Annotated in this window: 90 protein-coding genes, 3 tRNA genes, 2 pseudogenes and 1 riboswitch; of the genes and pseudogenes, 45 read left to right on the forward strand and 50 right to left on the reverse strand. The window is 64.3% G+C overall.

Features of this window, described 5'->3' with window-relative positions; all coding sequences use genetic code 11:
• Positions 1-275: 275 nt before the first annotated feature.
• From holA to IVB01_RS09670, 4 genes are all read right to left on the reverse strand, one after another.
• A complete protein-coding gene (holA, locus tag IVB01_RS09655) occupies positions 276-1,304 on the reverse strand; it encodes a DNA polymerase III subunit delta (protein WP_247421376.1) in 1,029 nt (342 codons plus the stop codon).
• 106 nt (positions 1,305-1,410) lie between these two features.
• Positions 1,411-1,962, reverse strand: coding sequence for an LPS assembly lipoprotein LptE (gene lptE / locus IVB01_RS09660; protein ID WP_247279959.1), 552 nt, complete (start codon positions 1,960-1,962; stop codon positions 1,411-1,413).
• On the reverse strand, positions 1,949-4,570 hold the full coding sequence (gene leuS / locus IVB01_RS09665; protein WP_247279960.1) for a leucine--tRNA ligase: 2,622 nt from the start codon (positions 4,568-4,570) through the stop codon (positions 1,949-1,951). The genes lptE and leuS overlap by 14 nt, the downstream gene beginning before the upstream one ends.
• A gap of 272 nt (positions 4,571-4,842) precedes the next feature.
• Positions 4,843-6,540: a diguanylate cyclase gene (locus IVB01_RS09670; RefSeq protein WP_247279961.1), complete on the reverse strand. Its 1,698-nt coding sequence runs from the start codon at positions 6,538-6,540 to the stop codon at positions 4,843-4,845.
• Between the two features lie 108 nt (positions 6,541-6,648).
• Between IVB01_RS09670 and IVB01_RS09675 the strand changes: the two genes are divergently transcribed.
• The gene (locus tag IVB01_RS09675) at positions 6,649-7,338 is read left to right on the forward strand and encodes a YggS family pyridoxal phosphate-dependent enzyme (protein ID WP_247279962.1); all 690 of its coding nucleotides are present in this window, start codon (positions 6,649-6,651) and stop codon (positions 7,336-7,338) included.
• Between the two features lie 137 nt (positions 7,339-7,475).
• On the opposite strand, the pseudogene IVB01_RS09680 reads toward IVB01_RS09675, so the two are convergent.
• A pseudogene (locus IVB01_RS09680) lies at positions 7,476-7,592 on the reverse strand (hydratase); the annotation flags it as partial.
• Between the two features lie 26 nt (positions 7,593-7,618).
• Complete coding sequence (locus IVB01_RS09685) at positions 7,619-8,155, reverse strand: L,D-transpeptidase family protein (RefSeq protein WP_247279963.1); 537 nt, start codon at positions 8,153-8,155, stop codon at positions 7,619-7,621.
• A 234-nt stretch (positions 8,156-8,389) separates the two neighbouring features.
• On the opposite strand from IVB01_RS09685, the gene IVB01_RS09690 reads away from it, so the two are divergent.
• Together IVB01_RS09690 and IVB01_RS09695 are read left to right on the forward strand one after the other, a co-directional pair.
• The gene (locus tag IVB01_RS09690; protein ID WP_007598630.1) at positions 8,390-9,076 is read left to right on the forward strand and encodes a response regulator transcription factor; all 687 of its coding nucleotides are present in this window, start codon (positions 8,390-8,392) and stop codon (positions 9,074-9,076) included.
• Positions 9,077-9,132: 56 nt separating this feature from the next.
• On the forward strand, positions 9,133-9,576 hold the full coding sequence (locus IVB01_RS09695) for a cyclic nucleotide-binding domain-containing protein (RefSeq protein WP_247279964.1): 444 nt from the start codon (positions 9,133-9,135) through the stop codon (positions 9,574-9,576).
• 133 nt (positions 9,577-9,709) lie between these two features.
• On the opposite strand, the gene xth is transcribed toward IVB01_RS09695, so the two are convergent.
• The 8 genes from xth to IVB01_RS09735 form a co-directional block, all read right to left on the reverse strand.
• Positions 9,710-10,525, reverse strand: coding sequence for an exodeoxyribonuclease III (gene xth, locus IVB01_RS09700; protein ID WP_247279965.1), 816 nt, complete (start codon positions 10,523-10,525; stop codon positions 9,710-9,712).
• Positions 10,526-10,744: 219 nt separating this feature from the next.
• Positions 10,745-11,497: an outer membrane lipoprotein carrier protein LolA gene (locus IVB01_RS09705; protein WP_247280038.1), complete on the reverse strand. Its 753-nt coding sequence runs from the start codon at positions 11,495-11,497 to the stop codon at positions 10,745-10,747.
• Positions 11,498-11,650: 153 nt separating this feature from the next.
• A complete protein-coding gene (locus tag IVB01_RS09710) occupies positions 11,651-14,125 on the reverse strand; it encodes a DNA translocase FtsK (RefSeq protein WP_247279966.1) in 2,475 nt (824 codons plus the stop codon).
• A 9-nt stretch (positions 14,126-14,134) separates the two neighbouring features.
• A complete protein-coding gene (locus tag IVB01_RS09715) occupies positions 14,135-15,349 on the reverse strand; it encodes an aminotransferase class I/II-fold pyridoxal phosphate-dependent enzyme (RefSeq protein ID WP_247279967.1) in 1,215 nt (404 codons plus the stop codon).
• 436 nt (positions 15,350-15,785) lie between these two features.
• Positions 15,786-17,234 carry an ammonium transporter gene (locus IVB01_RS09720; RefSeq protein ID WP_247279968.1) on the reverse strand — a complete coding sequence of 483 codons (1,449 nt, stop codon included), beginning with the start codon at positions 17,232-17,234 and terminating at the stop codon, positions 15,786-15,788.
• A gap of 38 nt (positions 17,235-17,272) precedes the next feature.
• Positions 17,273-17,611, reverse strand: coding sequence for a P-II family nitrogen regulator (locus IVB01_RS09725; protein WP_247279969.1), 339 nt, complete (start codon positions 17,609-17,611; stop codon positions 17,273-17,275).
• Positions 17,612-17,918: 307 nt separating this feature from the next.
• A complete protein-coding gene (locus IVB01_RS09730; RefSeq protein ID WP_247279970.1) occupies positions 17,919-19,220 on the reverse strand; it encodes an ammonium transporter in 1,302 nt (433 codons plus the stop codon).
• Positions 19,221-19,353: 133 nt separating this feature from the next.
• Positions 19,354-19,692, reverse strand: coding sequence for a P-II family nitrogen regulator (locus IVB01_RS09735; protein WP_028176997.1), 339 nt, complete (start codon positions 19,690-19,692; stop codon positions 19,354-19,356).
• A gap of 234 nt (positions 19,693-19,926) precedes the next feature.
• On the opposite strand from IVB01_RS09735, the gene IVB01_RS09740 reads away from it, so the two are divergent.
• Complete coding sequence (locus IVB01_RS09740) at positions 19,927-20,802, forward strand: DUF4339 domain-containing protein (protein WP_247279971.1); 876 nt, start codon at positions 19,927-19,929, stop codon at positions 20,800-20,802.
• A 4-nt stretch (positions 20,803-20,806) separates the two neighbouring features.
• Here IVB01_RS09740 and tesB read toward each other — a convergent pair whose 3' ends face one another.
• Positions 20,807-21,670: an acyl-CoA thioesterase II gene (gene tesB, locus IVB01_RS09745; protein WP_247279972.1), complete on the reverse strand. Its 864-nt coding sequence runs from the start codon at positions 21,668-21,670 to the stop codon at positions 20,807-20,809.
• Between the two features lie 204 nt (positions 21,671-21,874).
• On the opposite strand from tesB, the gene IVB01_RS09750 reads away from it, so the two are divergent.
• The gene (locus IVB01_RS09750; RefSeq protein WP_247279973.1) at positions 21,875-23,095 is read left to right on the forward strand and encodes a ubiquinone biosynthesis hydroxylase; all 1,221 of its coding nucleotides are present in this window, start codon (positions 21,875-21,877) and stop codon (positions 23,093-23,095) included.
• 246 nt (positions 23,096-23,341) lie between these two features.
• On the opposite strand, the gene IVB01_RS09755 is transcribed toward IVB01_RS09750, so the two are convergent.
• Together IVB01_RS09755 and IVB01_RS09760 are read right to left on the reverse strand one after the other, a co-directional pair.
• Positions 23,342-23,539, reverse strand: coding sequence for a Trm112 family protein (locus IVB01_RS09755; RefSeq protein ID WP_007598651.1), 198 nt, complete (start codon positions 23,537-23,539; stop codon positions 23,342-23,344).
• 59 nt (positions 23,540-23,598) lie between these two features.
• Positions 23,599-24,129, reverse strand: a complete 531-nt coding sequence (locus tag IVB01_RS09760) for a TetR/AcrR family transcriptional regulator (RefSeq protein WP_247279974.1) — start codon at positions 24,127-24,129, stop codon at positions 23,599-23,601.
• A gap of 109 nt (positions 24,130-24,238) precedes the next feature.
• Here IVB01_RS09760 and IVB01_RS09765 point away from each other — a divergent pair, with 109 nt between their 5' ends.
• From IVB01_RS09765 to IVB01_RS09780, 4 genes are all read left to right on the forward strand, one after another.
• Positions 24,239-24,589, forward strand: coding sequence for a hypothetical protein (locus IVB01_RS09765; RefSeq protein ID WP_247279975.1), 351 nt, complete (start codon positions 24,239-24,241; stop codon positions 24,587-24,589).
• 207 nt (positions 24,590-24,796) lie between these two features.
• Complete coding sequence (locus tag IVB01_RS09770) at positions 24,797-25,075, forward strand: PepSY domain-containing protein (protein ID WP_247279976.1); 279 nt, start codon at positions 24,797-24,799, stop codon at positions 25,073-25,075.
• A gap of 63 nt (positions 25,076-25,138) precedes the next feature.
• The gene (locus IVB01_RS09775; protein ID WP_247279977.1) at positions 25,139-25,732 is read left to right on the forward strand and encodes a cytochrome b/b6 domain-containing protein; all 594 of its coding nucleotides are present in this window, start codon (positions 25,139-25,141) and stop codon (positions 25,730-25,732) included.
• A 202-nt stretch (positions 25,733-25,934) separates the two neighbouring features.
• Complete coding sequence (locus IVB01_RS09780) at positions 25,935-28,442, forward strand: EAL domain-containing protein (protein ID WP_247279978.1); 2,508 nt, start codon at positions 25,935-25,937, stop codon at positions 28,440-28,442.
• Positions 28,443-28,448: 6 nt separating this feature from the next.
• Here the strand turns inward: IVB01_RS09780 and IVB01_RS09785 are convergent, their stop codons facing one another.
• Both IVB01_RS09785 and trxA read right to left on the reverse strand, forming a co-directional pair.
• Positions 28,449-29,126 (reverse strand): LON peptidase substrate-binding domain-containing protein, encoded by a 678-nt coding sequence (locus IVB01_RS09785; protein ID WP_247279979.1) that lies wholly within the window; start codon positions 29,124-29,126, stop codon positions 28,449-28,451.
• Between the two features lie 32 nt (positions 29,127-29,158).
• Positions 29,159-30,082, reverse strand: a complete 924-nt coding sequence (gene trxA / locus IVB01_RS09790) for a thioredoxin (protein WP_247494474.1) — start codon at positions 30,080-30,082, stop codon at positions 29,159-29,161.
• 272 nt (positions 30,083-30,354) lie between these two features.
• Between trxA and IVB01_RS09795 the strand changes: the two genes are divergently transcribed.
• The 4 genes and pseudogenes from IVB01_RS09795 (at position 30,355) to IVB01_RS09810 (ending at position 33,475) form a co-directional block, all read left to right on the forward strand.
• Positions 30,355-30,429: transfer RNA gene (locus IVB01_RS09795), tRNA-Gly, on the forward strand.
• 76 nt (positions 30,430-30,505) lie between these two features.
• Positions 30,506-31,026, forward strand: a pseudogene (locus tag IVB01_RS09800) (hypothetical protein).
• 379 nt (positions 31,027-31,405) lie between these two features.
• The gene (locus IVB01_RS09805; RefSeq protein ID WP_247279981.1) at positions 31,406-32,680 is read left to right on the forward strand and encodes a PQQ-dependent sugar dehydrogenase; all 1,275 of its coding nucleotides are present in this window, start codon (positions 31,406-31,408) and stop codon (positions 32,678-32,680) included.
• 201 nt (positions 32,681-32,881) lie between these two features.
• A complete protein-coding gene (locus tag IVB01_RS09810; RefSeq protein ID WP_247279982.1) occupies positions 32,882-33,475 on the forward strand; it encodes a c-type cytochrome in 594 nt (197 codons plus the stop codon).
• A 165-nt stretch (positions 33,476-33,640) separates the two neighbouring features.
• On the opposite strand, the gene panE is transcribed toward IVB01_RS09810, so the two are convergent.
• From panE to IVB01_RS09830, 4 genes are all read right to left on the reverse strand, one after another.
• On the reverse strand, positions 33,641-34,564 hold the full coding sequence (gene panE / locus IVB01_RS09815; RefSeq protein ID WP_247279983.1) for a 2-dehydropantoate 2-reductase: 924 nt from the start codon (positions 34,562-34,564) through the stop codon (positions 33,641-33,643).
• Between the two features lie 110 nt (positions 34,565-34,674).
• A complete protein-coding gene (locus IVB01_RS09820; protein ID WP_247279984.1) occupies positions 34,675-35,283 on the reverse strand; it encodes a 2-hydroxychromene-2-carboxylate isomerase in 609 nt (202 codons plus the stop codon).
• A gap of 93 nt (positions 35,284-35,376) precedes the next feature.
• Positions 35,377-36,726: an MATE family efflux transporter gene (locus IVB01_RS09825; protein ID WP_247279985.1), complete on the reverse strand. Its 1,350-nt coding sequence runs from the start codon at positions 36,724-36,726 to the stop codon at positions 35,377-35,379.
• A gap of 82 nt (positions 36,727-36,808) precedes the next feature.
• On the reverse strand, positions 36,809-37,390 hold the full coding sequence (locus IVB01_RS09830) for a DUF2239 family protein (RefSeq protein WP_247279986.1): 582 nt from the start codon (positions 37,388-37,390) through the stop codon (positions 36,809-36,811).
• Positions 37,391-37,548: 158 nt separating this feature from the next.
• Here IVB01_RS09830 and IVB01_RS09835 point away from each other — a divergent pair, with 158 nt between their 5' ends.
• Positions 37,549-38,214, forward strand: a complete 666-nt coding sequence (locus IVB01_RS09835) for a glutathione S-transferase (protein WP_247279987.1) — start codon at positions 37,549-37,551, stop codon at positions 38,212-38,214.
• Positions 38,215-38,237: 23 nt separating this feature from the next.
• Here the strand turns inward: IVB01_RS09835 and ggt are convergent, their stop codons facing one another.
• Entirely contained in the window at positions 38,238-39,989 is a 1,752-nt protein-coding gene (ggt, locus tag IVB01_RS09840; RefSeq protein ID WP_247279988.1) for a gamma-glutamyltransferase, read from the reverse strand.
• A gap of 101 nt (positions 39,990-40,090) precedes the next feature.
• Between ggt and IVB01_RS09845 the strand changes: the two genes are divergently transcribed.
• Positions 40,091-41,476: an MFS transporter gene (locus IVB01_RS09845; RefSeq protein ID WP_247279989.1), complete on the forward strand. Its 1,386-nt coding sequence runs from the start codon at positions 40,091-40,093 to the stop codon at positions 41,474-41,476.
• 127 nt (positions 41,477-41,603) lie between these two features.
• Here IVB01_RS09845 and purH read toward each other — a convergent pair whose 3' ends face one another.
• The 3 genes from purH to IVB01_RS09860 all read right to left on the reverse strand — a co-directional run bounded on the left by purH (position 41,604) and on the right by IVB01_RS09860 (position 46,586).
• Complete coding sequence (gene purH, locus IVB01_RS09850; protein WP_247279990.1) at positions 41,604-43,196, reverse strand: bifunctional phosphoribosylaminoimidazolecarboxamide formyltransferase/IMP cyclohydrolase; 1,593 nt, start codon at positions 43,194-43,196, stop codon at positions 41,604-41,606.
• Between the two features lie 24 nt (positions 43,197-43,220).
• Positions 43,221-43,302, reverse strand: a riboswitch (ZMP/ZTP riboswitch).
• A 59-nt stretch (positions 43,303-43,361) separates the two neighbouring features.
• Positions 43,362-45,080, reverse strand: a complete 1,719-nt coding sequence (locus tag IVB01_RS09855; RefSeq protein WP_247280039.1) for a heparinase II/III family protein — start codon at positions 45,078-45,080, stop codon at positions 43,362-43,364.
• 159 nt (positions 45,081-45,239) lie between these two features.
• Entirely contained in the window at positions 45,240-46,586 is a 1,347-nt protein-coding gene (locus tag IVB01_RS09860; RefSeq protein WP_247279991.1) for a transcription antitermination factor NusB, read from the reverse strand.
• Positions 46,587-46,775: 189 nt separating this feature from the next.
• On the opposite strand from IVB01_RS09860, the gene IVB01_RS09865 reads away from it, so the two are divergent.
• Positions 46,776-46,973, forward strand: a complete 198-nt coding sequence (locus IVB01_RS09865; RefSeq protein WP_247279992.1) for a DUF1674 domain-containing protein — start codon at positions 46,776-46,778, stop codon at positions 46,971-46,973.
• Positions 46,974-47,457: 484 nt separating this feature from the next.
• Positions 47,458-48,042: a thermonuclease family protein gene (locus IVB01_RS09870; RefSeq protein WP_247279993.1), complete on the forward strand. Its 585-nt coding sequence runs from the start codon at positions 47,458-47,460 to the stop codon at positions 48,040-48,042.
• Between the two features lie 54 nt (positions 48,043-48,096).
• Here the strand turns inward: IVB01_RS09870 and IVB01_RS09875 are convergent, their stop codons facing one another.
• Together IVB01_RS09875 and acs are read right to left on the reverse strand one after the other, a co-directional pair.
• Positions 48,097-48,612 (reverse strand): L,D-transpeptidase, encoded by a 516-nt coding sequence (locus IVB01_RS09875; protein ID WP_247280040.1) that lies wholly within the window; start codon positions 48,610-48,612, stop codon positions 48,097-48,099.
• Between the two features lie 331 nt (positions 48,613-48,943).
• Positions 48,944-50,890, reverse strand: a complete 1,947-nt coding sequence (gene acs / locus IVB01_RS09880) for an acetate--CoA ligase (RefSeq protein WP_247279994.1) — start codon at positions 50,888-50,890, stop codon at positions 48,944-48,946.
• Between the two features lie 385 nt (positions 50,891-51,275).
• On the opposite strand from acs, the gene IVB01_RS09885 reads away from it, so the two are divergent.
• Entirely contained in the window at positions 51,276-52,445 is a 1,170-nt protein-coding gene (locus IVB01_RS09885) for a DNA topoisomerase IB (protein WP_247279995.1), read from the forward strand.
• 12 nt (positions 52,446-52,457) lie between these two features.
• Here IVB01_RS09885 and IVB01_RS09890 read toward each other — a convergent pair whose 3' ends face one another.
• Complete coding sequence (locus IVB01_RS09890; protein WP_247279996.1) at positions 52,458-52,913, reverse strand: SRPBCC family protein; 456 nt, start codon at positions 52,911-52,913, stop codon at positions 52,458-52,460.
• 101 nt (positions 52,914-53,014) lie between these two features.
• On the opposite strand from IVB01_RS09890, the gene IVB01_RS09895 reads away from it, so the two are divergent.
• The gene (locus tag IVB01_RS09895; RefSeq protein ID WP_247279997.1) at positions 53,015-54,094 is read left to right on the forward strand and encodes an adenylate/guanylate cyclase domain-containing protein; all 1,080 of its coding nucleotides are present in this window, start codon (positions 53,015-53,017) and stop codon (positions 54,092-54,094) included.
• A gap of 30 nt (positions 54,095-54,124) precedes the next feature.
• Here IVB01_RS09895 and IVB01_RS09900 read toward each other — a convergent pair whose 3' ends face one another.
• The 3 genes from IVB01_RS09900 to tsaD are packed head-to-tail and all read right to left on the reverse strand — an operon-like array spanning position 54,125 to position 56,603.
• A complete protein-coding gene (locus IVB01_RS09900; protein WP_247279998.1) occupies positions 54,125-54,544 on the reverse strand; it encodes an EVE domain-containing protein in 420 nt (139 codons plus the stop codon).
• Positions 54,545-54,546: 2 nt separating this feature from the next.
• Positions 54,547-55,527 carry an NAD(P)H-dependent glycerol-3-phosphate dehydrogenase gene (locus IVB01_RS09905; protein ID WP_247279999.1) on the reverse strand — a complete coding sequence of 327 codons (981 nt, stop codon included), beginning with the start codon at positions 55,525-55,527 and terminating at the stop codon, positions 54,547-54,549.
• Positions 55,528-55,529: 2 nt separating this feature from the next.
• Positions 55,530-56,603 (reverse strand): tRNA (adenosine(37)-N6)-threonylcarbamoyltransferase complex transferase subunit TsaD, encoded by a 1,074-nt coding sequence (gene tsaD, locus IVB01_RS09910; RefSeq protein ID WP_247280000.1) that lies wholly within the window; start codon positions 56,601-56,603, stop codon positions 55,530-55,532.
• 151 nt (positions 56,604-56,754) lie between these two features.
• On the opposite strand from tsaD, the gene IVB01_RS09915 reads away from it, so the two are divergent.
• From IVB01_RS09915 to IVB01_RS09935, 5 genes are all read left to right on the forward strand, one after another.
• The gene (locus IVB01_RS09915; RefSeq protein WP_247280001.1) at positions 56,755-57,501 is read left to right on the forward strand and encodes a uroporphyrinogen-III synthase; all 747 of its coding nucleotides are present in this window, start codon (positions 56,755-56,757) and stop codon (positions 57,499-57,501) included.
• A gap of 72 nt (positions 57,502-57,573) precedes the next feature.
• The gene (locus tag IVB01_RS09920) at positions 57,574-58,815 is read left to right on the forward strand and encodes a hypothetical protein (RefSeq protein WP_247494475.1); all 1,242 of its coding nucleotides are present in this window, start codon (positions 57,574-57,576) and stop codon (positions 58,813-58,815) included.
• A gap of 36 nt (positions 58,816-58,851) precedes the next feature.
• A complete protein-coding gene (locus IVB01_RS09925; protein WP_247280003.1) occupies positions 58,852-60,639 on the forward strand; it encodes a heme biosynthesis HemY N-terminal domain-containing protein in 1,788 nt (595 codons plus the stop codon).
• Positions 60,640-60,739: 100 nt separating this feature from the next.
• A tRNA-Thr gene (locus tag IVB01_RS09930) sits at positions 60,740-60,815 on the forward strand.
• A gap of 248 nt (positions 60,816-61,063) precedes the next feature.
• Positions 61,064-61,459 (forward strand): hypothetical protein, encoded by a 396-nt coding sequence (locus IVB01_RS09935; RefSeq protein WP_247280004.1) that lies wholly within the window; start codon positions 61,064-61,066, stop codon positions 61,457-61,459.
• 70 nt (positions 61,460-61,529) lie between these two features.
• Here IVB01_RS09935 and IVB01_RS09940 read toward each other — a convergent pair whose 3' ends face one another.
• Positions 61,530-62,573: a polysaccharide deacetylase family protein gene (locus IVB01_RS09940; protein WP_247280005.1), complete on the reverse strand. Its 1,044-nt coding sequence runs from the start codon at positions 62,571-62,573 to the stop codon at positions 61,530-61,532.
• A 253-nt stretch (positions 62,574-62,826) separates the two neighbouring features.
• Between IVB01_RS09940 and IVB01_RS09945 the strand changes: the two genes are divergently transcribed.
• Both IVB01_RS09945 and IVB01_RS09950 read left to right on the forward strand, forming a co-directional pair.
• Positions 62,827-63,120, forward strand: coding sequence for a hypothetical protein (locus IVB01_RS09945; protein WP_247280006.1), 294 nt, complete (start codon positions 62,827-62,829; stop codon positions 63,118-63,120).
• A gap of 165 nt (positions 63,121-63,285) precedes the next feature.
• Positions 63,286-63,501: a cysteine rich repeat-containing protein gene (locus tag IVB01_RS09950; RefSeq protein ID WP_247280007.1), complete on the forward strand. Its 216-nt coding sequence runs from the start codon at positions 63,286-63,288 to the stop codon at positions 63,499-63,501.
• 55 nt (positions 63,502-63,556) lie between these two features.
• On the opposite strand, the gene IVB01_RS09955 is transcribed toward IVB01_RS09950, so the two are convergent.
• Positions 63,557-65,245 (reverse strand): MFS transporter, encoded by a 1,689-nt coding sequence (locus IVB01_RS09955; RefSeq protein ID WP_247280008.1) that lies wholly within the window; start codon positions 65,243-65,245, stop codon positions 63,557-63,559.
• Between the two features lie 134 nt (positions 65,246-65,379).
• Here IVB01_RS09955 and IVB01_RS09960 point away from each other — a divergent pair, with 134 nt between their 5' ends.
• The 7 genes from IVB01_RS09960 (at position 65,380) to IVB01_RS09990 (ending at position 73,156) form a co-directional block, all read left to right on the forward strand.
• Positions 65,380-66,753 carry a hydrolase gene (locus IVB01_RS09960; RefSeq protein WP_247450896.1) on the forward strand — a complete coding sequence of 458 codons (1,374 nt, stop codon included), beginning with the start codon at positions 65,380-65,382 and terminating at the stop codon, positions 66,751-66,753.
• A 34-nt stretch (positions 66,754-66,787) separates the two neighbouring features.
• Positions 66,788-68,155: a cytochrome P450 gene (locus tag IVB01_RS09965; protein ID WP_247280010.1), complete on the forward strand. Its 1,368-nt coding sequence runs from the start codon at positions 66,788-66,790 to the stop codon at positions 68,153-68,155.
• A gap of 50 nt (positions 68,156-68,205) precedes the next feature.
• Positions 68,206-69,615, forward strand: coding sequence for an adenylate/guanylate cyclase domain-containing protein (locus tag IVB01_RS09970; RefSeq protein ID WP_247280011.1), 1,410 nt, complete (start codon positions 68,206-68,208; stop codon positions 69,613-69,615).
• 219 nt (positions 69,616-69,834) lie between these two features.
• A complete protein-coding gene (locus tag IVB01_RS09975; protein WP_247280012.1) occupies positions 69,835-70,341 on the forward strand; it encodes a TerB family tellurite resistance protein in 507 nt (168 codons plus the stop codon).
• A 202-nt stretch (positions 70,342-70,543) separates the two neighbouring features.
• Entirely contained in the window at positions 70,544-71,323 is a 780-nt protein-coding gene (locus IVB01_RS09980; protein WP_247280013.1) for an SDR family oxidoreductase, read from the forward strand.
• Between the two features lie 125 nt (positions 71,324-71,448).
• Positions 71,449-72,249, forward strand: coding sequence for a glutamine amidotransferase (locus tag IVB01_RS09985; RefSeq protein ID WP_247280014.1), 801 nt, complete (start codon positions 71,449-71,451; stop codon positions 72,247-72,249).
• A 94-nt stretch (positions 72,250-72,343) separates the two neighbouring features.
• Complete coding sequence (locus tag IVB01_RS09990) at positions 72,344-73,156, forward strand: enoyl-CoA hydratase (RefSeq protein WP_247280015.1); 813 nt, start codon at positions 72,344-72,346, stop codon at positions 73,154-73,156.
• 111 nt (positions 73,157-73,267) lie between these two features.
• Here IVB01_RS09990 and IVB01_RS09995 read toward each other — a convergent pair.
• Positions 73,268-73,343 (reverse strand) — tRNA-Ala (locus IVB01_RS09995).
• Between the two features lie 187 nt (positions 73,344-73,530).
• Between IVB01_RS09995 and IVB01_RS10000 the strand changes: the two genes are divergently transcribed.
• The 3 genes from IVB01_RS10000 to folD are packed head-to-tail and all read left to right on the forward strand — an operon-like array spanning position 73,531 to position 75,064.
• Positions 73,531-73,821, forward strand: coding sequence for a YggT family protein (locus IVB01_RS10000; RefSeq protein ID WP_008539240.1), 291 nt, complete (start codon positions 73,531-73,533; stop codon positions 73,819-73,821).
• Positions 73,822-73,836: 15 nt separating this feature from the next.
• Positions 73,837-74,178 carry a DUF167 domain-containing protein gene (locus IVB01_RS10005; RefSeq protein WP_247280016.1) on the forward strand — a complete coding sequence of 114 codons (342 nt, stop codon included), beginning with the start codon at positions 73,837-73,839 and terminating at the stop codon, positions 74,176-74,178.
• A gap of 1 nt (position 74,179) precedes the next feature.
• The gene (folD, locus tag IVB01_RS10010; protein ID WP_247280017.1) at positions 74,180-75,064 is read left to right on the forward strand and encodes a bifunctional methylenetetrahydrofolate dehydrogenase/methenyltetrahydrofolate cyclohydrolase FolD; all 885 of its coding nucleotides are present in this window, start codon (positions 74,180-74,182) and stop codon (positions 75,062-75,064) included.
• A gap of 105 nt (positions 75,065-75,169) precedes the next feature.
• Here the strand turns inward: folD and ppa are convergent, their stop codons facing one another.
• The 3 genes from ppa to IVB01_RS10025 all read right to left on the reverse strand — a co-directional run bounded on the left by ppa (position 75,170) and on the right by IVB01_RS10025 (position 76,757).
• Positions 75,170-75,706, reverse strand: coding sequence for an inorganic diphosphatase (gene ppa / locus IVB01_RS10015; RefSeq protein ID WP_158668697.1), 537 nt, complete (start codon positions 75,704-75,706; stop codon positions 75,170-75,172).
• A 177-nt stretch (positions 75,707-75,883) separates the two neighbouring features.
• Positions 75,884-76,393 (reverse strand): GNAT family N-acetyltransferase, encoded by a 510-nt coding sequence (locus IVB01_RS10020; RefSeq protein WP_008136728.1) that lies wholly within the window; start codon positions 76,391-76,393, stop codon positions 75,884-75,886.
• A 49-nt stretch (positions 76,394-76,442) separates the two neighbouring features.
• Positions 76,443-76,757, reverse strand: a complete 315-nt coding sequence (locus IVB01_RS10025) for a hypothetical protein (protein ID WP_247280018.1) — start codon at positions 76,755-76,757, stop codon at positions 76,443-76,445.
• 3 nt (positions 76,758-76,760) lie between these two features.
• Here IVB01_RS10025 and IVB01_RS10030 point away from each other — a divergent pair, with 3 nt between their 5' ends.
• The gene (locus IVB01_RS10030; protein ID WP_247450901.1) at positions 76,761-77,672 is read left to right on the forward strand and encodes an alpha/beta fold hydrolase; all 912 of its coding nucleotides are present in this window, start codon (positions 76,761-76,763) and stop codon (positions 77,670-77,672) included.
• Positions 77,672-78,070, forward strand: coding sequence for a DCC1-like thiol-disulfide oxidoreductase family protein (locus IVB01_RS10035; protein ID WP_247280020.1), 399 nt, complete (start codon positions 77,672-77,674; stop codon positions 78,068-78,070). The genes IVB01_RS10030 and IVB01_RS10035 overlap by 1 nt, the downstream gene beginning before the upstream one ends.
• Positions 78,071-78,179: 109 nt before the next feature.
• On the opposite strand, the gene IVB01_RS10040 is transcribed toward IVB01_RS10035, so the two are convergent.
• From IVB01_RS10040 to IVB01_RS10065, 6 genes are all read right to left on the reverse strand, one after another.
• The gene (locus tag IVB01_RS10040) at positions 78,180-79,427 is read right to left on the reverse strand and encodes an NAD(P)/FAD-dependent oxidoreductase (protein WP_247280021.1); all 1,248 of its coding nucleotides are present in this window, start codon (positions 79,425-79,427) and stop codon (positions 78,180-78,182) included.
• 202 nt (positions 79,428-79,629) lie between these two features.
• Entirely contained in the window at positions 79,630-81,456 is a 1,827-nt protein-coding gene (typA, locus tag IVB01_RS10045; RefSeq protein WP_247494476.1) for a translational GTPase TypA, read from the reverse strand.
• Between the two features lie 255 nt (positions 81,457-81,711).
• The gene (locus IVB01_RS10050) at positions 81,712-81,972 is read right to left on the reverse strand and encodes a hypothetical protein (protein WP_247280023.1); all 261 of its coding nucleotides are present in this window, start codon (positions 81,970-81,972) and stop codon (positions 81,712-81,714) included.
• A complete protein-coding gene (locus tag IVB01_RS10055) occupies positions 81,969-83,399 on the reverse strand; it encodes a radical SAM protein (protein WP_247494477.1) in 1,431 nt (476 codons plus the stop codon). The genes IVB01_RS10050 and IVB01_RS10055 overlap by 4 nt, the downstream gene beginning before the upstream one ends.
• Entirely contained in the window at positions 83,380-84,096 is a 717-nt protein-coding gene (locus IVB01_RS10060) for a prolipoprotein diacylglyceryl transferase family protein (protein WP_247280025.1), read from the reverse strand. The genes IVB01_RS10055 and IVB01_RS10060 overlap by 20 nt, the downstream gene beginning before the upstream one ends.
• 100 nt (positions 84,097-84,196) lie before the next feature.
• The gene (locus IVB01_RS10065; protein ID WP_247280026.1) at positions 84,197-84,961 is read right to left on the reverse strand and encodes a Crp/Fnr family transcriptional regulator; all 765 of its coding nucleotides are present in this window, start codon (positions 84,959-84,961) and stop codon (positions 84,197-84,199) included.
• Between the two features lie 194 nt (positions 84,962-85,155).
• On the opposite strand from IVB01_RS10065, the gene IVB01_RS10070 reads away from it, so the two are divergent.
• The gene (locus IVB01_RS10070) at positions 85,156-85,536 is read left to right on the forward strand and encodes a response regulator (RefSeq protein WP_247280027.1); all 381 of its coding nucleotides are present in this window, start codon (positions 85,156-85,158) and stop codon (positions 85,534-85,536) included.
• Between the two features lie 3 nt (positions 85,537-85,539).
• Here the strand turns inward: IVB01_RS10070 and IVB01_RS10075 are convergent, their stop codons facing one another.
• Both IVB01_RS10075 and IVB01_RS10080 read right to left on the reverse strand, forming a co-directional pair.
• On the reverse strand, positions 85,540-87,081 hold the full coding sequence (locus IVB01_RS10075) for an alkaline phosphatase D family protein (protein WP_247280028.1): 1,542 nt from the start codon (positions 87,079-87,081) through the stop codon (positions 85,540-85,542).
• A 102-nt stretch (positions 87,082-87,183) separates the two neighbouring features.
• A complete protein-coding gene (locus tag IVB01_RS10080; RefSeq protein ID WP_247494478.1) occupies positions 87,184-88,629 on the reverse strand; it encodes a TAXI family TRAP transporter solute-binding subunit in 1,446 nt (481 codons plus the stop codon).
• A 153-nt stretch (positions 88,630-88,782) separates the two neighbouring features.
• Here IVB01_RS10080 and IVB01_RS10085 point away from each other — a divergent pair, with 153 nt between their 5' ends.
• Positions 88,783-89,073 (forward strand): 4a-hydroxytetrahydrobiopterin dehydratase, encoded by a 291-nt coding sequence (locus IVB01_RS10085; RefSeq protein ID WP_247280030.1) that lies wholly within the window; start codon positions 88,783-88,785, stop codon positions 89,071-89,073.
• A 98-nt stretch (positions 89,074-89,171) separates the two neighbouring features.
• Positions 89,172-89,549, forward strand: coding sequence for a YkvA family protein (locus IVB01_RS10090; RefSeq protein WP_247280031.1), 378 nt, complete (start codon positions 89,172-89,174; stop codon positions 89,547-89,549).
• 8 nt (positions 89,550-89,557) lie between these two features.
• Here the strand turns inward: IVB01_RS10090 and IVB01_RS10095 are convergent, their stop codons facing one another.
• From IVB01_RS10095 to IVB01_RS10105, 3 genes are all read right to left on the reverse strand, one after another.
• The gene (locus IVB01_RS10095; protein ID WP_247280032.1) at positions 89,558-90,715 is read right to left on the reverse strand and encodes a TAXI family TRAP transporter solute-binding subunit; all 1,158 of its coding nucleotides are present in this window, start codon (positions 90,713-90,715) and stop codon (positions 89,558-89,560) included.
• Positions 90,716-90,734: 19 nt separating this feature from the next.
• Complete coding sequence (locus tag IVB01_RS10100; RefSeq protein ID WP_247280033.1) at positions 90,735-91,589, reverse strand: hypothetical protein; 855 nt, start codon at positions 91,587-91,589, stop codon at positions 90,735-90,737.
• A gap of 293 nt (positions 91,590-91,882) precedes the next feature.
• On the reverse strand, positions 91,883-92,857 hold the full coding sequence (locus IVB01_RS10105; protein WP_091882886.1) for an NADPH:quinone oxidoreductase family protein: 975 nt from the start codon (positions 92,855-92,857) through the stop codon (positions 91,883-91,885).
• Between the two features lie 261 nt (positions 92,858-93,118).
• Here IVB01_RS10105 and IVB01_RS10110 point away from each other — a divergent pair, with 261 nt between their 5' ends.
• The 4 genes from IVB01_RS10110 (at position 93,119) to IVB01_RS10125 (ending at position 96,765) form a co-directional block, all read left to right on the forward strand.
• A complete protein-coding gene (locus IVB01_RS10110) occupies positions 93,119-93,958 on the forward strand; it encodes an SDR family oxidoreductase (RefSeq protein ID WP_247280034.1) in 840 nt (279 codons plus the stop codon).
• Positions 93,959-94,072: 114 nt separating this feature from the next.
• Positions 94,073-94,720 carry an invasion associated locus B family protein gene (locus tag IVB01_RS10115; protein WP_247280035.1) on the forward strand — a complete coding sequence of 216 codons (648 nt, stop codon included), beginning with the start codon at positions 94,073-94,075 and terminating at the stop codon, positions 94,718-94,720.
• 184 nt (positions 94,721-94,904) lie between these two features.
• Complete coding sequence (gene rlmN / locus IVB01_RS10120) at positions 94,905-96,107, forward strand: 23S rRNA (adenine(2503)-C(2))-methyltransferase RlmN (RefSeq protein ID WP_247280036.1); 1,203 nt, start codon at positions 94,905-94,907, stop codon at positions 96,105-96,107.
• Between the two features lie 163 nt (positions 96,108-96,270).
• A complete protein-coding gene (locus IVB01_RS10125) occupies positions 96,271-96,765 on the forward strand; it encodes a hypothetical protein (protein ID WP_247280037.1) in 495 nt (164 codons plus the stop codon).
• Positions 96,766-97,059 lie beyond the last annotated feature (294 nt).

A 97,059-nucleotide genomic window follows, 5' to 3' on the forward strand; every position in this document is an offset into this window, starting at 1 on the left:
GCTTGGCTGCTCGCCGCCCATCTAAGGCTCCTAATTCGCCGTCTAGCCAGAACCTTGATAGCGTCCACGCGCTTTTTGAGTCAGGCTCTCAGGATGAGGGATTACCGCCATCATTGTGACGCGGGACTCTCTCCACACGTCATTGCGAGGAGCATCAGCGACGAAGCAATCCAGAATCTTTCCGCGGAGGGATTCTGGATTGCTTCGCGGAGCCTGTCATCGGGCCGCGCTTTGCGCGGACCCGTTGGCTCGCAATGACGTGGAGAGAATTCGGCTCAGCCCCGCCGCTTCGCATTCGCGGCGATCGCCATCAGCGTGCGCTGGGCGATGGCGGCGGCGAGGGTGGATTGCTTGCGGGTGTCGAGCGCGGCGGTCGCGAGCTGCTCGATGATGGCGGCGAGCCGGGCCGGGCTGAAATTGCGCAGCGCCGCTTCGACCGCGGGCTTCCGCGAGAAGTGCAGCCGTGGAAAGCCGCCGTCGAGCACGGCTGAGGCCGGCGTCCCGTCGGCAATCGCGAGCGCCGATTTGTGCAGCCACGCGGCCTGGCGCTGCGCGGCGGAGATGATCACGCCGGGATAGGTGCCGGCGATCATGGCCTTGGCGAATTCGGCCTCGACAATGTCGGGCCGGCCGGCAAAGGCGCCATCGACGATGGGATCGAGCTTCAGCTCGGAGGCGTCGGCAACCACGGACATCACGTCATCCAGCGTGACCTCGCCCTTGCCATGGGCATAGAGCGTGAGCTTGCGCAGCTCGTTGCGCGAGGCCTGGCGGTCGCCGCCAAGGAACGACATCAGCGCCGCGCGGGCGTCCTGCGCGATGCGCAGATTGGCGATGCGGAGCTCCTCCTCCATCAGCTTGGCGAGGTCGCGCTCGGTGTCGGGATAGCAGCCGATCGCGACCGCCGTCTTGGCGCGCTCGCACGCCTTGCGCAGCGGCGATTCCGGGCGCAGCTCGCCGGCCTCGATCACGATGCGGCAATCCTTTACGTTCATCTCGGCCAGGGTGTCGATGCCGCTGGCAAAGCTGCGCGAGCCGGCGCGGACGCGGATGGCGCGGCGGCCGCCGAACAGCGGCACCGTCATGGCTTCGTCGACGAGGCGCGACGGCTCGGCGGAGAGCTCGTCGCCGTCGAGCTTGACCAGCGAGAACGGATCGTTGGGATCGTCGACGGCGGATGCGATCAGCGCATCGGCGCGCTCGCGCACGAGGCCCGCGTCGGGACCGTAGAGCAGGATGATCGGGCGGCCCGCATCCGGGCGGGCGAGGAAGGCATCGATCTCTTTTCCGCGCAGCGCGACCATGCCTAGATTGTCATTCCCGGGCGCGCATCGCGCAAAGCCGGAATCCAGAGGTTGGGAATTGAGATTCCGGGTTCACTTCGTGTGCCCCCGGAATGACGGAAATGAACTACGTGCCCGCGGTGAAGAACGAGGCGAGCCGAGTGTTGATGTTCTCCGCGATCTCGTTGGCGGCACGATCCTCGGCGTCGCGCACGGCGCGGTTGCGGGAGAAGCGCTGATAGGAGCCGGGCATGTCGTAGGACACGCGCGAGAAGGTGGTCCCGGTCATCACCGACTTGCCGGTCGCGACGTCGATCAGATTGTATTGCGCATCGATGCCGTAATTTTCGCTGGTCGGCAGTCCCGTCGCGGCGCTCACGATCAGGGACGAGCGGGTGGTGGTGAAGCGGATCTCCAGGCGGTGGGTCGGCGGCATTCCCGTCGCCGTGCCGTAGAGCTTGAAGGCCAGGGCATTGCGGACCTCGACGCCAACGCGCGCCTCGCGGGAGGCGTTCGCTTTGGCGATCGGCGGCAGCTCGACCCCCATCAGCTTCTCGCGCAGGCCAGGGGTACCGTCGTTGCGCTCGGCATACATCGGCTGGAAGCAGCCGGCCGTCAGCGCCGCCAGGGCGGCGACCGCCAGCAAGCGGGCTGCGATGCGGATCCTAGCCGACAACATTCACGATCCTCTTGGGGACGATGATCACCTTGCGGACGGGCTTGCCGTCCAGGGCCAGCTTTACCGCATCGAGGGCCAAAACGGCAGCCTCGATTTCCGGATTCTGGGCCAGTGTTGCAACTGTGACCTCACCCCGCTTCTTGCCGTTGACCTGGACCACCAGGGTCACGCTGTCTTCAACCAGCAAATCGCGTTCGATTTGGGGCCAATTGGCCTCCGAAACCAGCGCGCTCTGGCCCAAAGCCTGCCAGCACTCCTCGGCCAGATGCGGCATCATCGGGGAGAACAGCTGGACCAGGATCTGGCTGGCCTCCCGGATTGCCCAGGCCAGGTCCGCGGCGGGCTGGCCGGGGCGCTGGAGCACCTCGGATAGGGCATTGGCGAATTCGCGGATATGGGCGAGGCAGACGTTGAAGTGCAGTCGCTCGATGCCGGTCGTGACCTTGTCCAGGGCGCCATGGGCGGCCTTGCGCAAGGCGGTGGCATCTGCCCCGAACGAAGCCGGCCGGGCCGCCGGCGCGTCGTTGCCGAGTTCCTTCGCATCGTTCACCAGCCGCCACAGCCGCTGCACGAAGCGCGATGCGCCCTGGACGCGCTCGTCGCTCCAGATCACGTCGCGATCGGGCGGGGAGTCTGACAGCATGAACCAGCGGGCGACGTCGGCGCCGTAGGTCTCGATGATGTCGTCGGGATCGACAGTGTTCTTCTTCGACTTCGACATCTTCTCGATCGGACCGATCTGGATGTCTTCGCCGGTCGCGAGCAGCGTGGCGCGGCGACCATTGCCGCCGACCTCGACCTTGACCTCGGCCGGCTGCACATAGGAGCCGTCGGCCTTTTGGTAGGTCTCGTGCACCACCATGCCCTGTGTGAACATCCCGGCAAACGGCTCGTCGAGCGCGATGTGCCCAGTCGCCTTCATCGCGCGGGTGAAGAAGCGGCTGTAGAGCAGGTGCAGGATCGCGTGCTCGACGCCGCCGATATACTGATCGACCGGCAGCATCCGGTTGGCGACCGCAGGCGTCGTCGGCGCGTTCTCGTTCCAGGGATCGGTGAAGCGCGCAAAGTACCAGGACGAATCCACGAAAGTGTCCATGGTGTCGGTCTCACGCTGCGCCTTAGCCCCGCATTTCGGGCAGGTGACGTGTTTCCAGGTCGGATGATGATCGAGCGCGTTGCCCGGTCGGTCGAAGGTCGCATCATCCGGCAGCTTCACCGGCAAATCCGCATCCGGCACCGGCACCACATCGCATTTCGGACAGTGGATGACGGGAATCGGGCAGCCCCAGTAGCGCTGGCGCGAAATGCCCCAGTCGCGCAGGCGGAAATTGACCTGCCGCTCGCCGACCGGCGCGTTGCCGCGCAGCTCGCCTTCCAGCCGCTTCGCCACCTCTTCCTTGGCCTGATCGATCGTCATGCCGTCGAGGAAGCGGGAATTGATCATGCGGCCGTCACCGTCATAGGCGGTATCGGTGATGACGAACGATTTCGGATCCTGCCCCTCGGGGCACACCACCGGCGTGTTGCCGAGATTGTACTTGTTGACGAAGTCGAGGTCGCGCTGGTCGTGCGCGGGGCAGCCGAAGATCGCGCCGGTGCCGTATTCCATCAACACGAAGTTGGCGACATAGACCGGCAGCTTCCAGGAGGGATCGAACGGGTGCACTGCGCGGATGCCGGTGTCGAAGCCCTGCTTCTCCGCGGTGTCGATGACCTCCTGCGCGGTGCCGATCTTCTTGATCTCGGTGATGAACTCCGCAAGCGCAGGGTTCTTCGCGGCGGCCGCCTGCGCCAGCGGATGATCCGCCGAGATCGCCATGAACTTCGCGCCGAACAGCGTGTCCGGGCGCGTCGTGAAAATCTTCAGCTCGTTTTCGCCGGCCGTCGTCGCCGCATCCAGCGCAAAGCGGATCAACAGGCCTTCCGAGCGGCCGATCCAGTTGCGCTGCATTAGCCGCACCTTGTCGGGCCAGCGGTGGAGCCCGTCCAGCGCCGACAGCAGCTCCTGCGAGTACTTCGTGATCTTGAAGACCCACTGGTTCATCTCGCGCTGCTCGACGACGGCGCCGGAGCGCCAGCCACGGCCATCGATTACCTGCTCGTTCGCGAGCACGGTCATGTCGACGGGGTCCCAGTTCACCTTGCGCTTCTCGCGCTCGGCGAGCCCTTCGCGGAGGAAGTCGAGAAACATCTTCTGCTGGTGCTTGTAGTAGGAAGGATCGCAGGTCGCGATCTCTCTGGACCAGTCCAGCGACAGCCCGATCGAGCGGAGCTGCTTCTTCATCGCGGCGATGTTGTCGTAGGTCCAGGCCTTGGGCGCGACCTTGCGCTCGATCGCGGCGTTCTCGGCCGGCAGGCCGAAGGCGTCCCAGCCCATCGGGTGCAGCACATTGAACCCCTTGGCGCGCATGAACCGGGCCAGGACGTCACCGAGCGTATAGTTGCGGACATGACCGATATGGATGCGCCCGGAGGGGTAGGGGAACATCTCGAGGACGTAATATTTCGGCCGCGGATCGTCGTTTCGGGAGACGAAGATCGCCTGTTCGTCCCAGAGGCGTTGCCAGCGCGGTTCGGCGTCGCGGGCATTGTAGCGTTCGGAGGTCATGGAATCGTTGGGTTTTCGTGGGTTCGGCCGGCTAAAGACGGCGGACTAGGCCATAAAAGCCTGTAAGGGGTCAATGGGTTGCCGAACGCCGATAGATTTCACGTTTTCCGCTTCAAACCTCCGGTTCGCTACCGAGGTAGGTCCAGTTTGAGGTGCAATTAACGAGCTGAGCGCCAGTCTCGAGCGCGGCAACCGCGCGCTCTATCTTGCAAGAGCAGCGGCCGCAATCGCGCCGTTACGGAGAGCGAGTTCGATCGGGAGCGGATGGCCGGCTAGCCTGCCATCGCGATCTCGGTCGCGCCGGTCTCGATCGCCTGCACGCCGTGCTCGACGACGTTGTTGCGGCCGCGGTGTTTTGCGGCGTAGAGCGCGGCGTCGGCGGCTTCGATGAGGTCACCGGGGCGCAGTGTCTCGTTTGGCTTCGTCGCTGCAACGCCGATCGAGACGGTGACGATCATATGCGCGGAGGTGATATGCGGCAGGCAGAGTTTCAACACGGCCGCGCGGACGAGTTCGCCGATTTCGACGGCGCGGGCGACGTCGGTGTTCGGCAGCAGCAGACAGAATTCCTCGCCGCCATAGCGCGCCGCGAAACCCATCGTGTCGGCGGCAATGCCGGACAGCGATTCGCCGAGCCGGGTCAGGCAGGAATCGCCTTCGAGATGGCCATAAGTGTCGTTGAAGAGCTTGAAGTGGTCGACGTCGATCATCAGAAGCGCGAGGTCGCTGCCATATTGCTGGGCGCGCATCCATTCGAAATCGAGCCGGCTCTGGAAGCCGCGACGGTTTGCGAGACCGGACAGCATGTCGATCGATGCCATCACCGTCAGGCGGTCGTTGCTCGCGATCAGCTCGCGCTCGCGCTGACTCAATTGCGCGGCCATCGCATTGAACGCGCGCGCCAGCGGCACGAACTCGGCGGGCAGGCGAGTACGCGCCGCCCGCGCCGACAGATCGCCTTCGCCGAGACGCTTGGCCATGTCGGCCAGCATCTCGATCGGCTTGATCACCAGTTTCTCGGCGGCGATCAGCGCGCCGAGCAGGACGAACACGACGACGAAGGCGAGCTGAAGATAGGCGGTGCGGATGTCGCGGCTCACCGCCGCGGACACCTTGTCCTCGTCGATGCTTGCGATCAGGCGGGCATTGGTGCCGGCGATGCGGATGTAGCTGACCGCGCGGCGGGAGCCGTCGGCAGCTAGAAAGGACAGCGCGCCTTCATCCTGGTCGGACCGCAGCGCCCTGTCGGCGATCGCCGACATCAGCGGCATGTTGTCGAGGGGACGGCCGACCGCGCTGTGCTGGTCGGCGGGCGCGGCCAGTACGGTGCCGGCGCTGTCGACGAGAACCGCCGTGATGCCGGCGCGTCCGCCGAGATTGCTCATAACCTTCGACATCCAGTCGAGGTTGACGGTGGCGAGCACGACGGCATCCGGAACGCCGCTGAAGGCGGACACCGGATAAACCGCCATGACGGTCGGCGTCGGCGCGGGCCGCGACAGGATGAAGTCGCTCAGCACGAAACGGCCGGTTTCCTGTGCCTGCAGGAAGTAGGGCCGGTCACTGAGATCGAGGCCGACATACATGTTGTTGGTGGCGCACTGGATGCGGCCGTCCTGGCCCGCGATTAGAAGCGTGCGGATCCAGGGCAGGCTCGACGGCAGGCTCGCACGCAGCACGTCGCAGCTCTTGCTGATCCCGCCGGCGGACGCCCGAATGAAGGCCTCCGATTTCAGGATGGTCTCGACCGACGAGATCACCTCGCGCTGCGCATCGGCGCTGTGCCTTGCGACGGTGGTGAATTCGGCGGCGGCCTGCGCGATCTGCCGCGCGCGCGTGTCTTCGAGCGAACGGATGCGCTCGAGCATCAAGGGGGCCACCAGAATCACCGCGAGCAACGCGAGCCGCGCCCGGATTCCGAGAACCTGCTTGAGTTTGGCTCGTTTGCGGTTGAGACTGACGCTTGCCATCTTCGCTACCCACCCCACGGGCAAGGTAAAGCGAAGGGTTCAAAAACTCTTTCTTGAACTCGGTAAAATTGGACTTACCTGCGGTTACGACCACAACCGATCGACGTCATGACAGAAGCCAACGCCGCGCCGGCAACCGGCCATTCACCAAACGGGCTCGCCGCAGTCGAGGCCGAAATTGCACGTGCCTGCAAGGATGCGCAGCGCGATCGCGCCTCCGTGACGCTGATCGCAGTGTCCAAGACTTTCGCCGCGGATACGATTACCCCGGTGATCGACGCCGGACAGCGCGTATTCGGCGAAAATCGGGTCCAGGAGGCCAAAGGCAAGTGGCCCGCGTTAATGTCTGTCTACTCGGACATCGCGCTGCATCTGATCGGGCCGCTGCAATCCAACAAGGCGAAGGAGGCGGTCGCGCTGTTCGATGCCATCCATTCGGTCGACCGTCCGAGCATTTGCCAAGCGTTAGCCAAGGAAATCGAATCCCAGAACAAGCACCCGCAGCTGTTCGTCCAGATCAACACCGGCGAGGAGCCGCAGAAGGCCGGCGTCGCGCCCGGCGAGGCCGATGCCTTCCTCGCGAGCTGCCGCGACACCTATGGGCTGACGATTTCCGGCCTGATGTGCATCCCGCCGATCGACGAACCGCCGGCGGCGCACTTTGCTCTCACCGCCAAGATCGCGGCGCGCAATGGCCTGAAGAACCTGTCGATGGGCATGAGCGCGGATTTTGTGACCGCGATCATGCTCGGCGCCACCCATGTCCGCGTGGGAAGCGCGATCTTCGGGCATCGGTGAGAGCCGTAGGCGAAGGGCCGTGGGGCAACGGTCTTGATTTCGTCATTGCGAGCGAAGCGAAGCAATCCAGAGTCTTTCCACGTATGCATTTCGGGATTGCTTCACTTCCCCCGCAATGACGGCGGAAGGGGCCGCACCTACGCAAACCCCACCGACACCTTGCCCAGCACGCCGAAATCCACCGCAAAATGATCGCCGGCCTGGATCGGCAGCGGCGGATGGCCCATGCCCGGGGTCACCACCTCCGCTGCCCGATCTGATCCCTGTCGAGCATGCGTCCTCACCCGATGATGATTTTCGTTCTTGGTCCCAATCGTCGCAGCAATTGCAGCATCGCAGATCTCGTCATGGCGACGCAGCCTGCGGTCGGGCCGAAATTGTCGCGGGCGAGGTGCAAGAACACCGCGCTGCCGCGGCCGGCGATGCGCGGCCTCGTGTTGTGGTCGATCTCGATGATGAAATCATAGAGATGGTCGCTCCGCTTGAGCCGGTCACCGCCCTGCCCTTCGCCGAGCCGGATACCTTGGTTGTAATGACGGTCTTTGGGGTCCTCGCACCAGGCGTCCTCGCCGGTGATGATCCGGGCCGGCAAGAATGTCTGCGGACGGCTGTGCCGATCGCCCCGCCACCACAACCGCCTGGGGCGGAAGCTGCCTTTCGGGGTGCCGCCGTCGCCCTCGCGCTTGTTGGCGAGGATGCCGCCGCGTCCCAGCGCCACCGGTATCGTCAGTGCTCCGGCCGTCAGCCAGCCCCGGCGGGGATTGCCGGCGGCACGCCTAACGCGGATCGCGGACAGCGGCCCGGCACTTCGGTTCATGGTGTAACTAGCTGACGCAGCTTTGTTTTTCATGTGAACGTGCGATGTCGAATTCATTACAGGACATTCATCAAAACGCCCTGCTATTCTGGGTTAGAGTGGTTCTGGCTTGTGAATCGGTAACAGCCCACTACTTCAACACGAACAACAATAACAACGGCGACCCCTAACTTTCCCTCGCGGCTGGGTGCGGCATGGATGCGCGCCGAGCCGGATCCAAAAGGATGACCCCCTATGGCCAATGCCCGCAAGATCCTGATCGTGGATGACGATACCGATCTGCGCGATACGTTGGTGGAGCAATTATCGCTGCACGAAGAATTCGAAGCATCCGCCGTCGATACCGGCGCCAAGGGCGCAAGCGCCGCAAAGGCCAATGCTCCCGATCTCGTTCTGATGGATGTCGGCCTGCCCGACACCGATGGTCGCGAGGTGGTTCGCTCGTTACGCAAGGGCGGCTTCAAGGCCCCGATCATCATGCTGACCGGCCACGACACCGATTCCGACACCATTTTGGGGCTGGAGTCCGGCGCCAACGATTATGTGGCAAAGCCCTTCCGCTTCGCCGTGCTGCTCGCCCGCATCCGCGCCCAGCTTCGCCAGCACGAGGCCAGCGAGGACGCGGTGTTCTCGGTCGGCCCCTACTCTTTCCGCCCCGGCTCGAAGATGCTGACGGCAGCGAACGCGCGCAAGGTCCGCCTCACCGAAAAGGAGACCGCCATCCTCCGCTTCCTCTACCGGGCCGGCCAGATGCCGGTGTCGCGCGAGACGCTGCTCCAGGAGGTCTGGGGTTATAATTCCGGCGTCACCACCCACACGCTGGAAACCCACATCTACCGCCTTCGCCAGAAGATCGAGAAGGACGCCGCCAACCCGGAAATCCTGGTCACGGAAGCCGGTGGCTACAAGCTGGTGCCGTGATACGCTTCAGGGGCCTGCGAATCGTTAGATCGCCTGCCCTTGAGCCTCGGACCTGAATGTCAATCGACGACGATGTAGCGCTTCTCGAGCGTGTCCCGACACTGCGCCTGTTGGGAGACGCCTCGTTGCGCATGCTGGCGATCGGCTCCGAGCAGCGCAACTTCGTCCGCGGCGACGTCCTGTTCAATCTCGGCGACGATGCCGACGCCGGCTTCGTGGTCCAGCGCGGCGCCTTCCGGGTCGATGACGGCGCCGGTGCCGAAATGATCGCCGGTCCCGGCGCCCTGATCGGCGAGCTCGCGCTGGTCGTGCCGATGAAGCGGCCGTCGACCGCGGTCGCGCTGGAGCACGCCTCCGTCATCCGCATCGCGCGCAGCCTGTTCCAGCGCGTGCTCGAAAGCGACCCCGCCGCCGCGGTTCGCCTGCGCGACGAATTCGCAGTCCGCTCCAGCCAGATCGCCAGCGATATTTTGATGGCCGGTGCGAAGCTGACGTCGTGAGTGATCCTCATGGTGAGGAGGCGCGTCAGCGCCGTCTCGAACCATGAAGGCCCGGACATCGCCCGCAGCCCATCCTTCGAGACGCGCGCACGCGCGCTCCTCAGAATGAGGGCGTCAGGCGTGATGGACGGTGCTAAACCTCGAGCGTCACCGTCACCGGGACATGGTCCGACGGCCGCTCCCAGCTCCGCGCATCGCGAAGGATCTTGAAATCCTGAACGGCATCCTTCAGCGCGCGCGAGACCCAGATGTGGTCGAGCCGGCGGCCGCGATCGCCGACGGTCCAGTCGGGGGAGCGATAGCTCCACCACGTATAGACCTTCTCCGACATCGGGATGCGCTCGCGCGCGACATCGATCCATTCGCCGGCAGCCAGCGCCGCCTTCAGCTTCTCGGTTTCGATCGGGGTGTGCGAAACCACCTTCAGAAGCTGCTTGTGCGACCAGACGTCGTTCTCGTGCGGGGCGACGTTGAGGTCGCCGACGAGGATGTGGCGGTCCTGCCCTCGCGGATGCAGCGGCTCGCAGGCTCTCATCTCGTCGAGGAAGCGCAGCTTGTGGTCGAACTTCTCGTTCAGCGCGGGATCGGGAATGTCGCCGCCGGCGGGCACGTAGAAATTATGCACGATCAGCGGCTTTGCGATGTTGGCCGTGCCGCCGAACGACACCGAGATGTGGCGGGAATCCAGCTTGTCGCAGAAGGTTCGGATGTCCTTCGACTCGAACGGAATCTTCGAGACGATGGCGACGCCGTGATAGCCCTTCTGCCCGTTCAGCGCGACGTGCTCATAGCCGAGCCGCTTGAAACGCTTGAGCGGAAAGGCGTCGTCGATGCATTTGGTCTCCTGCAGGCACAGCACGTCCGGCCGCGCGCTCTTGAGGAATTTCGCGACCAGATCGATGCGTAGCCGCACCGAATTGATGTTCCAGGTTGTCAGGGAAAAACGCATGGGACGTGCGTCTTAGCAAGCTCTCGCAGGATGGGCAAAGGCGCAGCGCGACGTGCCCACGTCTTTTCCAGCTTGGAAATGCGAGGTCTCGCAGCACGGGCACAGCAATTTGTCCGGTGCAGCTCGAAGAGCGAAGCGTGCCCACCATGCCTGCCGCGAGGAAAGAGATGGTGGGCACGGCGCAAGGGCACCTTCGCTCACCCTACGGCGATAGAACGTTCAACCTGGCGATGGGCCGTAATTGGTGAAATCGATCTTGAACATGTTGGGATCGAGCTTCTTGCTCGAATCCAGATTGTAGACCGCGATCGTGGTGTCGTAGCCCTGCGGATCGGTGACGGTCCACTGCTTCAACTGACCGTCCTTGGCGCCAAACATCAAGAGGAGACGGCTGGTGCCGACCAGCGCCTGCTTCTCCTCGATGGTAACGCTAATGAAGACGTCGTCAGCCGATACGTTGACGACGTTGGTGTCTCTCATCAGGTCGATGCGATCGGACAGCAGGAAACGCAGCGGCGTCTGCGACAGCGGATACACGTCCTGGGTTGCGAGCTTGCGATCACGCACCACCAGCGACGATCCGTCGGCGACGATGTCGATCGGGCTCGGCGCATCATATTCGAAGCGGACCTTGCCCGGCTTCTGGATGTAGAAATCGCCCTGCGTCTTGCTGCCGTCGGGGCCGACCTGAACGAAATTCCCGACCAGCGTCTGAAGCGAGGACAGATAGGCGCTGACCTTGGCGGCCTGTGCCTTCTGGTTGGCGTCGAAGGTCTGGAAGATGCTGCTCGGCACGTTGCGGCGCGGATCCGGGATGACCGGATTCGGTGGCGTCTGCGTCGCACCGGTGATAGCTGGCCCGCCCGCGGCGCCGCCGTCACGTCCCTTCGGCGCGGGCTTGGGCACAGGCACAGTCTGCGCCAGCGACGCTGCGGTCACCATCGCGGCGGTCACCAGAAGCACGCCGGCCACCCGCGCGCTACGCGCAGCGATGGTGGCAGCGAATCGAATGTCCGTATGTCTGATCAACGCGTCGTCCTAACGTGGCTGGGCGCCTTCTTAGCGTGATTTCGGCCAAAAGCAGATATCGATTCTGCGTGAAATGATGTCTCGAGGTCCCTTGCCTCACATATGGCTGTCTTCTTCCTCGACCAGAATCTCACGCTTGCCGGCATGGTTGGCGGGCCCGACGATGCCTTCCAGTTCCATGCGCTCCATCAGCGATGCAGCGCGGTTATAGCCGATTTGCAGGCGGCGCTGGATGTAGCTGGTCGAGGCCTTGCGGTCACGTTTGACGATGGCAACGGCCTGCGCAAATAAATCGCCGCCGCCGTCGGCACCCATGCCCGTGGCGTCGAACACCGCGCCATCCTCGTCCTCGGTGGGCTCTTCGGCCGTGACCGCTTCGAGATATTCGGGCTGGCCCTGCGTCTTGAGGTGACGCACCACCTTCTCGACCTCCTCGTCGGAGGCAAAAGGTCCGTGCACGCGGCTGATGCGGCCGCCGCCGGCCATGTAGAGCATGTCGCCCTGGCCGAGCAGCTGCTCGGCGCCCATCTCGCCGAGAATGGTGCGGCTGTCGATCTTGGACGTCACCTGGAAAGCGATGCGGGTCGGGAAGTTCGCCTTGATGGTGCCGGTGATGACGTCGACCGACGGACGCTGCGTGGCGAGGATCACGTGCAAGCCGGCGGCGCGCGCCATCTGCGCCAGACGCTGCACCGCGCCTTCGATGTCCTTGCCGGCGACCATCATCAGGTCGGCCATTTCGTCGACGATGATGACGATGTAGGGCAGCGGGTCGAGCGAGAGCTTCTCTTCCTCGTAGATCGCCTTGCCGGTCTCCTTGTCGAAGCCGGTATGCACCGTGCGCGTCGGCTCCTCGCCCTTGGCCTTCAATTCGAGCAGGCGCGTGTTGTAGCCATCGATGTTGCGCACACCGAGCTTGGCCATGTTCTTGTAGCGCTCTTCCATCTCGCGCACGGCCCATTTCAGCGCAACCACCGCCTTCTTCGGATCGGTCACAACCGGCGTGAGCAGATGGGGGATGCCGTCATAGACGGAGAGTTCGAGCATCTTCGGATCGACCATGATCAGCCGGCACTGGTCGGGGCGCAGCCTATAGACCAGGCTGAGGATCATGGTGTTGATGGCGACCGATTTGCCGGAGCCGGTGGTACCGGCGATCAGCATGTGCGGCGTGCGCGCTAGGTCGATGATGACGGGATCGCCGCCGATGGTCTTGCCGAGGCAGAGCGGCAGCTTTGCAACCGTGTCGGTCGCCTCTTTCGCCACCAGCAGTTCGCGCAGATAGACCTTTTCCCGGTGCGCGTTCGGCAGCTCGATGCCGATCGCGTTACGGCCGGGCACGACCGCGACGCGGGCGGATAGCGCGCTCATCGAGCGCGCGATGTCGTCGGCAAGCCCGATCACGCGCGACGACTTGATGCCGGGCGCCGGCTCCAGCTCGTACAGCGTGACGACGGGACCCGGATTGGCCTTCACGATCTCGCCGCGCACGCCGAAATCCTGGAGCACACCTTCGAGGGAGCGGGAATTGGTTTCAAGCTCGGCCTTGCTGAGCGGCTGGCGGTCGCCGGCCTTTGGCGCGGCGAGCATGGAGACGGACGGAAGATCGAACTTGTCGGAGGATTTCTTGGCAGGAGTTTTCGGAGCAGCCTTCTTGCGCGGGGCGCGCGCGGCGGGCTCCTCCTCTTCCTCCTCGTCTTCCTCTTCTTCGTACTCGTCCGCGTGGTCCTCGTCTTCGGACTGCGGTGTGATCGAGGGCGCGCCGCGGCCGCCGCCGAGATTGGGCTCCTGACGACTGAACGCAACGGGCTTGGTCTTCGGCCCGCTCGAGACCAGCGAGCGGTAAGCGGCGCCGAGCAGCCAGATCAGTCGCGCCTTGGTGCTCATCAAGGCGTGGAACAGCCAGCCCAGCGACACCGAGCCGCGATCGCTCTCCTCGTCTGCGTCGAGCGGTTTGTCGTCGTTTTCGATATCCGCGAACTCGTCGTCATGCTCGCGCGCGCCGAGACCACAGGCGATCAGGAAGGTCGCCGTCATCGCGGCGAACAGGATCGTGCCGAGCAAGATGCGGTAGATCGTGCCGGCCGGCCCAAAGATCACTGCGGGTGCGCGCACCAGGGCATCGCCGACCACGCCGCCAAGGCCGGTCGGCAGCGGCCAGGCGCCGCCATGCGGCCAGCAGCTGACGAAGCCCGCCGCGATCACCGTGCAGAGAATCCAGGAGCCGAGCCGCAGCGCTTCGCGGTCGAATGGCCGATGCGTCATCATGCGCCAGCCCCAGACCGCGACGGTCAGGACCAGCATGATCGCGCCGAGCCCGAGGATCTGCATTGCAAGATCGGCGCCGATCGCGCCGGCATAGCCGAGGATGTTGCGGATCGGCCGTGAGGTGGCGTGGCTGAGGCTGGGATCCTGCACCGACCAGGTCATCAGCGCCGCCGACGCGCCGCCGGACAGCGCGACCAGGCCGAGGCCGGTGAGCTCGCGCAGGCGCCGCGCCAACCCCTCGCGGATCGAGGGCGGCAGATGGCCGACCAGTGGAATGACACGTTCGATTGCCGACATGCTCATGGGCCCCGCCTAACCCAGAGTCTCGACCAGGCGGTGCAGCGCCTGCGCCGTGGTCTCGCCATCCTGCACCAGCGCGAGGCGAATGTAGCCTGCGCCGGGATTGAAGCCGTCGGGCTGGAGCCGCGCCAGATAGCTGCCGGGCACCACGCGCACGCCTGCTTCCTTGAAGAGTCTCAGCGTCACGGACACGTCGTCGCCGATCGCGGACGTGTCGAGCCAGACGCAGAAGCCGGCATCGGGCCGGCGGTAGCCGTAACGATTGCCGATGATCTGGTCGGCGAGATCGAACTTGATCCGGTAGAGCCTGCGGTTCTCCTCGACATGCGTTTCGTCGCCGTAAGCAACGGTCGCGACATGCTGGAGCGGCACCGGCACTTGCGGCGCCGCGATGTTGCGCAGCTCCAGGAACATGCCGATGAACTTCTTGTCACCGGCGGCAAAACCGACGCGCAGGCCCGGAAGGTTGGAGCGCTTCGAGAGCGACTGGAACGCGACCACGCGGGTGAAATCGGGGCCGGCGCATTCGAGCGCGCTGCCCGGTGCCTCGCGGGTGTAGATTTCCGAATAGCACTCGTCGCTGAGAATCACGAAGCCGTGGCGATCGGCGAGTTGCTTCAACCGCTTGAAATAATCGGGTGTGGCGACCGAGCCCTGCGGGTTGGCGGGCGAGGCGAGATAGAACGCCACCGTTCGCGCCAGCGTCGCCTCATCGATGGCATCGAGATCGGGCAGGAAGCCGTTGTCGACGGTGGTCGGCAGATAGACCGGCTCGCAAGCTGCTGCGAGGGCGCCGGCGCCATAGACCGGATAGAACGGGTTCGGCATCAGGACGGCGGGCTTGCCCGGGCGCGGGCCGACATAGCGCGCGGCTGCGATCGCGGCGAGGAACAGCCCCTCGCGGCTGCCGTTGAGGACGAGAATCTCGCTCTCGGGGTCGAGCGCCCGGGGCAGGTTGAAACGCGACGACAGCCAGGCGCCGGCGGCTTTGCGGAACGGGTCGGTACCCTTGTTCATGGGGTACCGCCCGAAATCGGCGATGTGCTTGGCCAGCACCGGGCCGACGAAATCAGGCACCGGATGCTGGGGTTCCCCGACCGCAAGCGTGATCAAGGGCTTACCCGGCTGATGCGGGGCCAAGAGCTCGTTCAGCCGGACGAAGGGCGAGCGTTCGGTCTCGGAGCTTCCACCGGTCTGCGGCGCACGGGATGAAGCGGTCATAGCCATTCTGGGCGCCAGCACTCTTGGAACAGCCGGTCGCGCGAAGGCACCGGCGGGAAGCGGTTCAGTTCACCATAGATAGGGCGAGGTTAAGACGCGATTAACCATCGACCGCCGCCTCCGTCCAGAGCGGGAATATTGAGGCGGGATGACGGCGGGATCCATGGCGCTTTTGTCGAGGTCCTCGCTTCTCGTCGCTGGCGGCGCTTGATCGTGCTCTTCCCGGGACGTGGATGTTTCGGCGACGTCTTGGCCGGGACGAGCCCGGCCAAGACGAGCTTCGCGACAGTCGCGCAACGGCAATCCTTTCTTCGGCACCCCGATCGAAAGAAAGGGGCTCCAGCTTGCGCTGGAGCCCCTCAACGGTCAGGGCATTGCCGGGTATGTGCCCGAACCGTAGGTCTGGTCGCGGTCCCCAAGGAGATCGCGACCGGGAGGAGAGTTACATGTTGTAGGCGCGCTCGGTGTGCTCGGTGATGTCGAGGCCTTCACGTTCGCTCTCGACATTGGTGCGGAGACCAACGATCACATCGACGACCTTATAGAGGATCGCCGAACCGATGCCCGACCACACCAGCGTCGTGCCGACACCCCAGAGCTGGGCGATCATCTGCGTTGCGAAGTCATAATCGGCAGCCTTCGGCGGGATCGCGGTATAGTCCATGATGCCGGCACCACCCAACGCGGGGTTGACGAGGATGCCGGTGCCGATCGCGCCGACGATGCCGCCGACGCAGTGCACGCCGAACACGTCGAGCGAGTCGTCATAGCCCAGCGCGTTCTTCACGGCGGTGCAGAAGAACAGGCAGACCACGCCGACCACGAGGCCGAGAACGATCGCACCCATCACGCCGGAGTAACCGGCCGCAGGCGTGACCGCCACGAGGCCCGCGACAGCGCCGGAGATGACGCCGAGCACCGAGGGATGACCCTTGATGATCCACTCCGCGAACATCCACGACAGCGCGGCGGCTGCGGTGGCGACGAAGGAGTTGGTCATGGCGAGCGCGGCGCCGCCGTTGGCTTCGAGATTGGACCCGGCGTTGAAGCCGAACCAGCCGACCCAGAGCAGCGAGGCACCGATCATCGACATGGTCAGCGAGTGCGGAGCCATCAGCTCCTTGCCGTAGCCGACGCGCTTGCCGATCAGCAGAGCGCCGACGAGACCTGCGATGCCGGCGTTGATGTGCACCACGGTGCCGCCCGCGAAGTCGATCGCGCCCTTCTTGAAGATCCAGCCGGCGTCGGCATTGATCTCGTCGAGCTTGGCCTGCGCCGCGGTCTTGGCTGCCGCGTCACCCGCCGCTGCGAGGGCCTTGGCCGCATCCTGAATCATGTCCGGGCCGGGCCAGTACCAGACCATGTGCGCGATCGGGAAGTAGATCAGCGTGACCCAAAGCGGGATGAAGAGCGCGATCGCCGCGAACTTCATGCGCTCGGCGAAGGCGCCGACGATGAGGGCGGGCGTGATCGCCGCGAAGGTCATCTGGAAGCAGACATAGATGAGCTCCGAGATGTTGGCGTCGACCGAGAAGGTTGCGGCCTTGGTATCGGTGGTCACGCCCATCATGAAGGCCTTGGAGAAGCCGCCGATGAAGTCGGAGCCGCCGGTGAAGGTGAGGCTGTAGCCGTAGACGGCCCAGATCACGGTGACGACGCAGACGGTGTAGAACACCTGCATCAGAACCGAGAGCATGTTCTTGGAACGGACGAGGCCGCCGTAGAACAGCGCGAGGCCGGGGATCGTCATCAACAGCACAAGCACTGTCGATGTCAGCATCCAGGCGTTGTCTCCCTTGTTGACCGTTGGCTCGGCATAGGCTGCGGTCGCAGCGAACAGGCCGACTGCGAGAGCCGCCAGTCCCGCGCCATAGGGACGCTTAAACGTCATTTTATTCACTCCTGATTGGATAAAGGTTGAGCGCGAAATCAAAGGGCCGCGGCGTCGGCCTCGCCGGTGCGGATGCGCACCGCATGGTCGAGGTTGATGACGAAGATCTTGCCGTCGCCGATCTGGCCGGTTTTCGCGGCAGACGTGATGGCGTCGACGGTTTTGTCGACCTGGTCGGAGGCGATAGCGACCTCGATCTTGATCTTGGGCAGGAAGCTCACGGCATATTCGGCGCCGCGGTAGATTTCCGTATGGCCCTTCTGGCGGCCATATCCCTTGACTTCCGTCACCGTGAGACCGTGAACGCCGATGGCGGTCAGGGCGTCACGGACTTCTTCCAGCTTGAATGGCTTGATAATCGCCATAACAATTTTCATGGGTCCTATCCCCGCTTTGGCCCGGTCCGGACATGGCCGGGCGTTCTCGACTGGTTCGCCACGAGGGAGAAGTTCACTACGCGGGCACAGCCGGGACCCTAGAATCAAATGCCGTGCCAGATCAGGCGCGTTGCCTAATAGATTATGAAAACGGGTGTTTTCGCGCTTGGCGCGTGCTGCTGCGCAGTGCGCTATTACGTCGCGCTCAAAACGTGGTCACGACTGCCCAAAAGGCGGGCAGGACAGGCTGTCGACACAATGTTGCTCATGCCTCGGGCAACGGGAAGGTAATTTCGTAGCGTAAGGCTTATTGCAGGGCCTCGCCGTGCTGCGAAATGTCCAGGCCTTCGAGTTCGTGCTCATGGGATACGCGCAACGGCACGAACAGGCCGACCAGCTTGAGCAGGATGAAGCTCACGCCTGCCGACCAGACGAAGGTGACGGCGACGCCATAGAACTGGATCAACAATTGCTGGGGATGGCCCTCGATCAGGCCGGCGGCGCCGCCAATGGCGCTGGTTGCGAACACGCCGCCAAGCAGGGTGCCGGTCAGGCCGCCGATGCCATGGACGCCGAACACGTCGAGCGAATCGTCATAGTTGAAGCGGTGCTTCAGCCAGGTGCAGGCCCAATAGCAAACCGCACCGGCGATGATGCCGATGACAATGCCGTGCCAGGGCGCCACGAATCCGGAGGCCGGCGTGATGGTGCCGAGCCCCGCGACCGCGCCGGAGATCATGCCGAGCACCGAAGGCTTGCGCCGCGTCGACCATTCGATCGCGCCCCAGGTCAGGGCGCCGGCGCAGGCGGCGAGATGCGTTGCGATGATCGCCATCACCGCGCGCGAATTGGCCGCGCCCGCCGAGCCGCCGTTGAAGCCGAACCAGCCGACCCACAACAGGCCGGTGCCCATCACCGCGAGCGAGAGATCGAATGGCGAAAGATTCTCGGTGCCATAGCCGTGACGGCGCCCCATTACCATCGCGGCGACGAGGCCGCCGGTGCCGGCCGACAGATGCACCACGAGGCCGCCGGCGAAATCCAACACGCCCATACTGGCGAGGAAGCCGCCGCCCCACACCCAATGCGCCAGCGGAATGTAGACGAACATGAACCAAGCGACGGAGAACAAGAGATAGGCGGAGAACCGCATGCGATCGGCGACCGAGCCCGCGACCAGCGCCACCGTGATGATCGCAAACGTCATCTGGTAGAGCATGAACAGCGATTCCGGGATCGTCTTGGCCGCCGGATTGATGCTGTCCATGGTCATGCCCGCAAGGAACCAGCGGTCGAGCGTGCCCATCCAGGGGCCGTCGCCGACGAAGCACAGCGAGTAGCCGAACGCGACCCAGAGAATCGAGATCAGCGTCACTGCGGCGAGGCTCTGCGCCATGGTGGCAAGCACGTTCTTCTTCCGCACCATGCCGGAGTAGAACAGCGCAAGTCCCGGGATCGTCATCATCAGCACCAGCGCGGTGGCGACGATCATCCAAGCGGTGTCGGCGGTGTTGATCTCGGAGCCCGCGGCGTGCGCCGGCGAGGCAATGATCGACAAAAGTCCGATCGGCACAGCCAAACAAGCTGCGCGGCGCAACAATCCCGCCATGTCGTTCCCCCAGCATGGTGATGACGTCGCACACTGTGGCGTCGTTGCCCGGTGCGATCGACGAAGACATATCAGCGCGTTTTTGAGCGAAGCGGATTCCGGCTCGCCCCAAGACAACGCGTCAAACCAGAATCTAGAGCGCGTCGCTGTCGGTTTCGCCGGTGCGGATACGCAGCGCGTGGTCGATCGGCGTGACGAAGATCTTGCCGTCACCGATCTGGCCGGTGCGCGCGGTCGCGGTGATCACGCTGACCGCCTTGTCGGCCACGTCGGATGCGACCGCGATCTCGATGCGCAGTTTGGGCAGGAAGTTCACGACATATTCGGCGCCGCGATAGATCTCGGTGTGGCCCTTCTGGCGGCCATAGCCCTTCACCTCGGTCACGGTCATGCCGTGCACGCCGATCGCCGTGAGGGCCTGGCGGACCTCATCGAGCTTGAAGGGTTTGATGATCGCGACGACGAGTTTCATGGTCAGGCCTATTCCCCGGGATGCGCCGTATGTCCTCGGCGCTGCGTCAATCTGGCATCTTTCCGGGCAAATGGCACAAAAAAGTTGCAGGTTGAAGCGGAAAAACGTTTGGCCATGTGAACGGCCGCCTCTGTACAGGGCAGCCGTTCATCCTTCACAATGCATTTTTGGCATGGATGCGGTGAACCCAGGCGTCCCGGCCGGTACATAAGTATGTTCGAGGGGGACGGCTACATGGCGAGTTGGTTCTACGCATCCGAGGGCAAGCAGCAGGGGCCCTTTCCGGAGGGGCAATTTCGCGACCTCGTCGCCCAAGGAATCGTGCGCCCAGACACGCTGGTGTGGACCGAGGGCATGGCCGGCTGGCAGAAGGCCGCCGAAATTCCTGGCCTGGTCCGCGGCGGCGCCGCGCCGCCGATGATGCCGGCCGGCGGATATGCTCACGCTGGCGGCTATGATGGCGCAGGTGGAGGATCACTTTCGGTCGATTTCGGCATCCTCGAGTTCACCTGGCGCAGCATCGTCTTGCTGATCGGAATGATCTTCGTCCTGCCAGCGCCGTGGGTGTTCGTCTGGTACACGCAATGGATCGTGTCCTGCGTGAACGTCCCGGGGCGTCCGAACCTCAGCTTCACCGGCAATGCGATGACGCTGGTGCCCTGGTTTTTCGGCTTCATCGTCCTGGCGATCGCCATCTCCTTCATCGGCAGCGAGATCTTGAGCAACCTGCTGTTCATCGTCCAGATCGTTCTCTACTGGCTGCTGATCAAATGGATGGTCGCGAACCTCGCCTCCAACGGGCAGCCGCTGGGCCTGAGCTTCACCGGCTCGATCTGGGCCTATATCGGCTGGAGCCTGCTGTTCGCGGTCTCGATCATCACCATCATCGGCTGGGCCTGGGTCGCCGCGGCGCAGATGCGCTGGTTCTGCCGCAGCGTCGAAGGCACGCGGCGCGAAATCGTCTTCAAGGGCAGCGGCCTTGACATTCTGTGGCGTGGAATCGTGGCCGTGATCCTGTGCAGCTTCATCATCCCGATCCCGTGGGTGTATCGCTGGATCATGAACTGGTTTGCATCGCAGACCGAGCTCGCTCCGCGCGGCTCGCTCTAAGCTATCACGCCCTCCGCTCGCGCACCGAGCCTTCCTGCGCGACGGAGGCCACCAGCGTGCCGTCGGGCTTGAAGATCGAGCCGCGGGTCAGGCCGCGGCCGCCTTGTGCGCTCGGCGAATCCTGAGCGTAGAGCAGCCACTCGTCGGCGCGGAACGGGCGGTGAAACCACATCGCGTGGTCGAGACTCGCTGGCATCATGCGCTTGTCGAACAGCGTGCGGCCATAGCGCGCCATGATCGCATCCAGCAGCGAAAAGTCCGAGGCATAGGCGAGCGCACACATGTGCAGTGCCGGATCGTCGGGCAGTTTCGCAGCCGTCTTGATCCAGACGTGAATGCGGCCATCGTCGATCTTCTGGCCGAAATAACGGCCGAGCTCGACCGGGCGCAACTCGATCGGACGATCGGATTCATAATAGCGGCGGATGAACTCCGGCATCTCCTTGAACATCGGCTGCTTCGCCACCTCCTCCGCCGTGAGCTTTTCCGGCGGCGGGACGTCGGGCATCTTGTCCTGATGATCGAACGCACTCTCCTCCTCGGCGTGGAACGATACCATGATCGAGAAGATCGCGTTGCCGTGCTGGATCGCGGTGACGCGGCGCGTCGAGTAGCTCTTGCCATCGCGCAGGCGCTCGACCTGGTAGATGATCGGGATCTGCGGGTCGCCCGGCAGAATGAAATAGCAATGCAGCGAATGCGGCAGCCGGCCCTCGACGGTGCGGCAGGCCGCCACCATCGCCTGTCCGATCACTTGGCCGCCGAACACCCGCTGCCAGCTCGTTTTTGGGCTGTTGCCGCGGAACAGGTTCACCTCGAGCTGTTCGAGGTCGAGGATTGAAATGAGGTCGATCAGGCCTTTGGACATGCTGCTGCTTTCGAGTGCCTCGTCATTTCGGGCATCGCGACAGCGATGCCCCGGAATCCCGAGCCGATAACCTCCGGATTCCGGGTTCGCGCTCGCGCGCGCTCCGGCTGACGGAACGATTGCCGTTCCGCCCTTGTTTCACCGCACTGTTTCGCCCACCTCAAGTCTGCTAGCAAGTCCAGGAATTGGCCGGGAAAGTCGGGTATGTCGGTACAGGGGAGCATTGTCATTGGCGGCGGCGCGTTTGCAGGGCTGGCGCTGGCGCTGGCGCTGCGCCAGGGGCTCGGGCCCGAGATTCCCGTCATCGTCGCCGATCCCGCGCTCAGCATGCGTCCAAGCCGCGATCCGCGCGCAACTGCGATCGTGGCGGCTTGCCGCCGGCTGTTCGAGGCGATCGGCGCTTGGGACGATGTCAGGGGCGAGGCGCAGCCGATCCTCGACATGGTCGTCACCGATTCCAAGCTGGAGGACGCGACGCGTCCGGTGTTCCTGAATTTCGCCGGCGATGTCGCGCCGGGCGAGCCCTTCGCGCATATGGTCGAAAACCGTCGCCTGATCGATGCACTGGTGGTGCGTGCGGAGGCCGAGGGCATCGATCTGCGTGCCACCATTGTCGCCTCGTACGACGCGCGTTCCGAAGGCATCGACGTGACGCTCGGCGACGGCAGCGTGATCGCCGCAAGCCTGCTGGTCGCCGCGGATGGCGCCAGATCCAAGCTGCGCGAGCGCGCCGGCATCGCTACCCATGGCTGGGAATATGACCAGTCCGGCATCGTCGTCACCGTCGGGCACGAGCGCGATCACGAGGGCCGCGCCGAGGAGCATTTTCTGCCGGCCGGTCCGTTCGCGATTTTGCCCCTATCCGGCAAACGCTCCTCGCTGGTGTGGACCGAGCGCCGCAGCGAAGCCGCACGCATCATCGCGCTGAGCGAGGCGGAATTTCACGGCGAGCTCGAGCAGCGCTTCGGTCTGCATCTCGGCGAGGTCAAGGCACTCGACACGCCGCGTGCGTTCCCGCTGTCCTATTTCGTCGCGCGCTCCTTCATCGCCGAGCGTCTGGCGCTGGTCGGCGACGCCGCTCATGTCATCCATCCGATCGCGGGCCAAGGCCTCAACATGGGACTGAAGGATGTCGCCGCGCTGGCCGAGGTGGTGGTCGATGCCGCGCGTCTCGGCATGGATCTCGGCAGCGTCGATGTGCTCGAACGTTACCAGCGCTGGCGCCGCTTCGACACCATGGCGATGGGCGTCGCCACCAACTCGCTGAACTTCCTGTTCTCCAACCAATCGACGCTCCTGCGCTCGTTGCGCGATATCGGCCTCGGCCTCGTCGACCGCGCCCCGCCGCTTAAGAATCTCTTCATCCGACAGGCCGCCGGCTTGACCGGTGAAGTGCCGCGTTTGTTGAAGGGCGAAGCGTTGTAGGCGGAGGTTTCAAGAGCGCTCGCCCCACCCTCTCTTCATCGTCCGGACAAGCGCGCTCTGAGCGCGCGCAGATCCGGGACTATACGCCGCAGCAATGATTTGCGGGCTTGGAGTTACCAGCTTCGCGCCATAACTCCCTTTGTGGTTATGGATCCTGGCCCCCCGCACGCAATTGCGCGCTAGGCCGGGACGACATCAAGAATGTGGTGAAGCCATCGCGCTCCAGCCGGGATACGTGCCGTGACTTCAATCGATCTTGCGCGCCTCTTCCGGCAGCATGATCGGGATGCCGTCGCGGATCGGGTAAGCGAGCTTGGCGCTGCGCGAGATCAGCTCCTGCTTGGCAGAATCGAACTCCAGCGGGCCCTTGGTCAACGGGCAAACCAGAATCTCCAGCAGCTTCGGATCGACGCTGGCTTCGGGGCGTTCGGTGGGCGCGTTCATGATGGTCTCCGGCAGTCGGATTGCCTCTAGCACAGAAATTCGCATCCGCCCATCGCGGCCTAAGCGGACATCATCCGCAAGAGCTCGTCGAGCAGGGCCTGGAGCCGCGCCTGCGGCACGGGCGTGCCCGATAACGCGAAGCCGAGAAAGCTCCAGTACAGGATCTGCGAGCGCGCCTGCGCCATCGCCGGGTCGAGTCCCCGCTTCTTCAGCAGCGCCTCGATATAATCGAGCCTGCGGCGGTCGATCGCACGGACTGCGCCTTGCGCGGCCGCATCGAACGCCGCCCAGTTGCGCACGGCGCGCTCGAGGTCGAGCCGCGCGCTGAAAGATCTTCGCAACAGCGCCGTCAGCGGTTCGTCACTGCCAGCCTCGACATCGGCGATGATCTGCTCGGCCGCGATCTCGCGCCAGCGCTTCAGCAAGGCCGCGTGGAAGGCGCCGAGATCGGCAAAATGCCAATAAAAGCTGCCGCGCGACACGCCCATGGCCTTGGCGAGCGGATCGGCCTTCAGCGCCGTGAAGCCGCTTCTGGCGAGCGCCTTCAGCCCCTGTTTGATCCAGTCGTCGGCGGCGAGCTGTTCGGTCATGGCGAGTTCCCGATGATCAGGACCATACACGAGTGTATTGACAGGTCACCGTGCGCGGGTCCATACCATACACACCTGTATGGCCACTGGATAGATCGGAGTTTCCGTCATGCGCGATCTCCTGCTGCAATGCTCCGGCGCTGCCGCGATCGTGCTGGCGCTGATCCACGGCATGCTCGGCGAGACCAAGGTGTTCGCTCGTGCCACAATCGAGCCGCCGCGCCTTCGTACGCTGATCCGCTTGGTGTGGCAGGCCGGCACGGTGGCCTGGATCGGCGGCGGCGTGCTGCTGCTCGCGGCACCCTTGATGCAGTCGAACCTCGCCCGGCACTGGATCGTCGTCACACTCGCCGTCGTGTTCGGCTGCGCGGCACTCGCCAACGCCCTCGCGACGCGCGGCCGCCACTTTGGCTGGGTCGGCATGGGCACTGTGGTGGCGCTTGCGGTTGCCGGCTACTAGCGGCGCTCGCGTTTGGCCCGTGAGGCGTAAGGCCGCAGCCGCACTTCAAATGCGCGTTGCATGCGGAGAGCGCTGATCTTTTGGCGACCATTAGAACAAATCTAAGATTGGTCACCCCAAACCGGATTGACTTCACCTTCGCCTTTGCTTCCTTCGGCTGCGCTTCGCGCTGAGCACACAGCGCACACGACAGAGGAGGAGACGTTCGTGAAGGTCATTCGAGTTGTTGCCATTGCACTGACGATCGGGATTGGTACGGGATCGGCGGTCATGGCCGACGGTTTCAAGGACTGCACCAAGCTCGACAAGGCGTCATGGAAGCCGGCCAGCGAGGCCGAAGCCAAGGCGAAGGCGCTGGGCTACGAGGTGCGGCGCTCCAAGATCGAAGGCTCGTGCTACGAGGTGTACGGCGTCAAGGAAGGCAAGCTCTACGAGCTGTTCTACAGCCCCGAAGATCTCAGCCTGAAGCATACGATTGCCAAATGACTTGCGCGAAGTAGTCTGCGCCAAGTGACTCGCGCCAAATGACTTGCGCAAAGTGAAGCGGAATTGATGGCAGAAGCGATGCCACAAGCGCGCGGGGTGTCCAACGGGACCCCCGCGGATCGAACTGCTTCGCGGGCGGTCGCGGTCTGGGACCTCCCGCTGCGGCTCTGGCACTGGCTTCTCGCGACCTCGGTTCTGATCGCGTGGTTCACGCCGACCGTCTATGACGGCCTGCACCGCATCGTGGGCTATACGGTCATCGGCCTACTTGGCTTCCGACTGGTCTGGGGCTTCATAGGAGGCCGTTATTCGCGCTTCCGGATGGTCGGGGTCAGACTTCGCGCGGCGCCCGGCTATCTCTGGAACCTGCGCCGCGGCATCACCGGCCGCTATATCGGACTCAATCCTGCCGGCACCTTGATGCTGGTGGCGCTGCTGGCTTCGCTCGCGGTGTCGACGATCACGGGCGCGATGTCGGTGACCGTCACTTTTTTCGGCGTCTGGTGGGTCGAGGATACCCACCATTATTCATCGGACGCCGTCATCATCCTGGTCGTGCTGCACGTGCTCGGCGTGGTGCTGATGGGGACGCTCCAGCGCGAGAACCTGATCCGCGCGATGTTCACCGGACGCAAGCGCATCCGCAATCGCCTCTAGGGCTTGTTGCCGATCCTTGCAGGTCTCCTTCGCTCTCCTTGGGCGCGATGGCGGTGTGACGCATGCGCAATGCTCGGCAAAATCGAATTGCGCAGGAAGCATTAACGTCACGGTAAGCATGCAATCAGGCGTTGCACAAAATTAACGCGAACGACGTTTAGCCCGTTCACCATCGACACTATTGACGATGGAGCGATATTGGATGTTCCGCGTTTTTTCCTGCCTTACCGTCGAGCATGATTGGCGGTTGGTCCTGCTGGCTGGCCTGGTCTGTTTCGTCGCGAGTATCGTTGCGATCAGTATCTTCCATCGCGCGATCGCTGCGCGCGCGAGATCACGGTTGATCTGGATCGCCATTGCTGGCGCTGCGATCGGATACGGAATCTGGGCAACCCATTTCGTTGCGATGCTCGCCTATGAGCCTGGCGTCCCGACCGGTTATGGAATCGTGCTGACGACGCTCTCACTGGCTACGGCAATGCTGCTGACGTCGGGGGGCTTCAGTGTTGCGCTCGGCGATTCCGGCCGGTGGCGCGCAGCGGCCGGCGGCGTCATCATCGGCGGCGGCATTGCCAGCATGCACTATCTCGGCATGTGGGCCCTTGAAGTGCCGGGTCGCGTCGCCTGGTCGCCGGACCTCGTGCTCGTCTCGATCACTCTCGGCATGTGCCTCGGCTATGCGGCCTTGGCTGTGGCGATCAGGTACCAGAACTACCGCGGCACGCTCGCGGCGGCGGTCCTGCTGACCCTTGCCATCGTATCGCATCACTTCACGGCCATGGGTGCCGTGCAAATCACGCCGGACCCAATGCGTGCGACAGGTGTCCTATCGCTTTCTCCGGCCGTGCTCGCGCTGGCTATCGCCGGTGTAGCACTCTCCGTGCTGGGCATGAGCCTGATCGGCGTGGTGGCCGATCGTCGCCTGGCAAGCAGAACCGTGAAGTTCGAAGGGATCATCAGCCAGCTTTCGGACGCACGGCAGCAGCTCGAAGACTCGCAGCAGGAGCTACAGGAACAGAAGCTGAGGCTGGACACGGCCATCAACCACATGGTCGAAGGCCTTTGCATGTTCGATGCCGAGAAGAGGCTGGTCATCTGCAACGAGCGTTACGCCAATCTGTATCGGCTGCCGCCGGAATTGCTGCGCGCGGGAACCTCGCACCGCGACATCATCAGGCATCGCATCATCAGCGGTACACTCAAAAGCGACGCAAGCGACATTGCCGCCGAGCAACTGATCTCGAAGCTCGATGCTTTGCCAGTCAATGCGGTCTCGAGCCGAATCGACGAATTCGCTGATGGCCGGTTGATTTGCGTGACGAGACAGCCGATGGCTGGTGGCGGATGGGTGGCAACGCATCTCGATGTCACGGAGCAACGCCGGTCCGAAGCCAAGATTACCTATATGGCGCAGCACGACGCGCTGACGGAGTTGCCAAATCGCGTGCTGCTGAGAGCGCGTTTGGAGCAGGCCTTCGCCGAGACGCGCAATGGAGCTCGCCATCTGGCGGTCCTCATGATCGATCTCGACCGCTTCAAGGAGGTCAATGACACGCTCGGACATCCGGCGGGCGACTCGCTGCTGCGTGCGGCCGCGACGCGTTTGCGGGAGTGCAGCCGGGAAACCACCTTGATTGCCCGACTGGGTGGCGATGAGTTCGCCGTCGTGGACTATGTTACAAATCCCGTCGTGGATGCGGCCTCGTTCGCCGAGACGATCAAGGCTGCGCTCTGCGAACCCTTTGACCTTGGCGATCATCAAGTCACCGTGGGCGCCAGCATTGGGATCGCCATCGGGCCCCGCGACGGGGCTGATTCCGACGTCATCCTCAAGAGCGCAGACCTTGCTCTGTACGCGGCAAAGAGTGGCGGACGCGGCGCATTCCGCTTCTTCGAACCGGAGCTGGACCAGCTCATGCATGTCCGCCGCAACCTGGAAAAGGACATGCGCAGAGCGCTTGCGCGGGGCGAATTCGAGCTCCACTACCAGCCATTTGTGAGTGTGGAGACCGGCCAAACCTGCGGCTATGAGGCGTTATTGCGGTGGCACCATCCGGAGCGCGGTCTGGTCTCGCCTGCCGAATTCATTCCGCTTGCGGAGGAAACCGGCTTGATCCTGCCCCTGGGCGAATGGGTCTTGAGAGCTGCCTGCACTGAGGCAGCCAAGTGGCCTTCCGATCTGATGATCGCAATCAATCTCTCTCCCGCTCAGTTCAGGAGCAAGGAGCTCGTCTCCATCATTGTCGGCGCCCTGGCGACCTCGGAGATTGCGCCGCACCGGCTCGAGCTCGAGGTCACCGAAACCGTCATCATGCACGACAGCGACGCGGTGTTCGCAGCGCTTGGGCAGCTGCGCGAGCTCGGCGTGCGAATTGCCCTCGACGATTTCGGCACGGGCTATTCATCGCTGAGCTTTCTGCAGAAATTTCCATTCGACAAGATCAAGATCGACCGCAGCTTCGTCAGCGAGCTGTCCAGCAAAAGCGAAGAGGCGCATCGGATCGCCCGTGCCGTCGTGGCGTTCGCGGTCAGCCTCGGCAAGACGACGACCGCTGAAGGCGTCGAAGCCGCCGAGCAACTGGACATCCTGCGCGAACAAGGCTGTGTCGAGGCGCAGGGCTACTATTTCAGCCCGCCAATGCAGGCCTCGAGGATCCCGGAGGTGGCCCAGCGGAAGGCCGAAGCCGAAGCGGCTGTCCGTGCCGCGTAGGTGTTCTCACTGCAGCGGCGGATCGCCGCTGGTGCGCTTCTTGGCGAGATCCATTTCGGTGACCGCGATCAGGATCTCGGCGCGGGTCTTTAAGTCAGGCGCCTCCAGCATGGCCTGCTTTTCCGCGGGTCCGTAGGGCGACATCATCGCCAGCGCGTTGACCAGCGCCTCGTTGGGCGCGCTCTCGACGCCCTCCCAGTCGACCTTGAGGTTGTTAGCCTTCAGGAAGTCCGCCAGCACCGCCAGCAGGGCTTCGCGATCGACCTGGTCCTCGCCCATACGCGCGGTGAAATCGTCGACGAAGGCGAAGAAATCCACCTTGCATTGCCGGTAGGCGGTCAGCACGTCGAGCTCCTCGACCACCTTGAAGCGCGAGACGCCGGTGAGCTCGAGGATGTAGCGGCCATCACCGGATTCAGCGAGCTGGGTGATGCGGCCGACGCAGCCGACGCGGAACAGCGCCGGCTTGTCGGAATTCTTCGGCGAGTGCGCCACATCAGGCTGGATCATGCCGATCAGGCGATGGCCGTCGCGGAAGGAATCGTCGACCATCGCGAGATAGCGCGGCTCGAAGATGTTGAGCGGCATCTGGCCCCGCGGCAGCAGCAGCGCACCCGGCAGCGGAAATACCGGAATGACCTCCGGAAGGTCGGCGGGCCCGCGATATTCGATGTTGATCGGCATCTGCCCGGTCCCCCTGGCGTTGCCAGCACGCCCTACGAAAACAGGATCGTCGACAAACGCTTGCGTCCCTCGACGGTTGCATCATCCGTGCCGCCCCAGGCCTCGAAGAACTGCACCAGCTGCTTGCGGGCGCCGTCGTCGTTCCATTTGCGGTCGCGCTTGATGATCTCGAGCAACTGCTCGGTGGCGGCCGGGCGATTGCCTTGCGCGTTGAGCGCGGTGGCGAGATCGAATCGGGCCTGATGATCGAGCGGGTTTGCGGCGACTTTCTGTTCCAACTCGGCCACCGGTCCCAGCGCTTCCGCCTGCTCGGCGAGGTCGATCGTGGTCTGCACGGCTTTCACGGCGGGATCGTTGCGCTTGGATTCCGGCACCATGGCCAGCGTCTGCTTGGCCTGTTCCATCGCGCCGGAGACGGCGTAGCACTTTGCAAGGCCCGCAAGCGCCGCGATGTTGGTCGAATCATGCTGGAGCGCCTCGGCATAGATCTGCGCGGCCGCAGCCGTGTCGCCCTCGGCGAGCACGGCCTCGGCCTCCTGCACGATCTCGGCGACGTTGACCTCGCCCGGCGCGGTGACGCCCTTGGTCAGCCGCTCGATGAAGGCATTGAGCTGGCTCTCGGGCACCGCACCCATGAAGCCGTCGGCTGGCTGGCCGTTGACAAAGGCGATCACCGCCGGAATCGACTGGATGCCCATCTGCCCCGGAATCGCCGGGTGCTGGTCGATGTTCATCTTGACCAGCTTGACCTTGCCCTTGGCCGCCTTGACCGCCTTTTCCAGGATCGGGGTGAGCTGCTTGCAGGGGCCACACCACTCCGCCCAGAAATCGATCAGCACCGGCTGGCGCTTCGATTCCTCGATGACGTCCTTCACGAAAGTCTGGGTGGTGGTGTCCTTGATCAGATCGGCGGCAGCCGGGCCCGCCCCTCCGTTACCCTGGTCGATGATCGTCACGGGATCCCCTCGTCATGTCTGGAATGGCGGCTCTTTAACACGCCGCCGATGCATATGCTTGGTGTCGGCTCCTAAATTGGGCCGAATGGGCCGAATTTCAATCCAGGTGCCTTGATTCGCCGGTTCCGGGGCGCTTTCGGGCGATTTGGTCGCATTCAGCGTCCATATGGGGCCTCCGACTGCGAATCTATGCCGCCTGTAGCTGTTGCATTCCCCTTCCGCTTTTGGCATACGACAGCCGTTGCCGGCGCGTCACGCGACCGACACAGGATGCGGGTGTAGCTCAGTGGTAGAGCACGACCTTGCCAAGGTCGGGGTCGAGGGTTCGAGCCCCTTCGCCCGCTCCAATTTTTCCCAGAGCATCCAGCCGAACCGGGCCGGGCCGTGGTTTTCCACGCCGCCGGCGACTGCATTGGGTCTCACATGACGATTCTGGTCACCGGCAGCGCGGGCCACCTTGGGGAGGCCATTCTCCGGACGCTGCGGGGGCGCGGATTGCCTGCGCGCGGGGTCGATCTGAAGCCATCTTCCTTCACCGACGCGGTCGGATCGATCGCCGACCCAGGCTTCGTGCGGCGCCAGATGGCGGGCGTCACCGCGGTGATTCACACTGCGACGCTGCACAAGCGGCCACGAGCCCGTTCGAGCAACGCCATCTCGCGGCGCTCGCGCGCGATGCTGCCGGTGTCGTGCGCGAGCTCTATCCGGATTGCGTGCAGCTCTATGCGGCGCGCGGCTGGCGCCTCTTCCCCGCGATCGATCGCGTTTATGTCAACGAACGCGCGCGGCGCGAGCTGGGCTGGCGGCCTGAATTCGACTTCGCGCATGTGCTGCGCAGCCTGCATGATGGCCGCGATTTCCGCAGCGCGCTGGCACGCGAGATCGGGTCGAAAGGCTATCATGAGGCGGAGTTCGACGATGGGCTCTACCCCGTCGACCCGTAAGCGCGCTTACCGCAATTTTGCTCGATGCTTCAACTGTCTGTCCGGTGTCGCCGAGCGCAGGCTGGCCTGAGCCGATCTACTGTGCATGGGGTTGTTTTCGCATTTTTTGGATGTCCGCCCCTCGCGCCGCCTGAAAACGGTCACGCGCGATATCGATTCCGCGTTGCAGCGAGAGCGTTGGCATCGCGCCGTTCGCCCCTCATTGACATTCCGTCTCAATTTTTCCGGAGTGCAACCGCAGTGCATGCGATGCCCTTCTCAGCGCTCGCAGATGTGCTAGCTTTTTGCGTCTGCCTCCCGGCAGACTCCAAACTTCGCCTCTCGACTAGCAAAATAAAATAAATTGCAGCCCTGACGGCTGCCTTTGGGGAGTGACGCGATGACATCGATGTTCCATCGATCCGTGTTGGCGCTTGCAGCCGTTGCCCTTCTCGCAGGGTCTAGCGCTGGCAATGCGCAACAGCAGGACAAGAACCGGGCGCTGAAGAAATACGAATCCGGTACCAAGGAGTTCTGGACCCATCCGCCGGATGACTGGTTCCTCGGCGACGAGACCGAGGCGCAGAAGGGCCTTGCGCCGCCATCGGGTCCGCCGACCGGCGCTTCCGACACCGAGCTCGCTAACATCGTCAAGAAGATCAAGCTGCCGCCGGGCTTCAAGATCGAGGTCTATGCTTCCGGCGTGCTGGCCGCGCGGCAGATGGCCTGGGGCGACAAGGGCACGCTGTTCGTCGGCTCGTTCGGCCTCGGCAACGTCTATGCCATCAAGGACAACAACGGAAAGAAGGAGGTCAAGACCGTCCTCAAGGGCCTGAACATGCCCACCGGTCTTGCCTTCAAGGACGGCGCGCTCTACGTCATCGCCGTCGACAAGCTGATCCGCTATGACGACGCCGAAGCCAAGCTCGACAATCTCGGCGAGGGCAAGGTCGTCTATGACGACATGCCGTCCTATGCCGCGCATGGCTGGAAATATATCGCGGTCGACAAGGATGGCTGGTTCTTCCTGCCGTTCGGGCCGCCCTTCAATGTCGGCATCCCGCCGACCAGCGTCTCGCAGATCCGGCGCGTCGATCCCAAGACCGGCAATGCCGAGATCTGGGCGCTCGGCGTCCGCAACTCGGTCGGCGGGGACGTCGATCCGCGAACCGGCAAATACTGGTTCACCGAGAACGCGCGCGACTGGATCAGCGATGATCTGCCCTCAGACAAGCTGAACATGATCAACAGGATCGGTGAGCATTTCGGTTATCCCTATTGCCACCAGGGTAATTTGCCTGATGACAAGTTCGCGATGGGTCATAAATGCTCCGAGTTCACGCCGCCGGTGCTGAATCTCGGCGCGCATGTCGCTCCGCTCGGCATGAAATTCTATACCGGCGACCAATTCCCCGCCGAGTACAAGAACAATATCCTGATCGCCGAGCACGGCTCCTGGAATAGGCACAAGTACCAGGGCGCACGCATCGTGCGCGTGATCGTCGGGCCTGACGGCAAGAATCCCAAGCAGGAAATCTTCGCCTCCGGCTGGCTCGAGGGCGATCAGGGCTATCTCGGCCGTCCCAACGACATCCTTCTTGCCAAGGACGGCTCGATCCTTGTGGCCGACGACTGGGCCGGCGCGATCTATCGCATCAGCTACAGCAAGAAATAGCGCGCGGACGATAAGAGGCTGCGGTGGTCGCGAGGTGCCGCAGCCTCGTTTGCTTTCAACTTCGATGCCGTTCCCGATTGCGCGCCACTTGCGCGCAAGTCCGGAAACCATATCCACGAACGGGGGCTATGGATTCCGGCTCCCGCCAAGCGGCGCGCCCCGCCCCCCAATGACGAACTCGACAGATCGGAAGTGCTAATCATGCGCCGCCAGTTTTTTCCGTATGTCATCGGCGCGCTTTCGCTCGCAGTGCTTGCATTCGTCTCGGCCCAGGCCGCCGATAATGCCGCGATCAAGGAGAAGACGGCTGCCTGCGCCGGCTGCCACGGCGAGAACGGCATTTCGCAGACCGAGAACGTCCCCTCGCTCGCCGGCCAACCCGATCAATTCCTGCAATGGCAGCTGGTGTTCTTCCGCGCCGGCTCGCGCAAGAACGATCAGATGCAGCCGATCGTCGAAGAGATCACCAACGAAGACATTCGCAATTTCGGCGCCTATTTTTCGCAGCTGGCGCCGCCGAAGGCACCGGAAGACGAGGACCCGGACTTGTCGAAGAAAGGCGCCCAGGTCGCAGCCGGCCGCCGCTGCGCCTCATGCCATACGGACACCTATGCCGGCACCAAGGCCGTGGCGCGGCTCGCGGGCCAACGCGAGGAATATCTCGTGAAGGCGCTGCACGACTACAAGTCCGGGCAGCGCGTCGGCGGCGGCGTCGCCGCGATGGCCGATGTCGCCTATCACATGAGCGAGGAAGAGATTACAGCAGTCGCGCACTACCTGGCGCATTTGCAGTAGCGCAAGGCTGTTGCCCCAAACTCCACCGTCGTCCCGACGACGGGACCGATAACCACAGGATGTGGTTTGGCGAAGACAGGTCGTTTTTCGAGCATCGCGCGGTACTGATAGCGTCGCTTCCGATAGGTCACGCAGTATGGGTCTCGGCCTTCGCCGGGGCGGCCGCTACCTCGCCCTCTGCTTCTCATACGCCTTCAGATGCGTATATGCGATGCGCAGCTTCGGCACGGGAACCTTCGCCGCATCTCCGCGTGCGATGAGATCGCCGATAACGTGATCGGCTTCGACCGGCAGGCCGGCCTTGATGTCGCGGAACATGGATGCCGTCATCGGCGAGTCCTCGGTGGTCAGATTGCCCTTCACGCGCTCGAAGAACGGTCCGGCCGGCGGATAGCCCGACGCAGCGGCAATCGCGCTGGTCTCGTCCAGCATGCCAAGCAGAAAATCCCTGCCGCCGGGGGCAGCGAGAATATTGCCGACGGAGCTGCGCATCAGGCTGGTGGACGCTGCGAGCGTGGAGAGGAACACCCACTTCTCCCACATGTCCTGCAGGATGTTCTGGCTGGCGGTGGCGCCATTGATACCGCTCCTGAAGGCCTCGTCGATCGCCTTGACGCGGTCCGACAGCTTGCCGTCGCGCTCGCCGTAATTGATCGATTGCATCGGCTGGAGCTGCACCACCTCCCGCTGCTCGTTGAGGGTCGCGGCGATGGCGCAGAGGCCGCCGAGCACGCGCTCCTTACCGAACTTGTCGTCGAGGACGTCGAGATGCTTCATGCCGTTGAGCATGGGGATGATCGCGGTGTTCGACCCGACGGCGGCCGCGAACGACTTGATGGCGTCGTCGAGGTCGAACGCCTTGCAGCTCAGCAGCACGACGTCGAATTTTTCCGCGAGCTTGTCCGCTTGCACTGTCGGCGGGGCCTTCAGCGTCACATCGCCATTCGGACTCTTGATGACGAGGCCGGCGCTCGCGAGCTCGCCGGCGCGGCGCGGCCGCACCAGGAAGGTGACGTCGCGGCCGGCCTGCAACAGCCTGCCACCAAAATAGCCGCCGATGGCGCCGGCGCCGACCACGAGGATACGCATGGGATACTCCATTGTTGCTCTTGGTGGCTACTTATAATCGTCATTGCGAGCGAAGCGAAGCAATCCAGAATGTTGCCGCGATCACATTCTGTCGCTGGAGAATGAAGGTACTACGTCCCCAGCACCATCTCCTCGACCTCACGCAGCTGCTCCTTACCGAAGAACATCTCATTGCCGACGAAGAAGGTCGGCGAGCCGAACGCGCCGCGCGCCACCGCTTCCTCGGTATTCTTGATCAGTCTGCCTTTCACCTCGGGTTCCTGCGCGCGGGCGAATAACTTTTGCGCATCGAGGCCGGATGACGCCAGCGCCTTCGTCGCGACCTCAGGGTCGTCCATCTTCTTCGGCTCGCGCCACATGTGGTGGAAGGCGGCTTCGACATAGGTCTCGAACACGCCCTCGAGCTGCGCTGCGATCGCCGCGCGCATCAAATTCAACGTGTTGACGGGGAAGAACGGATTCATGATGTAGGGCTGGACTTTGAAGCGCTTGATGAAGCGCTCGGTCTCGACCGCCTGAAACTCGCGCTTGTTCTTGATGCCGGCGAGCGTCTCGGCCGGCGACTTGTTGTTGGTCGCCTTGAAGATGCCGCCGAGCAGGATCGGCACATATTCGAACTTGACGCCGATGCGTTGCTCGATTGCCGGGATCGCCAGATGGCTGAGATAGGCGTTCGGGCTGCCGAAATCGAACAGGAATTGCGGGGCTGTGCGGGTCAATTCGATCTCCCTGGCGGCGCTTTTCATCCATTGTGGCGCAGGCCGCGCGACAGGTCCATCGTTTAATGACGGTCATAATGCCTTGATGTCCCGTCAGAGCAGACGCCGGATCGTCTGCTTGCGCCACACCAGGAGGTAACAGCCCATCTGCAAAACGAACATGGCGCAGAACACGATCGGATAGGCGGCCCATACGCCCTCGAGGCCGATCGTGCGGCTTAGGATCATTGCAGCCGGCAGCTCGATCGCGACGATCGCGAAGATCGAGAGCAGCATCGGCGTCAAGGCGATGCCGGCGGCGCGCAGGGCGCCCGAAAACACCGTGGCGAGGCCAAACGGAACCGAGCTCCACAGGGCGATGTAGAGGAGAGTCTTCGCCAGATCGAGCACGGCGCCGTCGGTGATGAAGATGCCGAGCACGGCGCGCGGTACCAGATAGATCAGCGCCACCAGCCCGCCGGTCAGAACGACATTGAACGCGAGGCCGGTGCGCACGATGCCCTCGAGCCGCACCCTGTCGCCGCCGCCGATCGCTTGCGCACCGAGGATCGAGACCGCGATCGAAATCGACATTGCCGTGAACTGCGTGTAACCCATCACCTGATTGACGGCGCCGTACGCGGCCGTGGCGTTTGAGCCGAAGCCGTTGACGAGCCCAAGCAGCACCAGCTCGGCAATCGCCATCACCACCATGCCAATTGCGCTCGGCAGTCCGATGCCGAGGATTTTTCCGAGCACGGCGCCGTTGAGCCGCAGATGACGCAGCAGTGCAGCGTCCGGTGCCAATGCATGCTTTCTCCGGAGCAGATGGACGGCGAGCACGATCAGCGTCAGCGCGTTGGCAATTGCGGCTGCCCATGCCGGACTGGTGATGCCCGCTGCCGGCAAGCCGAACGCGCCGCGGATCAGCAGCGGCGTCAGGGCGAGGCCGATCGCGGTCGATAGCGCCAGCGCGAGGAGCGGCGTCAACGTATCACCGACGCCGCGGATCATCGCTGTCATCAGTAGGAAGATGAAGCCGAGCGGCATCGTCAGCAGCATGATGCGGGCATAGGCGCTGGCCTGGTCGAGGATGTCAGCGGGCGTTGCGAGCATGACCATCAGTGGCCGGCTGAAGATCCCGCCAGCGAGTGCAACCGTTGCCGAGAGCGAGAGGCCGATCGCGAGCGTCGTGCCGACGACGAGCTTGATCCTGCCGTGCTCCCCCGCGCCAAAGGCTTGGCCGATCAAGACGGTGGCGCCGGTGCTCAGGCCGATGACGAAGGCGAACAGGAAGAACATCACCGGGAAGAATGCCGAGACTGCGGCGAGCGCGTCGATGCCGATCATCTGGCCGAGATAGACGTTGCTGACGGTGCCAAACAGCGATTGCAGCGCGTTGCTTGCCATCAGAGGTGCGAGGAAGCGAAGAAACGTCGTCCAGAGAGGCGCGGATGCGGACATGAATTTGCCTTTCATCGAGGCGTGCGAAGCCGTTGCCGCGCGATGCGCGGCTCGGCCGTTGATAGGGTGAATGCTGCGCGGTTTAAGCCCGGTCGCTGTAGGCGAGCTTGACGATGTGGTCGCGGATGTCAGTCGGCCAGTCGGCGATCAGCCCGGTGAAGCGCCGTCGTTCATCCGCGAACAGCGCGCGCGAGGCTTCCTCGAACTGCGGCAGATTGCCCGCCATGGTCGACATGAAGTGATAGGCCGCATCGCGCGCCTGCCGCTCGCGGTCCTTGTCGCCGCTGGCGCGTCTGGCCTCGTCGACGAGCTTGCGCAGCGCGACCGAGGCGCCGCCGGGTTGCGCGTTGAGCCACTCCCAGTGGCGCGGCAGTAACGTCACCTCGCGCGCGACCACACCAAGCTTCGGCCGGCCGCGGCCGCGCGGCTCGCTCAGTGGTTCGGTGATTTCGGTCGGCGGCGGCATGATCTCGGCCAGCCGCGCCAGCACCTCGTGATCCTCGCCGCGCAGGTCGAAATCGATCGACCGGCCAGTCCCATCGTCGAAAATGATGATCGGCTGGTCCGGATTCGATCCGGCCCGCTTGACTGCGAGGGCGACATCGCCGGCCGCTCCCGAGGCCAGCCGGCGCTGGCCCATGAAGGCTGTGAAGGTGGCTTGCATTGGAATCATTGCCAGATTGACTGTGTTGGCGATTTAATACCCGGGTAAATTTAAGGCGTCAATATACCCGGGTGAAAATAGGCGCACCGATGGCTCGACATTGTGTTCCCGGGCTGGCACCAACGGCGCGACGACCAAGCCAAGCTGGGGACCACGCGATGCTGACCGTTCACCACCTCAACAATTCCCGCTCGCAGCGCGTGCTGTGGCTGCTCGAGGAATTGGGCGTGCCCTACGAGATCGTGCGCTATCAGCGCCAGCCGGACATGCGCGCGCCGAAGGAGCTGCGCGCCATCCATCCGCTTGGCAAATCGCCGGTCATTACAGACAACGGCAACACCATCGCCGAGTCGGGCGCGATCATCGAGTATCTCATCGCTACCTATGGCAACGGCCAACTGATCCCGCCGCCGAACACGCCGGAACGGCTGCGCTTCACCTATTGGCTGCATTATGCGGAAGGGTCGGCGATGCAGCCGCTGCTGCTCAAGCTGCTGTTCACGCTGATGCCGAAGCGCGCGCCGGCGTTGCTGCGCCCCTTGGTGCGCAAGGTTTCGAATCAGGCGCTCACCGCGCTGGTCAATCCGCAGCTCAAGCAGCACATGGACTTTTGGGAAAGCGAGCTCGGCAAGAGCGAGTGGTTCGCCGGCAACGAGTTCACCGCAGCCGACATCCAGATGAGCTTTCCGCTGGAAGCAGCGCAAGCGCGCGGCGGGCTGGAGCAGGGCCATCCCAAGGCGATGGCGTTCCTGGAGCGCATCCACGCGCGGCCGGCGTATAACCGCGCGCTCGAAAAGGGCGGGCCTTATCAGGTCGGGCGCTAAATCATCTCGGCGCAGTGACAGGGTTACTGTCCCGCAGCTTCCGCCCCACGCGTGCGCGGATCGGGCGCGCCGAGCGGCCCATTCGGCGTCACCAGAATCGAATTGGCCGATGTCTGTCCCATCGGCTCCACGACGAAGTGGCCTATCGCCTTCAGCTCCAGCAGAACATCGGCAGGAAAGCCGCTCTCGACGCGCACCTCGTCCGGCAGCCATTGGTGATGCAGCCGCGGTACGGAGACGGCGGCAGCCACATCCATCTTGTAGTCGAGGACGTTCACGATCACCTGGAGCACGGTCGAGATGATGCGGCTGCCACCAGGCGAGCCCGTCACCAGCACCGGCTTGCCGTCTTTGAGCACGATGGTCGGTGACATCGACGACAGCGGGCGTTTTCCAGGCCCTGGCAGATTGGCCTCGAAGCCGACGAGGCCGTAGGCATTCGAGGCGCCGACCGCCGCGGTGAAGTCGTCGAGCTCGTTATTGAGCAGCACGCCGCTGCCGTCGGCAACGAGGCCGACGCCATAGCTGAAGTTCAATGTGTAGGTGTTGCTGACGGCATTGCCGCGGCCGTCGACGACGGAGAAATGCGTGGTGTTGCTGCCCTCGCGCGGCGAGATAGCAGCAGAAACGAGCTCTTTCGAAGGCGTGGCGCGCTCGGCGGAGATGCCCGCGCGCAGCTTGGCAGCGTAGTCCTTCGCGGTCAGCGTCTCGATCGGTGCGTTGACGAAGGCGGGATCGCCGAGATAGCGCGCGCGGTCCGCATAGGCGCGCTTCATAGCTTCGATCAGGAGATGCAGCGATGCCGGCGATCCCTGCTTCAGATCGGCGAGCTGGAAGCCTTCGAGAATGTTGAGCGTTTCCACCAGCACCACGCCGCCGGACGAGGGCAGCGGCATCGATACGATGTCGTAGCCGCGATAGGTGCCGCGCACCGGCGCGCGGATCACCGCCTGATAGGACTTCAGATCGGCAGGCGTCATGATGCCGCCGGCGTCAGCCACGGCCTTGGCGAGTTTCTCGGCAACTGGCCCCTCATAGAAGCCGCGTGGCCCCTGTGCGGCCACGGCCGATAGCGTTTCGGCGAGATCGCCCTGCGCCAGCCTGTCGCCTTCGCCAAGTGGCGTGCCGTCGGGGCGCGAGAAGATCTTGGCCGAGGAAGGCCAGCGCGCCAGCCGCCGGTGCCAGGCCGGCAGCGTATCGGCCATGTCGTCGCTGACGGCAAAGCCATCGCGAGCGAGCGCGATCGCCGGCTCGAGCAATTGCGCCAGCGTGAACTGACCGGAGCCATATTTCTCCAATGCGAGCGCGAGACCTGCAACGGTGCCGGGCACGCCGACGCCAAGCGCGGAATCCCGTGACCTCGTCGGGTCAGGCTTGCCATCGGGCCCCAGGAAAACTTGCGGCGTGGTCGCAGCTGGCGCGGTCTCGCGATAGTCGATAGTGATGTCTTCGTTGCGATCGGCGGAATGGATCACCATGAAGCCGCCGCCGCCGATATTTCCTGCGCGCGGATAGGTCACGGCCATCGCAAAGCCGGTGGCGACCGCGGCATCGACGGCATTGCCGCCACGGCGCAGGATGTCGGCGCCGACCTGCGCAGATATCTTCTCCTGCGCCACCACCATGCCGTGTTCGGCAGCAACGGCGCGCACCATATCGCGCGCGGGCGGGACATAGCCCCGCCGCGCGTCCTGGGCCGTCACAGCGACAAGACCGAACGCCAGCGTGGCTATGACGGCGAAAAATGTCCGCCGTGTCGAATATGACAACATCATCAAAATTCCCGTCGCGCCTTCCGGCCAGTTCACACGCGTCACGGCAATGCTATACGGTTTGCCCCGAGACAGGCAAAACTGTTCGTGATGGGGACTGCGTGATGACAACGATCGCCCAGGATGTGCGCATGGCCGGCGTGCCGCGGACCTATCCGCGGCGCGCCGCCGTCGTCAGCTGGATCTTCTTCGATTGGGCCGCGCAGCCTTATTTCACACTGATTACGACCTTCGTGTTCGCGCCCTATTTCGCGACCGGCATCGCGCCAAATCCCGCCATCGGTCAATCGCTGTGGGGCTTTGCGATGGCGGCCGCGGGCCTTGCGATCGCATTGCTGTCGCCGGTGCTCGGAGCCATCGCGGATGCTTCGGGCCGCAGGAAACCATGGATCGCAGGTTTCGGCGCGGTGCTGGTGTTGGCGTCCTGCACGCTGTGGATCGGCAAGCCCGGCGATGACGCCATCATTCCGCCGCTGCTCACCGCCGTCGCGCTCGCCAGCGTCGGCGCGGAATTCGCTACCCTCTTCAACAACGCGATGATGCCGACTCTGGTGCCGCCGGAGCGGATCGGGCGGCTGTCCGGCACCGGCTGGGCGACAGGATACATTGGCGGCATTGTCAGCCTGATCATCGTGCTCGGCCTGCTCGCCGCCAATCCCGAGACCGGCCGCACGCTGCTCGGCTTGATGCCGCTATTCGGGCTCGACCCCATCACGCATCAGGGCGACCGTGCTGCCGGGCCGTTGACCGGGCTGTGGTTCATCATCTTCGTGATGCCGATGTTCCTGTTCACGCCGGATTATCCGGCAAAGCGCCCGGTGCGCGAGGCACTGCGCGAAGGACTGTCTGAGCTGAAGCAATCGATCAAAGGTCTGCCGAAGCAGAAGTCGCTCGCGGCGTTCCTGCTCGCCAACATGATCTACACCGACGGTCTGGTGTCGCTGTTCGCCTTCGGCGGCATTTATGCCGCCGGCACCTTCGGCTGGCACACGATCCAGATCGGCACGTTCGGCATCATGCTCGCGATCGCGGGTGCCCTCGGTGCGTGGCTTGGCGGCAAGCTCGACGATCGTCTCGGGCCGAAGCGCGTGATCGCCGGCAGCCTGCTGATTCTCCTGCTGTCGGTGGCGGCGATCCTGCTGGTCGACAAGGACAGTGTGTTGTTCGTCAAGGTCGCGCCGCCGCAGCCGGGTGCGGCCCTGTTCTCGAGCGCGGCGGAGCGTGCCTATCTGGTGCTGGGGTGCCTGATCGGCGCCGCCGGCGGCCCGTTGCAAGCCGCTTCGCGCACGCTGCTGATCCGTCTGGCGCCGAAGGACCGCATCGCACAGTATTTCGGCCTGTTCGCATTGACCGGGAAGGTGACGTCTTTCATCGGTCCGCTGTTGATCGGCATGATCACCGCTGCGACGGCGAGCCAGAAAGCCGGCATGGCCGTGCTGGTGGTGTTCTTCGTCGCGGGATTGGGGCTGTTGATGCGGGTGCGGGATTAGCCGCACCACGCAATTCCATCTCCGCCGTCATTGCGAGGAGCGAAGCGACGAAGCAACCCAGACTCTCTCCGCGCAGACTGGATTGCTTCGCTTCGCTCGCAATGACGACGTGGTTACCGCCAATCAATCAATGCCTGAAGTGCCGCGTCCCCGTGAAGACCATCGCGATGCCGTGCTCGTCGGCGGCCTTGATCACCTCGTCGTCGCGCATCGAGCCGCCGGGTTGCACCACGGCGGTGGCGCCGGCTTCGATGCAGGCGAGCATGCCGTCAGCAAACGGGAAGAACGCATCCGACGCCACCACCGAGCCCTTGGTGAGCGGCTCGGCAAGCTTCAGCTCACTCGCCGCGTCCTGGGCCTTGCGCGCTGCGATCCGCGCTGAATCCACCCGGCTCATCTGGCCCGCGCCGATGCCGACGGTGGCGAGGTCCTTGGCATAGATGATGGTGTTGGATTTCACGTGTTTTGCCACACGGAATGCGAATTTCAGATCGCGCATCTCGGCATCATCAGGCGCACGCTTGGTCACGACGTTGAACGTCATGTCGTCGACCACGGCATTGTCTCGGCTCTGCACCAGCAGGCCGCCCGCCACCGTCTTGGCGGTCAGGCCCGGCGCGCGTGGATCGGGTAGGCTGCCGGCCAGCAGCAGGCGCAGATTCTTGCGTGCGCCGATGATGGAGATCGCCTCCTCGCTGGCATCGGGCGCGATGATCACCTCAGTGAAGATCTTCGTGATCTCGCGCGCGGTGTCGGCGTCGAGCGGACGGTTCATCGCGATGATGCCGCCGAAGGCGGAGGTGGAATCGCACGCGAGCGCCTTGCGATAGGCGTCGACGAGGTTCAAGCCCTCCGCGACGCCGCAGGGATTGGCGTGCTTGACGATGACGCAGGCCGCGGTACGTTTGGCATCGAACTCGCCGATGCATTCATAGGCCGCATCGGTGTCGTTGATATTATTGTAGGAGAGTTCCTTGCCCTGGAGCTGCCGCGCGGTCGAGACGCCCGGGCGCTTGTCGGGGGTTGCGTAGAACGCAGCGGTCTGGTGCGGGTTCTCACCATAGCGCAGCGACTGGATCAGCCTGCCGCCGAAGGCGCGGAAGTCCGGCGCGTCGATTTCGAGCTGCCGGTTGAACCAGTTCGAGATCGCGGCGTCATAGGCGGCGGTGCGGGCATAGGCCTTTGCCGCAAGACGCCGACGCAGCTTCAGCGTGGTTGCGCCGTTGTTGGCGGCGAGCTCGTCGAGCACGGCCTTGTAGTCCTCTGCCTCGACCAGGACGGCGACGTCGTCATGGTTCTTCGCGGCGGCGCGGATCATGGCGGGGCCGCCGATGTCGATGTTCTCGATGCAATCCTCGAAACCGGCGCCTTTGTCGACGGTCGCTTCAAACGGATAGAGGTTGACGACGAGGAGGTCGATCGGGGCGATGCCGTGGGTCTTCATCGCGTCGGCATGGTCCTTGTTGTCGCGGATCGCGAGCAGGCCGCCATGCACCTTCGGATGCAGCGTCTTGACGCGACCGTCCATCATCTCGGGGAAGCCGGTCAGCTCGGAGACGTCCTTCACCTTGAGGCCGGCTGCGGCGATCGCCTTGGCGGTGCCGCCGGTCGAGACCAGTTCGACATCGTGCGCGGCAAGCGCCTTTGCGAACTCGATCAGGCCTGTCTTGTCGGAAACGGAGAGCAGGGCGCGGGTGACGCGACGGAGATGGTCAGTCATGAGCAAGATCCTCTGTTCAGGGAGTGTCTATGCCCAGGCGCGCGGCGGATATGTATCGCGCTTCCCGATGGTGCTCCATCCAAGGTCGCCAGTCGCGCGAACGAGCGCTCGATAGCAGCTTTCGGCGTCGCTCTCAACGGCTAGATAGCGCCGGATCGCGCCTGTTTACAAGGGAAGTTCCGGCTCGCGACGGGCATTGCGGCGCGCATTGGTCACCGCTGGCGAGGCGGTGGAACGCACAAAACTCCAGCGGATCGAGGGAGCCTGCCGCGCATCCTGTCGGATCACGATCTGCGCGGTGCGGCGCGGCCCGTCATTGCCGGCCAGGAACACACTGTCTTCGAGATCGACCTTGTCGTCGAGCGCCTCAAACGTCCAGACGTCGCGGTTCGGCAACACCAGCATGACGCCGCGCGCATCCGACAACCGGCTCGCCTTCACTGCCGGATGCAGATGGAAGCGCAGCGCGAAATCGGCATCAGCGCCCTTGAAGCGTCCGCCTTGCGGCGGCGACAGCGTGTCCTCGCCGTCGATGCGCGCACCGTCATTGGCGATCATCAGCACGCGGCGATGAATCGCGCCGAATTTAGCGAGATAGCCGTCATGAGAAGTTGTAAGCAGCGTGCCGTTCTGGACTATTTCGCGATAGCTCTCGACCTCGACCGGGCCGCTGGTGACGGGCGCACCGTGCAGGAGGCGCTTCATCGCCGACATCTCGACGAACTGGCAGGATGAGGTGTCGTGATAGGCCAGCGTCGAATGCGCTGCGGTGCCCCGTGCGAACGGCCGCCAATTGTCGCGGCCCGTGGTCGGCATTCCGCAATTGGTGACGATGCGGCTGATGCCGGAGGACAGTTCGAACGACAGGCAGCCAGCATGGGCGTCGTGGCTGACGCCCGCCGGTGGCGGCGGTCCGGTATCGATGATCAGCGTGGTTTGGCCGGCGTCGAGCCGCTGGAACCCTGTATGCGGCATGTTCGCCATCGGTGCGCCGTGGGTATCGTCATAGGCGAGCAGCGTCGCGAGCAGGTCGGACGGGGTCGCACTCATGCCGTTGAACAGCGCGAAATTGCCGTCCCCATGGCGAAAGAAGCGCAGCATCGGCATCATGCGATCGATCGCGTTGAGCAGCGCCGGGGGCGGCGCGATGTTGCGGGCCGCGAAGGTCTGTCGAAGCGGCAACAGGTCGATCAGGAGATCGATCAGGGCGCCCGGGTTACGAGAGATGTGTCCGCCGTCGGGCAGGATCTGCCGCTGCAATTCGTCAGAGAGCTTTTTCGAGGCGCTGCGAATGTGGCGCGCCTGGTTGGCGAGGCATAGCGCCGCGTAGCACAGCGCGATCAGCACCTGGAGCTTCGGCACGCCGTCGGGAATGTCGAGCATGGCGTAGCGCAGCAGGCGGATCTCGCGCGCGAGGGCGCGCAAGTAACGGCGGTAAAACTTGTTGTCGGTGTCGTTGAGCACCAAGGGTGCCTGTGACAGCAGCGAGATCACGCGACGCGCCAGCACGTCGGGGCGCCGCGCGACCGGACGGCGCTTGTTGGCGGGGTTCGAGATCCAGTCCTCGACCAGTGCGCGCGCATTCGCTCGCGTCAGCGCGGTGTCGGCGGCGCGTAAGTGCCGCAGCCAACCGAAGCCGAGCAGCGCGACCTCCCAATCCTCCGAGGGCGGTTCGAGATCGAAGATCGAGCGGCCGTGGCAATTGACGATCTTGCCGGCGAAGACGAAGCGGCCGGCATAGATCTCGGCGGCGCGGGTCGCATCCGCGGTGCGGAGGTCATGCGGGGCAATGATCAGCCGGTCGGTGCGGCTGGGCCAGACCCGCGACACCGCCACAGGTCCGCCGCTCGCGCGCGCGAGCATGTTCCGCGCGAAGCGGTTCATCACCAGCGTCGAGATACGTCTGCGTTGAGCGACCGACACGCCTTGCCTTGAAGGGGAGAGAAGGATTCCGACGAATCCTTATTAATCCCAAAATCGCACGGCTGACACCACCTTGAAAGGGTACGAATTAGCGTCGGGGGTGCAAAATCCAGTGCAAAATCAGGATTTAACGAGCCGAGCCGCGTAGAATCCGTCGAGCCCGCCGAGCTTGGGATCGGCGTTTGGAAGATGACTGGGCAGGGTGCGCAGATCGCCTTCCGCGCTGAGGATTTCGTCGAGACCTGCGACCTCGGACGCCTCGATCGGAGCGCGGCGAAGCGCGGGCTCTGCGGCCAGCAGCGCAGCGATGGCCTGCTCACCCTCTTCGGGTTCCAGCGAACAGGTGCAGTAGACCAACGTCCCCCCGGATTTGAGCAGCGACAGCGATTTGCGCAGCAGCCGCTGCTGGAGCGCGGTCAGGGCGGCGATGTCAGATTGCTGCCGGAGCCATGCCACGTCGGGATGACGGCGGATCGTGCCGGTCGAGGTGCAGGGCGCATCGATCAAAATACCGTCGAAGGCTTCGGCAGGGCCGGCCCATTCCACGGCGTCAGCGACGACGGTCTCGGCCTGGAGCGACAATCGCCGCAGGTTTTCGCGCAGCCGCGCTACCCGGGCGGGCGAGCGGTCGATGGCCGTGACATGCGCGCCGGCATGTGCCAGCTGCGCGGTCTTGCCGCCCGGGGCGGCGCAGAGATCGGCGATGGACTTGCCGTTGATGTCACCGAACAGTCGAGCGGGTAGCGCGGCCGCGGCGTCCTGCACCCACCATTGTCCCTCGGCAAAGCCCGGCAGCATGGTCACCGCGCCATGCAGCAGCATCCGCACGGTGCCGGTCGGCAGCGTCTCGCCATGCAGGCGGCTTGCCCATTGTGCGGCATCCGACTTCACCGTCAAATCGAGCGACGGCTCGTGGCCGAGCGCGAGCGCCATGTCTCTTGCGGTCGCATCGCCATAATGCGCGCTCCAGCGCGCGAGCAGCCATGGCGGCAGGTCCAGGGATTGCGTGGCAACCTCCTCGACCAGGGCCTTGCCTTCGCGCGCGCAGCGGCGCAGCACGGCATTGACGAGTCCGGCATAACGCGCGGCGCGCCGGTCGGATTGCACGAGGCGAACGGAGAGATCGACGGCGGCGTGGTCGGGCACGTCCATCCAGAGGATCTGCGCCGCGCCGATCAGGAGCGCGCTCTGCGCACGCGGCGCGTCGGAGGGAATGCCCTTGTCGAGCAGGCGGGACAGCACGTGGCCAAGCGTGCCGAGCCGGCGCAGCACGGTGGCGACCAGGCGGCGCATCAGCGCGCGGTCACGGTCGGCCAGCGACTTCAGTCCGGGATGAGCGCCGCTTCCGTCGAGTTGGTCGTCGAGCGTGCGGTGCTTGTGCAGCACGCCGTCGACGATGTCGGCGGCAATCCGCCGTGCCGCAAGACCTGGCACTTCGGACGGAGGGGCGAAACGTTGAGATGGCATGCGGAAGCAAGGTTCTGAGCGAGCGGCAGTTCCGCCGCGATGGGCGCATGCCTTAACCGGCTCATTTGTGGCACGCGAATATGCCAAATGTAAGAATCGCTTCCGGCTTTTTCAGCCCTTGGGCCCCATTTCAGGGATGCGTTATTGGACGTCGCGCTGCGGGCCGTCCTGCGCTAGAAAAGCCGCACGATGAGTGACCAGCCTTCCGTTCCCGATCGCAAGCCGCTGCCGCCCGCTGCCCAGCGCGCGCTGGCTGAAGCCGAAGCGCGGCGGCAGGCCGCGGCAGCCGAAGCCAAAGCGCGGCCGAAGGAGCTTCAGGGACCGAAGGGACCAGAGCCCACCCGCTATGGCGATTGGGAGAGCAAGGGCATCGCCTCCGACTTTTGAGCCCTTGCTGGTCCAGCGGGGTGTCCGCCGTGGCCATCACAGATCGCGATGCTCGCGCTCGGTGAGCGACAGGCGACATGATCTCGATGAACTTGCCCGCGCGGCTTGCTTAGTCTCTGCTCGGATTCCATCTGCTCGATGCGGATCAGGCTTCCTTGAATGTTTTGGCCGCACGCCGACCTCGTCACCACGACCGAAACAGGGAATCTCGATTGTCTTCTTGGCACCGCGAGCTGTAACAGCACCTCGCGGTGCGACGATCGGGCGGGCGATGTTCAGCACAGAGAAGACGAATGCGCCGCCGACGAGTGCGACGTTAGCGCACGATCCCGCTCCTGCCGCACCGCGAATTCGTTTGCCTCGCCCATCGAGTCGACAATCCATGAAAAGTGGAACTTTCCTGCAGGCTCGTGTGTCGATCGGAATTGTCGCATCTGGAGCGTCGCACTTGTCGGTTTCCCCGACTCAGCCCTAGCTTGGCTGGATGCGCCTCCCCAATCGCCCCAGTGCCTATCGGCCGCAGTTCGGCGGCTCTCCGTTCCATCGCCGATTCTCCGGACTGTTGCCCTGGATGTTCGTGGTCGGCGTCGTGACGGCTGTCGTGCTTGCCTTCCGGCACGGCACGAACTGGCCCGTCCCGCATGGAGCCGACGGCCAGGCGACCGAAGTCGTCCTCCAGCAGGCGGGAGATGCTGGCGCTCGCCAGCCGGTCGAGGTGATCCGCACTGTCGACGGCGACACGTTCCTGGCGCGCGTGCATCAGCGCAGCGGCGGCCATCTCGTTGTGCGGGTTCGCCTGCGCGGCATCGATGCGCCGGAACTGAAGGCATCTTGCCAGGATGAGCTGAACAAGGCCGAAGCCGCCACCGATGCGCTGCGCAATCTGCTCGGCCAGGGGGACGTAACGATTTCCAATCTCGGACCCGACAAATACGGACGCATTCTCGCTGATGTCGCGACCCGGCGGACTGCCAACGTTGCGGCGACGCTGCTCGCGGGCGGTTACGTGCGCAGTTACAATGGCGGCCATCGCGACGGCTGGTGCGCGCGGGGCTGGCGCTTCTGGTAGCAAAAAGCCGCGTCGCAAGACGCGGCTTTGGCAATCCTCTTCCGAACTCTTCGATCAGTGCGTGACGACCACCGTCGTGCCCACGGGGACGCGGCCGTAGAGATCGGTGATGTCGTCGTTGAGCATGCGGATACAGCCATAGGAGACGAAGCCGCCGATCGAGCCCGGCACGTTGGTGCCGTGGATCGCATATTCGCCGCCGGACAGCGTCATCGCCGCAACGCCCATCGGATTGCGCGGCGAGCCGCCCGGGATGACGTCGGGAATGCTCGGCTTGTCGCGCTTCACCTCGGCAGGCGGTGCCCAGGCCGGATTGAGATACTTGCCGTCGATCTTGGTCGTGCCGGCCCATTGCTTGCCGGCCTTGCCGACGCCAACCGGATAGCGCACGGCATGGCCGTTATCGAGAATGAGGTAGAGCCGCCGCTCGCTGGTCTTGACCACGATCGTGCCCGGCGAATAATCGGCCGGGTTCGTCCCGACCATTTCCGGCCGCGCCTCGGCCGCCGTCAGCATCAAGACCCCGAACCCCATGGTGGCGGCCAGCGCCACCGCAATCCTCATCGTTATCATTTTCCCCTTGCCCCGAAAGGATCGTCCAAACCACGCAAACCCGGCAATTGCGGCTTGCCCAGACATTCCTAACCGCGCTTGTTAACCGGATGGTTTCCACGCACGGTCGCCAAAGGCCAGCCAGCGGGGGGAACAAAGGAAATGTTCGAAATAAAGTAAATGACCTGAAAACAACACTCGGCGGGAAAGATGCGAACCTGTGCCGCGCACCCTGACGAGTGCGTGAGGATGTGAGCCGCGTCATTCCGGGCGCGCGACAGCGTGACCCGGAATCTCGAGATTCCGGGTTCGGTCCTGCGGACCGCCCCGGAATGACGATGGGTTGAGCCTATGCCTGCTTCCGGTTCTGCCTGTTTCTGACGAGGTCGTCGACCACGGCGGGATCGGCCAGCGTCGAGGTGTCCCCTAAGCTGCCCGGCTCGTCCTCGGCGATCTTCCGCAGGATGCGGCGCATGATCTTGCCGGAGCGGGTTTTGGGCAGGCTCGGGGCGAACTGGATCTGGTCGGGCGAGGCGATCGGGCCGATCTCCTTGCGCACCCAGGTCACGAGCTCCTTGCGCAGATCGTCGGTCGGCTCGACGCCGGCCATCAGCGTGACATAGGCGTAGATGCCCTGGCCCTTGATGTCGTGCGGGAACCCGACCACGGCCGCCTCCGACACCTTCTCGTGCGCGACCAGCGCACTCTCGACTTCCGCGGTGCCCATGCGATGGCCGGAGACGTTGATTACGTCGTCGACGCGGCCGGTGATCCAGTAATAGCCGTCGGCGTCACGCCGGCAGCCGTCGCCGGTGAAGTATTTGCCCTTGTAGGTCGAAAAATAGGTCTGCTCGAAGCGGGCATGGTCGCCATAGACTGTGCGCATCTGGCCCGGCCACGATCGCGTCAGGCACAGATTGCCGGTGGCCTCGCCCTCGAGCACCTTGCCGTCGGCATCGACGATTTCCGGCACAACGCCGAAGAACGGTTGCGTCGCCGAGCCCGGCTTGAGTTTTGTTGCGCCCGGCAGCGGCGTGATCAGGATGCCGCCGGTCTCGGTCTGCCACCAGGTGTCGACGATCGGGCAGCGGTCGTCGCCGACGACGCGGTAATACCACTCCCATGCTTCCGGATTGATCGGCTCGCCGACCGAACCGAGCAGACGAAGCGAGGCGCGCGAGGTCTTCTTCACCGGCTCGTCGCCGGACTGCATCAGCGCGCGGATCGCGGTCGGCGCGGTGTAGAAGATGTTGACCTTGTGCTTGTCGATGACGTTCCAAAACCTGGAATTGTCGGGATAGTTCGGCACGCCTTCGAACATCAGCGTGGTCGCGCCGTTGGCGAGCGGCCCGTAGAGGATGTAGCTGTGGCCGGTGACCCAGCCGACGTCGGCGGTGCACCAGTAGATGTCGCCGTCGTGATAGTCGAAGACGTATTGATGCGTCATCGAGGCGAACACGAGATAGCCGCCCGAGGTGTGCAGCACGCCCTTGGGCTGGCCAGTCGAGCCCGAGGTATAGAGGATGAACAGAGGATCCTCGGCATGCATGTGCTCGACCGGGCATTCCGTCGTCACCATCGCCGCCGCCTCGTGGTACCAGAGGTCGCGCGTCGGGTTCATGTCGACCTTGCCGCCGGTGCGCTTGACCACGACGACCCAGTCGACGCCGTCGGTTTTGGCGAGCGCCGCGTCGACATTGGCCTTCAGCGGCACCTTCTTGCCGCCGCGCAGGCCTTCGTCCGCGGTGATGATCACCTTGGATTGGCAGTCATTGATGCGCTGGGCGAGGCTGTCGGGCGAGAAGCCGGCGAACACCACGGAGTGGATCGCGCCGATTCGCGCGCAGGCCAGCATCGCATAGGCCGCTTCCGGGATCATCGGCAGGTAGATGGTGACGCGGTCGCCCTTCCCAACGTTGCGGGTGCGCAGGATGTTGGCCATCCGGCAGACCTCGTCGTGCAGCTCCTTGTAGGTGATGTGCCGGGATTGCGAGGGGTCGTCGCCTTCCCAGATGATCGCGGTCTGGTTGGCGCGCTTGTGCAGATGCCGGTCGATGCAATTTTGGGCAACGTTGAGGACGCCGTCCTCGAACCATTTGATCGATATGTTGCCGGGCGCGAACGAGACGTTCTCGATTTTCGTCGGCGCCTTCATCCAGTCGATGCGCTTGGCCTGCTCCACCCAAAAACCGTTCGGGTCCGAGATCGAGCGCGCATACATGTCCTTGTACTTGGCCTGATCGACCCAGGCCCGCTTCGCCCACTCTGCGGGTACGTCGTAGATCTTCTCGGACATGTTTCCCTCCACATACGGCAAGCCGAACGCGTGCGATTGGCAAGCCGACTTGATCGCTGAACGATTATGCGTCGGGCTAACCGGACCCGACAAGGAGCACAAGCTGGACCTTCGGCGGGCGGGATCAAGGTCCGCAGGGCGGCATGGCGCAAACCTGAAACAGGCCAAGAGGCGCCTTTCGGCTCTTTACCCAGATCTCCGAAATAGCGGGGTGCAGACCCGCATGCGCCGACTGGAGGTATCCGGCAACCGCCTATCACTGATTCAGGACTGGCAATACGGTTCGGAACACCCTAAATGGCCAACCCGGGTCCAAAGCGACCGCAGGAACAAAAATCAGAACAGCGGCATTGAACGGTAAGAAACAGGGCCAAGGCTTAACACTATGATGGATCAGCAGAATCTCGGGACGATGCGGCCCGCTTCAGCCGATCCTGCGGCCATTGCCCTCGCCAAAGCCCTTGGACAATGGCCGAAACCGGCTGGTTTCAGGCGTTCCAGCCCCAAAAAGACCTTCGACACCAGGCCGGCGGCGACCGTCGAGGCGCTCGCAAGGGAACTCGGCCTGCGGCTCGGCGATCAAAACGAGCTGACCATCCGGCGCATCAAGCGCGGCAAGGGCTACTCCTTCGTCCGCCCGAACGGGGCTCATATCCGCGACGCCCGCACCATCCGCCGGCTGCACGCCATGGCAGTGCCGCCGGCCTACCGCGAGGTGCGCTACTCCGCCGATCCGAGCTCGCATCTCCAGGCCGTGGGACGCGATGCCGCGGGCCGGCTGCAATATCGCTATCACGCCGATTGGGAGAAGGTCCGCGAGCACCGCAAGGCGCATCGCCTCGAGAAGCTCGTCGGCGCGCTGCCCAAAATCCGGCGCAAGGTCTCGGCGTTCCTGTCAGGGGACGAGCCGACGCGCGAGTTCGCGCTCTCGGCCGTCATCGAACTGATCGCCCGCACCGCGATCCGTCCCGGCAACGAATCCTACGCCCGTCTCAACGGCACTCGCGGCGCCACCACGCTGCTCAAGTCCAACGTCACGCTGGAAGACGATTGCTTTGTGATGACTTTCAAGGCGAAGGGCGGCAAGGCGGTGCGGAAGGAGTGCGACGCAGCCAAGCTAGTCCGCGCCATCGGCATTTTGCAGCGCGTTCCGGGCAAGCGCATGTTCCAGTATCGCGACGCCTACGGCATCGTGCGCGCGGTCAATACCACGCAGGTGAACGCGTTTCTGCGCGAGATCGCCGGCATCAAGATCTCGCTGAAGGATTTTCGCACGCTGATGGCGTCCGCCGTGGTCGTGGAATCGCTGTCGCGGATCACGCCGGCGACCAGCCAGCGTGGCCGCAAGAAGCAGGTGCTTGACGCAATCCGCGCCGCTGCCGACCAGCTCTCCAACACGCCGGCGATCTGCCGCAAGAGCTACGTCCACGACACCATCGTCACCGCCTTCGAGGACGGCATCCTCGAACGCTTTGCCGCGACCATGAAGGGCCAGCGCTCGCAGGCGAGGCGCGAGCAGCTTCTGGCGCAAGTGGTGGCGACCGCGGCGGTCTGATCCGCCTGTCGGCTACGCTTTGTTCGAAACGCCGCGGTCCTGACCGGGATCGCCACCGGCAGCTGCCGTGGTGAGCCGTTCCAGATAATGTGCCCACCCCGTCGCATGTGCGGCGGCCTGTTCTGCGGTCGGCAGGCCGCTGTGGGTCATCCGCAGCAACGTGCCGCCGTCTTGCTCAATCAGGTCGATCTCGATCAGGCTCGAGCCGGGCGGCACTTCCTGGCCGCCCTCCCAGCCGAACGTGTAGGCGAGACGATGCACCGGCACGACCTCGCGGAAAGCGCCGCGGGCGACGCCGCCGCGCGGGCCGACGCCTTTAAGCAGATAGAGCCCGCCGGGACGGGGCTCCGTGGTCGCGTCGGAACCCATCCAGCTCAAAATCTTCTCGGGGTCGGTCAGATAGGCGAAAACAGTCGCGCGCGGGGCGGCGATCTGGGTCTCGCGTCGCACTATGAACGGTTCGGTCATTGGCGATCATCCCTGGGCTGACACTCGGACATGGCGGGGCCGGAGCGGCCCGTCAAGGATTGCCCGTGACAAAGACGGCGCGCTTTCGTCATGATTGAGCCATGCATCTCTCCCCGACCCTCGCCTGGCTTGTCGATGCCGCCGCAGATAGTCTTGGGGCGGACCGCCTGCTTGCGGAACTCGGCGCCCATTTGGTTGCTGATGGCGTGCCGCTTGCGGCGGGGGCGCTGACGCTGGAAGTGCCTGACCCGCTGATCGCGAAGCGGACCTGGTTGTGGCGCGCCGACACTGGCCGGGTGATCGAAGCGCTCGGCTTTGCGCCGGGCGGGCTGGCACCGGACCCGCCGAACGATGCCGGCCGCGGCTGGCTGCGCGATATCGCGGGCGGTGAGGTGCACGAAGATATCGTCGGACGGGCCGATGGGCCTTTGCTTGGGTGGATCGGGCCGGGTCCGTTCACCTCGGGCGAGATCGAGCGATTGCGCCAGGCTGCACGTTTTGCCGCGACGCCGCTCGCCGTGCTCGCCGCGCGTGCCACGTTGCGGGCGACACTCGACGCCTATCTCGGCAAGCGCAGTGCGGAGCGGGTGCTGGCGGCGCCGCTGCGGCGCGATCTTGGCGAGACCATTCAGGCCGCGTTGCTCTATGCCGACTTGCGCAACTTCACCGGTTTGTCGGAGACAAGTCCGCCGGGCGATGTCATCGCAGCGCTCGATGCCTGGTTCGACCGCATCGCCGGCGCCGTTCACGCCTTCGGCGGCGAGGTGCTGAAATTCATCGGCGACGGCGTGCTGGCGATCTTTCCGGTGATCGAAGCGTCACCGCGCCGTGCCTGCGAGGCCGCTCTGCGCGCCGCAAGCGCGGCCGAAGCCGGGATGGCCTATCTCAACGAGGAGCGCCGCGGCAACGGCTTGCCGCCGCTCGCGTTCGGTGCCGCCCTCCATCTCGGCGAGATGCTCTGGGGCAATATCGGCGCTGCCAACCGGCTCGATTTCACGGCGATCGGCTCCGCCGTCAATCTCGCCAGCCGGCTCGAAGGGTTGTGCAAGCCGTTGGGGCGGACCGTGCTCGTGTCGGGCGCGCTCGCTGCAGAGACGGACATGCCTCTGATCGCGCTCGGATCGCATTCGCTGCGTGGGATCGCCGCACCGTGCGAGGTGTTTGCGTTGCCGCAGACGTAGGGCCGAGTTTCGCTCATTCGGGCTACGTACCTACGACGACATCCCACCCATCTTGCAGACGAGCTTCCACTCCTCCGCCGTCACCGGCTGCACCGACAGGCGCGAATATTTCACAAGCGCCATGTCGGCGAGCTTCTTCTCGGCCTTGATCGCGGCCATCGTCACCGGTGTCTTCAGGGGCTTGTCGGCCTTGATGTCGACGCAGACGAACTTGCCGGTCTTGTCGGTCGGATCCGGATAGGCTTCCTTGATGACCTCCGCGATGCCGACGATCTCCTTGCCCTCGTTGGAATGATAGAAGAACGCCTTGTCGCCCCTCTTCATGGCGACCAGGTTCTGGCGCGCGGTGAAGTTGCGCACGCCGGTCCAGGCCTCGCCCTTGGCGCCCTTCGCCACCTGCTGGTCCCAGGACCACACCGACGGTTCGGATTTCACCAGCCAATAAGCCATGTTCATTCCTCTGCCTTGAAGGGGCGCGTCAACAGTCCCGAGATAGCGGCATCGATCGTGCTCCGGCCGCTCAGGATCGAAGCGACCGCTTCCGATACCGGCATCTCAATGTGTTGCGAAGCCGCAAGCTCGATCAGAACCGGCGCGGTGGACTCGCCCTCGGCAAGCTTGCCTGCGGGCGGGTTCTCACCGCGGCCCAGTGCGAGGCCAAGCGCGAAATTGCGTGATTGCGGGCTCGAACAGGTCAGAATGAGATCACCGAGGCCGGACAAGCCCGTGAGTGTCTCGCTGCGCGCACCAAGCGCGCGACCAAGGCGTGTCAGCTCGGCAAAGCCGCGGGTCGTGAGCGCGGCCTGGGCCGAGGCGCCAAGTTTGCGTCCGACCGCAATGCCGACCGCGATCGCGAGCACGTTCTTGGCCGCGCCGCCGATCTCGACGCCACGGATGTCGGTGGAATGATAGGGCCGGAATCTCGGCGAGCCCAGCGCCTGCACTAGGCGGGTAGCCAGCGCTTCTTGTTTCGCCGCCAGCGTTACCGCGGTCGGCAGGCCGCGCGCGACATCGTCGGCGAAGCTCGGGCCTGACAGGATCGCCGGCTGCGCGCCCGGTGCAGCTTCGGTGATCACGTCGGTCATGAATTTGTGGGTGCCGTGCTCGATGCCCTTGGCGCAGGCGACGACGGGTACCGGCCTTGCAATGTGCGAGGCCAGCAGGTTGACCGCGCCGCGCAGATGCTGCGCGGGCGTTGCGATCAGCAGCATGTCGGCGCGCGCGGCGAGCGCCAGATCGCTCGTCACGACGATTTCCGGAGCGATCCGCACGCCGGGCAGCCGCGGATTGTCGCGCGTCGAGGCAATCCGCGTCGCATGTTCGGCATTGCGCGCCCACAGCGTCACGTTCCGTCCTGCCCGCGCCGCCACGGTTGCGAGAGCCGTGCCCCAGGCACCTGCCCCGACCACGGCGACGGAATCGAACGCGGTCATCACTAGAATCCCGCTCGCGTGTTGCCGTAGCCCGCCGGTGCCGTCGCGTTGGCATCGAGCAGCCAGCGTGCGCGGGGCTGCGCGTCCATCGTATCGGTCATGCCGAGCGCAAGGCGTTCGGCGCCGGCCCAGGCGATCATCGCGCCATTGTCGGTGCAGAGCTCGGGCGGCGGCATGATCAGCTGGGTCCCGGCCTGCTGCGCGACGTCGTTCAGGGCCTCGCGGATCGCCTGATTGGCGGCCACACCGCCGGCGGCCACGAGCGCGCGCGGCGCGCCGAACCGCTCGCGGAAAAGTCTTAGACCGACGCTCAAGCGGTCGGCCGTCGACTCCAGCGCGGCGGCTTGAAAACTCGCGCAGAGATCGCTGATGTCCTGCGGCGTGAGCTCGGCGATGCGGCTCGCTTCGTTGCGGACCGCCGTCTTCAAACCGGATAGGGAGAAATTGGCGTCGGGGCGCCCTTGCATCGGGCGTGGAAAGGCGAAGCGCATCGCATCGCCGCTTGCCGCCGCGCGCTCGACCTGCGGACCGCCGGGATAAGGCAGGCCCAGCATCTTCGCGACCTTGTCAAAGGCCTCGCCAATGGCGTCGTCGACCGTGGTGCCGAGCCGCACATACTGGCCGACGCCGGTGACCGCAACGATCTGGGTATGTCCGCCCGAGGCGAGGAATAGGCAATAGGGGAATTCGATTCCGTCGGTGAGACGTGGCGTCAGCGCGTGCGCCTCCAGGTGGTTCACCGCGACGAGCGGGGTGCCGTGCACCATCGCGATCGCCTTGGCGGTGGTGAGCCCAACGATGACGCCGCCGATCAGCCCCGGGCCCGCGGCCGCCGCGACACCGCCCAGCTGGGCGAAGCCGACGCCGGCCTCACTCATGGCGCGGTCGATGATGTCATCGAGCAGATCGACATGGGCGCGGGCAGCGATCTCCGGTACCACGCCGCCGAAGCGGGCGTGCTCCTCGACCTGCGACCGTACGATGTTGGACAGGATCGTCCCGCCACCGTCAGGCGCGCGCTCGACCACGGCCGCGGCGGTTTCGTCGCACGTGGTTTCGATGCCCAATACCAGCATTGGCGAATTGTTATCCAACTTGCGCCCTTGCGCTCATCCGTAAAGCAGAGTTCTGGTACGTCCGGTAGCATTCCGGGCACGGCTTGCGCAATCGTCACGCGCGGCCGCCCTCGCAAATGGCCACCGTCAAATGGTTCGGGAACACCAAGCGATGTCCATTCTCGTCACACGACCACATCCCGACAATGAGGCGTCGGCGGCGAGTTTGCGCGCGCGAGGGCATGTGGTGCTGCTTGCGCCGGTGCTCAAGTTCGAGCCGGTCGCCTTTCATGACGAGAGTGAGACGAGCTATGACGGCATCATCGTTACATCGGCCAATGCGATCCGTGCCGTCGCGCCGCAATTGCCGGGTCTTGGTCTGTTGCACTTGCCGCTGTTTGCGGTCGGCGAGCACACGGCTATTGCGGCGCGCGACGCCGGCTTTGCCGAGGTGATCGTCGCCGGTGGCGACGCCGCGGCCTTGCGTGATAAGGTGGTGCAGAGTGCACGTGACAAGGTGCTGAAGAAAAGGAGCACGCTGCTTTATCTGGCGGGTGCGGATCTGTCGCGTGATCTCGGCGCCGAGCTCAGCGCCGAAGGATTCAATGTGGTCACGCAGACCACTTATCGCATGGCTCCGGTCAAGTTGCTGCCGCGAGAAGTTTGCGAGGGCTTTGCCAGCCATGGGATCGAGGCGGTGCTGCACTATTCCCGGCGCAGCGCGCGGGCGTTCCTGGAGGCGGCGCGGGACGAAGGTGTCGAAATCTCGGCGCTGGCTATACCGCAATGCTGCCTGTCCGAGACGGTTGCCGGCGTGCTGCGAGAGGCCGGCGCGTCGCAGGTTCTGGTTGCGGCGACGCCGGACGAAAATGCCTTATTCGACACCTTGGAGCGTGCTTTGCGCACCCGTTTGGCGTAAGAGGTCGAGCCGAATCCGACGCAATCGGATCCGAAGGATCTGTGCAAGGTATGGATGTGAGGAACCGTCACGATGGTCGACGACAAGCCTGAAGACGCAGGATTGGCCCCCGACAGCGGTCGTGCCAAGCGCGCCCCTCCCACCATCGACCTCGAGGCGAGCGAAGTCTCGACCCAGCCGCAGCAGGCGGCGGGCGAGCCCGAGGCTCAGCCGACGCCGGAGCACGCCGAGACCGAGCCGGCACAATCCGAGCCGGCCAAGTCCGAACTTGCCGACGCTGAGCCGGAACGTGACGAGGCGCCGGCCGCTGTGGCATCCGCGCCTGTATCGCAGCCGATTTCGCCCTGGGTCGTTGCCCCGCTCTCCGGCGCTGTCGCAGCCGCAGTCGTGATTGCGGTCGGTTGGATGCTGGGCTGGCCCGCGGTGCAGGCGCCGCCTGCCGCACCGCAAGTCACGAGCGCGACGGTCGATGCGCTCAGCGGGCGGGTGAGCGCAGTCGAAGCCAAGGCCGGCAAGCCCGTCGCCGATCCAGCGATGGCGGCGCGGATCGACGCGCTGGAGAAGTCCGTCAGCAGTCTGCGCAGCGACATCGCCAATCTGCGCGAACAATCCGACAAGACTGCGAGCGCACTGAACGACTTGAAATCCGCTCCAGATGCTGCCGCGCCCGATCTTGCCACGCTCAACGACCGCATTGCGCAGCTCGAGCGCGCCAGCAGGACCGAACGAGCCGAGCTCGCGCAGCAAGGCGAGAAGATCGCCGAGGCCAAAACGATGGACGACAAGCCGCTGCGCCATGTGGTGGCGGCGGCCCTGCTCGACGTAGCCGTTCGCCATGGCGATCCCTATCAACAGCAACTGGCCGCGGCGCGGTCGCTGACGGCAAAGCCGGATATGCTGAAGCCGCTCGACGCCTTTGCATCGTCCGGCATCCCGACGCCGGTCGCGCTGAGCCGCGAGCTTCTCAATATCGTGCCGAAACTGTCGCCGCCGGCGAAAACCCAGACCGGCGGCACCGGTATCGTCGAGCGTCTCCAGGCGGGCGCGTCGAAGCTCGTCCGCATCGAACGCACCGACGGGATCGGCAATGACCGCGGTGCCATCGTGGCGCGCATCACCTCGGCGGCGCTGCGCAACGATGTGGCGGAGGCACGTCGCGAGCTGAAGTCGCTTCCGGAAACTGATCGCACCGCCGCGCAAGCCTGGCTCGACAAGGCCGATGCTCGCGACGCCGCGCTCGCCGCCTCCCGCAAATTCGCCGACGATGCCATGGCGGATCTCGCCAAATCTGATCCAGCCAAGCCTGCTCAATAAAGATTCGCGCAACGATCGGCGCTTATAGGGATCGCCATGCTTCGCATCGTCCTCTTTCTCATTCTGATCGCATTGGCGGCGGCCGGCGGAGCCTGGGTTGCCGATCAGCCCGGCGATCTGGTCCTGACCTGGGGCGGTCTCCGTGCCACGACGACCTTTCCCGGGTTCGTGCTCGGGCTTGGCATCTTCGCAGCCGCGATCGTGCTGGTCTGGAGCGTCTTGACCATGATCTGGCGCATGCCGGGGCGTCTGCGCCGCCGTCGTCATGAGAAGCGCCATGCCCGCGGTCGCCACGCGATCACTCACGGCCTGCTCGCGATCGGTCATGGCGACACCGCGCTTGCCCGTCGACATGCGGCAGCGGCCCGACGGCATGCGCCGAATGATCCGCTCGCGCTGCTCTTGCACGCGCAGTCGGCGCAGCTCGAAGGCAATCGCGACGAAGCGCAGCGCGTCTTCCGCGCCATGACCGAGCGTGAGGACACGCGGCTGCTCGGCCTGCGCGGCCTCTTCATCGAGGCGCAGCGCGCCGACGATGCGCTCGGCGCCGTGACGATCGCGGAGGAAGCGATCAAGCTGTCGCCATCCTCGACCTGGGCCTCCCATGCCGTGCTTGGCTTCCGCTGCGCGCGCGGCGACTGGGGCGGCGCGCTCGCGATCCTCGATTCGAATCTGTCCGCGGGTCTGATCGACAAGGGGACCTATCGCCGGCAGCGCGGCGTCCTGCTCACCGCGCGCGCGCTGGAATTGGAAACCATGGACCGCGACGTCGCGCGCGAGAGCGTGATGGAGGCGATCAAGCTCGCGCCGACCCTGGTGCCGGCCGCGGTGCTCGCCGCAAAATTCGAGAGCGAAGCGCATCAGGTGCGCCGCGCCATGAAGCTGCTCGAGGCCGCCTGGCTCGCCAATCCGCATCCCGATCTTGCGGATGCCTATGCCCATGTGAAGCTCGGCGATTCCGCCCGGCAGCGCTTGCAGCGGGTCGAGACGCTCGCGGCCAAGACGCCTGCCGACAAGCCCGGCCATGTCGAGGGCCAGCTCGCGATCGCGCGCGCTGCGATCGATGCCTCCGAGTTCGCCCGCGCGCGCGAGGTGCTCGCACCGTACCTCGACGATCCGACCCAGCGCGTTGCGCTGCTGATGGCCGAGATCGAGCGTACCGAGCACGGCGATGGCGGCCGTGCGCGCGCCTGGACCTTGCGTGCGGTGCGGGCCCGCCTCGATCCGGCCTGGACTGCGGACGGCTATGTCAGCGACCGCTGGCGTCCGGTCTCTCCGGTCACCGGCCGTCTCGACGCCTTCCAGTGGCAGACGCCGGTCGCGAGCCTGCCTTCCGACAAGGGCACCACGATCGAATCCTCGGCCTTCGAGGAGGCCATGCTGGCGGCACCGCCGCCGAAGCGAGTGACGGCGGCCAGCAAAGCGCCGGTGGAACCGGTGGAGACGGCGCCAGCGCCGGCTGCCCAGGACAATTCCCCTCCTCAGGCCAAGGAAGGTTCCAAGGAAGGTTCCGAGGAAGCTCCCATGGAAGCTCCCAAGGAGGCTGCCAAGGAAGAACCAACGATCGTGGCTTCCGAGCCGGTTGATCCGGCTCCCGCGCCTGCCGAATCATCGCCGCCGGCGGCAACGCCGGTATTCCGGAGCCGCGCCGACATTAGCAAACCCGGACCGGCCCCCATCCCTGCCGTGATCCCGATCGTCCGCGCGCCGGATGATCCCGGGGTCGACGACGAGGGACCGAGCGACGAATTTACGGAACAAATCGGCACGCCAAAGGCCCAGGCCGGCGGGTGGCGCGGATTCTGGTCTCGCTGGGGCGCGTGAGGCCCATTTCGAACGCCGCTTGTCCTTGCCAATTCGGGCCATGCCCGATATCAGGGGCGCGCGTATCGGGGCCGGCATTGTCCTGGCTCCGGCAGGGTTCGCCGCAATAGCTCAGTCGGTAGAGCACGTCATTCGTAATGACGGGGTCGGGGGTTCGAATCCCTCTTGCGGCACCACCACTTAGCTGTCCAGCCCGGAGACATAGGTAACAGGTCGTACCTGAGACATGGGTGACAACCTCGTGCCGAACGGGCTGTCGAGGGTTGCAGGGTCACTCACTCCACGCATTTCTTGGCACGGCCATTATAGCTCGGCCCGCACGTTCACTGCGCGCGCGAAGGGCGCAGCCTGAGTGATCGTGATCACGTAACCTCAGGCGGGCTTCCCGTAACGTCCCGGTTACGCCAACACGGGGAGATTTCACATGCGCAAGATCATTCTGGTTGCCGCCATGCTCCTGGCCTCTGCGTCTGCCCAGGCAGGCGGATCCCGCAGCCTGTCACTGGCCGCGGCAGGCGAGCAGACCTCCGCGCCGCAAATCACGACCACTTCGGCGACGGCCGCTCCGACGCAGGTGAGCGACGTCGTGCCAGCCAATGAGGCTCCGAAATATTCCGATCGTCCGCCGGCAGTGTCGCTTTCTGCGCCGGCTGCGCCGACCGCTCCGGCCGTGACGACGCCCACGACGAGCTCCGCGCAGGTCACGACGATCAAGCCCGCCAGCAAGACCACGGCAACGGCGGACAAGCCGAAGCACAAGCGCAGCTGGACCGAACGTCGCATCATCGGCGAGCTGCACCGCCACGGCATCTACTGGTAACAGCCGCTTGCCCAAAGCAAATGGCCGGGGGAAGGGCCCGGCCATGCGCATATTGAAGCGGTGATCGCGCTTACTGCGAAACCGTCTGCACCACACTTGCGATCGGACGGGCGCTCGAGGTCGGCACCTTCAAGTCCTTCAGCAATGCCTCGTCATATTCCGGCAGCGTCTGAATGGTCGTCTTGGCCTTCATTTGCACGATCTTGTAGCCGCCGGCCTTGAGCCGCGCGAGCAGCGCCGGCATGGCTTCGCCGGTGTGCTTCTGGAAATCGTGCATCAGGATGATGCCCTTGCCGAGCTTGTCCAGCCTGGTCATCACGGTCTCGACGATCTTCTCCGGCGTGGCGCCCTTCCTGAAGTCGAAGGAGTCGATGTCGGTCGAGAACATCGCGACGTTGCGGGTGCCGAAATAGGTCACCATCGCGGGATTGTGCTGAAGCTGCGGGAAGCGGAAGAACGGCGCCGGATTGGTGCCGAGCGCGAATCTCACGGCGCTGAAGCCCTTCTCGACCTCGTCCTTGACCTGCTGCTCCGTCATCTTCTTGCTGTTGAGGTTGACATGCGACCAGGTGTGCGTGCCGACCGTGTGGCCCTGGGCCAGCACCTGGCGCAGGATCTCCGGATGATAGGTTGCGTGCTTGCCGACCGAGAAAAACAGGCCCTTGGTGCATTCATCCGCGAGCGCCTTGAGTACGGCGGGCGTATTGACCGGCCACGGACCATCGTCGAAGGTCAGCACGACCTCCTTCTCGGTGAGAAAGTCGAACTGCTTGAAGTGCTCGAAGCCGAAGCCGGGACCGCCTGTGGTGTCGATCTCGACCACGCGGGCAACGCCCAGCGCGTTCGGATTGGCGCAGGCCTGTTTCTGCTGCACCGGCATGGCCGGGGCGGGCGCCGCGGCAGCTGCCGCCGGCTTGGCCGCGATCGCCGCGGTGGTCTCGACGTCATCCTTGGCGGCGAGCTTCGCCGGTGCCGGCAATGGATCGGCGGCACGGGCGGCAACTGTCTTGGGGGCGCCCTGATCGGCGCGCGCGGAATAATAAAACCAACCGCCGGCGGCGATCACGACCGCCGCAACTACACTGGCCAGCATCAGGCCCAACGCATTACGCATCGCTATTCTTTCCAATTACGCAACCAAACCGGCGGAATTTCCCGCGCGACGAGCCATTAATGCGAAGGAACAGTTAACGTGACACCAACGCGACGCCGGTCGCGTAGGAATTTCAGCGAAGTGCGCCAAAGTGACTGAGGTCACAGAGGCTGTGCCTCCCGTGACCATCATCACAGTGGAAACGGTTTGGCCGGAGCATCGTAGTTCCCATCAACAACCGGCGCCGTTCCGACGGTGCCAATGGGAGCTTCAAATGACCAAGTCGTTTTCCAGCAAGATCCGCGACACCAGTCTGGCCCTGGGCTTTGCCGCCATCGTGTCGACCGTCTCGACGACCTCGGGCTTCGCCTTCTCGGCCGAAGCGCAGCAGATGTGCACCGGCGATGCCTTCCGACTCTGCTCCGCGGACATTCCCAACATCCCGAAGATCACGGCGTGCATGATCAAGCATCGTTCTGACTTAACCGCCGGCTGCCGCGCGGTGATGGACAAGGACCTCGCCAAGGGCGCGTCGCGCAAGGTCGCTGACGCGCAGGACAAGCAGTAAGCAACACGGCGATCGTTGCGTCGGATAGCTCCCCTCGCGATGTACCCCGGGGTCAAGCCGGCGCCATGCGGTGGCACGTTGCAGCCAGTCAACAAAGCCGTTGCGGCCTTAGGACCATCGCACTAGCTTCGCCCGCACATTCTTTGCGGTAGAAGGCATTACGCGATGGCTAGATTTCTTTTCGTTATTTCTTTGCTCCTGTGCGCATCGGCCGCGTCCGCGCAGCAGCAGCCCGGCCACGATGCCTGCGCGCGTGATGTCAGTCGCTTCTGCCGCGCCGTGATGAACAATGGCGACGGCGCTGTGCTCGCCTGCCTGAAGCAGAACCGCACCCGGCTGAGCAAAGGCTGCGACAAGGTGCTGACGGATCACGGGCAGTAACCTGTCATTCCGGCCTCGCGCCTGACGGCGCGCTGCGGAATGACGAACGTGAGGCTTACGTGCTGCTCCCCGCCGCGGTCGCGACCACCGGCAGCACTTCGCTATTGGCGCGGTCCGGCGTGTCCTCCTTCCAGCGCACCGAGCCGAACGGACGCTCCAGCATGCGCCGGATCCGCACCGGCTCGGGGCCGATGTGGAAGGCCATGGCTTCCTGATGCAGAGCGCGTTCGGACTGAGTCGAACGGTTGCGCTGGCGTAAATAGTCAAGCCACGTCGGACAATGATAGCGCTCGGTCCACAATTCCGGATCGGCGATGTCGCGTGCGATCGACCAGCCATAGGCGCCGTTCCGCTGCCGGGAGAGCTGTACGTCCTGCATCACATTGTGGAAGGCGCGGGCATTCTCTTGGCTTACGCGGTATTCGATCTCAACCACCAGAGGCCCGCTGCGGCCGGTCAGCGACAGCTTCACCTCAGGATCGGCCAACACCTCGGCATCCTCATTGCGCGCGCCGACGCGCGGCATCGCTAGCCAGACGCCGAGCAGCGGCGAGATCAGCATCAGGCCGGCCGCGACCAGGAGTGCGACCTCGACCCCGGCATAGTCGGTGAGATGGCCCCAGCCCCAGGCGCCGATCGCGATGCCACCCGAGATCGAGGCCTGGAACGCCGCGAGCGAGCGGCCCGCGACCCAGCGCGGCGCCGAGAGCTGCACGCCGATATTGAACAGCGCGATCGCGGCCATCCAGACCGCGCCGGCCAGCACCAGCGCAGTTGCCGTCAGCACCGGCTCCGTGCTCAAGCCGACCGCGGCCATCGCAAACGCCATCGAGATGGTGCAGGCGCGGATCGCGGCTTCGCCGCTCATGCGCTTGCGCAATTCATGGATGTTGAGCGCGCCGATCACGGCCCCCATGCCGAAGGCGCCGAGCATGATGCCGTAGGTCTGCGCGCCGCCATGCAAGAGGTCGCGCGCGACCAGCGGCATCAGCGCCATCACGGCCCCGCCGATCAGGCCCATCACCAGCGTGCGCAACAGCACGATCTTGATCGGCGGCGAATTGGTGATGTACCGGAAGCCCGAGACCATCGCGCGGTTGAGCTTCTCTCGTGGCAGGCGCGAGGGTTCGGTGTTGCGGCGCCAGAGCAGCAGGACCACCAGCAGCGGCAGATAGAGAATCGCGTTGCAAGCGAACGCCGCCACCGCGCCGAGCGCAGCGACGATCACGCCGCCAACCGCGGGACCGAAGCTGCGCGCGATGTTGTAGCTGATGCCGTTGAGCGCGACGGCCGAGGGCAGTGCGTCGGGCGGCACCTGTTCGCTCACCGAGGACTGCCAGGCGGGGCCGAACAGCGCATTGCCGCTGCCGACGACGAAGCAAAAAGCGAGCAGCAATTCGGGAGTGATCAGATTAAGGCCGGCCAGCACGGTGAGCGCGCTCGCGCCGACCAGCGCGATCGACAGCGAGACCAGGGTGACGATGCGTCGATCATACATGTCTGCGATGGCGCCCGCCGGCATCGAGATCAGCATGATCGGCAACATCAGCGCGGTTTGCACCAGCGCCACCTTATCGGCCGAGGCCGCCATCTGCGTCATCGCCCAGGCGGCACCAACGCCTTGGATCAGGAGGCCGAGATTGGAGAGCAGGCTGGCAAGCCAGATGCGCCGGAATACGGTGTACCGCAGCGGCGCGGTGATGCCGTCGGCGACAATTTTCTGGCGGTTCCTCTGCTCGGTCATATCCCTTCCAAACGGTCTGGCAGAAATGGTCCTGGCGATTCCGGCAAATTCAGTGATGCCTGCGAAAGTCCTTCGCTGTCCAGTGATTAGGCCAGTATAAGCGGTGCAAAGAGGCGTTTGCCGGGGAGGAACAGATGAAGCTGTCGCGACGGACGATCCTGCAAGGGGTCAGCAGCTTGCCTTTCGCAGTTGCGAGCTTGCCGGCAGGCGCGATGGCCCAAACCGCACCGGCCGCCACGCCAAGCACTGAGCTGCCGCCGATCCTGTTCGTCCACGGCAACGGCGACTACGACGCGCTCTGGATGACGACCTTGTGGCGGATGGAATCGAACGGCGTCGCACGCGATCGCATGGCGGCGATCAATTTCACCGATCCGCTTGCGCGCAGCGACGACAAGGTCGAGCAGGCGAACCGGTCATCGACAGAAGACCAGCGCCGCGAGCTCACCGCCGCCATCGCTGACCTGAAGCGCCGTACCGGCGCGTCGCGCTTGGCGCTGGTCGGCAGCTCCCGAGGTGGCTATGCGATCCGTAACGTCATCAAAAATGGCGGTGCCGGCGATGTCAGCCACGCCGTGTTGTGCGGCACGCCCAATCACGGCGTGTTCGCGACCGACGACCAGCCCAACAACGAGTTCAATGGCCGCGGTGCATTCCTGCGCGGCTTGAACGACGGCGAGAGCGAGGTGACGGCGGGCACAGCTTTTCTCACCTTGCGCAGTGACGGCCTGGACAAATATGCACAAGCCGACGGCCGTTTCATCGGAAAGCCCGGCGTCCCGACCGGTATTACCGCGGAGGGGCCGGAGCTGAAGGGGGCCACCAACCTCGTACTCGGTGCGCTCGATCATCGCGAGGTGGCGTTTCATCCGCGCGCATTTCGCGAGATCTACAAGTTCGTCGCCGGGCGCGAGCCGATGCGCATCGCGATTGTGCCGGAGCCAAGCGTGAAGTTGAGCGGTTTGGTCACGGGCACGCCGGGCGGCGTGCCGACCAACCGTCCGGCGGCCGGCGCAACCGTCGACGTCTTCCGCGTCGATCCCGAAACGGGAGAGCGCAAGGGCGTTGCGCTGCACAGCTCAAAGACCGGTGCCGATGGCCGCTGGGGACCGGTGCAGATCGATCCTACCTGGTCGCTCGAATTCGTCCTGGTATCTCCCGACACGCCGACGACGCACATCTACCGCTCGCCATTCCCGCGCTCGTCGGACGTCGTGCACCTGCGGCCTGCGCGCCCGCTCGGGCCGGCTGACAAGGACGCAGGAGCTGTCGTGATCATGTCTCGGCCGCGCGGCTATTTCGGCCTGCCGCGGGACGTGGTGCTGCTCGACGGCAAGGAGCCGGCCGACGTCAAACCGGGCGTGCCCACGGATGCGGCAGCAACCCTGCGGCTTCCGGCCAGCGAGGTCGGGCGTAACATCGTGGCCCAGTTTGGCGAAGAACGGATTGTGGCACGCGCCTGGCCCGCCTCTGAGAGCAGGATTGCGATTGCCGAGCTGACTTATTAGCTGTTTGCTTGCGTCACTTCCGCCGGAGAGAGCCATGAACATCGCCAGCGTGCATCGGCCCATCATCCCTCCGACCCCGCCGCGTGCGCCGGACGACATGTCGTTCTTTGGCAAGCTCGCGGTGATCCGCCAGAACATGATCGCGACCTGGGGGCAGCGCGCCTATGAGGAAGACGTCATCCCGGGCCGCTTTTTTTTCCGCAACAGTTTCATCCTGAACCAGCCGGACGCGATCCGGCACGTCCTGCTCAGCAATTACGAGAACTATACGCGCACGCCGGCGGGCATCCGCATGCTGCGCCCGGTGCTCGGTGACGGCCTCCTGATTGCGGAAGGTCATTCCTGGACCTTTCAGCGCCGCACGCTGGCCCCGGCCTTCACGCCGCGCGCTACCGCAAATCTCGTCCCGCACATGACCGCGGTGCTCGACGAAGCGATTGCGAAGCTCGACGCGCGAACCGGCGAGCCCGTCGATCTGCGCGAGGTCATGCAGCGCATGACGCTCGAGATCGCCGGGCGCACGATGTTCTCGTTCGGCATGGACCGCCATGGCGCGACCTTGCGCAATTTCATCATGGAATATGCCGCGCGGCTGGGACGGCCCTATTTCCTCGACATGGTGCTGCCGGTGTCCTGGCCGAGTCCGATGGATCTTGCACGGGCGCGCTTTCGCAAGCGCTGGACCGAATTCGTTGCCATGCTGGTCGCCGAACGGCGCGCGGCGGGCAAGAAGGACGGCGCGCCGCCGCGTGACCTGTTCGACCTCATGGACGAGGCCCGCGATCCTGAAACGGGCAAGGGCTTTTCCGACGAACAGCTCGTCGACGAGGTCGCAACCATGATCCTGGCGGGTCACGAGACTACGGCGACGGCGCTGTTCTGGGCGCTCTATCTGCTGTCGCTCGACCCTGACACGCAGGAGGAGGTCGCCTCCGAGACCTGCGGCGAACATCTCGACAGCATGGCCGACATCGAGCGGCAGAAATTCACCCGTGCCGTGATCGAGGAGACCATGCGGCTCTATCCGCCCGCCTTCCTGGTCGCGCGTGCCGCGCGCGAGAAGGACAACGCGGCCGGCATCGAGATCGGCAAGGGCGACATCATCATGATCGCGCCGTGGCTTTTGCACCGGCACGAGAAACTGTGGGATCAGCCGAACGCGTTCATTCCAAAGCGCTTCATGGCGAAAGAGCCGCCTGATCGCTTCGCATATCTGCCGTTCGGCGCCGGCCCCCGCGTCTGCATCGGCGCGCCGTTTGCGCAAGCCGAATCGGTGCTGGCGCTGGCCCGGCTGATCGGCGCGTTCCGCGTCGAGCTTGCCGATACCGTTCCCGTGATTCCGCATGGCGTCGTCACGACGCAGCCGGACCACTCACCCATGTTCCGCATCACGCGTCGGTAACGGATGCTCGTCTGGCCGATGGCGTGATCCACCTTAGACAGAGCCCCGCCATGAGCGACATCCAGGCCCAGTTTTCCGTTCTGAAGCAGACCGCCGACGCCAAGGTGGTCGACGCGATTGCGCAACTGATCGCCAATGGTCAGGACCGAGACCTCAACCGCATCAACGTGCTGGATTTTGCTGATCGTGCCGGGCTCGATCAGGAGAAGGTCATTTCCGGATTTCTGCACGCATCGCGGCTAGGCCTGTTCGACATGAGCTGGAACGTGCTGTGTCCCGGCTGCGGAGGAGTTCTGGGTGCGCATACGACGTTGAAATCCCTGAAGCATGAAGACTACAACTGCGCGCTCTGTGCAGCTGGGTACGAGGCGTCAGTCGATGAGATGGTCGAGGTGGCTTTTACCGTCAGTCCGCGTGTCCGCCGGATCGGTGCTCACGATCCCGACACGTTGCCGATCTGGGAATATGTGCGGCAGATGTTCTGGAGCTCCGGCGTCGACATCAACGATGAATCGTTCTCGCGCCTGATCAACGAAGTGACGCTGGAAGCGCTCGAATTGCCTGCCGGCGAAAAGGCGATCCTCTCGCTGAAGCTTCCCAACCAGTTCGTCATCGTCTTCGAGCCGGTCACGCATTCCGCCCATTTCCTGGATGTTCAGGGTGAGCCGACGAGCGAACGTCAGCAGCTTTCGATTATGTTCAACAAATTAGAGGCGCCTACGGGGACCACTGTGATGCGCCCTGGACCGTTGCGCCTCACGCTCGAGAATCAATCAGGCAATCGCGTGTTGCCCTCGGTGTGGATTGCCGCCGACGCGTTGCATGAGATGATCGGCAAGCGCAAGCCCATTCTGACGGCCAAGCGGATGCTGTCCAATCAGACGTTCCGCGACGTCTTCAAGGCCGACAACCTCAATGTCGACCAGCGATTGAAGATCACGTCGCTGACCTTCCTGTTCACTGACCTGAAGGGGTCGACGGCGCTGTACGAGCGAGTCGGTGATCTCAGTGCTTTTGACCTCGTGCGCGCGCATTTTCGTGCGCTGCTGGAGATCATTGCCGCCGAGAAGGGGGCGGTTGTGAAGACAATCGGCGACGCTGTCATGGCGACCTTCGTCAGACCTGAGCACGCAATTACCGCGGGGCTGCGCATGCGCGCAGCCATGGATGAATTGAACAAGGAGCGCGGCGCCAACGATCTCATTCTCAAGATCGGTATTCATGAGGGGCCTTGCCTCGCGGTGATGCTCAACGAGCGCCAGGATTATTTCGGTCAGACCGTCAACATCGCCGCGCGCGTGCAGAGCCTGTCGACCGCGCAAGAGATCCACATCACCGGCCCAGTCCTCGATGTGCCGGCGGTTGCCGAAATCCTTCAGCAGCGCGAGATCAAGCCAATCCAGAAGCAGGCGGCTCTGCGCGGCATTGCCGACAAGATGGTGGTGTACGAGATACCGTAAGGGATGCGTCCGACATGCGCTCCGTCGCATTGACGGCGTGGCGGCGGATGCGCGCTACATCCTCCAGCGTCGATCGGACCGGACATAACGCCAACCGGCAGATTGCCGAAACGTAATGCGGCGCGCGGAACTGACGCACATTGCGCCGGTTGAATTTGCGCCTCATATAATGCTGGTAGCATCCGCCTCTCGCGGCTTCATCGATCTCGGTAGGACTTTATGCTCGACGGCCTGCGCCAATTCATCGCCGACATTGTTGCTCCCCACGACCAGACTCGCGCATTCGGCGACAGCGACTATCGGCTGGCGGCCACGGCGCTGCTGATTCACGTGGTCTCGCTGGACGGTCAGCCGAGCGCAGCCGAGCAACGTAAACTGCATAGCCTGATCGAAAGCCACTTTGGGCTGGATCGCGGCACTGCGGACCGGCTGATCGCCGACGCCACCGAGGTCGAGGGCGAGGCGGTCGATCTCTATCATTTCACCAGCGTGATCATGCGCTCGCTCGACGAAGAGGGTCGCAAGCGCATTGTGCGGATGATGTGGGAACTGGTCTATGCAGACGGCCAGGTCAGCGAGTTCGAGGACAACGTCGTCTGGCGCGCCTCTGATCTGCTCGGGATTTCGCAGCGCGACCGGATCGACCTGAAGCACGCGGTCGCGGACCGAGCCGGTGGTCAGGTCAAGGACAGCGCGGTCGCGGCTGACGGCTCTGGCCTCGACTGATGGCGGCCTGCGCGGAGACATGACGAAACTTTAATTTATCCGCCGCCTGCGCCGAATTCGCCTGCAAATCAAAGGTTTTTCAAGGCGGCTTGTCGTTCTGCTCAAGCGGCCATGCTGGCAGCGCAGCTTGCATGTCGCGCGTGGCCTATGCTCTCGTTCCACCATTGCGGGGCCAAAAACTTGAATTCAAGAGACTTCGATCGTGACTGAGCGGGTGACGCTGATTACCGGTGCCTCGGCGGGTATCGGCATGGAGCTGGCGCGCGTGTTTGCCGCCAACGGGCATCGCCTCGCATTGACCGGGCGACGGGCGGGCCGGTTGGAAGCGCTTGCCGCGGAGCTGGCCGCCAAGGGCGGCAAGAAACCGATCGTGATCGCCTGCGATCTCGAGGAAGCGGATGCCGGCGACAAGATCGCGGCAGCGCTTGCCGCCGAAGGTGTCGAACTCGATCATCTCGTCAACAATGCCGGTTTCGGCGTGTTCGGTGATGCGATCGAGCGCGATCGCGTCGAGCAGCTCGGCATCGTCGATGTCAATGTCCGGGCCCTGACGGATCTGTCGCTGCGCTTTGCCGATCAGCTCATCAAGAACAGGGGCGGTCTTCTCAATGTCGGATCTGTCGCCGGCTTTCTGCCTGGCCCCGGCATGGCCGTCTACTACGCCTCAAAGGCCTATGTCATCTCCTTCACCGAAGCGCTGCGGGCGGAGCTTGCACCGCGCGGCGTCCGCGTCACCGTGCTTTGCCCGGGCCCGGTGCCAACCGAATTCCAGGCTCGCGCCGGAGTCGGATCCCAACATGATACGGCGGTTCTCAACGTCTCTGCCGCCGAGGTGGCCCGCGATGCGTATCGCGGTCTGATGGCCAACAAACGGGCAGTGCTGCCTGGTCTGGGCATCAAGATTGTGCCGTTGGCGCTGCGTTTCTTCCCGCGCGGCTTCATCTTGGCCGCGACCAGCCGATTCCAGAGGCGCAGATCCTAGAGAAGGCCTGAGGCGTCCGTAGTGGCCCGGAGCTTGCTTTGATCTCGGTGTGTGCGCGAACTCACACGATGTTAACCATCGCTTAGCTATGCTGGCGGTCTGAACCGATAGCACTCGCAGAGGCCATGTCGTTCCGGACGGACAGGTTTCGTCGCGCAGAATTGGTGCCCCTCCGAACGAGGACGCCTGGCGCGGCCGCCTTCGTCTCCGAAGCCCGGCTCCCGGTTCTGATCGTCCTGCATCAGGAATCCTCGACCCCCGGCCGAATCGGCAATGCCCTGCGCGCGCTCGGCCATCGTCTCGACATCCGGCGACCGCGCTTCGGCGATGCCCTGCCCGAGACGCTCGATCAGCATGCCGGCGTCGTGATCTTCGGCGGCCCCATGAGCGTCAACGATCCCGATGACTACATCCGCCGCGAGATCGACTGGATCGAAATTCCGCTCCGCGAGCAGCGGCCGTTCCTCGGCGTCTGCTTAGGTGCACAGATGCTGGCGATGCAGCTCGGGGCCCACGTCGCGCCTCATGCGGAGGCGCTGGCCCAGATCGGGTACTACCCGATCAGGCCCACTGCCGCGGGACATGCGCTCTGCCCGCACTGGCCGGGGCAAGTCTACCACTGGCATCGCGAAGGATTTGATCTTCCGGTCAGCGCCGAGCTGCTCGCCGAGGGCGATGATTTTCCGGTGCAGGCGTTCCGTACGGGCAATGCCTTCGGTGTGCAGTTTCATCCAGACGTGACCTACGCGATGATGTGTCGCTGGACCACGCGCGGCTATGATGGCTTCAGCGCGCCGGGTGCGCGGCAGCGGCATCATCATTTTGCAGATCGTGCCGTCTACGACGCCGCGGAACGCGCCTGGCTCGATCACTTCATCGATGGCTGGCTGGCGCGCCGGCCGGCGCTTGCGCAAGCCGCCGAGTGATCGCGCCTTCGCCCGAAGCCCTTGCCTCTCCCCTGAATATGCTAGGCTCTCTGTCAACGAGCGCACACGAACGCGCCGGCAAAGGGAGAGCGCCATGGCCTACGAGCACATTCTCTATGAAGTGAGCGACAAGATCGCAACCATCACGCTCAATCGCCCGGATCGCATGAACGCTTGGACGCCGATCATGGAGCGCGACGTGCGTCACGCGATGGAAGCGTCAAGCATCGACGACAAGGTCCGCGTCATCGTGCTCACTGGTGCGGGCCGCGCCTTCTGCGCCGGCGCCGACATGGATGCGCTGAAAGGGCTCGACCCCGATGACGTCAGACGCGCCTCGAACCTGCCGCCCTTTGACATGAACCGCCGGCCGGATTGGCAGACGCGCTACGGCTATTACCCATCGATCAAGAAGCCGATCATTGCCATGCTCAACGGCGCGACCGCGGGCATTGGCCTCGTCCACGCGCTCTATTGCGATCTGCGCTTTGCCGCCGACAACACGGTGTTCACGACCGCCTTCGCGCGGCGCGGTCTGATCGCCGAGCACGGCATCAGCTGGATGCTGCCGCGCATCGTCGGTCATGCCAACGCGCTGGACCTGTTGCTTTCGGCCCGGCGCGTGCCGAGCGCGGAAGCGCTGCGGATCGGGCTGGTGAACCGGATCTGCTCGCCGGAGAAACTGCGCGAGGAGACCTATGCCTATGCCCGAGACCTCGCCGATTTCGTCTCACCGAGCGCGATGGCGGTGATCAAGCGGCAGCTATACGAGGTGCCGTTCCACACGCTGGCCGAGGCGACGATCGAAGCCAACCGAGAGATGATGGTGGCGCTGAACGGCAGCGATTTCCGGGAAGGAGTCGCAAGCTTCATCGAGAAGCGGCCACCGCGGTTTACGGGGAAATAGGGGCAGGAGCTTCGAGCAGTCCATCTTCGCCCTTTGGGCTTCGCCGGACACCACGCTTCGCCCTTGCGGCCCCGACGTGGCTGCGCCACGCGGAGCCCGAAGGGCGAAGCGTGGTGGAGCCAGGCGGGATCGAACCGCCGACCTCGTCATTGCGAACGACGCGCTCTCCCAGCTGAGCTATGGCCCCTTTGCTGGCCGCTCTGGTGAATGCGGCCGACAACCGGGCGCCATTTAAGTCCCCGCCAAGGTCAAGTCAAGGACGGCTATAACCCGGTTTTAGCCATCCGGGCGCCGACTTCCCTTGTTTGGGTCGGGGGGAACCGATATCAAGCCAACGGCGTCAATCCCGACCGGAGCCAGAGTTTTCAAAAACCATGCGTGCCGTTCTCGACATCGTCATCATCGTGCTCGATCTCTACGTCTGGCTGCTGATCGCGTCCGCGATCCTGTCCTGGCTGATCGCCTTCAACGTGGTGAACACCCGCAACCAGTTCGTCTCGGCGGTGGCGGAGTTCCTGTACCGCATCACCGAGCCCTTGCTGGCACCTATTCGCAATTTCCTGCCCAGTCTCGGCGGCCTCGACATCTCGCCGATCATCCTGATCCTGCTGATCATGTTTATCGAGCGGGTGATCCTGTATTACATCTACCCGAACGTGATCTAGGCAGGCTGGAGCGCCTTGGTTGCCAAAGAACCCTGGCGTCCCTCCGGCACAGGAATCAGCATCGCGGTGCGGGTGACGCCGCGCGGCGGCCGCGACGACATCGACGGGATCGAGCAGCTCTCCGACGGCCGCAGCGTGCTCAAGGTGCGGGTACGCGCCATTGCCGATGGTGGCGAGGCCAACAAGTCGGTCTTGGTCCTGCTGGCGAAATCGCTTGGTGTGCCCAAGGCCAACGTCAGGCTTTTATCCGGGGCGAGCTCGCGGCTGAAGCAGATCGCGATCGAGGGCGATTCGGCAGGGCTCGGCGAAGCCTTGCGTCAGCTCGCTTTCGTCAAATCGATAGACCATGGGAACTGACATGACCGCTAAAATCATCGATGGAAAAGTCATTGCCGCGGAACTTCGCGGCCGCGTCGCCGAGGAGGTCGCCCGCGTCAAGCGCGAGCACAATCTGGTGCCGGGCCTTGCGGTGGTGCTGGTCGGCAACGACCCTGCCAGCGAGGTCTATGTCCGCTCCAAGCACACCCAGACGCAAGGCGCCGGCATGGCCTCGTTCGAGCACAAGCTGCCGGCCGACGTTTCGCAAGCAGACCTCTTGGCGCTCGTCGCAAAGCTCAACCGCGATCCGGCCGTGCACGGCATTCTGGTGCAACTGCCGCTGCCGAAGGGGCTGAACACCGAGGCCGTGATCAACGCCATCGATCCCGCCAAGGATGTCGATGGCCTGAATCCGAGCAATGCCGGCCGGCTCGCCGGCGGTTTTGAGGCGCTGTCGCCCTGCACGCCGCTGGGCTGCATCATCCTGACCAAAAGCGTGCACGCTTCGCTCGAAGGCATGAACGCTATCGTCATCGGCCGCTCCAACCTGGTCGGCCGTCCGCTGGTGCAGTTGCTGCTGAACGAGAACGCCACGGTCACGATCGCGCATTCGCGCTCGCGCGATCTGCCTGCCCTCGTGAAGCGCGCCGACCTCGTCTATGCCGCTGTCGGCAAGCCGGAGATGGTGCGCGGCGACTGGCTAAAGCCGGGCGCGACCGTGATCGACGTCGGCATCAACCGCATCCCCAAACAAGACGGCAAGACCCGCCTCGTCGGCGACGTTGCCTATCAGGAAGCGCTTGGGGTTGCCGGCGCGATTACGCCGGTGCCGGGCGGCGTCGGCCAGATGACGGTCGCCTGTCTGCTGGTGAATACGCTCCGTGCCGCCTGCGCGATCACAGGGCTGCCGAAGCCGGCGGTGTAGGTTGTCGTCTCCGGGGCGGCTCGAAGAGCGAACCCGGAATTTCGGGCCACACACTTCTGGATTCCGGGTTCGCTCTTCGCGCGCCCCGGAACGACGGTTATTTCGTTACTTCTTCTTTTTCTTCTCGCGCTCAATGCCTTCGAGAATCAGCTTGTGCGCGTCCTCGGGGCCGCCCCAGCGCAGGATTTTCACCCACTTGCCCTTCTCAAGATCCTTGTAGTGCTCGAAGAAGTGCTGGATCTGCTGGAGCGTGATGTCAGGCAGGTCAGAGTAGCTCTTCACCTTATCGTAGCGCTGCGTCAGCTTCGACGACGGCACCGCCAAGATCTTTTCGTCGCCGCCGGCTTCGTCTTCCATGAACAGCACGCCGACCGGCCGCACGCTCATGACGGCGCCGGGAATGATGGCGCGGGTGTTGATGATCAGGACGTCACAGGGATCGCCATCATCCGACAAGGTGTGCGGGATGAAGCCGTAGTTCCCGGGGTAACGCATCGGCGTGTAGAGGAAGCGGTCGACCACGAGCGTGCCGGCCTCCTTGTCCATCTCGTATTTGATCGGTTCGCCGCCCACGGGGACCTCGATGATGACATTGACGTCATGTGGTACGTTTTTCCCGATCGAGACCGCATCGATACGCATTCAAGGCTCCGTTGTTGCCGAGGTGACATCGCGCCCGGCAGCGATTTTGGCGCTGTCATACGCGGGCTTGGCCCGCTGATCCATCGCGTTTTTGTGAAATAATGAATCCGGCGATCACCGGCCCAAGTGGCAACGGTATCGACGGATGGAAACGCTGCCGATTCAGGTTTCAGCAGCTCAATTGGTCCAGGCGAAGGCAACCTTGTCGAGCGACTTCGGCCCGAACCGCTCCGAGGAGCGTGCCACCATGCGGCCGCCTAGGGCACGGTAGAACTCGGTGGCCGGATCGTTGTCCGACAGCGCCCACACCACCATGCTTTTCAGGCCGCTCTGCATCAGGTCGCGGCGGGCGGCGGCGAACAGGCGGCGGCCGAAGCCGAGGCCCTGGAATTCAGGACGCAGATAGAGTTCGTAGATCTCGCCGTCGAAATGCAAGCTGCGGGCACGGTTGCGGCCATAATTGGCGTAGCCTGCGATCTTGTCGCCGAACACCAGCACGCTGACGCGGCTGCCCTTGCGGATCGCACTGTCCCACCATTGCGGACCGCGGCGGTTGATCAGCTTCTCCAACTCGGCGCCGGGAATGATGCCCTGATAGGCCGAGCGCCAGGCTTCGTCATGGGTCGACGCCACCGCAGTTGCATCTGCGGCTTTGGCCGGCCGGACTTCGATCAGGGTTGTGCTCATGGACGCGATCAAACCAAGTCGCCGCGCCGGCGGCAAGACCTATCGTTAATTATCGGTTAACCTGTGGACTTTCTGCATCAGTTTTTAACCATGTTGTACCGAAAGAGGACAAGCCGCCGTTCAGAACGGGATCGGCCTGCCATGCGCCGGTGCAAAACTCGCCTGCGGCGCCTAATGAATGCGATGGCTGCGCAAAAAGTCTGGCCGGAGTGATTCGTTCCTCCTGGAGCATGATCCGGAAAAGTGTGGAGCGGTTTTCCGAAAAGATTATGCTCAAACAATAGTCTAAAGCGCGATGATCATTCGTCTTCATCTCATCGCGCTTTCGTGTGACATCGCTGTCGGTGTCCGCCTCCTCTGGCAATTCATGCGGCTCCTCATCACCCCTGCGCTTCTGTGTTTGCTGGCCGTGCTGACTGCGTCACCTCTGTGCGCTCAGACCACGTTTGGCCCCTCCGGAGAGGAGGGCGAACCGTTTCGCCGGCAACAGTGGCGCGTGCCGTCGCCGGATACCAGCATTGCCGCGCATGCGCTGCTGTTTCGCCCTGTCGGCGCCGGCCCGTTCCGGCTCGCGGTCATCGCCCACGCCTCGACGCAGAATGGCTTGCGTCGCGCGCAAATGCCGCGACCGGAATATCGCGCGCTCACGGCGTATCTCGTCGCGCACGGCTTTGCCGTGCTGGTGCCGGAACGGCTCGGTCACGGCGCGACCGGCGGCCACTATGTCGAAGACCAGGGCGGCTGCGACGAAGCGGACTACGCGCGATCGGCCCGCGCAACGGCCGACGAAATCCGGCTCGCGCTGGACTATTTGCGAAAGCAGGAATTCATTCGCAAGGACGCTGCAACGGTGATCGGCCATTCCGCCGGCGGCTGGGGCGCGCTGGCACTCGCCAGCGCCGAGCCGAAGGCGGTTTCCGTCATCATTGCATTCGCGCCAGGGCGCGGCGGCCATGCCAATGATGAGCCGAACAGGATCTGCGCGCCGCATACGCTCCTTGCGGCCGCCGCCGAATTCGGCAAGACCGCGCGCATCCCCGTCACGTGGCTCGTTGCCGCCAACGACAGTTACTTCGCTCCGGCATTTTCTCAAAGACTGGCTGAGGCGTTTGGCGGCGGTGGCGACAAGCTCGACTTTCGTATCCTGCCGGCCGTCGGCAGCGAGGGTCATTGGATGATCGAAACCGAGGCCGGCGTCAAAGCCGCAACCGGCGAGCTCGCGCGCGCGCTGAACCAGGGCAGGCCGGTGGCGGCCAAGAAGCCATGGGACAATCGCTGATGCCTGAATGGCCCGACGACGATGTGATCCTGTTCGATGGCGTGTGCATTTTCTGCTCGCGCTGGGTCCGCTTCGTCGCCGCCCGCGATACGGCGAAGCGGTTTCGCTTCACGCCGGTCCAGTCGGATTATGGGGCGCGGCTCGCGCGCACGTTCGGGATCGATCCGCACGATCCCGATACCAATGCAGTGATCCACGGCGGCGAGGTGTTCATGAAGTCCGATGCCGCGCTGACGGTGCGGTCTCAGCTCCCCGGCTGGGAATGGGTGCGCCGGCTGTTCGCCGTGCCGAGGCCGCTGCGGGATCCCGTGTACAGCCTCGTCGCACGCAGCCGCTATCGCATCTTCGGCAAGGACGATGCCTGTTTTGTGCCCGATGCCGATTACGGGCGCGGGTGATCGACTAGTATCCTCGTCATTGCGAGGAGCGAAGTCACGAAGCGATCCAGAATCTCTCCGCAGAAAGACCCTGGATGCTTCGCCGCGCTCGCAACGACGGAGCTTGCGGTCATGGCCTGCCAAGGGCCGCCAACACTTCCCTGGCCGCTCGCTCGCCGCTGTCGCGCGCGCCATGCGCTGTCGAGAAGAAATTTGGCGAGGTTGCCTCGCCCGCGAAGAACAGCCGGCCATCAACCGGCGCGGCCAGCACGGCGCGATCGCCGGCGTGACCCGGCAGCGCGTGCGAATAGGAGCCGCGGGCGAAAGGATCGTGCGCCCAGCGCGACTCGCGCAGGGATTTTAGCTTGCGGCGGATGTCGTTGCCGAGAAAGCCTGCAATCTCGTCGATGCTATGGGCGGCGAAGGCGCCCTCGCCGGCATCTTCCAATTGACGCGCAAAGCTGCCGCCGAAGAAGCCATCGATGCAGGGCTGCCCGAATGGGCGGATGTGATAGGTGCCCATCGCGGTGCGCATGGTGGCGCCGCGCAGGTTTCCCTCGGTCGGAAAGGCTTCAGCATCCGCGAGCGCCAGTGTCACCTTGTCGTTGACACCGAGCGGCAGGCCCCGTGCGGCATGGAGCTTGGCGGGAAGCGGCGGGGAAAAGCGGATCGCCTCATCGGCAATCAGATTGGTCGGGACGGTGACGATCACCTTGTTCACGGTCATCGTGCCCTGCGAGGTCTGGAGCCGGATGCGCTGACCGGAGTGATCGACCAGCGTGACGTTGCAGCTGAGCGCGACCGGACACGGCGCGCCATAGGCCGCGATCAGCGTTCCATATCCGGCTCGCACGCGCCAATTGAAATACGTGTCCTCGTAGCGCTCCATGTCGAGGATCGAGACTTGATCGAGTTCGCACCCGTTCACATAAGTCGAGACCGCGTCGATCATCGGATTCCAGCGGTTGCCAGGCTCGAGATAGCAGGAGGCCGGCGCGTCCTCGCCGCTTTCCGCGGCCTCCCAGGCGCGTTCGTAGAATTCGTCGATCGCGTCTGCGAAGGCGATGCGCTCGGCTTCCGGAAAGGCGTCGCCATAAGCGCGATCGCCCCAAGGCGGCAGATCCGTGTTGATCTCGAAGCCGAGCTGGCGGGCAATCGCAACGAAGGAATTCTTGTCGGCCGAGTGCAGCCAGCCGCAGCCGACGTCGAAGGTCACGTCAGGCGAGGCCTGCACGGTCCAGGCGCGGCCGCCGAGCCGGTTACGCGCCTCCAGCACGATCACGGAGAGGGCGGAGCCATGCAGCGCATGCGCGGCGCCAAGGCCGGCGGCACCCGCGCCGATGATCGCGACGTCGGCGGAGGAGGGAAGGGAGGTCATGGGCAGGCTCTAGCACGTTCGCCAATTGTCCTGAAGCCGGCCAGGTATGCAGCTCTCGTGTCCCGGACGCGCTGCAGCGCCTGCGCTGCTGCGCAGAACCGGGACCCAAGTCGACGGGTAAACGAAACGAGAGTGCTGGGCCCCGGCTCTGCACCGCATCGCTGGTGCGCTGCGCTGCGTCCGGGGCACGCGAGAGTGGGCTTTACGCCACCGCTTCCTTGGCCTTTTCCGCACGCTTGCGCTCGTTCGGGTCGAGATGCTTCTTACGCAGGCGGATCGACTTCGGGGTGACCTCGACGAGCTCGTCGTCCTCGATATAAGCGAGCGCCTTTTCCAGGGTCATGCGGATCGGCGGGGTCAGGCGCACCGCTTCGTCCTTGGAGGTCGTGCGGATGTTGGTGAGCTGCTTGCCCTTGAGCACGTTGATCTCGAGATCGTTGTCGCGGGTATGCTCGCCGACGATCATGCCGCGATAGACCTTCCAGCTCGGCTCGATCATCATCGGCCCGCGGTCTTCCAGCTTGAACATGGCGTAGGCGACCGCCTCGCCCTGGTCGTTGGAGATCAGGACGCCGTTGCGGCGGCCCTGGATCTCGCCCTTGTAAGGGGCATAGCCGTGGAACAGGCGGTTCATGATCGCGGTGCCGCGGGTGTCGGTCAGAAGTTCGCCCTGGTAGCCGATCAGGCCACGGGTCGGCGCGTAGAACACCAGACGCAGGCGGTTGCCGCCGGAGGGCTTCATCTCGATCAGCTCGGCCTTGCGCTCGCTCATCTTCTGCACGACGACGCCGGAATGCTCTTCGTCGACGTCAATCACGACCTCCTCGATCGGCTCCATGGTGGCACCGGTGGCTTCGTCCTTCTGGAACACGACGCGCGGGCGCGACACCGAGAGCTCAAAGCCCTCGCGGCGCATGGTCTCGATCAGGATGGCGAGCTGCAATTCGCCGCGGCCCGAGACTTCCATCGCGTCCTTGTCGGCGGCTTCGACGACGCGCAGCGCAACGTTGCCTTCGGCCTCGCGCAAGAGACGGTCGCGGATCATGCGGCTCGTCACCTTGTCGCCTTCGGTGCCGGCGAGCGGGGAGTTATTGACGATGAATGACATCGACACGGTCGGCGGGTCGATCGGCTGGGCCGGCAGCGGCACTTCCACGGTCGGATCGCAGAACGTGTCGGCGACGGTGCCCTTGGTCAGGCCCGCAATCGCAACGATGTCGCCGGCTTCGGCTTCATCGAGCGGCGTGCGCTCGAGGCCGCGGAACGCCAGGATCTTGGTGATGCGCCCGGACTCGACCAGCTTGCCGTCGGCATTGAGCACCTTGACCTGCTGGTTCGGCTTGAGCACGCCGGAGGAGATGCGGCCGGTGATGATACGGCCGAGATAGGGGTTGGCTTCCAGGATGGTGCCGATCATCTTGAACGGACCTTCCTCGACCTTCGGCGGCGCGACGTGGCGCAGGATCAGGTCGAACAACGGCTCCATGCCCTTGTCCTTCGGACCCTCCGGGCTTTCGGCCATCCAGCCCTGCTTGGCCGACCCGTAGAGGATCGGGAAGTCGAGCTGCTCCTCGCTGGCATCGAGTGCTGCGAACAGGTCGAACACCTCGTTGATGACCTCGGTCGGGCGCGCGTCGGGACGGTCGACCTTGTTGATGACGACGATCGGCTTCAGGCCGACCTTGAGTGCCTTGGACACCACGAACTTGGTCTGCGGCAGCGGGCCTTCGGCGGCGTCCACCAGCACCAGCGCGCCGTCTACCATGTTCAGGATGCGCTCGACCTCGCCGCCGAAATCGGCGTGGCCGGGGGTATCGACGATGTTGACGCGGGTGTCTTTCCACTGCACCGAGGCCGCCTTGGCCAGAATGGTGATGCCGCGCTCGCGCTCCAGATCGTTGGAGTCCATGGCGCGTTCGGTCACCTTCTGGTTCTCGCGGAACGTGCCGGACTGCTGGAGGAGGCGGTCGACCAGGGTCGTCTTGCCGTGGTCGACGTGGGCGATAATGGCAACGTTGCGGAGGTTCATGAGTGAGCTTCTTTGCGTTCGAACAATGGGTTAAGCGCGATCTCGCCGGTCGGACCGGGACCTCTTCTCGAAACAACGCTGAAAGACTGGAAACGGGCGCTCGCCGCCCAAAAGGGAAGCCCGGCCATATCAGACCGGGCGCCCTACGCGTTGCGGCGCAATATATGCAAAAACAGCCAAAAAACAATGTGTACTTTGGCCGTTGGTTGACTGAATTTTGTCCGGGAATCTCCGGGGGTTAGGCGAATAGCGGCCTTAAGCGCGCCGCCCCTTGATCGCCGCCCAGATCAGGGCAACGCCGCCGATCCCCACGACCAGTCCCAGGAAGACCAGTGGCGCGATGTCGGAGGCGATCCGGCCGTCCTCGACCACCGACATTCCGCCAAAGAGCAGGGCGCAGACACCCGGCAGCAGCATGACCAGCCCGAAGATCGCCATGAGGGCGGTCAGGCAGCCGCCGCGTTTGTTCGCCGGGGCAGGAGGCAGTCCCGGCGGCGGTATGTCGCTGATGCTCATGCTTGCAAGGCTCCTTCGGTCGCCTGTGCAGCGAGAGCCGCGCGAATGCCGTCGATCTTTCCGTTGCGGTAGAACAGATTGTAGGTGTCAAACGGAATGATCGAGCCTTGCTCCGTCACGAAATGGATGCAGCTGCGCTTGACGTTGCCGACGCGGAAATTGAAGCGATCGAGAAACTGCACGATGGTGACGCGGAACACGTTCTCGTAAGTGAGCCCTTCCGGCACCTGAAAGCTCGGCAGGCAACATAGCAGTTCGCAGACGCGTTCGGGGGTGTTGAGCGGGCCCGACGACAGCGAGAAGAGGTCAATAAACTTCTCCTTCAGCACCGGATATTTCTCCGGGCTGATCGTGTTGGGCATGACCGCGACGAGCTGCTCCTGCGGGATCAGCGAGGTCAGCGGCAGCACCTTCTCGCCGTTGCGCAGGCCATAGCCGATCGAGATGCTTTCGGGATTGCAGGGCAGCGGGATCATGTCCTTGTCGCCGAACACGTCGGTCTCGATCACGCGCTTGCGGATTTCCGACAGCATGATGCGGTCGGTGTTCTTGTCGAAATTCTCGTTACGGCCGGCGTCTTGCACCGGCTGCAGCGTGACCCCGCGCACGCATTTCCAGGTGAGCGCGTGGCGAACGATGTCGCCGATCTCCGCATCGTTGACGCCGCGCTTGATGGTTGCGACCAGCGTGGTCGATACGCCATAATGCTCGAGATTCTCCAGCGCCTGCTGGCGGATTTTTCGAAGGTCCGCGCCGCGCAGATTGATCAGCGGCTCGCGCTGCAGCGAATCGAACTGGAGATAGACCTCCAGCCCGCGCTTGTTCTCGGCGAGCCGCGCCACGAAATTCTTCTCGCGGGCGATGCGCAGGCCGTTGGTGTTGATCATGACGTGGCGGATCGGGCGGGCGCGCACGGCGTCAAGGATCTCGAAGAAATCCGGATGCAGCGTCGGCTCGCCGCCGGAAATCTGCACCAGGTCGGGCTCGCCCTCGCTCGCGACCAGCGCATCCAGCATCCTCTCGACCGTTGCGAGCGGTGTGAACCGCGTCCGCGCCGGCGAGGATTCGGCAAAGCACACTGGGCAGGTGAGATTGCAGTGCTCGGTGATCTCGATCAGCGCCAGGCAGGAATGCTGCTCGTGGTCGGCGCACAGGCCGCAATCATAGGGGCAGCCGAATTCCGTACGCTGCTGGAATTGCAGCGGCCGATCACCAGGCTTGATGAAATCCTTGCACAGACGCCAATAGGCCGCGTCCGTCGACACCAGCGTTGATTGGACGCCATGCTGCTTGCAGCGTTTTTCGTACCAGACCTCGTTGCCGAGAATCTGGATCTTGGTCGGCACCAGCTTCAGGCAGGTCTCGCAAAGGGACTGGGTCTGGCCCCAGAAGATATAGGGACGCGACCTACGCAACGGCGCGTTCATGCAGGGATCTCGCTTTGGGCGCCGTCGTCAGCATGAATGCGGCGTAGAGCAGGATGGACAGCGACAGCAGGTGAAACAGCGTGAAGGGGCCGATCAGCGTGCCATAGGGCTTGAGGAATTCCCACAGGAAGCGCTGCGCTCCATAGTAGACGAGCACCAGGTAGAAACCATTGGTGACCACAAACCGGTTTCGGTTCAAGACTGCCAGCACATAGAGAAGCGCGAACACGCCCATGGCGGTGCTCTCATAGAGCTGCACCGGGTGGCGAAGGAGGCCGTCGCCGAAATCATGGCCGAAGGGCAGCGCCGTGGGCGTGCCGTAGGTGAAATCGTCGAGGCCCGCGAAGTAGCAGCCGATCCGGCCGATTGCGATGCCGAGCGCCAGCGGCAGGGCAAAACGGGCGCCGGTTCGCACCGTGATGCCTGCGGACCATTTGTAGAGCTCGATCGCCACGATGCCGCCGGCGAGCGCACCCTCGACCGAGCGCGCAACGCCGCTCTGGCCCGACAGCCACAGATTGGCCGACCCGAACAGGTAGGCGCCGACGCCTGCGCCGAACACCAGGGCGGCGATGTAGGACATTTCGAAGGATTGCGCAGGAAACCGCAAGCCCTGTCGCGACAGCCAGTAGACGGCAGCTGCCGCCGCCAGCCATGCTGCAATATCGAAGACCGTATGAAGGAAAGCCCCACTCATGCGGCGGAGAGTATAGCACGATCACGCCAGAGGAGCGCGCATGTCCTCTCCCATGTGCACTGCCTTCACAAGGGAGAAGGAAGAGGCGAGATTAGGTCCGCTATCCGGCCTCCCGCTCCTCCGTTGGATAGACGCCTCGCAACACTTCCTCGAAGTGCAGCTTCACTGCATCGTTGCAGAGGCAGGCGCGCAGGCGCAGGCCGTCGCGGCTGCGGACGAGAATTGAGCCGCGCCTCGTGTCGAGCACGCCTTCGGCTTTGAACGATTGGAGCACGCGGCTCGCATAGCTGCGTCCCACTCCGAGCAATGTCGCAAGCTGCTCATGCGTCAGCGGCACGCTGCTTTCGCCGCCGGTTCGCTCCATCGCCGCCAAGATCCATTTGGCCGTGCGCTGCTCGATCGAGTGGATGGCGTTGCAGGCGGTCGACTGGAAGATCTGCGCCAGCATGCAATCGGCATAGCGGGCGAAGATGTTGCGCAGCGACGGCGAACGCGTCTTGGCTGCTTCCAGTTTGCCGACGTGAATGCGCGAAAATGGGCCGCCGAACTTCACGCAGATGCGGGTATAGGCCGGCAGAAATCCCTCGCTGACGATGCCGCCCACCGCGCCTTCACGACCGACCAGGATGGTCTCGACGTCGCGGCCATCCTCGTTAGGGACGAGAAAGGTCGCAAGCGAAGGTCCGCAGGGGAAGTGGACGACCTGCACGTCATCGCCGGGATTGTAGAGCAGTTCGCCGGCCGCGCAGTCCTCGATGGTGACGTGCGGCGCGAGCAGGGCGTAATCCGCCGGGCTCAGGCGCCGCAACAGATTGTTGATCGGCCGGCTGTCGACCTCGCTTGTACTGCCGATACGCGCATCCATCGTGAACCCCCCGTGCTCTTTTCCACAATACCTTTCCACAATACCGGGTTCCGTCCGTTTCCTGTGTGCACAAGTGGACAGACGGAAGAACTGTGATGTGGTGGTTTCGTTCCGGGAACCCTCCGATGCGCTGGGCGCAGGCGTTGTGGCGCGGCTGTCCTGATCAGAAAAACCTCTCGCTCCAAGATGCGATCATGGCACCCGCACTTCCCGATGGCTTCCCATATCCTGCCGACGTCCTGGTCGTCGAGGACGATCCGATCATTGCAATCGATTTCGAGGACCGTCTGCTCGGGTTTGGCGTGAGGCACGTGCGCACCGCCGGGTCGGTGACGCAGGCGCTGGACGCGATCGCGAAAGGTGCTCCCGATTTCGCCCTGCTCGACGTCGAGCTGAACCGCGAGAAGAGCTTTGCGATCGCCGAGCGACTGGTGGCGCTGAACGTCCCATTCGTCTTCGTCACCGGCTATGGTGCCGAAACGCGGATTCCGCCCGAATTTGCGGCGCGGCCGCGGCTGCAAAAGCCGTGCTCGAGCGAGGCGCTGGAGGCTGCGCTGCGGACGCGCGATCGCTGAGGTTCAGGCAGATTTCGGGTCGAGCGTGGTCGACCACAGCGCCACGTCGGCCCGGTCGCGCAAGGTCACCGTCATCTGGCCGGAGGCGCCGTCGATCTTGACGTGGCCGAAGAACTGCATCCCGGCAGACGGCGGCAGGTTCTGGCTGTCCTTGCCGGGTGCCTTGACGAAGCGCACCTCCGGCCCAAAGGTGTTGTCGAGCGCGTTCGGACCGAAAGTGCCCGCATGCAGCGGACCCGAGACGAACTCCCAGAACGGCTCGAAATCCTGGAATTGCGCCTTGTTCGGATCGTAATAATGCGCGGCGGCGTAGTGTACGTCCGCGGTCAGCCACACCGTGTTGCTGATCGGCGCCATCTTGATGAAGCGAAGGATGTCCGCGATCTCGAACTCGCGGCCGCGTACCGGGCCGTCGCCTTGCGCAATCGCTTCCGATCCGCCTTTCGGCGTGTCCGCGACGATGAGACTGAGCGGCATGTCTGAGGCGATCACCTTCCAGGTCGCGCGCGAATTCAACAGGCCGCGCTTGAGCCAGGCGATCTGGTCGGGTCCGAGGAAGTGGCTGGCCGGTCCGTATTCCGTTTCCAGATTGGCGCCGTTCGCGCCGCGATAGCTGCGCTCGTCGAGCACGAACACGTCGAGATGCGGGCCGTAGGAGATCTGGCGATAGATCCGGCCCGGCTCAGTGATGCTCTCGCGCATCGGATACATCTCGTGGAAGGCGCGCGAGGCGCGCGCGGCGAGCAGCGTGATGTCGCGGACTTTGTATGACGCCGGCAACTCCTTCGACAGCGACCAGTTGTTGGTGACCTCGTGGTCATCCCACTGCACGAAGATCGGCACGTCGGCATTGAAGCCGCGGAGGTTGTCGTCGGTCAGATTGTATTTGTGCGCGGCGCGGTACTCGTCGAGCGTCTCCGCGACCTTGGCCTTCTCGGGGATCGTGACGTTCTTCCAGATCTTGCCGTCGGCGAGCTTCACCTCGGATTGGACGAGGCTGTCGGCGTAGATCGTATCGCCCGAGTGCAGGAAGAAGTCCGGACGATGCTTGCGCATCGCGGCGAAGGTGAACATGCCGCCGTCGTCGGGGTTGATGCCCCAGCCCTGGCCGGCGACGTCGCCACCCCAGACGAAGCTGACATCGCGGCGGTCGGCCGGCGCGGTGCGGAAGCGGCCGGTCACCGGCTCGCCCTCGACCGCGCTATGCGAGAGATCACGGAAGCGCACGCGATAGAAGATGTCCTGTCCGCTCGGCAGGTTCTCGATCAGCATTTTGGCCGTGAAGTCGCTCTCGGGCAGCGCCGCGATCGGCGGCAGCGCGCGAGCGTCCCTGAACGACTCCGTCGTCGCCACCTCGACCAGCATCTGAGCCGGCCGGTCGGTGCGTGCCCATACCACGCCGCCGTCGACCGTGACGTCGCCTGATTGTACGCCATGGGTGACCGCAGGCCGGTCAGCCGCTCGCGACAGATAAGGCATCGCGATCGTGCCAAGCGCGCCGGCGCTGGTAGTGAGGAAACGGCGGCGTGAGAATGTGATGTTCATGGACGGTCCCGATTTCGCCAGGGACGGGTGCCTTGCGGCAGCCGCCACGATGAAATCAGACCCTATATTGAGACAATGTGACGCAGCAATAACGCGCAGGCGCTACGCGTTGCCGGCGGCTCTGAATTGCGTGCCCCTGCGTGGCGGGGTCTGCGGCAGGCTGAACAGCACCGCCTTACGGTCGGCGACGGCGGCATGGAATTGGTCGAGTGCGATGTTGAAGGCGGTGAGCGCGGCCTCCTCGATCGCACCGTGATCGAAGCAGCGCAGCGTGTCGCGCAAAATCACATCGGCTTCGGCCTGCATCTGGTCAAGCTCTTCGGTCGTCTCGCTCTTGCGGGCCGCCGTGATCATGTCGAGCAGGCGTTCGCGCAAATGGCTGTTGTTGTCGCGCTCGTCCTTCTTCAGATAGCCGGCAAACCAGGCGCCGATCGAGCCCATGGCGGAGAGCGCCATCAGGCTCCACCAGATGTAGTCGCTGTATTTGTCGAGAAACGTCTTTTCCTCGCCGTCAACGAAGGCGGCGGCGCCGGGATGCACGGGGATCACCGCATCCTTGTCGGTGTCGGGCGTCTCGATCTTCGCCGCCAGCGGGAATTCCGTCACCAGTTGCTGGCGCACGGCGAACAGCTGCCGCGTGAATGCCGCGATGGTGGTTTCGGACACAGCTTTGCGCGCCACGATGTGGTGCGCAAAGCTGATGGTTTTGACCTCGTCGTCCGGACGGTCGGGTGAACCGCCATAGGCGCCGGCTGGAATCTCCGCGGATTCGTAGACCGGGTGGTTCTGCGCGATCGCGTCGGCGGAATCGATGGCGAGGAAAGTCGGCGTGCCGCCCTCTTTGACCGATGCAGAGATCGCGTCCGCCGTGATCTTGCTGTTGACCGGGCCGGCCGCGAGGTAGACGTCGGCCTTCTGGGCCTTGATCGCCTCGGCAACCTCGTTGGCCGGGAATTGCACGATCTCGACCTTGGCGGGATCGACGCCGTATTGCTGAAGGATCACCTTGAGCAGGTTGACGTTGGCCTGGGTGCGGCCGACGACACCGATGCGATGCCCGGCGAGTTGTGCCACCTTGGTGATCTTGGCGCCCTTCTTCTTGCCCTTGCCCGCTACGGCCCACAGCACCACGACATTCTTGCGCAGCGTCGCGACCGCCTGCGCGTTCTTCGGCACATCGAGGTCGCCGCGCACGATGGCAAGATCGACCTTGCCTTCCGCGAGGGCATTGGCGCTGGCGGTGGCGCCGTCCGTCTGGATCGGGCGCAGCCGCACCTGGCTCTTGTTCTGCGTGAAAGCCTGGGTCAGCGCCTGCACGACCTTGACGTCATCGCTGCTGGCGGGACCAACCGCGATCTTCAGCGTCACCGGCCGCATCGCGAAGTAGTAACCGCCGGCGAGCGCACCGACGATCGCAAGCACGAGCGCCAGAGACACGAGCGCGGTCTTCCGCGCCGCGGATCGCGGCGAAGGCGGAGAGGGCGTTTCGGCCAGGTTCAGTCCCCCGGTCATCGATCTCCCAAACAGGCGCTTGAGGCTCAGTTTCATCTTCGCCGGCGATTTACGCCCGCAATTGTAGCAAATTTCTTGTCCGGCGGGGTTACATCTCCTTCATGGTTAGCGGGAATGGACGAAATCCCGTATGAACCCGGGCATCGACACGGTGTTAGGGTAAAGTTCCCCTGAACGACGGAGGCGATCATGGTAGAGCGGCTATCGGCGGAGGCGCGCAAGCAGGCGCTCGGCGGACTACCAGGCTGGGGCGAGGTGTCCGACCGCGACGCCATCGGGAAGACCTTCGTCTTCAAGGATTTCAACCAGGCCTTCGGCTTCATGACTCGCGCGGCGCTGGTCGCCGAGAAGATGGATCACCACCCCGAATGGCGCAACGTCTACAAGACGGTCGAGGTGGTGCTGTCGACCCATGACGCGGGCGGCGTTACTGCGCTCGATATCGAGCTGGCCAAGGCGATGAACGCCATCGCCGGCTGACACCTGGCTGACGTCTTGCAGCGCTTGGCCTTATCCCCATCTTGTGATCAGCAGGCGACGCGGCGATCCGCCGCTCCGGCTGAAAGGGGAGTTTGAGCATGGCTGCGGAACACAGCGTCGGCTTTGAGCCCGCCGATCGGCTCGCGGAAGACCGGGAGGGCGTTCGCCGCCGCTTCTGGCGCAAGCTGAAGCGCGTTGCCGCGCAACTGCCGTTCGCCGAAGACCTGCTCGCGGCCTATTACTGCGCCTTCGACCGGCAGACGCCGCGCCATGTTCAGGCCTCGCTGCTGGGGGCGATCGCCTATTTCATCCTGCCATTCGACTTCGTCGCTGATGTGATGCCGATCCTCGGTTTCGCCGATGACGCCGCCGTGCTCGCCACCGCGATCCGCATGGTGGCCGGCCACATCACGAACGAGCACCGCGAGGCCGCCCGTGCCGCGCTGAAGCGCGGGGTGGATAAGGCGGAGGAGTGACGGCGCCACTACTTCTTTTCCCCCGCACGCGTCTTCTCCGCGTCCCATGCCTGGAATTGCTTGAATAGCGTCTCCTTGTCCGCATCGGACACCTGCGCGGCCGCCGGGCTCTGCTTCAGGAACGCTTCGAAGCGCTGGCGCGTCACCGGCTCGACGCCGTGCCGGTCGAGCCATTGCTGCGCCACCGGCAATCTGCTCCAGCCCGACAAAGGCGCCGCGAGCGAGACCTCCTTCCACTTGGGATGGAAGGGCGGGTTCTGGAGCGCGGGGAATTTGGTGAAGAACGCGTCAACGAACAGCGCGAGCTTGCGATAGCGCTCGGTGTTGGGCGCCCAGTTGTAGGCCGCGAGCACCGCAGGCACCGCGATCGTGTCCACGCTCTCGCCCTCCTTGATCAGGTTCGGATAGTCCTTGGCGGACAGCGTTGCTGGCAGATAGTCGCTCTGCAGCGGCTTTGCATAGTCGACCTTCGCAAGATGGAAGCGGCCGTCATTGCCGAAGGTCGAGACCGACTTGTACGGCTTGCCGCCGACCACGATGACGGCGTCGATCTCGCCGGCCTTCAGTTTCTCCATCGCGATGCGCTGCTCGACATAGACGAATTTCGCCTTGATCCCGAGCCGCTCGAACACGGTGAGCGCCGTGACGAAGGTGCCGCCGTTCGGTAGGTCCACGCTCACCGTCTTGTCTTCGAGGTCTTTGAGCGTCGCGACCGATCTTGGCGCGATCACCTGCATCTCCTCATTGTAGAGCTTGGTGACATAGGTGAACTGCTTCTTGATGTCCTTGGCAAAACCCTTGCGCTCGAGATAGTCGAGCGTGTCGGCACGCACGATTCCGAGATCGACACCTTGCAGGAACAGGATATCGGCGACGCTTTGCACCGAGCCGCGGCCGACGATCGGCAGCACGCGGATCTTGTTGCCGTCGTCGAGCACGGAAGCGAGGTCGGCGCCGAATTGCACATAGGTGCCGCCGATCGTGCCGGTGATCAGCGTGACCGTGTTGGCGTTCAGCGCCTGCTTGGTCGAGGTCGAGCCGAACTGGAAGATGGCCTTCAGGCCGTCAGAGACCTTGGCGGGATCGTATTCGGTCTGATCGGCGCGCGCCGCGAAGGCACAGATCGTCATGATGGCGGCAAGCGCCATTCCCAAAGCGTTACGCATGATGTTCCCTTGAAGCGGTCTAGTTCTGAAGCTGGGCGAGGCGCTGCCGCGCCTCCGCCGATCCGAGTGCCGCGGCCTTTTGGTACCAGTCGCGCGCGGCGGTCGCGTCAGCGGCGATGCGCCGCGCGTCGCTAGTGCCCAGCACGGCCGGGTCATAGGTCTGCGCCAGCAGGAACGCCGCTGCCGCATCCTGTGCATTGGCGGCGCGTTCGAGCAACAGGCGGGCCGCAACAATGTCGCCGATTCCCAACAGGCTCTTCGCGCGCGTCATCAGCCCGGCCAGCGTGTCGGCGTCGAGCGTCCTGGCGGGCGGAGGGGGCGCAGGCGGTGCCGCCACCGGCGCGGGCTGAGGCACAGGCGTGTGGGCTTGCAGCGCGCTCTGATAGGCGGTCGCGATCTCCTCGCGGCTCGGCGGTGCAGGAAGATCCTGCGCGTCAGCGCTCGCCAGGCGCGGCTCGGTCACGCGCGCCGAATCCTTGCGCGGGCTCTGCGGTACGGCCGACGGGTTGGCGGAGGCGACCGCCTGCTCCAGCGCGACGACTGCCGAGCCACCGGCATCGAAGATGCCGCGAAGATCGGACTGAAACAGCGCGGCCAGAATTGCCAGGATGGACGCCACGAGAACGGCTGCGAGACCGACCGCAAGAACGCGCGGCACAATTCTGACCCGGGGACGCAACTCCAGCGAGGTATATTCGTCCGGGTTCGGGGCACCGCGCGGATCGGACAGGAATAGTGGAATTGGGTCGTCGGGTGACAGATCGATCCGTGCGGCGCGCGCACGGATGTACGATGCGGTGGACGGATGTGATGCGGCTTGATCGGAATCGAATACCCTCGATTCCCTGGACGGACGGAACGCCGTCGTCTCCATGGTGATGCTCCCCAAGACTGACACGACGCGGGGCATACCGGTTTCAGTTTTTTTGTTGTTGTCCAGGAGCGCCCAGCAAACTGGAGCCGGTAAATCGCAACCTGAATCAGCCCAAAAAGCGACGACGGTTGGGGCGAATCGGGAAATATTTGGGTTTGATTCGGGCGAGGTTGTGGAATGCACCTCAATTTTGCCCGCGCTGGTTGAGGAGACCTTACCAGGTGGCCGTGTGCGAATGGGAGGCCATGAACTCAGCTGTCATGGCGCGGGTAATCGCGACAGCGCAGTCGCCATCACGGATGCAAGATCACCTTGCCCATCGCCTGACGTCCCGCGAGCACCTTCAACGCGTCCGCGGTCTGGGCCAGCGGGAAGGTGCGGTCGACATGCGAGGAGATCTTGCCTTCCGCCGTCCACTTCACGAGCTTCTCCAGATTGGCGCGATTCTTGGCCGGGTTGAGCCGGGTCCAGGCGCCCCAGAACACGCCGCGGATGTCGCAGCCCTTCAGCAGTGCGAGGTTCAGCGGCATCTTCGGAATGTCGCCGGCGGCGAAGCCGATCACGAGGAAACGACCCTCCCAGGCGATCGAGCGCAGCGCCTGCTCGGCGTAAGCACCGCCCACGGGATCGAAGATGATGTCGACGCCCTTGCCGTCGGTGAGCTTGCGCAAACCTTCCTTCAGATCCTCCTTGGCGTAGTTGAGCGTCAGTTCGGCGCCGTGCGCCCTGGCGAATTCGAGCTTCTCGTCCGACGAGGCGCAGGCGATCACCTTCAGGCCCATCAGCTTGCCGAGCTCGCAGGCAGCAAGGCCCGTGCCGCCGGCTGCGCCCAGTACCGCGAGCGTCTCGCCCGGCTTCGGACTGGCGCGATCCTCGAGCGCATGCAGCGCGGTGCCGTAGATGATGATGATGCCGGCCGCGCGATCATAGTCGAGATTGTCAGGGATCTTGACGATCGATGCCGCCGGCAGCGCGATCTTCTCGCGCGCGCCGTTGTGGCCGCAGGAGGCGACAACGCGATCGCCGACCTTCAGATCAGTGACGCCAGCGCCGATGCTCTCGATCACACCCGCGACTTCAGCGGCCGGCGAGAACGGGAACGGCGGCTTGATCTGATACTTGCCCTGAATCATCAGGATGTCGAAGAAGTTCAGCGCCGCCGCCTTGATCGCGATCACGGCCTCGCCCGGTCCTGCTACCGGATCCGGCACGTCAGCCAGAACGAGATCGTCGGGCTGGCAATATTGCGAGCAGAGGATGGCTTTCATGGCGGCACCTGGAGCGTTTCGAGTGGAATTATGATTGGCCCGGTTTTGCCGGATTTAGAGCAGCCGGACAATCCGGATTCTTTGTTGATCGTTCTGTTCGGCCTATCATCACGTCATTGCGAGCCAACGGGTCCGCGCCAAGCGCGGCCCGATGACAGGCTCCGCGACGCAATCCAGAGTCCGCCCTGCGGAAATAGTCTGGATTGCTTCGACGCTTCGCTCCTCGCAATAACGAAATCCGCGGAGATAAGGATTCAAACGATGTTTGAAACAAACCTGCTTAACGGCAAGCGCATCCTCGTCACCGGCGGCGGCTCGGGCCTCGGCGCTGCGGTGGGCCGTCGCTTCCTCGCACTCGGCGCCGAGCTCGTGATCTGTGGCCGCAAGCTCGACCGGCTCGAGGCAACGGCGAGCGAGATGCGCAAAGAGACCGGTGGCAAGGTCACGACGATCGCCTGCGACGTTCGCGCCGGTGCGGCCGTCGACAACATGATGGATCAGATCTGGCGCGAGGCCCCGCTCGATATCCTCGTCAACAATGCTGCCGCGACCTTCATCGCGCAGAGCGAGCATCTCTCGTTCCGCGCCGCGGACGCGATCCTCGCGCCGACCCTGCATGGCGCGATGTATTGCACGCTCGCCGCCGGCAAGCGGTGGATCGAGGGTAAGCATGGCGGCGTCGTGCTCTCGATCCTCTCGACCTCGACCATCACCGGCCGCGCCTTCACCGTGCCTTCGGCGATGGCGAAGTCGGCGCTGCTGGCGATGACCAAAAGTCTCGCCGTGGAATGGGGTCCGAAGGGCATCCGAACCGTTGCCATCGCGCCGGGACCGTTCCCGACCGCGGGCGCGTCGGGGCAGCTCCGCCCCGAGGGGCGTGACGAAGGCTGGACCGCCCGCAACCCGCTGGGCCGCACCGGCGAGCACGGCGAACTTGCCGACCTCGCCAGCTTCCTGGTCTCGGACCGCGCCGGCTATATCAATGGCGAGATGGTGGTGATCGACGGGGGCGCGCATTTGCGCAGTTCCGGGGCCGAGGACCTGCTCGGCTGGACCGAGGCGCAATGGGCCGAGCAGCGCGCCGCGCGATCCCGAGCCTAGTGCTGACAACCCGCTAACTGCCTTCCCAAATTGGACTTTCCCGGCTATCCCTGCCGGGGGACAAAACACGGCCGGGCCATCTTCCAGTCACAATATTGAGGGAACCACTCCAGCATGTGGCGGGTGCTATCTTTCGTTTTGATGATCGGCATGATGACGTGCGGGATCGCCGATCTCGCGCGGGCGCAGACGCCGCAACCGGCGCCGAAGGCGGCACCAAAGCCGGCGCCGCCGGCGGCCCATCCGACTGCCAAGACGGCTGCAAAGCCAGAGAGCAAACCGGCGGCGGCGCCCGCGGCGGTTGCGGGCGGCGCGGAGCCGACCCTGATCGGCCAGTTCGGCACCTGGGGCGCCTATTCAGCCACGCCGAACGGCAAGAAGGTCTGTTTCGCGCTGGCCAAGCCCTCGTCGTCGAAGACCAACCCGCCGAACCGGCCGCGCGATCCTGCTTATGCGTTCGTGTCGACCCGGCCGGCCGAGAAGGTCAACAACGAAGTCTCGGTCATGATCGGCTATGCGCTGAAACCGGGCTCGGAATCGACGGCCGAGGTCGGCGGCGCTGCTTTCGCAATGTATACGCAGGGCGATGGTCTCTGGATCAAGAACGCGGCCGAGGAGGAGCGGATGGTCGAAGCCATGCGCAAATCCGCCGATCTCGTGGTCAAGGGGGTCTCGGCCAAGGGCACCGAGACGACCGACACCTTCTCGCTGAAGGGCCTCGCCCAGGCGCTCGATAAGATCGCCCAGGACTGCAAAAGATAGGATTGCAGGCGGTAAGGCTAAGTCATAGCCGCGGTCGCAATCGGCAGATCCGGTTGCTATATAGGGGCTGTTCCAGATTTCCCGTCATTCCGGGGCGATGCGCAGCATCGAACCCGGAATCTCGAGGTTCCGGGTCTGGTCCTCCGGACCATCCCGGAACGACAAAACCCATCAGGTCCACTCAATGCAACCGACGACCGAGCCGCACAACGCAATCCTGGTGGAGAAGACTCCGCTCGAAACTTATGTGCCGCCGGCGAGGCCCTCGCTGATCGGCCTGTCGCGTGCCGAACTCGCCGATCGACTCGGCGAGATCGGCGTCGCACCGGCGCAACGCAAGATGCGGGTGCAGCAGCTGTGGCACTGGCTCTATTTCCGCGGCGCCCAGAGCTTTGACGAGATGACCTCGGTTTCCAAGGGCATTCGCGCCGAGCTCGCGCAGCATTTCACCGTCGACCGGCCCGAGGTCGTGGCCGAGCAGATCTCCAACGATGGCACCCGCAAATGGCTGCTGCGTCTGCCGAGCGGTGACAACATCCAGAAGGCGCATGAAGTCGAGTGCGTCTACATCCCCGAGACCGATCGCGGCACGCTCTGCGTCTCCTCGCAGGTCGGCTGCACCCTGAACTGCTCCTTCTGCCACACCGGCACCCAGCGCCTAGTGCGCAACCTCACCGCCGGCGAGATCGTGGGACAGGTGATGGTGGCGCGCGATCGCCTCAACGATTGGGCCGATCGCGAAGACGGCACGCGCCGCGTCACCAACATCGTGATGATGGGCATGGGCGAGCCGCTCTACAATTTCGATGCGGTGCGCGATGCGCTGCTGATCGTCGGCGACAATGAAGGCGTCGGCATCTCCCGCCGCCGCATCACGCTGTCGACCTCGGGCGTGGTGCCGAATATCGTGCGTGCGGGCGAGGAGATCGGCGTGATGCTCGCGATCTCGCTGCATGCGGTGCGCGACGAATTGCGCAATGAGCTCGTGCCGCTCAATCGCAAATATCCGATCAAGGAACTGCTGCAGGCCTGCCGCGACTATCCCGGCGCCTCGAACGCGCGCCGCATCACCTTCGAATATGTGATGCTCAAGGGCGTCAACGATTCGCTCGACGATGCAAAACTTCTGGTGAAGCTGCTAAAGGGCATTCCGGCCAAGATCAACCTCATCCCGTTCAATCCCTGGCCCGGCACCGCCTATGAATGCTCGGACTGGGATCAGATCGAGAAGTTCTCCGAATACATCTTCAATGCCGGCTATTCATCCCCGGTTCGCACCCCGCGCGGCCGCGACATCCTCGCGGCCTGCGGCCAGCTCAAGTCAGAGACGGAGAAGCTCTCGGCGCGTGAACGCCAGGCGCTGCGTGCGATGGCGATGACGGATTGACAGGTAATCCCTGCGCCTTCGCATCCGCGTCATTGCGAGCGCAGCGAAGCAATCCAGAATCTTTCCGCGGAGGCAGTCTGGATTGCTTCGTCGCGGAGCCTGTCATCCGGCCCGCCGAAGGCGGGACCGGCTTGCTCCTCGCAATGACGGTGAGGCTGACGTCATGTCCCTGATCGGCCGCCTCGTCGTCATCTTCATCGGCTTTCTCGTCGCCTGTTTCGTCGGCGGCATGATCGTCGTCGTCGCGCTGCTGTTTCCGGAATTCGCCGATCTCGGCGCAGGTCCCGTCGATCAGGGCACGATCGACATCCTGCTCGGCTTCGGCTTCATCTTCGTCTCGGGCTTCGCGCTGGTGCCGGCGGCGGTGATCGTCGCGATCACCGAGGCGCTCTATATCCGCAGCGCGCTGGCTTACGCCGTCGGCGGCGGCCTTGTCGGGCTCGCCTGCTATCTCGGTCTCGTCCCCTTCCACGGCGATACGTTCCAATTCGAGGGTATCGTGCGGCGCCACCTGGAGATCATGACGGGCGCGGGCATCGTCGCCGGCGTGGTCTACTGGCTGATCGCTGGCCGCAATGCAGGCGCCTGGCGCGATCCGCCGCCTTCGCACCGGTCCCCACCTCCGCTGCCGTCGAATTCCAGGCCCGATGCGCGGTGACTTCTTACCCTCCTCTGAAGGGCGAGGGTCGGATCTCATCATCGATGCGATCCGGGGTGGGGTGACAGACTATCGGCGACGGCGGTGTTGAGGATTCGAGCTTGCGGACAGGCGAGAGACCATTTGTGCGGCTTCACCCCACCTCGCTCGCGCTTCGCGCGATCGATCCTCCCCCTCCAGGGGAGGATGGGGACCGGTCCAAACCGGCTACATGGGTAACAGACTAGACCGGCGACATGGGTAACAGGTCAACTATTCGGCAAGGAGGGCTTGCCGATGGCTTGGAAGGAGACC

Source organism: Bradyrhizobium sp. 164 (assembly GCF_023073715.1).
Taxonomy (GTDB): Bacteria; Pseudomonadota; Alphaproteobacteria; order Rhizobiales; family Xanthobacteraceae; genus Bradyrhizobium.

Bases quoted from the DNA above. Each gene is read 5' to 3' on its own strand.
- holA (WP_247421376.1), bottom strand. From the start codon at position 1,304: ATGGTCGCGCTGCGCGGAAAAGAGATCGATGCCTTCCTCGCCCGCCCG.
- lptE (WP_247279959.1), bottom strand. From the start codon at position 1,962: ATGTTGTCGGCTAGGATCCGCATCGCAGCCCGCTTGCTGGCGGTCGCC.
- leuS (WP_247279960.1), bottom strand. From the start codon at position 4,570: ATGACCTCCGAACGCTACAATGCCCGCGACGCCGAACCGCGCTGGCAA.
- IVB01_RS09670 (WP_247279961.1), bottom strand. From the start codon at position 6,540: ATGGCAAGCGTCAGTCTCAACCGCAAACGAGCCAAACTCAAGCAGGTT.
- IVB01_RS09675 (WP_247279962.1), top strand. From the start codon at position 6,649: ATGACAGAAGCCAACGCCGCGCCGGCAACCGGCCATTCACCAAACGGG.
- IVB01_RS09685 (WP_247279963.1), bottom strand. From the start codon at position 8,155: ATGAACCGAAGTGCCGGGCCGCTGTCCGCGATCCGCGTTAGGCGTGCC.
- IVB01_RS09690 (WP_007598630.1), top strand. From the start codon at position 8,390: ATGGCCAATGCCCGCAAGATCCTGATCGTGGATGACGATACCGATCTG.
- IVB01_RS09695 (WP_247279964.1), top strand. From the start codon at position 9,133: ATGTCAATCGACGACGATGTAGCGCTTCTCGAGCGTGTCCCGACACTG.
- xth (WP_247279965.1), bottom strand. From the start codon at position 10,525: ATGCGTTTTTCCCTGACAACCTGGAACATCAATTCGGTGCGGCTACGC.
- IVB01_RS09710 (WP_247279966.1), bottom strand. From the start codon at position 14,125: ATGAGCATGTCGGCAATCGAACGTGTCATTCCACTGGTCGGCCATCTG.
- IVB01_RS09715 (WP_247279967.1), bottom strand. From the start codon at position 15,349: ATGGCTATGACCGCTTCATCCCGTGCGCCGCAGACCGGTGGAAGCTCC.
- IVB01_RS09720 (WP_247279968.1), bottom strand. From the start codon at position 17,234: ATGACGTTTAAGCGTCCCTATGGCGCGGGACTGGCGGCTCTCGCAGTC.
- IVB01_RS09725 (WP_247279969.1), bottom strand. From the start codon at position 17,611: ATGAAAATTGTTATGGCGATTATCAAGCCATTCAAGCTGGAAGAAGTC.
- IVB01_RS09730 (WP_247279970.1), bottom strand. From the start codon at position 19,220: ATGGCGGGATTGTTGCGCCGCGCAGCTTGTTTGGCTGTGCCGATCGGA.
- IVB01_RS09735 (WP_028176997.1), bottom strand. From the start codon at position 19,692: ATGAAACTCGTCGTCGCGATCATCAAACCCTTCAAGCTCGATGAGGTC.
- IVB01_RS09740 (WP_247279971.1), top strand. From the start codon at position 19,927: ATGGCGAGTTGGTTCTACGCATCCGAGGGCAAGCAGCAGGGGCCCTTT.
- tesB (WP_247279972.1), bottom strand. From the start codon at position 21,670: ATGTCCAAAGGCCTGATCGACCTCATTTCAATCCTCGACCTCGAACAG.
- IVB01_RS09750 (WP_247279973.1), top strand. From the start codon at position 21,875: ATGTCGGTACAGGGGAGCATTGTCATTGGCGGCGGCGCGTTTGCAGGG.
- IVB01_RS09755 (WP_007598651.1), bottom strand. From the start codon at position 23,539: ATGAACGCGCCCACCGAACGCCCCGAAGCCAGCGTCGATCCGAAGCTG.
- IVB01_RS09760 (WP_247279974.1), bottom strand. From the start codon at position 24,129: ATGACCGAACAGCTCGCCGCCGACGACTGGATCAAACAGGGGCTGAAG.
- IVB01_RS09765 (WP_247279975.1), top strand. From the start codon at position 24,239: ATGCGCGATCTCCTGCTGCAATGCTCCGGCGCTGCCGCGATCGTGCTG.
- IVB01_RS09780 (WP_247279978.1), top strand. From the start codon at position 25,935: ATGTTCCGCGTTTTTTCCTGCCTTACCGTCGAGCATGATTGGCGGTTG.
- IVB01_RS09785 (WP_247279979.1), bottom strand. From the start codon at position 29,126: ATGCCGATCAACATCGAATATCGCGGGCCCGCCGACCTTCCGGAGGTC.
- IVB01_RS09805 (WP_247279981.1), top strand. From the start codon at position 31,406: ATGACATCGATGTTCCATCGATCCGTGTTGGCGCTTGCAGCCGTTGCC.
- IVB01_RS09810 (WP_247279982.1), top strand. From the start codon at position 32,882: ATGCGCCGCCAGTTTTTTCCGTATGTCATCGGCGCGCTTTCGCTCGCA.
- panE (WP_247279983.1), bottom strand. From the start codon at position 34,564: ATGCGTATCCTCGTGGTCGGCGCCGGCGCCATCGGCGGCTATTTTGGT.
- IVB01_RS09825 (WP_247279985.1), bottom strand. From the start codon at position 36,726: ATGTCCGCATCCGCGCCTCTCTGGACGACGTTTCTTCGCTTCCTCGCA.
- IVB01_RS09830 (WP_247279986.1), bottom strand. From the start codon at position 37,390: ATGCAAGCCACCTTCACAGCCTTCATGGGCCAGCGCCGGCTGGCCTCG.
- IVB01_RS09835 (WP_247279987.1), top strand. From the start codon at position 37,549: ATGCTGACCGTTCACCACCTCAACAATTCCCGCTCGCAGCGCGTGCTG.
- ggt (WP_247279988.1), bottom strand. From the start codon at position 39,989: ATGATGTTGTCATATTCGACACGGCGGACATTTTTCGCCGTCATAGCC.
- IVB01_RS09845 (WP_247279989.1), top strand. From the start codon at position 40,091: ATGACAACGATCGCCCAGGATGTGCGCATGGCCGGCGTGCCGCGGACC.
- purH (WP_247279990.1), bottom strand. From the start codon at position 43,196: ATGACTGACCATCTCCGTCGCGTCACCCGCGCCCTGCTCTCCGTTTCC.
- IVB01_RS09855 (WP_247280039.1), bottom strand. From the start codon at position 45,080: ATGAACCGCTTCGCGCGGAACATGCTCGCGCGCGCGAGCGGCGGACCT.
- IVB01_RS09860 (WP_247279991.1), bottom strand. From the start codon at position 46,586: ATGCCATCTCAACGTTTCGCCCCTCCGTCCGAAGTGCCAGGTCTTGCG.
- IVB01_RS09865 (WP_247279992.1), top strand. From the start codon at position 46,776: ATGAGTGACCAGCCTTCCGTTCCCGATCGCAAGCCGCTGCCGCCCGCT.
- IVB01_RS09870 (WP_247279993.1), top strand. From the start codon at position 47,458: ATGCGCCTCCCCAATCGCCCCAGTGCCTATCGGCCGCAGTTCGGCGGC.
- acs (WP_247279994.1), bottom strand. From the start codon at position 50,890: ATGTCCGAGAAGATCTACGACGTACCCGCAGAGTGGGCGAAGCGGGCC.
- IVB01_RS09885 (WP_247279995.1), top strand. From the start codon at position 51,276: ATGATGGATCAGCAGAATCTCGGGACGATGCGGCCCGCTTCAGCCGAT.
- IVB01_RS09890 (WP_247279996.1), bottom strand. From the start codon at position 52,913: ATGACCGAACCGTTCATAGTGCGACGCGAGACCCAGATCGCCGCCCCG.
- IVB01_RS09895 (WP_247279997.1), top strand. From the start codon at position 53,015: ATGCATCTCTCCCCGACCCTCGCCTGGCTTGTCGATGCCGCCGCAGAT.
- IVB01_RS09900 (WP_247279998.1), bottom strand. From the start codon at position 54,544: ATGGCTTATTGGCTGGTGAAATCCGAACCGTCGGTGTGGTCCTGGGAC.
- IVB01_RS09905 (WP_247279999.1), bottom strand. From the start codon at position 55,527: ATGACCGCGTTCGATTCCGTCGCCGTGGTCGGGGCAGGTGCCTGGGGC.
- tsaD (WP_247280000.1), bottom strand. From the start codon at position 56,603: ATGCTGGTATTGGGCATCGAAACCACGTGCGACGAAACCGCCGCGGCC.
- IVB01_RS09915 (WP_247280001.1), top strand. From the start codon at position 56,755: ATGTCCATTCTCGTCACACGACCACATCCCGACAATGAGGCGTCGGCG.
- IVB01_RS09920 (WP_247494475.1), top strand. From the start codon at position 57,574: ATGGTCGACGACAAGCCTGAAGACGCAGGATTGGCCCCCGACAGCGGT.
- IVB01_RS09925 (WP_247280003.1), top strand. From the start codon at position 58,852: ATGCTTCGCATCGTCCTCTTTCTCATTCTGATCGCATTGGCGGCGGCC.
- IVB01_RS09935 (WP_247280004.1), top strand. From the start codon at position 61,064: ATGCGCAAGATCATTCTGGTTGCCGCCATGCTCCTGGCCTCTGCGTCT.
- IVB01_RS09940 (WP_247280005.1), bottom strand. From the start codon at position 62,573: ATGCGTAATGCGTTGGGCCTGATGCTGGCCAGTGTAGTTGCGGCGGTC.
- IVB01_RS09945 (WP_247280006.1), top strand. From the start codon at position 62,827: ATGACCAAGTCGTTTTCCAGCAAGATCCGCGACACCAGTCTGGCCCTG.
- IVB01_RS09950 (WP_247280007.1), top strand. From the start codon at position 63,286: ATGGCTAGATTTCTTTTCGTTATTTCTTTGCTCCTGTGCGCATCGGCC.
- IVB01_RS09955 (WP_247280008.1), bottom strand. From the start codon at position 65,245: ATGACCGAGCAGAGGAACCGCCAGAAAATTGTCGCCGACGGCATCACC.
- IVB01_RS09960 (WP_247450896.1), top strand. From the start codon at position 65,380: ATGAAGCTGTCGCGACGGACGATCCTGCAAGGGGTCAGCAGCTTGCCT.
- IVB01_RS09965 (WP_247280010.1), top strand. From the start codon at position 66,788: ATGAACATCGCCAGCGTGCATCGGCCCATCATCCCTCCGACCCCGCCG.
- IVB01_RS09970 (WP_247280011.1), top strand. From the start codon at position 68,206: ATGAGCGACATCCAGGCCCAGTTTTCCGTTCTGAAGCAGACCGCCGAC.
- IVB01_RS09975 (WP_247280012.1), top strand. From the start codon at position 69,835: ATGCTCGACGGCCTGCGCCAATTCATCGCCGACATTGTTGCTCCCCAC.
- IVB01_RS09985 (WP_247280014.1), top strand. From the start codon at position 71,449: ATGTCGTTCCGGACGGACAGGTTTCGTCGCGCAGAATTGGTGCCCCTC.
- IVB01_RS09990 (WP_247280015.1), top strand. From the start codon at position 72,344: ATGGCCTACGAGCACATTCTCTATGAAGTGAGCGACAAGATCGCAACC.
- IVB01_RS10000 (WP_008539240.1), top strand. From the start codon at position 73,531: ATGCGTGCCGTTCTCGACATCGTCATCATCGTGCTCGATCTCTACGTC.
- folD (WP_247280017.1), top strand. From the start codon at position 74,180: ATGACCGCTAAAATCATCGATGGAAAAGTCATTGCCGCGGAACTTCGC.
- ppa (WP_158668697.1), bottom strand. From the start codon at position 75,706: ATGCGTATCGATGCGGTCTCGATCGGGAAAAACGTACCACATGACGTC.
- IVB01_RS10020 (WP_008136728.1), bottom strand. From the start codon at position 76,393: ATGAGCACAACCCTGATCGAAGTCCGGCCGGCCAAAGCCGCAGATGCA.
- IVB01_RS10030 (WP_247450901.1), top strand. From the start codon at position 76,761: ATGCGGCTCCTCATCACCCCTGCGCTTCTGTGTTTGCTGGCCGTGCTG.
- IVB01_RS10035 (WP_247280020.1), top strand. From the start codon at position 77,672: ATGCCTGAATGGCCCGACGACGATGTGATCCTGTTCGATGGCGTGTGC.
- IVB01_RS10040 (WP_247280021.1), bottom strand. From the start codon at position 79,427: ATGACCTCCCTTCCCTCCTCCGCCGACGTCGCGATCATCGGCGCGGGT.
- typA (WP_247494476.1), bottom strand. From the start codon at position 81,456: ATGAACCTCCGCAACGTTGCCATTATCGCCCACGTCGACCACGGCAAG.
- IVB01_RS10050 (WP_247280023.1), bottom strand. From the start codon at position 81,972: ATGAGCATCAGCGACATACCGCCGCCGGGACTGCCTCCTGCCCCGGCG.
- IVB01_RS10055 (WP_247494477.1), bottom strand. From the start codon at position 83,399: ATGAACGCGCCGTTGCGTAGGTCGCGTCCCTATATCTTCTGGGGCCAG.
- IVB01_RS10060 (WP_247280025.1), bottom strand. From the start codon at position 84,096: ATGAGTGGGGCTTTCCTTCATACGGTCTTCGATATTGCAGCATGGCTG.
- IVB01_RS10065 (WP_247280026.1), bottom strand. From the start codon at position 84,961: ATGGATGCGCGTATCGGCAGTACAAGCGAGGTCGACAGCCGGCCGATC.
- IVB01_RS10070 (WP_247280027.1), top strand. From the start codon at position 85,156: ATGGCACCCGCACTTCCCGATGGCTTCCCATATCCTGCCGACGTCCTG.
- IVB01_RS10075 (WP_247280028.1), bottom strand. From the start codon at position 87,081: ATGAACATCACATTCTCACGCCGCCGTTTCCTCACTACCAGCGCCGGC.
- IVB01_RS10080 (WP_247494478.1), bottom strand. From the start codon at position 88,629: ATGAAACTGAGCCTCAAGCGCCTGTTTGGGAGATCGATGACCGGGGGA.
- IVB01_RS10085 (WP_247280030.1), top strand. From the start codon at position 88,783: ATGGTAGAGCGGCTATCGGCGGAGGCGCGCAAGCAGGCGCTCGGCGGA.
- IVB01_RS10090 (WP_247280031.1), top strand. From the start codon at position 89,172: ATGGCTGCGGAACACAGCGTCGGCTTTGAGCCCGCCGATCGGCTCGCG.
- IVB01_RS10095 (WP_247280032.1), bottom strand. From the start codon at position 90,715: ATGCGTAACGCTTTGGGAATGGCGCTTGCCGCCATCATGACGATCTGT.
- IVB01_RS10100 (WP_247280033.1), bottom strand. From the start codon at position 91,589: ATGGAGACGACGGCGTTCCGTCCGTCCAGGGAATCGAGGGTATTCGAT.
- IVB01_RS10105 (WP_091882886.1), bottom strand. From the start codon at position 92,857: ATGAAAGCCATCCTCTGCTCGCAATATTGCCAGCCCGACGATCTCGTT.
- IVB01_RS10110 (WP_247280034.1), top strand. From the start codon at position 93,119: ATGTTTGAAACAAACCTGCTTAACGGCAAGCGCATCCTCGTCACCGGC.
- IVB01_RS10115 (WP_247280035.1), top strand. From the start codon at position 94,073: ATGTGGCGGGTGCTATCTTTCGTTTTGATGATCGGCATGATGACGTGC.
- rlmN (WP_247280036.1), top strand. From the start codon at position 94,905: ATGCAACCGACGACCGAGCCGCACAACGCAATCCTGGTGGAGAAGACT.
- IVB01_RS10125 (WP_247280037.1), top strand. From the start codon at position 96,271: ATGTCCCTGATCGGCCGCCTCGTCGTCATCTTCATCGGCTTTCTCGTC.